The organism is Veillonella sp. T11011-6 (assembly GCF_002959755.1).
Lineage (GTDB): Bacteria > Bacillota > Negativicutes > Veillonellales > Veillonellaceae > Veillonella.
In genome coordinates this window covers 402,832-518,174 of the sequence record NZ_PPCW01000004.1, presented here as the reverse complement: position 1 = coordinate 518,174, position 115,343 = coordinate 402,832, and the positions used below count along the sequence as shown (strand labels likewise).

The following is a 115,343-nucleotide window of genomic DNA, read 5'->3' as shown; positions in this document are numbered from 1 at the left end:
TAGAGGGCTAATAAAGTATTGTAATTTGTATCTAATACATATATGTAGATATAACCTTACATGCTTGTTATATGAATTGTTATATAGATATCGCTTATCTATATTAGATACATTAAATATATTAAATTAAATTGTATGCAGTCATTTAACTTTCACAATAAGAATGGTATAATTAAGTGTTGGAGTTTGAATGATTGTATAGGAAGGAATATACATGTTCGAATCGATTCAACCGTGGATTGGCATGGCAACCATCGTCCTTGTTATAGCGTTGTTAGTGTATTGTGTCATCTTACACATTCGCTTAGGGAGCCTTAAAAAGAAATACGATTTCTTTATGCAAGGGGACAATGGTGCGAGCCTAGAACGTAAATTATCTGTTGAGGTTAGCGAAATTCGCGATGCTGCTAAGGGTCTTGAGACTATGATGACCGAACAAGCGGCGATCCGCAATATTCAAAGCAATACGATACAAAAAATTGGCTTTATTAAATATAATGCCTTTGAAAATATCGGTAATGATTTGTCCTTTGCGCTTACATTGCTTGACGGCAACAATAACGGCATCTGTATCTCCAGTATTTACGGTCGTAATGAATCCCGTATTTTTAGTAAACCCATTGTGAAAGGTAAAAGTCTCGTAAGTCTTTCACAAGAAGAATTAGAGAGTTTGAACGAAGCGTTGGGCGAACGCACCAATGAGGAAGCGTTAACGAGCGCCATCGTTTCTAAATAAGGAAGGTTTGTATTGAAAGTACCGGCATTTATTTCAAACAAAGTTGAAAGAAATGGTGACAACTGCATATTGACATTAACAACGAAGCAGGCGAAAATAGCGACCATTGTTGGCTCTATCTTAATCATCGCGGCGTTGGTTCTCGGCATTTGGGGCATCGTGCGCCAAGCTGAGGTGATGCAATTACGTCAACAGACACAATTGCAATCGGAACAGCTGAAATTATTACAACAAAAGACAGATGTTCTAGATAAGAAAATTCAAAACTTAAATCAAATTAGCGAAGAAAACAAGCAAATGCTGAAGGGCGCTGAATCTGGCACACCATCTCAAGGTGGCGGGGACGGTAGCGACCCAAAGCAGCCAGCCGCTGATGAAAGCGAAGTAAAGACGCTGACGGCGGCACAATTATCAGCGCGTCTATCCAAAATGGACAAGGACGCACAAAAATTGCTAGTTAGCTTCTATACAATGCGTAATATCCTTCGAGATGGTGGTGCGCAAGACCTTATGGCTATGCAATCCATCAACTTCTCCGCTGGCTCTGGTGGTGTTACGAATAACACAACACCTAGTATCTGGCCGAGCAAGGGCGTTATTACCTCTCCATTTGGTAGCCGTGTGGATCCTGTAACGGGCGCTATCGGTGCATTCCATGAAGGGGTAGATATCGCAGATGACTATGGTACACCAATCGTGGCTACTGCTGCTGGTGTTGTAACCTTTGCAGGTTATACAGAGGGCGGTTACGGTAACCTCGTTGAAATCGACCATGGAAATGGCTTTGTAACACGTTATGGCCATAATAGTGCTGTATTGGTAACCGTAGGGATGAGCGTAAAACAAGGTCAAACAATTGCCTTGATGGGTAGTACTGGTAAAAGTACAGGCGCCCACGTTCACTATGAGGTACGCCTCAATGGATCTCCTACAGACCCTATGATTTTCTTGCCAATTAGCAACTAATAGGTAAAACCAATACTATATACGTAATATCCTTTACGATATATGTAACATAAAACATAATTCATAGGAAAAAGAACTTGTTATGCGTGCAAATGCACTAATAGCAAGTTCTTTTTCTTTTCTTTTGTATATATATATTGTAAAATAAAGGTATATGAACGGAGGTATATCTATGAAGGCCTATGTACAAGTTTATACCGGCGAAGGCAAGGGCAAAACGACCGCTGCTATCGGTCTAGCTATCCGCGCCATCGGTGCTGGCAAGAAAGTCCTCTTTTTGCAATTTATGAAATCTAAAGTATATAGTGAACATACTATTTTACCTACCTTAAAGAATTTAACCTTGGAAACCGTGGGCAAGCCATTCTTTATCATCAAAGAAGGGATGAAGAGCAAGGATGAACTCGCTAAATGGGGCGATGAAGTCGTTGTCTTTGAATCTGGCAATCCGCCAAAGGATTATGTAGCGCTCATCGAAAAAGGCTACGAACGTGCACTAGCTGCTATCAGCAGTGGTGAGTACGATCTCGTGGTTCTAGATGAATATAACATGGCACTCTTCTTTGAACTCATTACATGGAATAAAACAAAGGCTTTGCTCGATGCTCGTCATCCAGAAACGGAACTCGTATTTACGGGCCGTGGGGCTCCTCAAGAATTAATCGATGAGGCGGACCTTGTAACGGAAATGAAAGAGGTCAAACATTACTACCTTCAAGGCGTAATGGCTCGAAAAGGTATTGAAAACTAATCATAGGTACACCTAAGGAGGTGATGTGGTTGAGTACAGTGGCTATTGTGGCCCTCGTTATTGTGGCCATCATTGCAGCACTCATCTTGATTATCCTACTGACACCAATCACATATAGCATCGAAATCAACGGACGCTCGCCATATCGTGGCGAGGTGCGCGTCAAATGGCTGTGGCGTGTATTTTCACTGCATCTAGCGTATTTGCAGGACAAACCATTTTTTAAGGAATTATACATTTTGGGCATGCTCAAGATTGGTCCTGTGAAAGACTATGAAGAATGGCTTGAAAATCGCGTAGAAGAAGAATACCAAAAGGTGATGGACGATGATGGCGACATGTCGCAAGCGGAAGCCTTCGCCAAGGCGATGCAAGGGGGCGGACAAGGTCCTTCTGCAAGTTCTAGCGGTACTAGCTTTGATGATTTGAAGAGCGCTCAGCGCTCTGACGCTACCTTTAGTGATGAAGAAGCGCCAGGGGCTGGGACTTCTCAAAAGCCAAATGAGCGCATAGAACGTCCTGAACAAGCTTCTAAGGATATGGATGCACAAGCTCGTGCTGATCGGTATGACTCCATTCAGCAAGACCCAACATCCCATATTCAAAGCGATGATGAAACGGTAAGTCGCGTTACTTTCAACAGTGACGGTTCCATTAAGGAAAAGGTATTTACGAAGGTGAATGACCTCAAAACGACGGTGAAACAACGTTTTGAAAAGCCAGATCCAAACGATCCAGTGGCATCATTCAAGTCTAAAATTCCTACATTCTGGTTCATGAAACATGTAACAAATACAGAATTGTGGCACCAGCTATTCCTTGTTTCAAAACGATGCTATGACCACTCTAAACCACGCGATGTGGCCATAGAAGGTCGATTTGGTATCGGTGACCCATATCGCATGGGGATTATCGCATCTATGCTATATAGCATTTGGCCAGAACAAGCTGAGAACATCGAACTCGATTATGTAAACTGGGCCGGTGAAGGTAGCGGCCACATTAAAGGTCGCATCATTTTAGCTGTTATGGCTTGGCATGGCACAAGATTTTTGCTATCTAAACCAATGCGTTCCCTATTGGGCGAAGGTGCTCGCGTCTTCTGGGTTAAACGGAAGGAAGCTAAGCAGTTAGAAAAGCTGAAAGCCGAACAAGGTCAAACAGCGTAAGGATATATTAAGTCAACTAAGTACATGAGCTAACATAGCAATGATACTTTCACAAAAAGCGGAGGTACTGTGATGGAGAACAGTAATGTAAAAGAGAATTTGGAAGTCCTATTCGAGAAATTCAAAAATATGATTAAGGTGGAAACTGTAGTAGGCGAAGCTGTGCAAATCGGCGATACTACACTTGTTCCATTCGTAGACGTAACATTTGGTTTCGGTACTGGTACAAACCACAACACTGCTAACAAAAATCACGAATGTGGTGGCGGTGGCGGCGGTGCCAAAATGGAACCAAGCGCTATCCTCGTTATTAAAGGTGAACGCATCGAGTTGTTCAACATTAAAGGCAATCCTTACAGCAGCAGCTTCGATCGTCTTATCGGTTTGGTGCCTGACCTCGTGTCCAAATTGAAATCCGATAAATACATTTATTTGAACGATGAACAATAATTCGGGGACGAATTATAAATACTAGGTGAAAGCCGTAATACCCACATGTGTGCTCTGAATATGTCCGTAACGACTGCGATTATAGCTTCAGGGCATGTCTGTGGGTATTATTTTAACTTCTATAGACTTTCATAAGCAGTTCATAGGGCTTTATTATGCTATGTAACATAGTCTTGTGAAAGTTAGCGAGATTTGTTATAGTAAAAATAGTACACTATTGGATTGTATAGTGACACTTTTATTTCGAGGAGGATTTCAGATGAAATTATCTAAAAAATTAACTACCCTAGCTATCGTTGGTGCTATGTCTGCTACTGCTGCAGTAGCAAGTGCTGCTAACATTGGCTTAGTAAATATGAGCCAAGTAGTAAATAGCTACCCTGGCTATGGTGCATTAGATATGAAAATGCAACAAGTAGACGCTCAATACCGTCCACAAATTGAGAAAAAAGTACAAGAAATTGAAAAAATTCAAGATCAAACTCAAGCAGAAGCTGAATTCAATAAATCCGTAGCTCCATTGCTTCAAAAAGAAAATGATGAAATCAACAAAATTGCTCAACCTATGATGCAAGCAATTCACAATGCAGTTGAAACTATTCGTGTTGAGAAAAAAATGGATGTAGTATTGGATGATCCATACACAATCCGTGCGGCTGACGCTAACAGCAAAATCGAGAACATTACTAACGAAGTAATTAGCCGTCTTAAAAAATAATACTGGCTAAAAAAATAATATGAAATGGCCCCTTGTCTGATTTCAGACAAGGGGCTTTTGGATTTAAAGGACTTTTATAGTAAGATAGAGAAATATATTAACAGAAATAGTCTGTATAGAGATAAGATATTGTAGGTTATATATAGGTGTTTTCTTTAAAATAGATTAGCTTATTTCAAATAAGGAGTGAGATCTAATGAAAGATTTTAAAGCATTAGCCACAGAGAGGTATTCAGTTCGAAAATTTGATACGAAGCCCGTTGAGCAAGAGAAGTTAGATATCTTGTTAGAGGCAGCGAGATTAGCACCTACAGCTCATAATTATCAGCCGCAACGCTTACTTGTGCTGAATACGACAGATAGTCTTAATAAACTAAAAGACTGTACTAATGGTCACTTCAATGCGCCGTTGGCTATTATTGTGTGTTATGATAATGCAGTGAGTTGGAAGCGGGAATATGATGATGCGGATATGGGTGTTGTAGACGCTAGTATTGTAGGTTCTCACCTCATGTTTACCGTGGCGGATATAGGCTTAGGAACAACTTGGATTGCTCATTTTGATCCCCGTAAAGTACGAGCAGCCTATGCTTTGCCTGATAACATCATACCTGTAGCGATATTTCCAATCGGTTATCCTCATCCAGATTGCGTACCGGCACCGGGCCATACAAAACGCTTTGATGTAAGTGACTTTACAATCTATAATTCCTTTTAATTTCTTTAAAATGTAAGCTTTATAAAATGTAAGCACTACAGAATTTAAGTAATACAAAAAGGGCGGTTAATCAATTACGATTAACCGCCTTTTCTAATAGTGTTTGTAGGTTCTGTTAGTATTTTATTCAGGTTTGTGGATAAGGTTTACTACGAATTCGCTGTCTTCTACAAGTATTGCTTGGATGTAGTTGTCGCCGTTGAATTCTAATACTTGGCCTGGTACAAGTACGTGTTCTTCAGTTTCGTTAAGGAATACTTGTACTTTACCTTTTACTACTGTAAAGATGACATTTGCTTCTGGGTGATTGTGTTTTTCAACTTGTTCACCAGCTTTGCCGCCTTTTTTTACGATTACATAGTTAGGACCTTGGAATAATAAACCTAATTCTTGATTAACTGTGCCTGCCATAATAGACCTCCTAATTCTAGCTTTTTATGTTTTGAAAGCTGACGCTATCACTTAATTAAATTAATTTGTGTAATTACCTTATGTTTACATTATAAATGATATTGCTTATCAATGCTGTGCCTATAGCTACAGTTTTGAAAGAAATATATATTAAATATAGATTTAAAATGGGCGCAAAAACGAACGAAAGTATTTTCATTCGTTTTTGCGCCCGTTTTCGTTCGTTTATAGTCTCTAAACAAACGAAATATTATTTATTTTTTCTTAATTGTATATAAACGTGTGCCGTTTTCTTCAGTCGTTACAAGTTCAAAGTTAGGATCTACCGCTTTTACAAAGGCTTCGAACCATGTTTGGTACGCAAGTGCCATGAACTTAGGATCAACGCCTGCTGTACGCCAGTAGCCTGCTTGTAATCTGTGATCGCCAACCCATGTGAATTCGTCAGGGCTTTCAGAAACAACTTGGTCACCACCATCGCAAGGCATGCCATTTACGTAGAAGTTTTGCAACGCATTGTAAATTGCTGGAGCTGTGTGTTCTTCAAGGTTATCTTGTGCCACAACGCCACATGCTTGGCCTTGTACAGCAAACGCATCAAGAATAGCTGTTACTACGTTCACCGCTTCGTCGCCGGAGTTAGTGTCGAGCAAATCTTTGATGAAAGCTGCTTCGCGAACAGATGCGATGTTGATTTGGTTGGACAACCAGCCATGGATATTGCCATGGTCGATGATGTTCTCTAGTGGAATGCTAGGGTTGATTGGCTCGCCGTATGTATCTACGGAAATAGAGTGTAATTCCTCTGCCAAATCATCAACAACTTTAGTTGTTTTTTCTAAAATTAAGTTTTCACGCTCAACGAGCAATTGAATTTTACGATATAACCAATAATGGATGTGACCTAAGAATGCGGACATATTAAGCTCCTTTTCGTGCAGTTTCTAATTTTTGAACTAAATCGTATACATTAACACCGTGAATTTCTGCAGCTTGCCACAATGGTTCAGCTGTAGAAGATGGGCAACCAAGGCAACCCATGCCGATGCTTTGTAATACAGGCACAACGTTTGGATATGTATCAACGATGTCGCGAATGATTGTGTCTGGTGTGATAGGAGCACCTGCTTCAAGGCGTGGTGCTTCTGGTTCTGGATCATTACCATGACCAGGCAAGAACACAGCTGGTTCGTCGGATTTGCTTTCAGCTGGAGCACCTTCAAGGTCGCCCAATACAGCCGCTTTGAAAGCCTCTAAACCAATGCGGTCAATGAATTCGCCCATACGTTCAATTTGTGCGTTTTCTTTATAGTATGCGATAATTCGATCTACTAATGCAAGAGCTTCTTTTTCAGTTGTTACTTCTGCGATGAGGTCGCCGATGCGTGGATGTGCACCGCCGCTACCGCCAGCGTATACATTCCAGCCCTCTACAGTACCAATAATACCCACATCTTTCATGCGGCTTTCAGTACAAGAATTAAGACAACCGGATACGCCGATTTTCATTTTGCTTGGCATTTCTTGAGACAAATATTTGCGTTCAATTTGCATGCCAAGATGTACGCTATCTTGTTTAGCACGTTTACAGAATGTAGTACCTGGGCAGATTTTTACGCTGCGCACGCGGTTAGAAACAGTGTACGCTGGCTCCATGCCGAGCATTTCCCAAGCTTTATCTACGTCTTCTGCTTTCAAATTCGTAATCATAATGCGTTGGCTGCCAGTCAATTTAAGAACGGCGCCGAACTCATTAGCTACGTCGATATATTTTTGTAATTGTTCAGGTTGAATGAAACCTGCAGGAACGCGAGGTGTAATTGCATAACGGCGTTGACCGTTTTTAATGCGTTGTAAATTTGCTGCAATTTGTGCCATATTAAATCCTTTCTCGAGCCCTCTCTGCGGAGAATAGTGGCTAAAACTACTTAGTTAATCTATGTGATTCTTTGTTTGTAAAATATATACGCCGTTGGGTTTTGTGAAAGCTTCGCACGTATACGAACAGCGTGATGAGATCAACTAGGCGATGCCTCATCAAAACCCGGCGTAACGATCAGTACGGGTATTAAATACTGACCTGATGTTCCTAGTATAAACTATTTTAACACGTAATAATGTAACCTAAGCTACAAAAATGAAAAATTTCAATATTAATTATTAATAGCATACATGATTTTTGATACTACATAGTGTTATTAAATTTACCCAATTGGTAAATTATATATTTACATTTGTATTTGAAGAGGTATAATAGAATTAACCTACTAGGTAAATTATTATAAATGGCCATTTATATTGTATTAACCATTCACTATGATTTGAGAGAGTCGGTGACATATTGGATATACGATATAAGAATAATAAGATACGTAAGGTATGTACAGAAGCAAGATTAGCGCGAAGAAAATATGGGCTTTCCATGGCGGATTTATTAGAGGTAAGACTTAAGCAACTTATAGTAGCATCATCTATAGATTGGTTAGTTAAGAAACGAATTGGTCGTTGTCATCCTCTATATGGTGATCGATTAGGACAATATGCTATGGACTTAATCCAGCCCTATCGTTTAATTTTTACTCAATATGGTAATACTGTAGATATTGTAGAAATTCAAGAAATTGTAGATTATCATTGATTAGGAGTGCAAGTAGTATGAAAATTTATAGGAGTAAAACCTTTACAGCAGTCCCTCCAGGGATGACTATTAAAGAAGTACTGGAAGATCATCATATGACTCAAAAAGAATTAGCTGTACGCTTAGGGTTAAGTGAAAAACATATTAGTAAATTAATTAATGGAGAAGTGCCTCTAACACAAGATGTGGCTATACGTTTAGAACGTGTTTTAGATATTGAGGCTAGTTTTTGGAACGGTCTAGAAGCTGCATATAGAGAAGCTATCTTAAAAGTAGAGTATGAAAACTCCATTGATGAAGAAATCAATTTTGCTAAGCCTTTTGGTTATGCTAAATTAGCACGTTTAGGTATCGTGCCAGAAACGAAAAAGGCAGCGGAGCAGGTTAATAATTTACAAAAGTTTTTTGAGGTAGCTTCTTTAAAGAATGTAGATAATGAAATGGTTATGCCCTTAGTATATGAAAATATTAAGGATATGGAGCCAGCTAAAAAGAGTGCGATTTATACATTGGTACAAATCACGAAAGGACAGGCACGTTTTGTGGAGGTCAATCCTTATGATGCGGAGTTGCTAAGAACATTTATACCTAAAATTGAGGACCTTAAGAGCGAACCATTAGCTGGTGTGAAAGAGCCTCTTAAGGATATGCTAGGAGCCTGTGGTGTTATTATCGTATATTTGCCAATTCTTGATAATATAACCTCCACATGTATTACATATTCCAAAGGAAATTCCATTGTTCTGGGGATACCAACGGAAGACACTGATGGTTTTTGGAAGTTATTAGGAGAAGCCCTACATAATTTGGCAGAACGTGATTATCAACGTAGCAATCGAAAATATCGCAACAATGATCCTGTAACTGTAGTGAATTATTGAGCCATATTTTGATAAGTTTTTAAATGCCTCTTTTGGTAAGTTTTTAAGGGCTTATAGCACTTGTTAGAGGTTCCCATTAACGTAAGGACTTTCATAGTACGATGTATAGGATTCTTATCCTGTAACAAAATAGCGTATAATAGACATATAGAATATTACTGATATAGGAGATACAATGAAGGTCCTTTACGATACAATTTTGAAAGCAACATATACTGGTCGCCCGAACCGTTTTGTGGTGACTTTAGATTTAAATGGTGAAAGCGTACTCGCTCATTTGCCAAATCCTGGGCGCATGTGGGAGCTCTTATTCACCGGTGTAACGATGTACATTGTGCCTCACGATAAGCCTGATGCAAAGACAAAGTACCGCGTAGTGGGCATCGAGCGCGATGGTGTCGTGATTATGCTCGATACGAACTATAGTAACGATGTAGCGCAGCATTTGATCGAAAATAAATTAATCCCTGGTTGGGAGGAATGGCGCGTTGTAAGACGAGAGTATACAGTTAAACTACACGGTACATCATCACGCTTTGACTTGCTCCTCACCAATGATAAGGGCGACGAGTTCTTGCTAGAGGTCAAGTCTTGTACGCTATTTTCCAAGACAGGCGCCATGTTCCCTGATGCCATAACAGAGCGAGGCCGTAAACATTTATTACATTTGAAAGAATTGCAAAACGAAGGTTACCATACAGGTGTCTTATTCCTCGTACAATGGGACCAAGCGCAGTGGTTCTTGCCAGACTACCATACAGATTTGGAATTTGCTAAAACCTTTAAAGAGATAGCCCCTTCTTTAGATTGGAAAGCCGTTGCTGTGGCGTGGGATGAGACTTTCACCATGCCTACTGTAACCCATGAATGTTCCTATCCAAGTAGCATCCTCGACACAGAGGCTCACGATAGCGGCGTGTACGTGATGGTCATGCACCTCGGCCATGATCTTGACCTTGAAATCGGCTCTAAAGGGATGATGCATTTCAAGGCGGGTTACTATATGTACGTAGGCTCTGCGAAGGCGAACTTAACGAAACGCATTGAGCGCCACAAGCGAAAACGGAAGAAAATGCACTGGCATCTAGACTATTTCCGCGGTCACTGCGAAATGATTGCAGGCCTGCCGATTCGAACTAGCTGGGATGATGCGGAATGCGCTCTCGCTGATGCGGTCCGTGGCATTGCCGAATGGGACGTGCCTAAATTTGGATCCTCTGACTGCGACTGTAACAGTCACCTATTTGGGATGACGGAAAATCCTATTCATAACAAAGCGTTCATGGATGTAATAGAGAACTATCGAATGAATAAATTGGATGCGCTAGTTAAGTGATTGTTGTTAATGGCGAATAACCGAAAATAGTATGGATGGGGCCCGAATACAAATATGCTAGATTGTTAAAAAAGGGATTCCATTATCTCTTCGCTCCATAGTGACCTAAGTCGCTCATCAATAAGGGAAGCCCTTTTTTATTACGTTATATGTGAGTCTGTCCCATCCATACCTATGTTTTCTATTAACTAGTTGCTTCAACTATTAACAACAAAAGCCCTTTTCCTTTCGCATGGGGCGAGGCCCCTGATGGGGAAAGGGTGTGAAGTAGAGTATCAACAATCAGCTGATGTTATCAATGATTGTGTCTGCATATTTGATATGAATACTTGATACAAATGGGGAAAAGGAGAGAGGTGTGGTTGTGTATGCCTGTGTTTGTTAGGTTTGTGTTGTTGGTTTTGGTGTGTGTTTGTAGTGTTGTATTGGGTGGTTGTACTTCTTCTCGGTTAACGACGCTCGATGCTGAGCCGTATACGCCGGATGATGTAAAGGCAATGGTTGAGAAGCGTTTTGCGTCGTATCATCCGCGTCTAGTGTTGCAGGCTTCTGAGGTTGTTACTACAAAGCCTTATAAGCACTATGAATATACGTTTTTTGATGAGAATAATGGCATTGTCTTTACTGCGCGTGCTTCTGTTGAGGTTCCTCAGTTGCCTATTCCTGGTGGTCAACGGGTTACGAACGCAGAGTATAGGTATGCAGAGGCTTATTTAGATCGCTTGAATAGTGAGGTAGCACTGCTTGCTGCAAAGTATAGATTTCAGGTAGCTAATAATGAGGAGCGCAAAGCGCTAATGGATGCTAAGATTATGCGAAAAGAGGATAATAGTACGGTGCCTTTGTTTGAGGAAGGGGATTTTATATTTCTTAATCAAACATCGAATGGCGCAGGTGTCGTAGGTATGTTACGAGACATATATTCTCTATATAAACCTAATGGTGACGAGACCTTAGTAAGTAGCGTGTATGGCCGTAAGGTTAGCTTTTACTATTTACCAAATGGTGAAACAGACAAGAGCAAGGCTCTGTACCTAATAAGTTTTAAAATTAGAGGGCGGGAAGATTGGCGAGATACCTTAATGAGTGGTGTTGGTTATCAAGATAAGAGTTCTGAGCAGATTGAACGAGACATAATTACCGTTGTTAATCGGGAAATACAACAGGCTGTGCGAGGAAAATAGGTCAGGGAGAGGTGTATCTATGAAGCAGTTGATTAGGTATATATCATTAGTTGTTGTGTGTATTTGTACATTTTTATTGAGCGGTTGTTCTTTTGTGTGGACGACGGAGAATGGTGATCCTGCGACGCCAGAGGATATCAAGGCTAGCGTGGAAAAGGAGTTCGCTGTTGTTCATCCTAATCTTGTTCTCCAGTCCTCTGTAGTGGAACAGGAAAAACCATTCCAGCGAAATGTGTATGTCTTTTATGATGAAAGCAACGGTTTTTCTTTCACTACGAATTCTGTGGTGCAACGCCCAACCTTACCGGTTCCAGGTGGTGAAAGATACACGAATGCTAATTTTGCCTATTCACAAGAGTATTTAATTCATTTGAACGCTGCTTTGGTGGAACGTGCTAAGCAACATGGCCTGCGAATGGCCACACATGAGGAAGTTTTAAAGCTAAAGAAATCTGAAGCAACACGTGTAGCAGGTACTAATCAGATACCTCTATTTAGATCCAATGAAATTATCTTTGTAGATAAGTATGTAACGGGTGAAGATATTCTAACCTTTATGAAATCCATATATAGCGAATATAAACCGCAAGATAATCCAGCACTGTTACATCCTCGTGCTGATAGAAGCGTTGGTATTTACTATTTACCTAAAGAGGAAGCGGACAAAACAAAAGCCGAGTATTTGATAGGTTTTCGATTTATGGCAAGGAATGATTGGAAAGAAACTATGTTAACCGGAATTGGCAGTACTGGTAATGATACTTCAGGTGTGGAACGAGACTTTGTTAAGGTCTTGGACCATATGATATATCATGCAGCTCATTAAATAAGAAGCAGGAATAGCTTAGAAGTATGAAATAAAATGAGATATAAATATAGAGGGGAATTATATGACATCTTTAGAAAATGCGATTACAGGAAATGTTATTGTATATCAAGCAGAGAATGAATCTGTTTCCACGAATGTACTATTCAAAGATGAAACATTTTGGATGACACAAAAAGATATGGCAAAACTATTTGATGTTAATATACCTGCTATTAGTAAGCATCTGAAGAATATATTTGAAAGTGGAGAACTAGTTATATCAGCAGTTATTTCCAAAATGGAAACAACTGCTGAAGATGGTAAAATTTATCAAACTAATTTTTATAATCTTGATGCTATCATTGCGGTAGGTTATCGAGTAAATAGCAAAAAGGCAACTCAATTTCGAATTTGGGCGACAGGAGTTTTACGGGAATATATTATCAAAGGTTTTGCTCTTGATGATGTTATGCTAAAGAATGGACGTTCATTTGGACACGATTATTTTAAAGAATTGCTACGAAGAGTCCGCTCAATTCGCGCTAGTGAACGACGCATATATCAACAAGTAACAGATATATTTGCTGCGTGTGCAATCGATTATGATGCACAATCACCTATTACTAGAGAATTTTTTGGAACGATACGGAATAAGTTTCATTATGCTATTACTGGTCAAACTGCTGCAGAGATCATTCATAGTCATGCAGATGCTACAAAGGATCATATGGGATTGACTACGTGGGAATCTGGACCGGAAGGGCGGATTTATAAAAAAGATGTAATTATAGCCAAAAATTATTTATCCGTTGAAGAAATTGAACAACTTGAGCGAACGATATCCTCATTTTTTGATTATATAGAACGTATTATTGAACGACGTGAAACATTTACTATGAAAGCTTTTATTGAAAGTGTTGATAAGTTTTTAGATTTTAATGAGTATCAAATCTCAAGAAATAAAGGACTTATTTCTATGACACAAGCACAGAAGAAAGCTGTTAGTGAATATGAAGTATTTAATACACAGCAGAAGGTAATTTCTGATTTTGATAGATTTGTGAAAGAACACAGTTAATAATAAAGGGTTTATAGCCTTTAGCCCTTAAAAATGCTATAATATTATGATGTATTATAATCAGTGTTAGTAAAATGAGGTGAGATTGTGGCAGACCAACAATGGTCCCACGGGAATATTCATCCCGTTCAGATTGATAAAGAAATGAAGAACGCTTATATCGATTATGCGATGTCCGTAATCGTAATGCGTGCTCTTCCAGATGTGCGTGACGGCTTGAAACCAGTTCATCGTCGTATTTTGTACGCGATGCACGAAACAGGCATGACGCCAAATAAACCGTACAAGAAATCCGCTCGTATCGTCGGTGACGTACTCGGTAAGTATCATCCACATGGTGATAGTTCCGTTTACGACGCGACTGTACGTTTGGCGCAAGATTTCAATACGCGCTACCTCTTGGTAGACGGCCATGGTAACTTTGGCTCCATCGATGGCGATAGTGCTGCTGCGATGCGTTATACCGAAGTACGTATGGCAAAAATTACGCAAGAAATGCTTGCTGATATCGACAAGGAAACTGTTGATTTCATGCCGAACTATGATGAAAGCTTGCAAGAACCAACAGTATTGCCAGCGAAGATCCCAAATCTTCTCATCAATGGTTCCAGCGGTATCGCCGTAGGGATGGCGACAAATATTCCACCGCACAACCTTAACGAAGTATGTAATGGCCTTACAATGCTCATCGATAACCCAGAGGTAACTGTGGACGAATTGATGACACAAATCAAAGGTCCAGACTTCCCGACAGGGGCGCTCATTTTGGGCCGGGAAGGTATTAAAAAAGCGTACTCCACAGGTCGTGGTAGCGTAAAAATGCGCGCTCGTGCAACCATTGAAGAAATGGCGAAGGGCAAGCATAAAATCGTAGTGACTGAGATCCCATACCAAGTTAACAAGGCTCGCGTTATCGAAACAATTGCGAATTTGAGCCGCGACAAGGTAATTGATGGTATCACAGCACTTCGCGACGAATCTGACCGTCAAGGTATGCGCATCGTTATCGAATTGCGCGCTGATGTGCAACCAGATATCGTACTTAACAAATTATATAAACACACTCAACTTCAAGAATCTTTCGGCGTGATTATGTTAGCCCTCGTAGATGGTCATCCTCGCGTATTGAATTTGAAAGAAGTATTGGGTTATTACTTAGATCATCGCCTTGATGTTATCGTACGCCGTACACAATTCGAGCTTAACAAAGCCGAAGCGCGTGCTCACATCTTGGAAGGCTTGTTGATCGCCCTCGACCACATCGATGAAGTGATCGCTACAATCCGCAGTTCCCAAACTGACGAAATTGCACGTAACGCATTGATGCAAAAATTCGGGCTTTCAGAAAAACAAGCAGTAGCCATCCTCGACATGCGTCTACGCCGTTTAACAGGCTTGGAACGCGAAAAAATCGAAGAAGAATACAAGGAATTGTTGGCATTGATCGAAGATTTGAAAGCTATCTTGGCTAGCGAAGCGCGTCAACGTCAAATCATCAAAGAAGAACTAGAAGATATGAAGAAGAAATACGGCGATCCTCGTCGTTCTGAAATCACAATCGATACGTCCGACCTTGATGTAGAAGACCTCATCGCTGACGAAGAGATGGTTATTACCTTGACTAAACAAGGTTATATCAAACGGATGAACGCGAACGTATATCGCAACCAACATAAAGGTGGCGCTGGCGTTATCGGCATGAAGACGAAGGAAGACGATTATGTAACGCAAATTATGCATGTTCGTACGCATAATACATTGTTGTTCTTCACGTCCACTGGCCGTACATACCGCCTGAAAGCATACGAAGTGCCAGAAGCAGGTTCCCGTAATTCTCGCGGTACCGCTATGGTTAACGTGTTGCCACTTGCTGTAGGCGAATCTGTTACAACTATGATCGACCTTGAACGTATCCATGAGGATGTAAACTTATTCATGGTTACTGAGTTCGGCGTTGTAAAACGTACAGCTATCGAAGAATATCGCAACATCCGTCGTTCTGGTCTCAACGCTATCAACCTCGACGAAGGGGATCACTTGATTTCCGTTAACGTAACGAATGGTAGCCAAGACATCTTGCTAGGTACTAAATTGGGTATCGCTATTCGTTTCAGTGAAAGTGACGTACGTCTCATGAAACGTGCGGCTCACGGTGTACGCGGCATTAAACTTAATACTGGCGACGTAGTTGTAGGCGCAGGTGTTCTTAATGCTGATGAAAGCGAAGCTCAAGTGTTTACAATCTCCGAAGAAGGTTTCGGTAAACGCAATGATGCGGAAGCTTACACATTGCAAAAACGCGGTGGTAAAGGTTCTAAGAACTTCAAGATTACGAACAAGACAGGTGACGTAGTTGCCGTAGAAGTAGTTCATAACGATGATGAAGTTATGCTTATCTCTGAACAAGGCAAAATCATCCGCTTCAACATGAACGATATTGCTGTGAAGAAAGGCAAAGCTATTTCTGGTGTAAAAACACAAAACCTTGATGAAGGTGATAAAGTAGCTAGTATTGCTGTTATTCCAGGTGCTGAAATCGAAGACGAAGAAGCAGAATAATTTGTATTAATAGTATATGTAAGAAACTATGGGCGGCCATCTTAGATGGTCGTCTCTAGCGTTAAGGAGTTTAGATATGAAAAAATGGTTAGCTGCTATGTTTGCAGCAGGGGTTTTATTCTTAGGCGGCTTTGGTCAAGCTAGTGCTGCTGATTGGTACTACATCGATGCTGATGCTGACGATGCAGCATGGTTCATCGATAATGCATCTGTATACAAAACAGATGATGCGGCTACAGTACTTGTTAAAATTAACAATGTAGAAGGCTTCACATACATCTATACAGTGCGCATTGACCGTAAAGAAAAAACATGGACAGAACTTGATACAACAGTATACAGCGCTGCAGGCGTAGCACTATTGTCCAGCAAAGAAGCACAAAAACCTACAAAAATTGAAGAAGATACCATGGGTGCGGAAGTTATGAAGGCCCTATGGGGTAAATAATCCAACAATTTAATAGAAGCTTATATTCGCTCTGTTTATTTAGATACTCAGAACGTATTTGGCCCCGAACTATCCTGAAAGCCTCCATAGTGACCGAAGTCGTTTTCAGAACAGTTCGGGGCTTTCTATGTTTTGTTGACCTTACAGGGCGAATATCAGTCATCAAATACGTTATATTATCAAAGCCCATAGGACTCAGCACATCGTCCTTAATAGATTTATATTAATTATGCAGTTTATAGAGTTTTTATTAGTAATATGCAATTATGGTGTTATAATGAAGGCGTAGGGAATTTATGGTATGCAGATTGCATAGTTATTTGAATTTTATAGTCAGGAGAGAATAGTTATGAAAAAATGGTTTGCCTGTTTAGCGGTAGCCGGGTTATTATTCAGTGCTGGTGTGGGCGTGTCTCATGCTGAAAGTTGGTATGCTCTTGATACGGATCAATATGGTCGTACTGGCTATATCGACAATGACTCTGTTGATAAAAACGATGCTCGTGCTACATTGCGCCTGAAGATTGTAGATCCAAATGGAGATCACTCCATTTATACAATGACATTCAACCGTGCTGATAAAACAGTACAGCTCATTGATGTTGCTACATATAACCCACAAGGCTATATGATTGGTTCTGAAACATTGGCAAATACAAAAGTACAAATACAAGACGGAAGTAATCTAGATCGCGTGTATCACTTGATTTGGTAAATTTCCTCTTCAGTTATGAACGGGTGGATATATCTCTTCGGTCTCCATAGTTACCTAAGTCGCCCTTAGAGATATATCCACCCGTTTTCTCATAGCCTAATGAGGAAATCTTTCCAAAACTACATTTGGGAGTAGTTACCTAAGTCGGTCTCAAAGAGATAGAATCCTTTCTGCACGTATGATTAAATATATCCAAATTATTTATTCCCTTATTTTATGGTATAATTTAAGGGAATAATTTTATTTATAAGGGATTAGAAGGAAATGGAGGTGTGTGTATGCGTCGTTTTGAGTATGGTCGGATTCAGTCTTTGTCGTGGGATATGGATATTTTAAGTCTAATTGCAGGGATTTATAGGGCGAATGGCAAGGAGGAGGTTTTGCTTTCACAGAGTCCTGCTATACTAGATTCTCTTGTAGAGTTGGCAAAGGTACAGAGTACAGAGGCGTCGAATGCGATTGAAGGGATTGTGACGACGAGTACGCGCCTTCGGCAGTTGGTAGCTGATAAGACTACGCCTCGAAATAGGGATGAGCAGGAGATTATGGGGTATCGTGATGCCTTAAATGTTATCCATGAAAGTTATGATTCTATATCCTTGTCTCGGAATCATATTTTGCAGTTACACAAGATTTTGTATAATTACCAGTTCAATGCCCGCGGTGGACAGTTAAAGAGTGTACAAAATTATATTAGTGCTACCTATCCCGATGGACGTACAGAGGTGTTGTTCACTCCCCTAGCGCCTTATGAAACGGCGGAGGCTCTCGACCAGATTTGTGCTGAATATAATCGTGTTGTAGGTAATGGAGAGGTGGAGCCACTTCTAGCTATTCCTATTTTTATACATGATTTCTTATGTATTCACCCATTTAATGACGGGAATGGACGTATGAGCCGTTTGTTAACAACATTATTGCTGTATCGTAGCGGCTTTATGGTAGGTAAATATGTATCGTTAGAGGCCAAGATTGCAAGACATAAGGATATGTATTACGCTGCTTTACGCGAGTCTAGTGATCCTTGGTATGATGAAAGTTCCTGCCCGATATCGTTTATTCGCTATTGGTTACAAATGCTGTTAGCCGCATATCATGACTTTGAGGATCGCAGTTCTATACTGGCAAATAGTGGTTCAGCAATGGATCAGGTGAAAGCAGCTATCGATAGACATTTAGGGGCTTTTACAAAGCAAGATATTAGAGAATGGTGTCCAAATCTCAGTGATAGTTCCATTGAAGGCACTATACGTACCCTTGTGAAGGATGGCCATATTCAACGTAAAGGAGGAGGACGGTCTACCTATTATGTGAAGTCTTAATGTTTATAATAGATATTCTAATAATTGAGTACGTTTGTCTTTCATAAAATATTTAGTTTTATCGAATATACTAGATTTTATATTCTTGTATTTAATTCGAGAGGTAAAAATATGAAAAAAACATTGGCAGCTGTTTTGGCAGCAGGCGCTTTATTCATTGGTGGTATCGGTAGTGTTGATGCGGCAAATTGGTATACTGTTGGTACAGATAGCAATGGTATCACTTGGTCAATCGATAACGATTCTGTTAAAAAAGATGACAAAAAAGCTACTTTGGACATCAAAGCTATGGACTATGAAGGTTACCACTACATCGTAACTGAAGAGTTCAACCACAAAAAACGCGAAGTAAAAGACGTTAAGGTTACTCTTTACAACCCTCAAGGTTATGTTGTGAAAGAAGAACAACCTAACAAATCTACTCGTAAGGTTGAACAAGGCACTCCTGCATACGCTGTGTACACACTTATCTGGGGTGACAAATAATCTGATCCGCAGAGGGTTATGATTCTTTGTGAAAGCTTCACACACGCACGTTCTCATTAGAGGGCGTGCGTTTTTTCTTTTATTTAAATTGATGTACGTTTTTATTTAAATTGACGTGCGGTTTTCTTTTGTTTTAATTCCCGAAAAGTTGGTGAATTATTTACTCATTCGTGGTACAATGGGAATATTATTACGCATTTATGTAATTTCTATCTTGTTGAAATATACTGACGTACAATGTCATATAGAATGTCACTCATAATGTCACTTATAATTTCATGCGCAATATTATGGTATCTAGAGAGGGTTGATTGACCATAATTTTGCACAAAAGTGTAACATTTCTACATAGTATAAACTTTCACCATAGCGTATACTAAAGGTAAGATGTGGAAGTACGCCTTGAGCACAGTGCTCTGTAGTTTGGACTAATTTCCCAAAAGGTTTGATAGTTTTAGTTTGTTAGAGGAGGTCCTCATGTCTCAATACGAATTTATCGATAAACGTGTGCCGATTGCGCTCGACAATCCATCCATTTATCACGACATTTCCAAGTGTAAAAACTGTACGTTATGCCGTCGTGCTTGTGCGGACGTAATGAGCGTACTCGACTACTACGATCTCGATGCAAACGGTGACGTGCCTGTATGTATCCACTGTGGTCAATGTGCGGCTGCATGTCCATTCGACTCCATGCATGCTAAATCCGAGCTTGAAAAGGTGAAAGCAGCTCTTGCAGACCCTGAAAAAATCGTGGTTATTCAAACAGCACCAGCTGTGCGCGTAGCTATCGGTGAAGGCTTCGGCTACGAACCAGGTACATTCCTTGAAGGAAAAATGGTTGGTGCTTTGCGTGCATTAGGTGCGGACTATGTAGTAGACACTAACTTTGGTGCAGACTTAACGATTATGGAAGAAGCATCTGAGCTTGTAGAACGTCTTAAAACTGGCGGTCAAATTCCTCAGTTCACAAGCTGCTGCCCAGCGTGGGTACGCTTTGCGGAAATCTACTTCCCTGAATTGATTCCTAACTTGTCTTCCACACGTTCTTGTATCGCTATGGAAGCGGCTATGATTAAAACATACTTTGCTGAGAAAAAAGGCATTAATCCTAGCAACATCGTATCTGTATCTGTAAACCCTTGTACTGCTAAAAAAGCAGAAACAAAACGAGAAGAAGAAAATGCAGCGGCTCGTTTCTATGATGACGAATCCCTTGGCATGGATACAGACATTTCCATTACAACTCGTGAGTTCATCCGTTGGATCCAAGAGGAAAACCTCGACTTCAATGCCATTGAAGAGTCCCAATTCGATGACTTAATCGGTATGGAAACTGGTGCATCCATCATCTTCGGTAACACTGGTGGTGTTATGGAAGCGGCTATGCGTACAGCGTACAAGCTCATCACTGACAAAGAGCCACCTCCATATGCTTTGACTCACCTCGAAGACGTTCGTGGTATGGAAGGCGTTAAAGAGGCAACTGTTCAATTAGGTGATGACGTTACATTGTCCGTTGCTGTAGTACATGGCGGTAAAAATACACGTGACTTCCTTAATGCGTTGAAAGACAGCGACAAACACTATGACTTCATCGAAGTTATGGCGTGCCCAGGTGGTTGTATTGGTGGCGGTGGTCAACCGCGCACTAAATTGCCTCAAGCTGTGAAAACTAAGGAAGCTCGTATCGGCGGCCTTTACGAAGCTGATGCGAACTACAAATGGGTTGCTTCTTATGAAAACCCAGAAATCCAAGCATTGTACAAAGACTTCTTAGGCGAACCATTGGGCCACAAGGCACACGAATTATTGCATACACATTACACAGACCGTAGCGCGGTGCTTGGTGATCGCAAAGACGTAACACCTGAAACATGCCCAACATCCCCTAAATACAAGGGCTAATAGTTTTATACATTAGCTAATTTGCTCAGTACGAGTCGTATCGAATGTATTCTGGCGATGAATACATCCATACATACATACATACATTAGTATAGTTAGACTGGTATATGGGTAACTAACTAAACAGAAATAAATCCTACGGGTCATGAGTGACTTGATACTTGTGTAGATATTGACTACTGAGTGTCATCTTACATGCGATTCGTAGGATTTTTATGTATAACCTTCTTATAGTTTTATATATGTTATATGTATGAATTACCTTTTATATTAATTGTTACTACTACTTTATAACTTTATTATGATAAATTGATATAGAAAATTAGCTTTCACATGAGGAAAAGATGAATTATATAGTGTATAATATATAGAAAGGTATCATGTAAGAGAGTATGACAAGGAGTTTATAGGAGAGATGAACTTGTTTTTACGGCGTGCCCTATGTGGCATGGCCTTGATTGTCGCCGCCATCGGTACTGCGGGATGCCAGCATGAGAGTCAGGCAGAGCAGGAAGAGGTACGCACTGTGTCGTATCGGGCCGTCATGCAATCAGACAAGCCTGTCCCTGAGAAGGTAAATACCTGGCTCGGGGCTATGTCTCAAGAGGACAAGATAGGACAGCTGATGATGATTAGCCTTCATGGCAGCACGGTAGGACAGTCCCAAAAGGACGTCATCAGGAAATACCGTGTGAGCGGCGTTATGCTAACCAATGAAAATCTAAATAATAAAAACCAAGTGAAAGCTTTCACAAACGACATCATGCAAACGGCCTCAACGGCGAGCATGGTGACGCCTTATATAGCGATCAATCGGGATAAGGTGTTGCGTACTAATGAAAGTTTCTTGCGCTTGCCAGAGCCAAATCGTTGGGGCCAATTGCCGATGGAACGGATTATTAATTTAGCGACCCGATCGGCTATCGAGATGCGCGATATGGGCTTTAACCTCGTCATCGGGCCGAATGCGAATCTTGGGGTACCGAATGTGTCCTATACATCGGACCCTACGTGGGCAGGGCATATGGACCTTGCCATGGCGGAGCGGTACCAAATCAACAAAATGTGGTTTGGTTACAACTACTTCCCAACAGTGAGCCTTGGGGATGCATCCTTTGAGACTGCTAATGACGCAAAAGCATATCTCAACACTACGGATGTAGCTGTATTCAAACGCCTCATTACACAGACGACGGCGAATACGTATATGCTCGTTATGAGTCATGTGCAAATCCCGGCTATCGACAATGCTCACTTGGCCAGCACTTCTAAGGCGATTATCACGGATTGGCTACGGCATGAGCTTGGCTATAATGGGGTGGTTATGACAGACCGTGTCGACGTAGGCGCCTTGCAAGCAAACCAAAAAATAGGGGACTTTGCGGTAGCCTCCATCGTGGCAGGCAGTGATCTCGTCCTTCTTGATGCGGACACCGTTCACATCGATGAAGTCCATCGAGCATTAACCCAAGCGGTGGCGAACGGAACGATTACCAATGATCGACTCAATGATGCGGTTAAGCATATTCTGCTCATGAAGATGCAAACACAAATGCAACAATAATGTTAAGAACGCCTTCGCAGGTATCGTCCATAAACAAAACTATTACATATACATATACATACAGATATACATATAAACAAATACACAAATTTACAAGACGTGCTTATCCTAGATAGGTACGTCTTTTTTTATACTTTCCTCTGTATAGTTGTATTAGGGATGCAACTGTATAGAATGTAGTAAATATGAGGACTTTCACCAACATATGGGGAAAAAGTAAACCATTAAATAAGTGCATTTTATGCGTAAAAAATTTAACATAATCAAAAGTCATGTTAATAATATGAAAATAAGTTTAAAATTGTTTTAAATTTATGATATAATAGTCTCCATAGAATGTTGGAGGTGAGAGTATATGAATTTTGTGGGACGTGCTGAGATTATTGAGAGTATCCAGTCCCGTATTGCGATGAATCAAATGAGTTTGTGTGTTGTGTATGGTCCGCATCGCAGTGGCAAATCCTATGTGGCTTCCCAGCTTGTGCGCCGTCATAAGGCGTTATACTTGGCGGGTCGCATGGCTAATGAAGCAATCCATGTAGCCGATATGAATCGAGCTCTTGAGGCACGTTTTGTTCCTGCTGATGGGCAGGATAAATTCGAACCGATCACTAGCTTGCAAGAGGCCTTTGAGGGTCTATTTGAAAGCAGTGTAAAAACGCCTCAGACTGTGGTGATTGATGACTACCCTTCCTTGGTGGAGGCTGTACCTCAGTTCCCTATACACTTGCGCGATTTGTTAGATGCTTATAAAGAAACGAGCCATTTGAACATCATCTTGATGGCGAATGGGTTAGAACAGCTCGATGGCCGCATCATTGGCGATCGCAGCTTGATTGGTCCCTATGTGTCGGAATATTTCGAGGTGAAACCGTTCTCCTTGGTGGACATGAAATCCTTGGGCCTTCACTATGCCAAGGATGACTTGCGTACCGTGTTTGCCGTAACAGGTGGTTTGCCTGCTTATGTGCAGTACTTTGATAATGGTGAAAGCATTGATACGAATATCATTAATTTGTTCTTCTCCGTATCGGGTGCACTCTTTGAAGAAACACAGCATATCTTACATCGAGATATGAAAAATATAACAGGTGCTAATGCGATCCTATCTGGCCTTGCTACACTAGAGAGACCATACTATGTGGAGTTGTTGCAAGCTAGCCAAATTAAAAGCGGCACCTTTACATCTCGCTTAAACGACTTGATGACTATGGGCCTCGTAGGTCGTATTCAAGCGAATAGCCGTGGACCAGCGAAATACGCTGACTACCACTTTACAAATAGTATGTTCCATTTCTGGTACCGCTATGTGTATAAATACTGGGGCGACATCGTCCGTGGCAATGGTGCAGACGTGTACCAAACCTACGTAAAACCACAACTCAAAGACTTTGTGGAAGCCTCCTGTATTGCAATGTAATCAGACAATTTAAAATACGATTATCTGTACAATTACTTGTAACATCAGATTACGTTATTCCTAACGTGTATATCAGTAATTGTAGCTTACGTACTATTACCCAATGGTAGTACTAATTCCTCTAAAAGAGACACCATATTCCTCTGTGGTGTCTTTTTTGTATTATTTTCAGCAATTACGTATATAGGTGTATAGTTATGTCTTTTAATGGATAGAAATTAATGCTAGTTTGTTACAGAATATGTAGGAATTCTAAAGAATTGCCAATTTGTCAAAATCCCCGTTCCGCGCTATTGTGTAGATAAGCGCTATGCCATGGCAGGAAAGGGGATTTATGTTATACACAAACGAAGAACCGTTAGTACAACGAACCTGTATTAAAACTGCAAGCTTACAATCTGAGGAAATATCTTCAAAGGGAACAGCTTCCAAAGAAGTACTTTCTAAGAGACCTTCTTCTAAGGAGCTAGAATCTGAAACGATACCGCCTAAGGAACCAGAGTACAAGGTACCAGAGGAGTTGAAATTACAGACTCTTATCTGTGGTCATCAGGTCTTAACGTCCTTATCGGATAAGAGTCTCGTGTCGATTTGTCAAAATCCGAATATGCGGATTCAGACGGTTGGATATCAGCCGTGGTCCGTTGATGAGTTGCGCCATGATGCGGCTCAAATCGAGCTCTGTCGCAGGTATCGGCCACTCATCTTGCACTATACGAATAAGACGGGGAACCGCGAGTTCCGTGAAGACCTAGAGAGCTATCTGTGGGCCATCCTACTAGAATCGATTTATAGCTTTGATTTGAAAGGATCTGTACCGTTCCCTGGCTTTGTGAAAGCCGGTGTTAGATATGGTTATATGCGGTATTGGAAGCGGGAGCGGTTGCGTAATCATCGTGAGATTCATATACCAGACCGGATCACTGATGATAGCGAGGTAGCTGTTGGTATGGATATATTCTCATCGGGAGAAAATATAGCAGACATGATCATGACGGCCGATGAGGAACAACGATTACGGGCTCGCCTCGTATGGGCTCTCGGTAGATTATCTCCAGATCAACAAGACCTATTGCGCCGCGTGTACGGTGATTGTAAAAGCCTCGTATCCGTCAGCGAAGAACTGAATTGCAGCCGCCAAGCTATCCAACGGCGCCATGAACGAGCCCTGCGGAAGCTGCGCAGATACTTGACGACAGACTTTAAGAAACTACGAGTACACTAGATACGAATGCACTAGGACTATACATTCATTAGAGATATATATGTTTTAGAGCTGTGCACGTATTAGAGTTATGTGCTAATTAGAGCTAAGTTCTTATTATAATGATATGTGTTAATATAATTTAATTTCTTATTTATATTCTGATTTTTGTATAATTACGTTAATCGCGATTAACAGATATACATAAAATATGCAATTCTCAATTTAAATGAGAAAATAATGACGCATATAGGTATATATTACTTTTACAAGATCATAAAGTCTTTAATTTTACATAAATTTCTATAGTTTTGTGTATATATTTACAAATTATACAGTGTGATATACAATTAAACCAACAGCAGATTAAAGCATGCGAATCTGCTTTCACAGAACACGTGTTCATTGTATTGTTGAAAGGAATGTTCCTAAGTTGAGGGGAGAGAATTCCTATGATGACATGTAATGAAGTACCAGTAGCGGTGGCCACTTGGCTATCTAAGGGAGAGAATTTGGATTTGATCTATACAAATCCAAAGAATCATATTGTTTGTTTTATTCCTACCTATGAACCTGGCGGTGGGGACAGCACGATGTGCTATTTCGTAGATGGTCGTCAAGAATTGGTACATCTGCCAATTCGTACCATCCTACGTGAGCTGGCCTTACAAGAAGGGTTGAGGCCGAATTATATCATGACCAGCGACGGTCGGCGCAGCAGCTATACGGCGCCTAAGACTTATGGGCCACATCTGACCTTTGGTCATATTAAATGTAGACGCCCTATTGGCAAGGATGTGGTGTACGGACTCTTTAATGTGGCGATACCCTATCAATACATCGTTACCGATGGCCCTGATCCAGATACGAGCTACATTCACGTGGGCGACTTTAAACCTATCTTGGTGTACCAAGCCCCACACCACGTGAAACACAAGCTGAACGAAGCCATGCTAGAACATTGTAACTACGTGCGCAAAATGCTAGCCCGCATCAAACTCAGCCAAAACCCACAAGTCGTGGCTGAACTATTTATCGCCTGGAGAGACCTAACAAGATAAAACGTTAGGGGGAGAGAAGAATAAGTAGAGGGAGAAGAAGTAATAGGGGAGAGAAAGAGAGGAGGAACTATAGGGAGAACAATAACATACGGGAGACATAAATAAAAGGTTATCATTAAGACAAAACAAATATCTTTTCACTCTTGATAAAAACCACCTCATATAGGGGTGGTTTTATTTTTGTTATTTATATATAGCCTAGCCACGTGGCCAAATTTTTAGTGCTATTTCAGCAAAGTCTTCTTGTCGCTTTACAATTGTGAATGTAGTCCAGTCATCAATGGAGACTAGGTCATGAGTCATTTTAATTTCAGACTTCTTATAGATTTATTAAATTATCGATACTCTTTGGTGAATCTATGAAATATTCACTTCATTTTATATTCATTTTATGAAAGGGTTTTTTATTTATAATTATTTGTTTAACTGTATATAGTATATTGGAATTAACTAGTATGTTTGTATTGTAAAAGGAGATTGAATATGCTGAAGAAAATGATTAGTACAGTACTGTTAGGTACATCACTATTAGTCTTGGTGGGATGCGGTAATTCAGCTGAATTGGAACAATTAAAAAGTGAGAATAGTGCACTTCAACAAGAAGTTACACAATTAAAGGCAGATAAAAAGAACTTAGAAGATAAAATTGCTATGTATGTGCCTAGTGAATTAAAAGGTAAGCCTATTACTGACTTACCAGATCAACCGATGAAAGTTGGAAACTTTAGCATTGGACCTGATGATATGGGGATTACAAGAACTCGCGTAGAGTTGATTAATGTAACTTCAAAGACTATTGATGCGGCAGAGTTTGTTATTTTGAAGTTTGATAATTTTGGTCGCCCAGCTAGCCAAGGTGATGGAAATGTAACATCTCCACTTACCTTACAAGGGGAGGCAGCACCAAATGGTGTATTGACAGGAGCTTGGACTTTATATTTATCTGATAGAGCGACAAAAGGAAAAATTATCCTCAAACAAGTGCATTTTACTGATGGCTCTGTTTGGAGAAATAGTCAATTCCAAGATCAACTAGACAAAGAAAAAGGGAGTTATAACTAGTTTTACAAAGGGAGAGTTATCATATGAGAAGAGCAATTACCATTGTGTGTGCGTTGATTATTATCATAATATCTATATTTTTGTATTGGCAAGCTAATATTGCTAAAGCTTTAGGTGGAATGTTTGGTGCTAGTCTTGTGGATGGATATATAGGAATACTTTCTTCGGCTATTGGTTTTGTAGGTGGGCTTTTCTTACTGTTTAAATCTAAAAGTATGAAAGTTCTTACATGTGTTGGCACTCTATTAGTAGTTACAGGCGTATTAGATATTGTTACAGCAACATTCTTTAAAGACTTAATGGTCTGGGGTGCGGCATTTATCCTGTTCGGTTTATTGGTATTTTTTATCGGCCGAACTTTTAATAATCAAATTACTCAACCTGAAGAATAATATTAATAATTGATTGAGATATAAGTATGGAAAATTCAGTGGTTGAGATAAAACAAAGGAGATATATATGTCTAAAAAGAAGATTATTATTGCCGTTCTTATAGCTGTTATTGCTATCGTATTAGGTTGGTATTTTGGGTATTTTACAAAAACACCAGTATATTCATTAAATCTTGCTCGTGAATCCGTAGAGAAGCATGATGTTGTTACCTTTAAAAAGCATGTTGATGTAGAAAGTATTATAGGATCTGGTTATGATGATTTTGTAGATGTACAAATGAATGATCCAGTGATTAAAGATAATCCATTCAAAGGCTTTGCAGAAGTAATGCTTAAAGGTTTAAAATCTCAAATTGTACCAGTATTAACTCAAGAAATTTATAATGGTGTTGAAAAGAAATCTGAGGATTCTAATCAAAATACTAAGTCTAAAGAAGCTGCTAGTGAAGTAAAAGAAAAGACTGGTGTTAAGGACCTTGAGTTTAAAAGTATTGGCTCTGCTACTATTGATGGAAATAGTGCAATTGTACCAATTATTTTTAGCTCAAAAGATCTTAATCAAGATGTTACCTTTGATCTTCTTATGAAAAAACTTGAAGATGGTACATGGCAAGCTATTAAGATTAATAACTTTAAAGAGTACCTTGATTTAATTGAGAAGAATAAAAATAATAAAACGAATAAGAATTAAATATACGAAGCCAGTGCCTGAATAGGTACTGGCTATTCGTATTGTATCAGTTTTTTGGTAAATATTATGTTTACTATGTGTAAATAACGGGAGAATTGTAATGAAATCCTTTATAAGTAAGTTATTATTGCTATTTGTTTTTAGTGTTAGCTTAGCTCAATGTGCAATAGCACATACTGATGATTCTGGTGTATTAGGTGGTTTAGAAAATAATCCTGATTTATATAGCTATTTAAATAACTACAACTATTCATTATTTTTAGCAGATCATAGATATGGACATCATGATATGTATATCTCAGCAGATAAATCTGTAATAGTTTCTATTTGGGATGCACCAATACGGCCAGATATTTTTATCATAAAACCAGGCTATGCCACAAATAAAGGAATAACTGTAGGTATGAGTAGAAGTGATGTAGAAGCTACATATGGTCCTTTAGTGGAATACTCGATTTATCAAACTCCGTCAGAGCCTTATGGTGAGATTTCAGAGGGCTATGATAAATATAGCGGCTATTATATTGGTGAATATGTAGGAGCACATAATAGTGGGTTATCATTTGTATTTAACAAGTATACTGATAAAGTCGTTTTGATTAGATATAAATATGACCGTCATGGTAGCACTACTGTACTAAATGATGTAAAAGAATATACATTACTACCTTATTTACTCTAATATAATTAGAATCATAAGATTCGATTAATTCTTGTTTGATATCTACAGATATGGGGATTAGGGAGATTAGATATGAAATCAAAATTGAGATTGTTTGTGTGTATGTGTTTTAGTTTTATGTGTTTATTTTCTGCCTTAACAGTTGAAGCAGCTCAAATGCCATTAGATTTAGTTATTCGTGCGTCTCAAAAGGTAGCTGGTGATTGGTATGATGCTAGTGGCAATAAGGTATTGAGTATTTCTAACGGATATATTAATGGTTGCCGTATTGTTGATGGTGCTGATTTTGTTGGTGGTTATCCTGGGGCAGGTGTTTTTATTATTCAAGAGGCTCAAGGTAGAAAAGCTATTCATCTAGAGTGGTTGGGTAATGGCGAGCACAGAACCTTGATTATGAATAAAAAAAGCCAATTAACTAATCGATTGCAAAAGGAGCATTATGAATCTGTTCGTGGTGTGCATTTAGGAATGAGTCGACAACAGGTAATTGATCTGCTTGGTGCTCCAAGTTCAAGTGATGTTCGTGGACGTGAGACCTTAAAATATATGGATTTAGGCCTTAGTGTTAGTCTTGACCATAATATGGTTACAGTTATTACAATTACTGGTAAAGGTAGTCATTTTGATAAGTCTGGATTGGGAACTGATGCATCCATGATTGACTATTATAACTTCTATCAATTTAATCGAATGCCATCCGAGTTTTCAAAGAATACATTCCAAGGTGCATTCTCTATTGGTCATGGTGAATATATATTTTTTGGGAATAATGAGGTTTCTTTGTCTGTTTATAGTAATTAAAGAAGTAAGCATTATGTATTATTAAATCCATACAATATAAAGCGTGTATGAATGAAAATTCAACTGTAAACATAAGGGGAGTTATAATGAATAAAAAGTTTTTATTGTTAGCTGGTGTTGTGTCTGTATTGAGTATGAATGGATTAACGGTTTATGCGGATTCTACTGTTTCTACAAATAGTGAGAATTTATTGGTGAATGCGAGTACGAATGCGGATGGTTCTACGAATTATGAGATTTCTACGACGAATTATCCTACGTATCAGGGAACGTTTATAGGCACTGCTGGGGATATTAACCACGGTATTCGTATTGAATCTGATGGCATGTCTATTAGTAATACTGTAGGAGAGAATGCTGGTCATCCTGATGATCGTCATACGCGTATTGGTGCCGGTTACTTTGATATGTATAACGGCACTCATGAGCTCGTTTGGATAGAGGATTATAGCTTGGCCATTCTGGATCGAAAAGAAAATAAATACATGGCACAAATGGAGCCTAAAACTTTCACCATGAGCAATATACAAAGTGGTGATAAGTCTGAGCTTAGCACTGATGGTACGAAGATTGTGCACTATGACAATGAGAACAGCACTGAATACAATACGAATTATGGGTATAACGGAGTGACCATCACGACTACCGATGGGGACCATGATAATGAGAAGACGGTGTCTCTCACTAATAAAGGCCTCGATAATGGGAACAATAAAATCGTAAATGTGTCTAAGGGTGAGGTTTCTAAAACGTCTACGGATGTTATCAATGGCAGCCAGTTGCACGAGGTGAAAACGCAGGTCGATAACAATACGAATCGTATTTTTACGCTCGAAAATAATACCGTGAATATTGGGGACAAGGTGCTCAACAATGCCAAGTCCTATACGGATCGTCAAGTCTCCAAGGTGGGCGCTGCCTCTGCGGCATTGGCGGGGCTTCATTATTTGGACTATAATCCAAACGATAAATGGTCCTTTGCGACCAGTGTAGGCCATTATAAGAACTCAAATGCGGGCGCTATTGGGGCCTCTTATCAGCCAAACGAAAACTCCATGGTTCACGCTGGTGTTACCCTTGGTGGTGAAAGCATGTTTAACATCGGTGCTTCTTTCAAGGTAGGCGAACAAGACCCAACACTCAAAACAAGCCGCTTTGAAATGGCAAAACAAATCAAAGATCTACAAGCCGACAATGCATCATTGCGTGCAGACAACGAAGAACTACGGGCTGAAGTTAACGAAATTAAAGCAGAGTTGAAAAAATTGCAATAAGCATAAATAGGCACGTTCTCTAGGTTATAGTATACTTATACTAATGAGAGAACGTGTCTATTATTGTTTGAGAGGTGTTGTATGAAACTAAAAAGTACCTTGTTGGGCTTAGCTGTGGCATTAGCTTTTACCATGCCTATTGATGCGGCGCAGTATACTGTTCCTGAAGGACAACCACCTGTACCAGGGGCTGATGCTAGTATTCCAGATACTGCATATCAGAACTATCGTTACGATAAGACTCGCAATATTACTACTGCTGACCACATTAAGAAAATGGAAGATTATAATAAGCGGATTGATGGAGAGGTTCTTAAGAAAAAAGGTACTGCAGAGCAGGCAGAGCAATTAAAAAAAGCCTATGCGAAGTATTTGGATTTAATTACGCATGAATCTACTGTAATTTTATTGCATGAAGGTGACTATAAGGCTAAAGTGACATTGCCTATTTCAGTGGTAGAAAGTTATTTTGAGGATTTGGATAAAAAGGGTAAAGGCTCGTATGTTTTTGATCGTTATGCTATTGCGGGGCTAGTAGGTGCTAATGAACGAGTTGAAGATTCAGGATTTAATAAAAAGGCTCAACGGCAAGGGGAATTTATGTATACGGGCCTTAGTAAAGGTTATTGGGGAATAAGAGAGCAATATGCGAATGGAAATCTACCTGTAATGTATGCAGCTGTTACTTTCGATAAATACCCAAATCAGACGTATATGGCATTTTTAGGTAACAAGAATCAGCCCGTTACAAAAAAGTTAGAATCTACAATGGCTAATTTTGTAATTCCTTCTATGCAGACATTAGATAATCTAGATAAAACTAGTGATACTGTTACGTGGGATAATCTAACCTATCGACTACCCAAGGGTATGATGTTAGATAGGGAAGAAAAAAGTGATAACTTTCAAGGTCGCGTGTATGTTGGAGATAGTATGAAACTCGTTGTTGCACGTAGTGCCTTAGCAGATAAAGCGGTGCCTATACAGTTGTATACTCAGACTGTTTTAAAACACTTTTTCTATAAAAAGAATCCAATATTAGTAAAAGATATACCTCTTCAAGCAGCCTTAATATGGAATAATGGTGTTCCTTCTTATCTTTTGGAGCAATATAATCCAGGTAAGAAATCTCGTATTTTCCAACTGATAACAGATGGTAAATATGAATATTATATTTCGCTTACCTATGAAGATGGTAAAAATAAGTATAATCATATTGAACTACGTAATATAATGGAATACTTAGACTTCGGAAATGCCAAGCAACTAAGACATACCAGCAATAAAAGACTGAAGAAATAAGAAAAAGACCGTACCTTAGGGTGCGGTCTTTTTCTTATTTATCTATATATTTCTATTATTCGTTCCTTATTGTATCGTATATTAGTTCGTTCTATAATAGACTTAGGATAGTTGGACGAGGTTGGGCCTCTCTTCGTTTTTGAAGGGAGGGTTGCTTATGAGTGGTTATAAAATCATTATGATTATCCTTGGGATTTTATCAGTCATGATATCCTTTGGAGCACTTGTGGCGCTTATTTGTCTAGAAATAGCAAAATAGCCCTTCGTTTCTTCGGAAATTAGATAAAACGAAAAGGCCATTTCTACATATTATTAAGTTTGTGAGATGAGCCTGACGTCACTACTCGTCTGACTATCTATCTATATTATAGTAAGGTTATGATATATCGTCAAATTGTGATGAATGTGTGTATGGCACATAATTTAAGGATATCGTTATAAAATAAGAAAACTCCTATTGGTTTAACCGATAGGAGTTTTTTCTTAGAGAACTCTTTTAGAACGTTCTCTTACATTATTCTTTTAAGTTATTCTTTTAAATCATTTGGTATAGCCGGTGGAGCCGGTGGTTTACCCATGGCTCTTTCAATGCATACGACAGCTACAAAGACTATGAGGCTGACGATGGAACCAAAGATGATGGACATAATGCCATATGGATTGCCCACGAATTCCCAGTATACGCCTGCGATAGAGCCGAGCACGATGGACCAAATGCCAGCGCCAGCTGTTGCATTTTTCCATGTGAGGCCTAGTAGGAAGGCAGCGAATGGGCCCGCAGATCTCATGGTGAAAGCAAATACGAGCATTGGAATGATGGCTTTGCTTACGAGAGAGATAACGATAGCGATAATGCCGAGGAATAGCACGCATAGACGGCTATATCTCGTGAGCTGAGCATCGGTGAGGCTTTTACCAAAATGATGTTCCACAATATCCTTGGTAAATACAGTTGCGGCGCCTAAGAGGTCGCCTGCGCCTGATGAAAGTGTCGCCGATACGACAGCGGCCATAACGAAGCCCGCCATTACTGGAGGCATGAGGTTAAGTGCAACCGTTGCCACTGCATTATTGGCTTCAATGTTCGGGAACTCAGCCAATGCTACGAGGCCTAATACGGCAGGAACAAAGGCGAATAGAGCCATGATAATACCACAAATGATGGAACCGAGAACGGCCGTTTTTTCGTCTTTCGCGGCAAAGTACCGTTGAACCGATTCTTGGCCGGTGGAGAAGGTCATGAAGTACATGATAATAAGGCCGATGATGGTTTTCCAACCAACCTTAGTAAAGCCCAGCTGTTCAGATGGTAATTTCGTTACAACTGATTCCCAGCCGCCCACATTGTGCAGTACGAACGGTACGGCAAGGGTAAAGCCCCCAACGAGAACGAAGAAGTGGATAACGTCTGTCATCGTTACGCTCCACATACCGCCGGACATGGTGTAAATAACGAGTACCGCGCCACAGATGAGGATGGCTAGCTCTGTTGAAAGCCCGGTAAGAACGCTAATAATGGTTGCTGTTGCAGTAATCTGTACGCCTGCTAAGGTAATGGTTGCGAGCATAGAGAGAATCGACGTTATAAGATGGCTAGAGCCACCAAAGCGACGACCGATGATTTCCGGTACGGTCGTTGCCATGGCACGTCGTAACAGTGGTGCGATGAAAGCAACGAGAATAACCCCAATCCCTGCAGAGACTACGTACCAACCTGCAGATAAACCCCAAGAACCATATGCTTTCGCGGCTACACCAACGGTACTCCCGCCACCGATCTCTGTAGCAGCTAACGTGCCTGCCGTCATAAGAACCCCAATACGACGACCTGCGAGTAGATAATCAGTACTATCTTTTACACGAATATGACAATACACGCCGACCAATAAATTCAGTAATAAATAGGCACAAACAATGACCCATATAATAGTTAAAGCGTCCATATGCCACCTCCTAAACTACAAACTAGTTAGAGACATATACTAAATCACCCTTACCTACTTGTGGTGCGTATGCAAGTATAACTCTATTATCCTTAAAAACTGGGGAAATTACAAAGAGGAGTTTCTTGGGGAGTTGGAGAATGTATATATATTAGGAACTAAAAAAAGCCCGTTATGACGGGCTTTTTTCTATGCATTTATCTGTATATCTCTATTATTCGTTCCTTATTGTATCGTATATTAGTTCGTTCTATAATAGACTTAGGATAGTTAGACGAGGTTGGGCCTCTCTTCGTTTTTGAAGGGAGGGATAAGTCTATGAGTGATTATGAAATAATCATGCTCCTCTTACAAGTACTGGCTATTGTCATTGCTTTTGGAGCCTTAGTAGCCCTTATTTGCCTTACAAAAAGCAAATAGCCCTCCGTTACCGCATGGTAGCTAAGTAAACAGAAAGGCCATTTCCTAAGTATTTTGATTTTCGAGATGCGCCTGACGTTTCGACTCGTCTGACTATCTACTTATATTATAGGGATAAAGATATATATCGTCAAATGGTGATAAATCTTATAAATATCAATTAAAAGTACATTCTATATACTAAATTATAAATTTATTAATCATAGGCACAGTCTTATTTGCATAGTATACTTATGCTAATAAGGTTGTGCTTATTTTGTTGTAATGTGAGAGAAGAAAAAGAGAGGGTTTTATGTTACGTAAAAGTGTAATTATGATGGCAGTAGCAACTGCTTTCACCATAAATGTAAGTGCTGTACAGATCGAAGTGCCAGCCGGACAGCCGCCTATGCCTGGAGCAGATGCGAGAATTCCTGCCAATGCGTATGAGAATTATCGGCATATTAATAAAGTAGCGGAGCAAGAGGCAGAGTCATATAGTCAATTTGCAAAATCGAATCCTAAAAATCCGCCATCTACGCTTGATAAGCTAAATCTGGAACATCCTGGTTTTTCTAAGGCTTTGGAGCTTGCAGATTATTCGCAGTCTACAGTGGTATTGATTCATGAAGGGGATAAAAATATCAGATTATCCGTACCAAATGTTAGCTTCCGTGGTGATGTGATAGAAACTGAGCCTGGAAAAGGGCCATTATTTGCTGTTCGTAGTCTCAGTTCGTTTTTAGTAGTAGGACCACCTCATGGTAAAGAGCTTAGTAAATATGCTGAAGGTGAAGGAAAATATAATTATCCAGGGTTGAGGAATGCATCTTGGAAGTTCATGTCAAACAATTCTCGTATAATGTATACGGAATTCACTCCGGATGATACAAAGACAACGTATGGAGTTACTTATGGGGGATGGGTTAATACAGAAGATCCATATCAAGATCAAGCACCTGAAGTGGTGATGAGTAATTATATTATTCCATCCATAGAATCCTTATCTGGATTAGATAATTACAGTCAGATTGAGCATTGGGGGAACTTTCACTATCGCATTCCTAAGACGGCTAAGTTAGTCAGTGAAGCCGTAGAAAATGAGAGACATGAGGTGAGAACTTATGAGGATACAGGGGTTAAAATACGGGTAATACGTAGCGCAATTATGAGCAAAGAGACAGATAACACGCTGATTAAGGTTCCAATAATATATTATTTACATAAATATAATGATTTGGATACACCTACACAGTACGCCGTAGTGTGGAATAACGGAATTCCTGGTTCTTTAGTTGATGCCTATAAGCCCAATCGTGAATCCTATCTTCGTCATGTTGTGAAAGATTCTGTATACTATTACAGTTATCGTATTAATTATGATAAAAGTAAAATATCGTATACGCATAAGCAGCTAAGAGATATGATTGAATACGTAGGCTTTGATGATGCGGCAAAGTTACGAAAAGAGCCACAATGGCGGGAAGAAGGGGCATATAAGGAGAGACTTGAAAATAGTTCCATCTTTATTCCATGGTATATGGAATGGGTTAAGCTGTTAAGTAAATAAGCTGTATTTGACTATTTAGTTTGAGAGAGGTTTTTATGGTTCAACGTATTTTAATGCTAGTCCTTGTATTGCTGGCTTTCACCATGCCTACAGAGGCAATTACCTATCAAGAGTTGAAAACATCACCACAGTTTAAGCTGGTTCATACACGATCGATGAATGGTTCCATGGAGAGTGGTGGCTTGTATATCTATTTGAATACGTATTCTATTGAGGCCCTTCGCTATGCACCGCCACAGTATTCTTTGCGCGGGACCTACTATGTTGTGATGGATACGTCTTATCAATCTACCATTGACGAGCGACAGCTCACTGTGGATTATGATACTAACTATTCGTTAGCGACCCTTATTCATTCGTCTCGTATAATGAATCCGAGTCCATCTATGATGGCTTTGATTGAGGCTAGTGAAAGTAAGTCTGGTTTGGCTATGACAGAGGTAGATGTGGCGAAGTATACCTTTGATGGGGCGACAAAGCCAATGCATTATGTGAACGATACGCGTAAATTCCCTCTTAATCGTAATAACACTATTATGTATGATATAGCGGATGCTATGTTTATGTCCGTGTATCAGCAGCATTTTGACGATATTGTGGTGCAGTGAGGTGGACGATGAAACGCATATATTTACTTTCACTATGGTTATTAGCCTGCCTCGTATTGCCTATGAAAGGTCAAGCCGTATCACAAGCTGAGTTATTAAACTCAGAGCGATTTGAGCACATCGATTCGAGTGCTGACTCTGGACGAGGGGATGGAAAATATTTGGACCTTTCATCTGTTAAGTCTGTAACGGCACCGAATGGTCATCGTCGTATTGAAGCCAGCATTTATGTTTCCATGCCTGCTGCTAATATGATCCAAGGACTTTCAGTACAATACGATTACCAAATGGATCGTTCTTTGCGCCATTTGATTAATGTTCATGATAAAAGTTTAAAACAAGGTGATAAGACGCCATATATCTCTATTTGGCGTGCAAAACAAGAAAACTCAGGTATCACTGGAACCGTTAATGATGGCGGTACCTATTACAATAATGGACAGACTCGCCAACAACGAATCTATGCAGAAAACCTAAAAGCTATGATTCTACCTGCTGATTTTGGTGATGAAAAATATAAATTGCCTAATTTGCTCTATCAAAAAGCATATGGTATAGCTTATGACGATGAGACATAATAAATTATTGATAGTATTAGAATGGTCAGAATCGAGGATAGACTTAGATTGATGATTAAACTTATTTTTTTGTTTTTGTTAAAGTTTGTGCTTTTACTTATCTGGGGAGCCTCTATTTGGGGGATTTATACATTACTGTACAATCGATATGTATTAGAAGCATATCCATTAAGAGATTATGTGCCGGTATTGATTTTTTGCTTTGGGAATATTTGGGTTTTACCATGGGTGATTTTATGGTATGAGAAACTATATCCTGTGTTTGATAAACCGAAAATGTATTATAGAGTGAAAGCATGGTTCATTTCTTTAAAAGAAGAATCTACCGTGGGTATGTGTATATATAGTTGTATAGATTTTTTAATAAAGTTATGTCTAATAACGTATGGCACTATGGCTGTTTTAGCTGGTTTTATTTTGGGTGGTGTTATATTAGTTATGTCTCTGCTTATGATTCTTGGATTGATATTTCGTTAGCTCTTGAAAGCTTTTGAACACGCATATTTTGTTTCTGATACGCTATAAACCTATTTACACAATGAAAAAGCCAAGCTATTCATATTTAAAAATAGCTTGGCTTTTATTAGTGGAACACTTGTAGCGCTTATTTGTCTCACAAAAGACAAATAGCCCTCCGTTGCCTAGTGTGACTAGATAACTGAAAGGCCATTTCCTAATGTTTTACTTTTTTCGAGATGCGCCTGACGTTTCGACTCGTCTGGCTATCTACTTATATTATAGGGATAAAGATTTATATCGTCAAATTGAGATAAACCTTATAAATATCAATTAGACGTAAATCGTATATACTAAATTATAAAATTATTAATAATAGGCACGGCCTTATTTGCATAGTATACTTATGCTAATAAGGTTGTGCTTATTTTGTTGTAATGTGAGAGAAGAAAAAGAGAGGGTTTTATGTTACGTAAAAGTATAATTATGATGGCATTAGCAGCTGCTTTCACCATAAATGTAAGTGCTGTACAGATTGAAGTGCCAGCCGGACAGCTGCCTATGCCAGGGGCAGATGCGAGTATTCCTGCTAATGCGTATGAGAATTATCGGGCCGGTAACTTGAGTAATGTAGCGGCTAGTGATGTTATAAAGTTACATTCTGAATCTGAGAAGCGTATGGAAATGTATGTAACTGATTGGGGACTAACACGAGATGAAGTCAATCAGATAGCAAGCGATTCTAAAAAGCTGATGGACTTACTTGCTAATGAGACTGCAGTTGTGTTGTTGCATGATGATCGTAATAACATCCGAGCATCTGTCCCTGGACTACTATTAGCAAGTAAATATTACCCAAAACGCAGTGATGGTGAACGTTTATCTATTGTAAGAGAGAATTCCATATTTTTTGCGATCGGTACGAAACCAAATTATGATGATGCATTAGGTAAACTAAAATCGGAGCGAAAAGGGGAGTTCATATATCCTGGTATTTCACATGGTAAATGGGCTATTGATACAGAATCTTTTGGTGAGAATACGCCTGCTATGGTTGCTGTAGTTGGTTTAGATAATCAACCAAACCAAGAATATATGATAGGCCTTAGCTACAAAAATCAGCCCGTTACCGATAAGCTCGAGCGCGTTATGAGTAATTATGTAATTCCGTCGATTCGCTCTTTAGATGATATGGATCATTATAGTGAAAGTATTAACTGGGATAATCTCATATATCGCATTCCTAAAGGGCTTAAACTAACAGCACAGAAATCATTAAAGGATTCTGCCGAAATAAGGGACTATAGTGGCTTAGGGATGCGACTTGTTGTGGCCAAGAAACCTGTAAAAGTAGATGATAAATATATTTACTCTTTTATTAATGAAATTTCGGAGGTAAAGCCAGAAAGTCAAATTATAGGTGATGCACCTATTCAGTCAGCATCTGTTTGGAATAATGGTGTGCCTAGTTTTTTGGTAGATAACTATCAACCAGGTAAAAAATCTTTAATGTATCGATTCTTACGGGATGATAAAAATGTATATATTATGAGTTTAGTTTATGCTGATGGGGCTGCGCCATATTCTCATATTCAGCTGCGTAACACAGTAGAATATTCTGACTTTGCAAATATTGAAACATTGAGAAATAAAGTAATCCGCATGCAAAGTCGAGAAAAAATGTAATACAGTTGTGTGCATTTAGTTTGTATATTTTGATAGGGGTGAACCAATGAGTAAACTCAAATATATCAAAACTATCTTAGTGCTTTTGCTTAAGGTTTATCTTATCTATCTATGGATTAACTTTGTAGAGACATTTGCTCAGCTACTCTATAATATCTTTGTATTGAAAGTATATTCATTGGAGCATTTTGGTCTATTTCTATTCTTTCTCTTTGGTAATATATGCTGTATTCTGCGGCTCGTTTTATGGTGTAAGCGATTACCGCCAGATTTTAACAAGCCCCAAATATACTATAAAATTAAAGATTGGATACGATCTAAGAAACAAGAAGCACCTATCTATAAAGTCCTGTTTGTCAGTTTAGCGCTTATGTTAAAACTATGTTTTGTGGTGTATATCTTAATTGTCGTCTCTACTGTGTTAAGCATTCCACTGGTAAACTATTAATCTATTTCAAACGTCAAATAAACTAAAAGCCGAGCTTTTATTCCTTAGAATTAGCTCGGCTTTTATTAGTTTATTCGTATATTTATATAATATAATGATTGTTGTATCGTATATTAATGCATCATATAATAGGATTAGGATAGTTATACGAGGTTGGGAAAATAAGATAAACCGGAGGTCATTATGAAAGCATTTGAATCAAAAGATTATAAAGCGTTTTCTATGTTTGAGGATCGTTGGGCTCTTGTTACAGCTGGTACGCCTGAGGCTTTTAATACTTGTACGGTTAGTTGGGGCAGTATGGGCAATGTATGGGGACCTAATGGTGGTGACATGTCCACGGTGACGGTGTATATCCATCCGGCTCGTTACACTCAAGAGTTTATGGCTAAATACGATACTTTTACCGTTAGTTTCTTTCCTGAAAGCTATCGCAAGGCGCTTGGTTATTTGGGTTCTCATTCGGGCCGCGATGAAGATAAGGTGGCTAATTCTGGTTTAACACCAGTTGCAGCAGCTGATGGCGTAACTTTCAAAGAAGCAGATTTAACATTTGTATGTAAAAAACTGTATGAACATCAATTTGACGAAGCTCACTTAGCGGATAATGTAAAGGAATATTATGCAGCAAATCCGTCTATGTATACCCAAGTTGGCAAAGATCGTTGGGAACCACACTATATGTACATCGGCGAAGTAGTTGAGGCTATAGAGGGATAGTCTTATATACAACTTATTTATATTGAGGGAATTGTATGATTAAAAGAACTATTTTAATAGGACTTTATTCGTTTGGTCTTATAGTAACAGTACATGCTACCAATATAAATCTTCCTGGTGGAGATGCCATGGTGCCTGATACTGCTTATGAAAGCTATTCGTATAATAGTGTTGATATGAATCTGGTAGAGGCTCAGTTTAGACGTCGCTCAGGCCCTGTGGTAGCGCAGACTGTGAAAAATGGGCGTAGAACGGTAGAGCAAGCTAAGGCATATATGGATGGTAATGCCAAGTTTTTAAAACGCCAAGCTAATCAAAGTACGGTGTTCATCTTTGACGATGATACACAGCATATTCGCTTTTCTATGCCTTATCCAAGTCTTGAAAGTAAGGCGATTAATGATAACACTAATTCCGTTGTTAATGTCGTAAATGGTATTCCTCAATATTATATTAAAAGTATGAATGCAGATATCGTAGTCGATGTGGATGATAAGACTACCTATACGGATCGTGCTTTCACATATAAAACGGTAAAAAATGGTCAATGGCAGCAGAAGTATGGGATTATGACACGCATCCCCGGAAAAGAAGAGAAAGCTGAGCCGCTTACGAGTACGGGTGTTGAGTTTTCCCTGCCTAGTGATACGAACCATGTATATCGTGTTAACATCATAAATCGTGGTAATGGCAATCCAGATCATATTAGGTATGCAGAAGGGGCTTTAGCGAATTATGTGATTCCATCGGTAGAGGATACAAAGGCGATAGAACGCTATTCTAATGTTGAGAAATGGGGAAACCTTGAATATCGTGTGCTCAAGAATAGTACGAGAAAAGCCGATTATGAGCCTACCTCCTATGGTGAGGAAACGCGCGTTTATAAGGTGGGAGATATAGTGCAGCTGATTAAGCGCCGCCCGATTTTTCCAAATGATGAAAAACATTTTTATTCAGGTGCTTTTTCTACGATGGATACGATGAGCCGAAAATACCCATATTCAGTTAATGATAATGCGACTATTTGGCGTAATGGTATGCCTGCATTTAGTGGCAGTGTAAAATTTGATAATGGTATTAATTATACATATTTTACAATCCGTGATGATAAATATGTGTACAGCATTGAAGTTGCTTATAAAGCCAATGCGGTAAAGACGTCTTATCATGATATTCGTAATATGGTAGAAATGGCAAAATTGATCAATCGTCCGCATAAGCAAGAGTTTCCTGCGTTGAAGTACATTTGGGAGGCTGATGTCTTTAGATTGCCTTAAAGATTAACTAATATTTTGTCTATGTGTAGATACACTTATGCATAAAAAGAAATAGAGAAAGAAAAACAGCCAGTATTGCGATTTGCAGTACTGGCTGTTTTGGTTACACATCTTATTAGATTTTGAACAATGTTTTAATGGGCATGGCTCTTCTCTGTATCTGGGAATAAAACATGCTCTTTTAGTTTAAAGCTAGGATTATTGGTAGACTCAAAAAACTCAATCATATTCCGTAATTTTTGAACTTTCTCAGCATGTAAAAAACTTGGGTAAAAGATGATATAGGTAAAGCTATAGGTCCCATCATAGGATTGAAAGGTTAGGATGTGATCATCCTTATGAGGTGTATAGATGTGTGTGGATAATCCAGGAATATTATTATTCCATATAACGGAATAATTAATATAATCTGATGTTGGCTGGGAATAGTATATATTCCAGAACGTATCTAAATTAATGTTAAAATTGTAATGCCCGTTTACAACAAGATCGCGCGCATATGGGTTTTTAGGAATATTATTAGTAGAAACAAAGAATGTTATGTTCCCCTTTTTGTAGTATCTAATATCTTGGTACTCGGTGCCTTTTTCCTCACCTATGTATATAGCGTCTTTTGGTACGCGGTATTGTACACCGTTTAAGTTTTCTATGCGTGAATATTGATTTAATTCATTTAGATTTTGCACAGAAGGAAGCACATAATTAGCCAATAATTTATCTGTAGGAACTTTGTTCAGAACGGGGTTGTTATCATAATAGACAAACCCTGCATGATATAAGGGTTGACGCATGTTATAGTTCTTAAACTTAAAATTGATCGTGTCGATGGTAAGAGTTGTTTTTTTACCGTTTTCAAAGTGTGGCATCTTCATGCTATCCCAAGTGCTGTAGGTCAGAGTTGGGTATGAAAATACAGTGCCCTTTATATCAGAAATCTGTTTTGCCGGATTTTGTTTGGCCTTGTCTAGAAAGAAGTCACGAACATTTTTATCTGTCAATTTTTCATAAGCTATTTTGGTATTGCGCCAGTCGTAGTCTTTGAAATCTGCGTAGTCAATTTCTAAATTGAGACTTCCATTATCGGTTAAAACCCGATAGTCTTCAATGGTTCGACTTGGGTTTTTGTAACGTCCTATATCATAATCACTTTTTTTCCCCGCTATAGGGAATGAAAGCCGAATTTGGTTGTATTGGTCATGAATGGAGATGACTGTATTATGGTAATGTTGACCGCGATATATAGAGGCAGCTTTAGCATACTCAATTTCGTTTTTACTAATACCGTTAGCCTTGTCTGTTAACTTTAGTGCTTTCACATAGTTTGCCACATCCTTTTCAATATCAGGGCTCGTGGCTTGATAATTTATGTAGGCATCCTTTGGAATCTTCGAATCTGCACCAGGAATATTAACATCGATGGCTCCTATTGGTGATAATATAGTGCTTATCATAAAAGCACCCGCTAATAGTGGTAGTTTTGTCATGGTAGTATCTCCCGTTTATACTCTCATATCTATTGATACTGTCATAATCCATTGGTTATGTTACTAAGTATAATTATATAACATAATACTTATTGTATTGTATATTAGTGCATTATATAATGGGGTTAGGATAGTTAGACGAGATTGGGAAAAAGATAAACCGGAGGTCATTATGAAACCATTTGAATCAAAAGATTATAAAGCGTTTTCTATGTTTGAAAAACGTTGGGCTCTTGTTACAGCTGGTACACCTGAGGATTTTAATACTTGTACTGTTAGCTGGGGCAGCATGGGCAACATGTGGGGCCTAGTTGGTAATGATCTTTCCACGGTGACTGTGTACATCCATCCAGCTCGTTATACCCAAGAATTCATGGCGAAATACGATACGTTTACCGTTAGTTTCTTGCCTGAAAGCCAACGTAAGGCTCTTGGTTATTTAGGATCTCATTCTGGTCGTGACGAAGATAAGGTGGCTAATTCGGGCTTAACACCAGTTGCAGTAGATAATGGTGTCATGTTTGAAGAAGCAGAGTTAACTTTTGTATGCAAAAAGCTTTACGAACATCAATTCGATGAAGCACATTTAGCGGATAAAATAAAAGAGTATTATGCATCCAATCCTCCTGAATATACAAAAGCTGGCAGTGATCGCTGGGAACCACACTATATGTACATCGGCGAAATAGTTGAGGCTATAGAGAAATAGACAATCTATGTAATATACAAATAAGGCAGTCCATCAGGACTGCCTTATTTGTAGTTATATTTTTCAAAAGGAGAAAGTGAGACGGTATTTACTACCTTTATTAATAATAACATAGGGTATGGGCACAAAATGCCACATAATTTTGATACTAATTCTTAGGTGATGGAGCTAGGTTTTATGATGTAGTTTACACTAGATTTTATGGTGTAAATTTCACTAAATTTTTTGGGTGATTTATTAAAATAAGTCATAAAATTGATGAAAAATCAGTATATATGAGCCGACAGTGAGGAATAGCTTATATAGTGGGGGCTTTCATTGAGAACTACTATAAATTGTATATTTTGATAAAACTTTATGAATTTCAACCCCACAAAAAGTGCAAAATCTGATATAATAATAGTATCAAAAATAACTACGCGAATGCGTAGTTTTCTTATTTTGTGTTTGGCGTAGGTAGTCCCATGAGTGTAGTGAAGCCCTTATTATGGCTATTAGAACCGTATATCGTATATAAAGCCTATTTATGGGCGCTCCGCTTTATAGCTCATCCATTGACGTGGGAAGGCGAGATAGACTTATTCTCCTTGACCTTAACGGTGCTGCTCATCCTTGATGCGGTGGCATTGCCCTTAGTGATTTTGTATTGCCCAGGTCTCAATCCTAGAAAGCGTATGCCCGACTGGATTGTTCGATTAGGTACACCTATTTATATCGTCCATAATTGGCTTGATGGCAAGGTGGGCGGCGGTACGTCTACACCGATTGTATGGCTCCGCAGAGCTTTACATTCACTGTTGCTATTCATCTATTATCTTGTGCCGTTTTATGTGGGCGGTCATCTCGTGATGGGCCTCGTGGTAGCGCTCATGTATGATGTCCTCGTTTGGGCCCATGGAGGTGTGTAGTGGCTACTTGTGAATGGCCGACGACGCCTTTGTATCAGGCATATCACGATCATGAGTGGGGCCGTCCTATTCATGATGATCGATTGCAGTTTGAACATCTCTGTCTTGAAAGCCTCCAATGTGGTCTTAGTTGGCTCACGATTTTGAATAAACGAGACATCATTCGAGGCTGCTTTGATCACTTTGATATTGACACAGTTGCTGCTTATGGTGAAAGCGACGTCAATCGGATTATGGAGACTGAGGGCATGCTTAAGTCTCGCCCTAAAATTGAGGCTATCATCAATAATGCTTCTGCTTTTAAACGTATTCAAGATGAATTTGGTTCGTTTTGCAACTATATCTGGGCTTTTACACATAATAAAACTATTATTTATGAAAGCCATCCTGATGGGCATATGCCCGCAAAGAATGGCTTGTCTACGCGGATTAGTAAGGATCTAAAGAAGCGAGGGTTTAAGTTTGTAGGCCCTGTTACTATTTATTCCCATCTGCAAGCCAGTGGCCTTATCAACGATCACGGTAAAGACTGTCCTTGTTTTGACGAGATTAATAAGACCGCAGATATTGCTCGATTGCCTGCAGACGCTGAGGATTAATACAGGTTGTAACGTATTTGTATAATCGTTAGTTAACAATAGTTTTTATACATGATTAGTTTTACAAAATTGAACTTGTGTTAAACCGCACTTTAAGGTGTACACTATAGTCGATGGAAAGATAGCGTTCCATCATATGTCGGCCCGCTTTATATACAAACACATATATTCTCTCTCTCCAAAGCGGGTCTCTCATATACTTCTCTCTCAAAGCTATAAACACAACATGAAGCCCCTATCCTTCACGGGATAGGGGCTTTTTGCTATATGTTTTATCTAGGGCCATATAACGGTACAGATTGGTTGTATGCTATGATAAATTGATTTATTTCGATATAGTTGATATACTGATGATGAAATAAGCTAATACTTTCACAATTCAGAAAGGAAAATATATGATTGGTTTGGGCACGGCCATTAATATTGGCCTCATCATAGCCGGCAGCTTGTGTGGACTTGCATTTGGTCGGTTTATGAAAGAAAATTTAAAACAGACGCTCATGATGGTGAGCGGCATTATTGTTCTCCTCCTCGGGATGAGCGGTGCCATGCAGTATATGCTAGTCATCGTGAACGGAACGATACAAACGACGGGGCCTATGCTGATGATCATTAGCATGGTGGCAGGCGCCGTAATTGGTGAGCTTATCGACCTTAACCGTTGGATTACTGTATTTGGCGACTGGGTGAAAGCCAAAACTGGTAACACTGGTGATCCGCAGTTTACGCACGCCTTTATTACGGCATCCCTTACGTTTACAGTGGGAGCCATGGGCGTACTCGGTTCTATTCAAGACGGCTTAACGGGTAATTACCAAACGCTCTTATTAAAAGGTATCCTCGACGGCATCATCGTTATGGTTATGGTTTCCTCTATGGGGAAGGGTGCGTTGTTCTCCTTTATTCCGGTAGGGATTACGCAATGGATCATTACCGCTATGGCACACATCGCAGCACCGTTGATGACACCGAGCGCCATCGATAACCTATCCTACGTGGGATCTATTCTGATCTTCTGCGTCGGTATAGACCTCATCTGGCCAGGTAAAATCCGCATTGCGAACCTATTACCAGCCATCTTCGTGGCTATGGGGCTTACATTCTTGCTGTAATGCAAATCGTGTTATGAATACTAAGAAAAATAATATATAGATTTTATAAGAGACCTATATTCTCTAACCTTTCACTGCTGTACTTTGCACATGAGAGTCTAGAGAATATAGGTCTTTTTATATTTGTAGCCATTATAAAAGTTAGTACTAATATTTGCTGATCTTCAAGTGATGACTAGAAGTAGATACATTCCGAAATAGGTGACCAATAGAGTCAGAAGAACAGTAGGATTTGAGTGCTGTTTTAGAGAAATCTTTTACCGAAATCATTTATAGAATAAAGTTATTCCACAATATACCTGAAATACAGGTATATATTATTGAGTTATACCTGTAAAACAGGTATAATCAAAGGAGAGGTTCTATGATTATCGGATTTAAAGATAAGGAAACAGAAAAGGTTTACCATCAGAGTTTTTCTAAACGCTTTTCACCGTTTATACAAAGATTAGCTCTTCGTAAGCTAATATTATTAGATAATGCTGAATCGATACAGGATTTAAGGTGGCCACCTGGTAACCGATTAGAGTTATTGCAAGGCAATCGCTTTGGCCAGTATAGTTTACGGATTAATAGCCAGTATAGATTATGTTTTAAAGTGAAAGATATTAATAGTTTTTATGATGTAGAAATTATAGATTATCATTAATAGAGAGGGAATATATATGGACAAGTTTATTCCAACACCTACCATCAGTGAAATATTGAAAGAAGAGTTTATGGAGCCATTAGGACTATCTGCATATCGATTAGCTAAAGATATACATGTGCCTGTTTCGCGTATTCAGGAAATCTTGAATGGGACACGAGCTATTTCAGCAGACACCTCTCTACGTTTAGCTAAATACTTTGGTGTTTCTGAAGGATATTTCTTGCGGTTGCAGATGGATGTTGATTTACGTACCGCAAAGCATAGTGCAGGGATGGAGGAAGTATTAAGCTCTATTGATCATTGTAATGCATTAGAACCTGTAGACTGTCAATGAGATATTGATAATTTTCGATATATTTGGTACACTTAACTTATAAATATATCGTTATAACATTATGTATTACTATAAGGAGACGCTATGTTATTTGTTGAATATCCTAAATGCACAACATGCAAAAAAGCAAAGAAATTCTTAGATGATCATAATATTAAATACACAGATCGTGACATTAAGTCTGAAAACCCTACAGCTGAAGAAATTGCTGCGTGGTATCCACAATCTGGTAAAGATTTAAAAGCATTCTTCAATACATCTGGTATGATTTATCGTGAACAACAATTGAAGGATAAATTACCAAACCTTAGCGAAGAAGAAAAACTCGCTTTATTAGCATCCAATGGTATGCTTGTGAAACGTCCTATCTTGGTTCTTGAAGACAAAGTACTCGTTGGCTTTAAAGAAGCAGAATGGATCGAGGCGTTGAAGCTCTAATTTCATATTAGTTAACCGAAAGAACAGGTCCCTAAAAGCCTCCATAGCGAGCTAAGTCGTTTTTAGGGACCTGTTCTTTCTACGTCTAATAAAGAAATAAGAGCTTTCAACTAAAGCTCTTAAGGGAATGTCATTTTTAGAGATAGGTGCTTTTCTTTTTATATGAAATTAGGATCTTCAACTTAGGCCTATTGGAAGGCCTCCATAGTGAGCTAAGTCGTTTTTAGGGATCTGTTCTTTCTATGTCTAATAAAGAAATAAGAGCTTTCAACTAAAGCTCTTAAGGGAGAAGTCATTTTTATAAATTTATTCTTTTGGTACTACATAAAGGAATTGCAGTTCTTTATTATTTATCGAAAAAAATGATTTGTATATAATTCGTATGTTTTGTATAATGTTTACATTGTAGATATACCCCTATGGGTACAAAGGTTTATAGAATCCTTTAGGTACAGAGAGTTTTAAATTGCTTTAGGTATAGAGTATTCTGAATTAATATTGTGTTGTTTTTTGTTTTATTTCCGGAGTAAGTAAGGCCGGTTCTAATGTATAGAGAGGTCTATATGAAATTTTTACAGTCTTTATCGGCGCAGGTGTCGTTATTCACACAAGGTGCTATTTTAGCGCTAGGTGTTTTATTTATTCTATTAGATGCCATCACAGAGTCATTCAATCCTGTTATTGACTTGGCTTGGGTGACGGTTCTCGTTTGTGGTTTGCCGCTGCTCATTAATAGCGTTCAAAGTATTTTGAAGCATTTAGAGATCCATGCTAATTTCCTTATTGTTGTGGCCATGGTAGCGCTCATTTCCATTGGCGATTATCATACGGCGGCCTATGTGGGCCTCATCGTACAGGCTGGCTTTTTCTTGGAACAGCTTATCACAGGCGAGTCACATTATACCTTAGATGATGATATGCTTCCTGCCATGCCATCTCAACTCGTTGCTATGCGTCAGGGCATTAACAATTATTCATCTGTTATTGTTGTGGCTGTATTGCTATTATCTATGGGTTCCTTTGCATTGACACAGGATTTCATACATACCGTAACCTTGTTATTGGTACTATGCCCGTGTTCCTTGGAGCTTATCTTAGTGGCGCTCATGATGGGCTCTCTTGTGGATGATGCATCTCCCGTATCAGAGCTTTCAAAAGGAACAAAGCAGTCTCATTTAGGTTTACTCATCGTGTCCATTGTATTCCATATCGCCATTATCGGTGCTGGTGTATTTGGCTTCATGGATCCTGTTACGGCTGTTGCGTTGCACGGATTGGCGCGACTTGGTCTCGTGTATAATTTGAAAGTTCTCAATAGTTCTTTATGCGTAGCATAGAATGTAGTGCAGTGTATAGTTTTAGACATAATAAAATCCCCTAGTAACGATGTGTTACTAGGGGATTTTTGTGTTCAAACAACTGTTAGTTGTAGATTACTGTTCTTTTGCTTGGGATTTATCACCAAGTGTGAGAAGTAGGAATACGATAGCGAGGATACATGCACCAACGAGGGCTACGAAGCCGCCATCCCAACCATAAAGGTCAACCATGAGCCCCATGAAGGCACCAGCACCAGCGGAACCGATGAGGTAACCAAGAAGGCCTGTAAGACCAGTAGCACCACCTGTTGCTACCCGTGGTACCATGTCTGCTGCTTGAAGACCGATCATCATAACAGGACCGTAGATGAGGAAGCCGATAGCGATAAGTGCTAAGTTATCGATAAGGATATTGCCTGCTGGGTTGAACCAGTAAACGAGGATTGCTAAGATAACGAATAGCATGAAGCAGATAGTAGCTGGCGCACGGCGGCCACGGAATACACGGTCACTCAAATAGCCGCTTACGAGCATGCCTGGAATACCAGCCCATTCGTATAAGAAGTAAGCCCAACGGGAACCTTCTTTTGTAAAGCCTTTTACAGCTGTCAAATAAGTAGGAGCCCAGCTTACTACGCCATAACGGATGAAGTATACAAAGATATTTGCAATTGCAAGATACCATAAGTATTTGTTATGCAAAATATATTTGTAGAAGATTTCTTTGAAAGTAGTTTTATTTTCATCGCTTACTTCAGCTGCTACTGGTTCGTGTTTGTATTCTTCGATAGGTGGCAAGCCACAGGATTGAGGTGTATCTTTCAACAAGAAGAATGTAACCACAGCTAACACGATAGAAATAAGAGCAGGGAAGAAGAAAATACTATGCCATGTACCAAATAGATAGATACCTAACGTAGCAAGGGGTGCGATGATACCGCCACCAAGGTTGTGGGATACGTTCCACCAGGACCACCAAGCGCCGCGTTCAGAACGGGAGAACCAAGTTACCATATTTTTCGCATATGGAGGATAGCCCATGCCTTGGAACCAACCATTTAAGAAGGCGAGCACGCACATGATAGGAATACTGCTTAAAACACCAGGTAAGGTGCCGAATAATAACATAACTAAAGCACTGAGCAATAGACCTACTGTGGAGAAGTATTTTGGGTTAGAGCGGTCAGACGCATTACCCATGACAAATTTACTTACGCCGTACGCTACGGATAAGAGGGTCATGACAATACCAAGATCCGCTTTAGTGTAACCGTACTCAGCAATCATGTACGGAACAGCCAAACTAAAGTTTTGGCGGATCAAATAGAATGTAGCATAACCAATAAAAGTACCTGCAAAGACTTCTTTGCGAAGACGTTTGTAGGTGGAATCGATTTGCCCCTCTGGTAATCGTTCAATATGAGGAGCTGGAGAGAAGATCGACATCATCACACATCCTTTCTACAAAATGTCATTGTAATCATACCATGTATGACTAAAAGTCGACTATATTTTATTTTTAATTATGATAAATAGTTATTTTAACGTACCATTATGGGTATTTGGCATAGGTTGAGTATTATTAAAAAATCTACTGTATGGCGGTAGTCTTCTTGTAAAAGCAGCTCGCAAACGCGTATTTGAAGGGTAATTAAAATTTATTTACTGATTTGATTGATAAGGCATCATGAGCTAAACCTAATATAGTCAATAAAATAGCGCTATCTATTCCGAATAAAACTCAATTAGAGTTGTGGGATAGATAGCGCTTTTGTATTGTATATTAATTGTGAATATATTTATATACGTACGTGAATATATTGATTTTATAGTCTCAATTAATCAATATATGTTACAGGATAGCCTTTTGCTTCGATTTCGCGGCGGTTAAGACCGTTTGGTAAGTCTGGATAGCCAATAGCAAGGCTAGCATATACTTTTTCACCTTCTTTAAGGCCTAGTTCACGCATTTTAGCTTGGATGCGTTCATTGTCTTGGAGGTGACGGATTTGGTTTACCCAGCAGCTGCCAAGGTCGAGCTCGTTGCAAGCAAGCATCATGTTTTGCATAGCACAAGACACATCGGCAAAGTTGTTTGCATAGCTTGCTTGGCTTGCTAGTACGATGAGAGCCGGTGCACCATAGTTAAATACAAACTTGCCTTCAGCGGACATTTTAATGATATTCACCATGTAAGGTAATGTATTTTCTGTAATTGGCATTTTGCCGTATTCCTCTTGAATGAGTGTTACTAGCTCTTTGAGCACATCTTGGTTTGTGATGACCATAAAATGTGTCAATTGTGTATTACCGCCAGATGGAGCACGGCGGCCAGCGTCGAGGACTTGATCGATAAGCTCTCGAGATAATTGATCAGCTTTAAATTTACGCGTACTATGACGTGTTTTGATACATTCTAAGGTGTTCATATAGTCCTCCTATTATCAATCAGTTTTATATAGAGTTTCTTTTATTATACTACAGGACATAGATCTAGAAAGAAATTTAGAATGAGATTTAGAAAGAGCTGCAGAAGATGCAGCACATGGCGGGATGTGGTATTGAATTCTAATATCAAAAAAATTTATTAATAGTTTCACAGCTTTATGGTGTGATTTCTGCCCATAAATTCTATAGATGCGCTCATTTTCTTAATAAAAAAGAAAAAATATATTAATTAATTGACAAATTTAAAAAATTGTGGACAAAGTAGGTTTTTTACGTTGACTGCTTACTGTAGAATTGTGTACAATTAATTTGTAGATTATTGTGTGCATATGGAGGTAGAATATGGCAGAAATTGGCGTACTGGAAGGTTACAAACATAAAGAAGACGTACCTGATGCAGAGTACATGAAATTAGAAAACCAATTGAGCTTCCCACTTTATGTAGTGGCGAAGGAAATTGTTAATGCATATCGCAGTCACTTAGATCCGTTGAATTTGACATATACACAATACATCGTAATGATGGCATTGTGGCAATATGGTGATTTGTCCGTAAAAGAATTAGGCCAAGTATTGCGCCTTGATTCCGGTACATTAACACCACTTTTAAAGAAACTAGAAGCAAAAGCATTCTTAAAGCGTAAACGTAGTCGTCAAGATGAACGCGTCGTTATGGTAACCCTTACTGATACAGGTAAAGCATTACGTGATGAAGCGGTTCACGTACCACGTCGCTTATCTGAATCTGCAGGTCCAATCTTTGATGTGGAAGAAACACGTCAAATGCGTATGTTGCTCAATAAATTGTTAGAAGCAATTGATAACGCAAATGCTAGAACAGCAGCGGACCATAAGCGCTAATATTGCGGACTCTAGTAAGATCTCATATGCATACATTCTGTAATTTAATATATCTAATATTTTCATAAAATGTGATATACTATACATATAACGTATTGTACGGAGGTCATGTGAGATATGACCTGTTCGTGAGATGCCGTTAAGGCAAAAGGAGAGCATTATGAATAAAAATTTATTAGGCGCATTTGTATTAGCCGGTACATTATTAGTTGGTGGTGTTGCTAATGCAGCAAACTGGAATGGTTTAGCTAACTATCCAGAGGTTCCAAATAGTGCAAATGGTTCTGAAACATACTTCTTTGATAAAGCATCCCAATTCAGTGGTATTGATAGTAGCCGTAACTACGTATTCGGTATCAATGTAGTGAACATGCATAACAACCAATATGGTGAAGCTACATTGTTCAAATACATTGTTCACCCAAGCTTGCATACTGTATATCGTTTCTCTCCAGATGGTCAAGCGTACCAAATCACTCCTGGTTCTAATGAATACAACATGTTCTTGGCTGCTTGGAAAGAAGTATACGGCACTGATTTCTCTTTCCCAGCTTTATAATTTGATGGCGCAAGCCGTAATAATTACATAACTATTGCTGGTGAAAGCTCCTTTGAGCTTTCACCAGTGTTGTTTATGGAGGTTTCCTATGTCTAAATCTGAATTTGCTCAAGCCTACACGGAGCGAATGTTCCCTGATATTGCAGCCCCTGCAGGTTATATCGACCCTGAGTTTGAAGTATTGTTTGATAATTTTGCCTTTGACGAAGTTATTACCGAAGAGGGTCGCAATGTGCCTGCCAAGGATCGTTTCTTGGCTATCCTTGCCACATTAGTGGGTGTATCTGCCGTCGATGAATATGCGTTGATGCTACCAGCAGCACTTAACTTTGGCTTGATTCCCGATGAAGTAATAGAGCTCCTTTATCAAGCTGTGCCATATCTTGGCATCGGTCGTGTGCGTCCATTCTTTAAGGTCACAAATAAGATTTTTGACTATCGTGGGGAAACTGTTGTAGATCCATCTCGCAGCACAATCACTAGTGAATCTCGCCTCGAAAAGGGTGTTGAAAAACAGGTGGAAATCTTTGGTGAGTCTATCCGTAATTCTTACCAAGAAGGCCCTGAAGAGACACGTCACATCAAGAAGTGGCTTGCTAATATGTTCGGTGACTACTACACTCGTAAAGGATTGAGTGTGGCTCATCGTGAAATGATTACCTTCTGTTTCTTAGCGGCTCAAGGTGGCTGTGAACCTCAGCTCAAGGCTCACGTAGAAGGCAACTTGAACGTAGGCAACAGTAAACAATATTTGATTAACATCGCCTCCCAATGCGTGCCGTACATCGGCTATCCTCGTACGTTGAATGCCCTTCGCTGCATTCAAGACGGCTACACCGCATGGGAAGCTAAACAATAAAGGAGTTTTATGTTATTTTCTGGTATTAGTTTAACGATGATTTTAGCATCCATACCAGCGCTTATCATCGCAGCTGCAGGACATGAATTTGCTCATGCCAAGGTAGCCGATATGCTCGGTGATTCTACGCCGCGCTCTATGGGGCGATTGACATTGAATCCCGTGGCACATCTTGATTTAATTGGCTCTATAGCCTTCCTTATTGGTGGATTTGGTTGGGCTAAGCCCGTAATGGTTGATCCATCTAATTTCCGCGATCCTCGTACAGATTCTACTTTAGTTTCTATTGCGGGACCGGCATCTAATGTATTGATGGCCTTTTTGGGGTATTTAGCCCTTCGTTTTCTTGAAAGTTATGGCTTGTTGACGAATGAATCATTAGAATTAATATTGACACTGATTGTCGTATATAATATCAATTTTGCTATTCTTAATATGATGCCAATACCACCACTAGATGGCAGTCGTATTATTACAAGTCTATTGCCTGGGAACTGGCAATTTACGTTGGAACGTTTAAGTTTTGTAAGTTTGATTTTGCTGATCTTGGTACTTAACACACCAATTGCTAGTAAGATTTTCATTCCCTTACAACAAACTATTTTGCAGTTGTTTGAGCGTATCGTAAGCGTTATTTTGTAAGAGCTATACAGTAAGGACTTTAATCCATCTTCCTCACTATATTAAAAAGTATCGATATAATTCGATAAGTATGGTATACTAGATATAGAAATCGTAAATTTTCGATATATTGTTATTTTAGTATATCGTATATAAAGCAGTGCTAAATACTGTACATTAAGTAGTAGTTACTATGCATAATGAAGTATTTAATACTATAAGTATATAGACACTGTATATAAGTTAGTATAAAGATATTCAAGTGAATAGAAGAGGAATACATATGGATTTTGAAGAAAACCAAGTGCCAGAGGCGATTCTGGATAAGCTTACAAAGGTGTGTACATGCCGTAGCATTACACGTAAAACGATTAAGGAAGCCATTTTGAATGGTGCTCATACATTTCCTGAGGTAAAAGAGGCAACACGTGCCGGCACAGGTGCTTGCGGTGGCAAAGGCTGTGGCCCTCGCATAGTAAAGCTTTTAGCTGAAATGAAAGAGCAAGGTAAAATTTAAAACTAAGTAAAATTTAAGATTAAGCAACAGTTAAGTGTAAGTTTGACCTTAACTCATATAAAGACTATTACTTCAAACCAATACGGTAAATATTCGTAGGTTTTGAGTAATAGTCTTTTTTACGCTCACGATGCACTACATGTATTGGCCTTGTTGGGGTTGTCTTTATTATTTGATATACTATACATAATACTTTTTAGAGATTTTGGAGGTATATATGTTTCGACGTATCGTAGCGGCTACGATGATTGGCGCGTTGGCGCTCACAACGGGTTGCGGTTTACATAATCCATTTACTTCTAAGGCGGAGCCTGTGACCTATGAAACTGTGGCACAGAGCCAGCTTTCACCAGAGGAAAAGGTGGACAAATTAGTGGCTAATATGTCTGACGCAGATAAGGTGGGGCAATTGTTGATGATTGGCATCCACGGCAAGACCTTGAACGATGATGCGAAGTTTATGCTCAATGAGTACCGCGTGGGCGGTATTATCTTGTTTGACCGGAATATGGAGTCCAAAGATCAAGTGAAATCGCTCATTGCGGACATTAATAAAACTGGTAAAAGCGCGGGGTTAACGCCGTTGTTCATCGGCATCGACCAAGAGGGTGGTGCCGTGGCGCGCATGGAGGATCAGCTCATCAAGGTTCCCCCTGCAGAAGAGTTAGGCACGGAGCCTATTGAGCAGGCGGTATCCTTGGCCAAACAGTCTGGTACGGAACTTAAAGACTTGGGATTCAACATTAACTTTGCTCCTGTGGCGGACTTGGGGTTAACCTATGGCCGTTCCTTTAGTGCAAAACCCGATGAGGTCGTACGGTATGCCAGTGCAGTAGGCAAGGCCTATGATGAAGCGGGCTTGTGGTATTCCTACAAACATTTCCCAGGTATTGGTAAAACGGATGTCGATTTACATGCTGATACCAGTGTTGTGCCAGTGTCTAAAGAGACATTGTTGAATGAAGATACAAAGGTATTTGTAGACCTCATTAAACAGTCTAAACCGAATACATATGCAATTATGGTGTCTCATGCGATGTATCCTCAAATCGATCCAGACCATCCATCTAGTCTATCTAAAGCTATAATTACAGACTGGTTGCGCAAGGATATGGGCTATAACGGCGTTGTCGTAACGGATGATATGGATATGGGCGCTCTTGCAAAACACTACACCTTTGGCGATATGGCGGTTCAATCTATCTTGGCTGGCAGCGATATCTTGCTCGTGTGCCACGAGTACGAACACATGCAAGAAGCGTACAATGGCCTTATGAAAGCCGTAAAAGACGGCCGAATCTCTAAAGAACGACTCGATGAATCTGTGAAACGGATTTTGCTTATGAAGATAACTAAAATTTCTTAGACTATTTGTTTTTGTTGCAGGAATTAATTAACCATATAACGAATATAGAAAGTGGAAGTACTATTCATTGAAATCGCATCTGAGTTGACACTCGAGGGAGAACTTTGTTATAGTTATTACACAGAGAAACTGTGCGAAGCTTACGGGCAACGTACAACGCTCGTCGACTCAAGGGTCGGCGAGCTTTTTTGTTTGTAGGAGGGACTTATGTCTAAGCCGTTTAAGTCTTTAGATTCCCTATTACGCTTGATGAGAAAACGAAATATTACAATAATTATATAGTGTATACATAACACAGTTTCAAGGATTTTAATAAACCGATAGAGAATTACTTAGTATAGTTATTCTCTATCGGTTTATTTTTTATTCGTTAGGAGTGATTGTATATGGCTCGGAGAATTATGTTGAACGGTACGTCCTATTTTGGGCAAGGGGCGATTCAGGAGATTGTGAACGAAATTAAGAATCGCCATTTTAAAAAGGTTCTTGTTACGTCTACACCTGATCTATTTGAGTTTAAGGTGGCTACAAAGGTAACAGACCTACTTGATGCGGCAGGTATTGCTTACGATGTATATGACAATATTAAGCCAAATCCAACCATTGAAAACGTAACATCTGGTGTGGCTGCTTGTAAGGCGGCAGGTGCTGAAGCTATCGTTGCTGTAGGTGGTGGCAGTGCTATCGATACAAGTAAGGCTATTGCTACGATTATTACAAATCCTGAGTTCGGCGATGTGCGTAGTCTTGAAGGATTGGCACCTACGAAACATCCATGCTTGCCGATTATTGCTGTATCTACCACATCTGGTACGGCTGCAGAGGTTACGATTAACTACGTTATTACAGACGTTGAAAAGAACCGTAAATTCGTATGCGTTGATCCTCATGACATCCCAATCGTAGCCATCGTGGACCCTGATATGTCCGCATCGATGCCAACTGGTCTTTGCGCATCTACCGGCATGGATGCCCTCGTTCATGCCGTAGAAGGTTACATTACTAAAGGTGCGTGGGAACTCACTGATATGCTTCATTTGAAAGCTATTGAAATTATCGGTCGCTCCTTGCGTAGCGCTGTAGCTGGTGACTTCGCAGGTCGTGAAGCTATGTCCCTTGGTCAATATATAGCAGGTATGGGCTTCTCCAATGTAGGCCTTGGTATTGTTCACTCCATGGCACATCCATTGAGTGCTGTGTACGATATCCCTCATGGTAAAGCGTGTGCCATGCTTTTAACAGCAGTCTTGAAATTCAACGCTCCTGCAACAGGCGAAAAATATCGTGAAATTGCTCGCGTTATGGGCGTTCCTGATGTAGACGGTATGGATCAAGACACATATCGTCAAGCTGCTATCGATGTGATCCAAAAGCTAGCTGACGATGTAGGCATTCCTAAATCCCTTAGCGAAGCTGGTGTAAAACGAGAAGATATTCCATTCCTCGCTGAATCTGCTTTCAACGATGCGTGTACGCCAGGCAACCCACGGGATGCATCTAAAGAAGAAATTATCGGTATTTACGAATCCATATTCTAAGGAATTTTAAGATTTGATAGCATATAGTGTTTTATGATGTATAGGATTTAATACTATAATATGGTATCAATATTTAGACTAGTTTAAATATTTTACTAGTCTAAATAATCTAATAGTCTAAATGATGCCGAGCTCTGGCCCTAAGAACTTTACATCTTTAGAATCTTTACATATTGCATATGCCTCCGAATATGTAAAGAAAATACATTTACACACTTGCTTAACAAAACTAGCCATCTCGTTTTAGAGGTGGCTAGCTTTGCGTTTGAAGGACTATCTATTGTGTTGTGACTCAGATTTTTATCATCGCGTTAAGTGAGATAGCTGTTTGATACGTAATCCTTTCTTGAAAATGGTGGTTTACATAAGTATACTAAGGATATGAATACATAGTTCGGTTGTATATATGTTATTAGATAATAAATCAGATTCGGTCAGTGCTAAGGAGGATGTTATGAAGCTATGGAAATTTAATAAGCGTAGTTCTACCTTAGCAGATATGTCCATGAATCGTATGTTGTTGACGGAGCTCATTGCAAAGGGCGCTCTTGTGGGCGTGATTGCAGGCTTTTGTGGTGCTACATATCGTTATTTAATCCTTGAGTCAGAGCATATTCGTTGGCATTTGATGGACGGCATTACTCTGGAGTGGGCCATAGGCTGGCTTGTGATGATGGTCATCTTTGCCTTTATCGTAGATCGATTGCTCGCGTGGGCTCCATTATCTGGTGGTTCTGGTATTCCTCAAATCGAAGGGGAAATGCTAGGCCTCTTTGATATGAAACCGTATCGGACACTAGTTTCCAAGATGATTGGCGGCGTATTGACAGGGTTTGCAGGCTTTTCTGTAGGCCGTGAAGGTCCAGCCGTACAAATCGGTGGCTCTGCCGGCAAGATCGTGTCCTATTGGATGAATTCAGGACTCCGTGAGCAGCGCATCTTGACCTCTGCTGGTGCAGGGGCGGGCTTAACAGCTGCCTTTAGTGCACCTGTATCGGGGGCTATGTTCGTCTTTGAAGAGGTCCATAAAAGCTTTTATCCGTACCTCGTTGTACCAACCTTTGTGGCTACCTTGATTTCTAATTACATTACGGTTAGTATCTTCGGCCTAGAACCGGCCCTTGGATTTTCGGTAACCTCCGGTGTCCCTCTTGAGTACTTCCCAGTCCTTCTTATGGTGGGCGTTATCATGGGGCTTTGTGGGGTGCTATTCTGTCGCATGATCTTTGCATTTAAGAAGTTCTTTGACTGGCTCAAATGCTCTCGGTTCTTGAAATTAGCCCTTACCTTTGTGGCCGTAGCGGCCATCGGCTTTGATTCTCAGCTCCTCTTAGGTGGTGGCAATGATTTAGTTGGTCATCTTGCTTTTCAATCTCATGGTGTCCTGCTTCTAGGGGGCATCGTATTAGGCAAGATTTTGCTTACCACCTTTTGCTATGGCAGTGGTGCGCAAGGCGGTATATTCTTGCCCATGCTCGTTATAGGGGCTTCAGCAGGTGCCTTTTGTGAAAGCTTACTTTCATCTGTGGGCATTATTTCTCCTGATTTTGTACCACAATTTGTTATTTGCGCTATGGGCGGTATGTTAGCAGCGGCTATGCGGACACCGATTTTAGCGATTCTACTCGTTCTTGAAATGACCAATAGTTTCTCCAATATTTATGCTATTGGTACTGTGACCATCGTGGCGTACCTCGTAGCTGAGCTGTTAAAAGAACCACCTATTTACGATTCCTTATTACAAGCTATGAGTGGTCAAAACAATTTAGAATCTGTACAAACCTTCTTCCAAACGAAGGTGCCTGTAGTAGCGAATTATACAGATGTACAATTACAAGACTTGGCCTTGCCAGATGGTACATTAATTGTAAGTATTCGTCGTAATGGAACATACATTGTGCCGTTAGGGGATGTAAAACTTGAACCAGGCGACGAACTACAAGTCTCCTGTGAACGAGGGCGCTTGAAGGCGGCAAAGGAATTTTTCCAATCGAATCAGTTATAGCAAAGAGATTTTTCCAATCTAAGTAAAGGGAGGCTCCATTATGTTGGATAACATTATAGTATTTTATATCTTCTTTACCATAGTTGGCTTTTTAGCCGCTATGCTAGGCACCATTATTGGTGCTGGGGGAGGTCTAGTCTTTGTGCCTCTTTTCATGTACTGGTTCCCTGAGTGGTCTCCATCTATGATTGTAGGTACATCGCTATTTTCTGTTATGTGTAATGCGATTTCTGGATCTATTGCGTATATTAAACAGAAGAAGGTGCTTATCAGCGCAGCCATTGTATTTAGTTTAGCAACTTTACCAGGCGCCATTTTAGGAGCCCAAATGTCTGGTTGGTTCTCTGGTAAGGGCTTTATGTTTGCCTTTGGGTGCTTTATGCTTTGTGCTTCAGGTTTGATTGGGTTTAAGAATTTCCGTAAAGGGGAGCGGAAGGAAGAAAGCCTTACCCTTGATCAGCTAACCTATAGCAAGCCTATCGGTATTAGTATTAGCTTCTTTGTAGGATTTATCTCCAGTATCTTTGGTATCGGCGGTGGCCTCATCCATGTGCCTGCCTTGATCTATCTCATGGGTTTCCCAACCCATATGGCGACGGCTACAAGCCAGTCTATCTTGGCTGTATCTACAACAGTAGGTGTTATTACTCATTTAATTGAAAGTCACATCGTATTTAGCATTGCAATCCCTACGAGTATTGGTGCCATTTTTGGTGCCCAAGCAGGGGCGCGCATTGCTAAACGTTTGAAAGCAAAATCTATCCTTGCCCTCATGAGTGTAGCCGTCTTTGCATTGGCAGTACGCCTTATTCTTAAATCTGGTATTATTGGATAATAGAAGCCTTCTAGTGGTTGCTCGAAAGAGTTATATCACTAGAGGGCTTTTTATATGTAAAGGAACTATTATTAAGAGGATAGTACTATTAAAAGAAGAATCTAAAAAGGTATGAGTAAAAGTCATAGTTAAATATAAATGAGAACGAGAAAACTAAAATAAATAAATTATACCGAATTTATGCATAATTTTTGCAAACTATTTCCTATAGAATTATATGCAGTGTAACTCATGTTTTACGGGATGTTTAGCACTCATTTATTATGGCGTTATGAATATGCTTAGTAAATAAAATAGTTTTAATATAACATATGAAAAGATGAGTACATGATAATGCTATTGAGATGCACTTTCAACTAAAGAAATAAAAACACAGTGCATATCGAGAATTGTTAGGAGACATATAATTTATGCATAATTATAGTAGTGAGAATGAGAACGGCGTATACTAAATATAAGACATTATTAAGATATATTCCTTAAGAGAGGATAGGAGGAAATATAAGTGAGTACGCTTACTAGAGATTATGAACGTTTTGCCAAGGAGGCAAAAGAGATTTGTAAAGATCGTGTATATACCGATCATTTACGTCGTTATGCATATGGCGTTGACGCGTCCTGTTATAGCTATTTACCAAAGGTTGTTGTAAAGGCTGAGGATGAACGTGAAGTAAGACGCCTTATTCGTTTGTGCCAACAATGTGGTACACCATTTACATTCCGTGCAGCTGGTTCTTCTTTGTCTGGTCAATGTTCCAGTGAAGACGTGCTTATCGTATGTAATGATGGCTTCAAAAAAATGGAAGTTATCGACGATGGCAAGGCTTTAAAATGCGAATGTGGTGTTATCGGTTCTGATGCGAATGATTTATTGAAACCCTATAACCGCAAAATCGGTCCAGATCCTGCTACACTTGCAACAGCATTAGTAGGCGGTATTTTGAACAATAACTCCTCTGGTATGTGCTGTGGTACGGCTCAAAACTCCTATAAAACAATCCGTTCCATCCGCGTTGTATTACTAGATGGTACTGTTCTCGATACATCCGACAAAAAATCTATTGAACAATTCCTTCGTGAGAAACCTCAAATGGTTGAAGATATCTTGCAATTGCGCAAAGAAATCTTGGCTGATGAAGAATTGACTCATTTGATTCATCACAAATATAAAATCAAAAATACTACAGGCTATGGCTTGAACTCCCTTGTTGATTTTGAAGATATTATCGACATCATCAATCACTTGTTCATCGGTTCTGAAGGTACATTGGGCTTCGTATCTGAAATCGTGTACAACACTGTTGAAGACGTACCTCATAAAGGTTGCGGTCTCATGTTCTTCAGTACGTTGAACGATGCATCTCTTGCGGTTGTAGCCTTGGCTAATATGGGCCGTGAAAAGGTTGTTGCTGCAGAAATGATGGACTATCAATCCTTAAAAGCAGTTCAAACCCTTGAAAATGTACCAGACTTCGTTCGTGAAGTACCAGAAGGTACAAGTGCAATCTTGTTCCAAACTGAAAGCTATTCCAAAGAAACTGTAGATGAAAACTTAGCTTTCATTAAAGAACAATTGAAAGATATCCCAACAGCTATCCCAAGTCTTTATTCTCAAGATCCTAAAGAATACGATTCCTGGTGGGCCATCCGTAAAGGTATCTTGCCTATCGTTGGTGGTCAACGTAGAAAAGGTACTACTGTTATTACCGAAGACGTTTGCTTCCAAATCGAAGACTTCACTAAAGGCATTGAAATGCTTACTGAATTATTCCACAAATACGATTTCGTTGATGGTGGTGTAATCTTCGGTCATGCTTTGTCTGGTAACGTTCACTTTAACATTACACCTGATTTCAGCGACCCTAAAGATACTAAAAACTTCGGCGATTTGGTAAAAGAAATGTCCGAACGCGTATCTGGTTTCGGTGGTTCTTTGAAAGCCGAACATGGTACAGGCCGCATGGTAGCACCATTTGTTGAAATGGAATGGGGCAAAAAAGCGTACGAAATTAACCGTCGCATCAAAGCTATCTTTGACCCTGAACGCATCTTGAACCCAGATGTTATGATCACTGATGATCCAGATGTGTACAAGAAAAACCTTAAAGCTCAATGCGTTATCGACGATGCTTTCACAATCTGTATGGAATGCGGTTTCTGTGAAAAACATTGTCCAAGCCGTAATTTAACATTGACTCCACGTCAACGTATCGCTTTGTTGCGCGAAACTAAACGCCTTGAAAACGAAGGCAATTTCACATTGGCATCTGAACTTAGAAAAGGCTATGAATACTTCGGCGTAGACACTTGTGCTGCATGCTCCATGTGTAAAGGCCTTTGCCCACTCAGCATCGATACTGCTCAAATCGCATTGTCCATGCGCCGCATCGACCCACCTGCACCTGAATTGGCTAAGAAAATCTACGATAACTTCTCCACAACACTTCAAATGTGTCGTGCTGGCGTAAGTCTTGAAGGCATTGCAGGTTCCATCATTACACAAAAAGCAATTTCTAAGATTACTGAAGGTTTGCATGGCGTAACAGGTGTTACACCATATGTTCCTAAAACAACTCCTAAAGCTAATCGCTACAAATTGAAAAACCGCATCAAACCAACTAACTTTGAAAAGGTTGTATACTTCAGTACATGTGCAAACCGCGCATTCAAACCTAACCAAGGTTATGACGATGATCGCAGCTTGCAACAAGTTGTTGAAAGCCTCTGCAACAAGGCTCATATCGATATTATCTATCCAAAACATATCGAAAACCTCTGCTGTGGCTTGAGCTTTGAAAACTACGATGACGTTCATGAACGTGCTGTTAAAGACTTGCACGATGCATTGATGAAAGCATCTCAAAATGGTAAATATCCAATCGTGATTGACCATAGTGCATGCTTCAACCATGCGTTCAAACACATGCCAGACTTAGAAATCAACGATATTTCTGAATTCTTGTGCAAATACGTAGTGCCTCATCTCGACATTGAAAAATGCGATGAACGCGTAATCGTACATAAACAATGTAAGATTAAATCTTTGGGTAAATCTCAATACATCGAAGACTTGGCTCGTCTATGTACAGACCATGTATTCAACATTAAATCCTTCGCATGCGACGGCTTTGCTGGTCAAAAAGGTTTCTTCACACCAGAACTTAACAAATCTGCCACAAAAGACCTTGCTGGTGAAATTGCTGAATACGGTGCAACACTAGGGGTAAGCTCCAGTTCCACATGTGAAATTGGCCTTGGTGAAAGCGGTGGCATCCCATTCGTAGGCGTTGCATTCCTATTAGATCGTTGCTCTAGAGCAAAAAAATAAGATTTATAACATTACCTACCATATAACGAAAAAGGACGAGTTGCGGCTCGTCCTTTTTTGTATATAGTTTTGGTATAATTGTAATGGTATTAAATAAATTATAAGTTACTACTACATATTGTCATCATATTAAATAATGAATATATACGACATAATGTGGTTGTATATATAGATAATATAGAGGTGTTGTATGAAATATATTCTATTATGTCTTTGTTTGCTTAGCCTATTAGGTTGTGGCACAGAGACTAAGACCCAGCAAGACACTAAACCTACAACAGCTAACGAACAAGCTAAAACAGAGCAAGATGCTCGTGTTATGGCAGCTAAGCAGGCTTTATCCTCTGGCGATTATGCTAAAGCTATTGAGGAAGCATCAGCTTCTATTAAGGATAATCCTAATAATGCTGAGGCGTACTCCATCCGTGGCTTCGCTACGGCGTTAAATGGTGATACAGCTAAGGGCTTAACAGATACTAAAAAATCATATGACCTAGATCCTAATAACGTAGCTAATTACTACAACATAGCCATGGTGTATAAACTACAAGGCCAGTTAAATGAGTCTAAACAATGGTTTGAAAAGGTATTAGAAAAGGACCCTAGTAACGCTTGGTCTGTGTACGGTATTGCTACCATTTATGCAGACCAAGGGGATGATACGAAGTCCCTTGATTGGCTTGAAAAAGCAATTAAAATTGATCCATCTGTGAAAGCCGTAGCTGCTGAACAAGACCATTTTGAACGCTTTCACAATAATGCGCGATTTAAAACATTAGTAGGATTATAGGCATGGATGTGAAACATATGATTCGCCTTATTATAAAGGCGATAGGATTTATATATTGGTTTGTTTTTCTATACCTTGGTGGTCTAATGGTCGTAGACTGGTCAGGGTTTATGTCCCAACATAATATAGAAACACCTCTATTCCTTACATACTTAGTATTTGTAGGATGTTTTGTAACACCGTATATTATGCTGTACTGGAAGAAGCTAAATCCTAATGTGAAGGTTCCATTTTTGGTGCGCCATCTCTCCGAATTTATGGCGCGATTAGAAGATCGCCATAGCATATGGTTTGATGTGCTATATGTACTAAAATTATTGCTCTATTTCGTAATAATTCTGTGGATGCTTTGTATCATATTACTCACCTTAGCAGTTATTGCGTGGACAATAGTCCTAATTTTGCTGAGCAATTGATGATGTAAATTTACATTCACATTGTTTTCTCTACTAATGCTTCTTGTAAAAGCTGAGAAAAATTAATTCCTTTAGCTAACGCTCGATCATTTAGCCAGGCAGGAATTGTTAAGGTTTTCTTTACGGATTTACTATTTTTAGCTAAATCAATATCTGTTTGTACTAATGTAGGATACGTTGTATCCGTACAAGGTAAGTTGCGAATAGATGTAGGTGTAGGTAAACTTTCCCCATCTTCTAAAGCTCCTAAAATATATAGTTCCATAGCCTCTTGCGCATTAGTTACGAGCTCTGTTAACGTTGAGCCAGTACTGCTGGTATATTCTAAGTCTGGAAATTCAGCCCAGAAACCATCAGCATCATCATGGATTATAGCAGGGTATATAAATTTCATAGGTCCTCCTCATTTTAGTCCCGTACGCTTTAAAATTGCATTTAATAAGCCGGCAGGTACATCTTTTCCGTGTACGGCAATCACTTCAACTTGATTATCCTTTTTCAAACGATGATGACTGCCGCGTTGCCGTACATCCTTCCAGCCGTTTTTGAGTAGCAGTTTTAGTAGATCTTTATCCTTCATATGCTCTCCTTTTATGATAACACGTGTATACGTATAAAACAATTGTTAGGAGTTATATATTCTTATTTATAGTCTAACTGTATATAAAGGAAAACAGGGGTGACCAATGGTCACCCCTGACTCTATTAGTCACTTGACAAACTAGATGTATGAGTTATGTGCATTAATTCTATTTATATAAATCATATTGGTATATAATTAAGGTATATAAATTGGGTTGTATATTGATGAAAGGAGAGAATTCATCATGAAACCATTGGGTAAACGGATTGCAATGGCTGTGTTGTGTGCGGCGACGTTGACATCCCCCTTATTGTTGAGCGGGTGTAGTATGTCTGAGCTATGGCAGGGCACTGAACAGAGTCGTAAGGAAATTGCGCAACGGTCTGAGCAGGATCAGGTACAGTTATTTAATCAATATGTGAAAGCCATAAGCCGATTTAATCGCATGGCTGTAATGTTTGATTATGCGAATAGACCAACTCTTAATGAGTTAAAAGCGGGGCAGCATTTAACTGTATTTAATGCACCGAACTTTAAACAGCTACAAAAAGAATTAGAAGAGGCTAAGCAAGCGGGGGTTCCTTATGATGAAATGAAGGAGCCTTTAGATAAGCTACTTTCAAAATTGAACGAAATTACACCGGTTGCGGAAGAACTTGATGCATATTATAAATCTAAAGGGTATACTACAGATAACTATGCTAAGGAGCAACAATTAGGTCCTAAATATGTTCAGTTATACGAACAATTTATTCCTATTTATGCTGACTTTGATAATTTGATGCATAAGATTAACACGGACCGATTGCAACAACGGTTACAACAATTGCGCGATGCAGGTAAGAAAAATGCAGCCGCTGCACAAGAGGTTTCTTTGCGACTTACTGCAGTCCTAGAAAAGCTAGATAGTGAAAAAGAACCAGATGTAAATGCTATCAATCAAGAGCTACAAGCCATTGGCGATTTAGCGAATGGTATTTCTAGCCCTAAGTATGACCCTGTTAAGACCTCTGTAAACTCTACGATTGGTGCCATTCGTACCTATATGGGATCCAAACAAGATAACGATTATAAACATATGGTTGAGGCCTATAACCGTTATATTTCCAATATGAATACCACCAATATGAATGAATTGGATCAATAGAGTTAATACGGTTTAAGACGGATACGTTATATATGAGTTAATATAAGTATGAGCATCATATAAGCGTAACTTAGTGTGGATATTATATAAGCATAAGTTAATGTAAGTATTATATAAAAAGCTGTATCGAATGAGGATATCATTTGATACAGCTTTTTTAGTTGATTATTATATTGCTTATTTTTTTAGGCTAATGCGCGTTGTAATTTGATTGGATAATGAGAACAACACTAAGGCTATCCAGATACAACCGAAGGCAATCATTTGCGGTGTGCCAAAGCTTTCACCAAAGTAGAAAATAGCTAGCAATAAAGCAATAGTTGGAGATACATATTGAAGGAAGCCTAGTAGGTTGAGCGGCAATAGTTGGGCCCCATAGGAGAATAGCACTAATGGAACCGATGTTGTTAGACCGCAGGCTATGAGTAGCATGGATGTATACCAATCTGTGCCAAAATAGGACCACACTGTATTATCGACCATAGTCGTATAGAATAAGGCTAGTGGTGTTAATAGCCAAGCCTCAAAGGCGATGCTCGTAAAGGGAGAGATGAGTAGTTTCTTTTTGACGACCCCATAGAGACCAAAGGAAACGGCGAGGATCATCGACACTAACGGCAAGGATCCCACTTGATAGGTGAGCAAGACGATGCCGATGGTAGCGATGAGGACGCTTAGTTTTTTCGGTATAGATAGAACCTCTTTAAATAGGATGACACCTAACACTACATTAAAGAGTGGGTTGATGTAATAGCCAAGGCTCGTGTCCATAACTTGGTTGTTGGCGATGGCCCAAATGTAGGTAAACCAATTTACGCTGATGATGACTGATGCTAGCAACAGTAGTAATAGTTGTGAGCGCTGTTCTTTTAGTAATTGAAAGTCCTTTTTGAACTGTTTAAAATGTAAGCCAAATACAACGATGGCCATGCAAATGCCTGACCAGATAATGCGCTGCGCCAGTATATTATATGGTGAAACATGGTTTAATAATGCCCAATAGAGAGGGAGTAAGCCCCAGATGATATAGCAACTAAGGGCTGTCATTAGACCTTTTTTACTTGTATGCTCCATAATGCCTCCTTGTGATTGTATTCATTATATCACGCATTGTGTTTGCATTTGTGCGTGGGCTTAGATTTTATGATGATTTGTACTCGATTTATAACTCGATTTGCAGACAATGAATACGTATATTTGATAGCGATGAATACGTGTATTTGAAAGTGATGAGTTTTTATCATTTTAAATATGCATTAGTTATAACCTAAAATTTGATACTTATGATTAACTGTTATGTTCATTGACTTTGTGCATAATCTTACACTATATTGGTCTTAGAACAACGAATATAGAGAATAGGTGTCGCAAGACTTAATAGAGAAATCGGTACAAGCCGATGCGGTCCCGCCACTGTAAGGACGAGCCTGCTTTCAAAAATGTCACTGGAGCAATCTGGGAAGGCGAAAGCAAGGCGATGAGCCCGAGCCAGGAGAACTGCCTATTTGATAATCACCGTTATGTACCTACGAGCGATAGGAAGGGGATTGAGGTATGCTGGTTTCAGTGTTTTTTGGCATACTTTTCAACAAGGAACCTTACGTGTCACTTTTGGGTGGCACGTTTTTTATTGCCCTTGAAAGTGACTGTTGAGCATATACATCAGGCTTTATTGTTAGTAAACTGATGGACACAGATTTGAGGTTGATGTGATCCATAGATAGGAAAGCTTTGGTGGTGTATAAGCATAACATTTGTAGGTACGGTGCGCTGTTTCTCGGTATGGTTTCGAGTTGAAAAGGAGGCACATATATGTCTGACAAAAAGACTTCAAAGGATGCTGAACGCGATCTATTAGCTCCTGTATCCTTTGATGAATTTGAGAAACCTACGTATGAACAATGGCAGGCAGAGGTTGAAAAGGCGTTAAAGGGTGGCGACTTCCATAAGAAGATGTTCACGAAAACCTATGAAGGTATTACGTTGCAGCCGATTTACACACCTGCATTGCATGCAGAAGCAATTCCTAAGGGCGTATACCCTGGGGCAGGTGAGTTCCTACGTGGCACTAAGGCAAGTGGTTATATTAAAGACTCTTGGGGTGTATCCCAATATGTAGATGACTCTTTGCCTAAAGATGCTAATCATGCAAGTTTATACGAGATTGTAAAGGGTGGCACTATTCACAACATCCGCCTAGATGAAGCAACACGTCATGATCAAGACGTGCAAGTAGGCGCATCTGTTGGCGTTGGTGGTACATCTGTATCCACCATGGATGACTGCAAACAATTGATTGACCGCTTCAATTTGAAGGAAAATCCTTTGTACATTGAAACTGGTGCTTCTGCAGCCATCTTGCTTGGCATGTTAGCGGCTACAGTGAAAGGCGCTAAAAAACAAACGTCTGACTTGAAAGGTCTCGTTGGTGCCGATCCTATCGGCGTTTTGGCGAAAGATGGTGCTTTGCACATTTCCTTAGATACAGCCTTTGATGAAATGGCACATACTGTTGTATGGGCTAAAGAGCAAGCTCCAGAGCTTAAAACAGTGCTTGTATCCGGCGATGTATACGCTAATGGCGGCGCTAACGATGTGCAAGAGGTTGCCTATGCATTGGCAACGGCTGTATGCTACGTGCGTCAATTAGCACAACGCAATATCGATATTCACACCATCGCGAAGAGCATGATGTTCACATTCTCCTTAGGTGCTAACTTCTTTATGGAAATTGCTAAATTACGTGCCTTGCGCGTACTTTGGGCTCGCATTATGGAAGCATTCGGGGCCGAAGAAGCGGACCGTGCCGTTCATGTACACGGCAGAACATCTGCTTTCACAAAAACAGTATACGACCCATATGTAAACTTGTTGCGCAATACGACACAAGCATTCTCTGGCGTTGTAGGCGGTTTGAACAGCCTTGAAGTATCTCCATTTGACCAACCAATTCGCAAAGCGGACGATTTCTCTCGCCGTATTGCTCGTAACATCCAAGTTATGTTGCAAACTGAATTCGAGTTGCGTCAACCTGTGGACCCTGTAGGCGGTTCCTGGTACGTGGAAACATTGGCGGCTGAACTATGTGAAAAAATTTGGACTGAGTTCCAAACCATCGAGTCTAAAGGTGGCATTATTGCAGCGTTGAAAGAAGGCTACCCTCAAGCTCAAGTGAAAGCCATCCTCGAAGAACGCTTCAAGAACCTTGCATTCCGTAAGGACGTCGCAGTTGGCAACAACATGTATGCAAACATGACGGAAGAATTGCTTGATCCTAAACCAGAAAATCAAGAAACATTGCGTCAAAAACGAGCTGCTCAAATCGATGAGTACTTGGCAGGTGCAGAGGCTGATGCGGTTGTGAAAGCACAGGCTACTCTAGAAGCAAGTACAACAGAACCAGGTGCATTGATAGGCCTTATCGAGCTTGGAGCATTACAAAAATTGACAATCCGTCAAATCCGTAAGGCTTTAGATGCCGGCGATATTGCTTCTGAAACAATCGAACCAATTACAGCACATCGCTGGACTGAACAATTCGAGGCACTTCGCATGCGCACGGAAGCGTATAAACAACGTACGAAAGATAATGTGAAGGTATTCTTGGCTAATATGGGCCCAATCCCTCAACATAAACCTCGTGCGGACTTCTCCACAGGCTTCTTCGAAGTAGGTGCTTTTGAAGTTATTAAAAACGATGGTCATGAAACAACGGCTGATGCGGCGAAGGCTGCTCGTGAAAGTGGTGCCGATGTTGTCGTTATCTGTTCCACAGATGATACATATCCAGAATTAGTACCACCACTCGCTAAAGAGTTGAAAGAAACTATGCCGAATGTAACAGTTATTTTGGCAGGGGCGCCTCCTAAGGACCTTGAGCCTGTATACCGTGAAGCTGGCGTAGACGACTTCATTTCCGTTCGTGCAAATTGCTACGAAATCTTACATACGTTACAAGATAAGAAAGGGATGTGAGCTCATGTTTAAAAATCCAGACTTCTCCTCTCTTGGCTTGGGATCTCAGTCGCCGACATCTCGCGATGCATGGCTTGCTGAACTTCAAAAAGAAACAGGAAAAAGCTTTGAAGATTTATATAATACGACAATGGAGCAAATCCAACTAAAACCTCTCTACACAGAGATGGATTATGAAGGAATGACACACCTTGACTACATGGCTGGTGTACCTCCATTCTTGCGTGGACCTTATTCCACAATGTACGTAACTCGTCCTTGGACAGTACGTCAGTACGCTGGTTTCTCCACAGCCGAAGAATCAAATGCATTCTACCGTCGTAACTTGGCAGCGGGCCAAAAAGGTTTGTCTATCGCCTTTGACCTTGCTACACACCGTGGTTATGACTCCGATCATCCTCGCGTAGTGGGTGACGTTGGTAAAGCCGGCGTTGCGGTAGACTCCATCCTCGATATGGAAATTCTGTTCTCCGGTATTCCTCTCGACCAAATGTCCGTATCCATGACAATGAACGGCGCCGTATTGCCTGTCATGGCGTTCTACATCCTAGCTGGTGAAGAACAAGGTGTTGATAAAAAGGTTATGGCTGGTACGATCCAAAATGATATCTTGAAAGAATTCATGGTACGTAATACCTATATTTACCCTCCAGCTACGTCCATGCGCATCATCGGTGATATCTTTGCGTACACATCTCAGTACATGCCTAAGTTCAACAGTATCTCCATTTCTGGCTACCATATGCAAGAAGCAGGCGCTACGGCAGATATCGAATTAGGTTACACATTGGCCGATGGTCTTGAATACATCCGTACCGGTGTAAATGCAGGCCTTCACGTAGATAAATTCGCTCCACGTTTGTCCTTCTTCTGGGCAATCGGTAAAAACTACTTCATGGAAGTAGCGAAAATGCGTGCAGCTCGTATGTTGTGGGCTAAGATTATTAAGAGCTTCGGTTCTGAAAATCCTAAATCCATGGCTCTTCGTACACATAGCCAAACATCTGGTTGGTCCTTGACAGAACAAGATCCATTCAACAACGTAGCTCGTACATGTATGGAAGCGATGGGTGCTGCATTGGGCCATACCCAATCTCTACATACCAATGCGCTTGATGAAGCCATTGCGTTGCCTACGGACTTCTCTGCTCGTATTGCCCGTAATACTCAGCTTTACATTCAAGATGAAACTAAGGTATGTAAAGTTATCGACCCATGGGGCGGTTCCTACTACGTAGAAGCCTTGACTGATGAATTGATTCGCCGTGCTTGGGGTCATATCCAAGAAATCGAATCCCTTGGCGGTATGGCGAAAGCGATTGATACAGGTCTTCCTAAGATGCGTATCGAAGAAGCGGCAGCTCGTCGCCAAGCTCGTATCGACTCTGGCCGTGAAGCAATCATTGGTATCAATAAATATCGTCTAGATAAAGAAGATCCATTGGATATCCTCGACGTAGATAACACGGCTGTACGAGAAGCGCAAATCCGTCGTCTCGAACAATTGCGTGCTAACCGTGATGAAGATAAGGTTCAATCCTGTCTCGAAGCGATTACCAATGCTACAGAATCTGGGGAAGGCAACTTGCTTGCTCTTGCACTTGAAGCTGCTCGTGCTCGTGCATCCTTGGGTGAAATTTCCTTTGCTGTTGAAAAAGTTTGTGGCCGTCATAAAGCGGTTATTCGCTCTATTTCCGGTGTATACTCCAGCGAATACGAAGATGACGATGTTATCAAAGAAGTACGTCAAATGGCAGATGACTTCGAAGAACTCGAAGGTCGTCGCCCTCGTATCATGATTGCGAAGATGGGCCAAGATGGTCATGACCGCGGTGCCAAAGTTATCGCTACATCCTTCGCGGATATGGGCTTTGACGTGGATATCGGACCTTTGTTCCAAACTCCAGAAGAAACAGCGCAAGATGCGGTGGATAATGACGTTCACATCGTCGGGTTCAGTTCCCTTGCAGCAGGTCACAAAACATTGTTACCTCAACTTGTGGAAGAACTCAAAAAACGCGGTCGTGGAGATATATTGGTTGCCATTGGTGGCGTAATCCCTGCTCAGGACTATGAATTCCTACGCGAACATGGCGCAGTGGCTATCTTTGGCCCTGGTACAGTCTTGCCAGTAGCGGCTAAGAAATTACTAGAAACATTGACCAGCCACGTTCAAGAAGAAGAGTCTGATGACTGATAATAAACGGACTACTCCGGACGCATTGCATACGACTCAGGATGCCACCTTCACCACTGGTGAAGGTAAGGCTCCTGAATTAGGTGTAAAAAATGCAAATGCCGAGGGTAGCACCTACCGTCCCGATTGGGTGCCGGAAGATGCGAAAAAGGATGATACCTTCGCGTGTCATGTAATGAAAGGCGTCAAGGAAATGCACGATGGCCTCTTATCTAGCTCCGCGCATCTGGCTCCGTCGGTACGTCCCGTACAGCGGCGAAAGAAGTTAACTGTCGCTGATTATGTACGCGGTATCGAGCAGGGGGACCGCGTTATACTTTCACGGGCTATTACGTTAGTAGAAAGTAATAATAAGGAACACTTTAAATTAGCTCAACAAGTATTGCAAGCTATATTGCCTCGCACGGGCAAGGCGTTGCGCATCGGTATTACTGGTGTGCCTGGGGCTGGTAAAAGTACATTTATTGAAGCCTTTGGCAATATGCTCATTGAAGCAGGTTACAAGGTAGCCGTACTTGCTGTAGACCCTACGAGCCAAGTCACAAAGGGCAGTATTTTGGGCGATAAGACGCGGATGGAAACATTGACGAAACATCCTGACGCGTATATCCGTCCATCGCCGGCAGGTGGTACACTAGGCGGTGTAGCTCGTAAAAGTAGAGAGACCATGCTACTTTGCGAGGCTGCTGGATACGATATCATTCTCGTTGAAACCGTTGGGGTTGGGCAAAGTGAAGTTACCGTGCGTTCCATGGTAGATTTCTTTATGCTCATCGTATTAACAGGTGCAGGCGATGAATTACAAGGCATCAAAAAAGGCGTTATGGAGCTGGCCGATGCTATTGTGGTCAACAAGGCTGATGGGGATAACCTCAAGCGCGCTCTCATCGCTCGTAGCGATTACGATCGGATGTTGCATTACATTCGTCCTGCTACGGAAAAATGGAAAACCCAAGCCTACACTTGCTCAGCCGTTACAAAGGATGGCCTCGATGAATTGTGGGATGTAATCCAAGAATTTACTGAACAAGGCAAAGAAAATGGGGTCTTCTTAAAACGCCGTCAAGAACAATCCCTCCGTTGGGTACGCGATATGATTGACGAACACTTGCACAACCTATTCTTTAATAATGTCGTCATTCAAGGTCGTATGGGCGAAGTGGAAGCAGCCGTCTTAGATGGTGAAATGAGCGAATCTCAAGCCGTTGAAGAATTAATTGGCGTTTTCGATAAGTCCATTAAATAAGTAGATAGCTACATACCTATTTGATAAGCTGGCATAACTTATCTATTAAGACACTCCGATTAGCTATCATACTGATTTAGACATATAAGATGTATCCAGAAAAGGCATAGTATAAACATTACTATTGGGTTTACCCCAATGGAGATGTATACTATGCCTTTTTATGTGCTTGTGAAAGCATATTCATGAAACAAATTTCATAAAAAATACGGTTGATACTTTCATAAATAACATATATGATATATAATTTAATCATAAACTGTTACTTGTGTGTGTGATTAAAAAGAGAGGTTCATTATGAAACCACTAGTAAAGAAAATGTTAACAGCCGTATTGTGTGCATCTACTCTAACAGCTCCATTATTTTTGAGTGGTTGTAGTTTTTCTAAGATTGCCAATGGGGTGCAGCAAGGCGCTCAAAAGGCATCGCAAAAAGACATTCAAGTCTTTAATCAGTATATTGAAGCAGTTGGTAATTTTAACAGTGGTACCGTACGCTTTGGATATGCTATTAATCCTTCCATTCAAAAACTAAGAGAGGGTCAACATTTATCAAGCTTTATGGCACCAAAGTTTGATAGCTTACAACAAAAATTACAAGCCGCTAAAGATGCTGGCGTGCCATATGATGATATGAAGGAACCTCTTGATAACGTATTAGCCGTATTAAAGGACATTGTACCAGTAGCAAATGAATTGGATACGTACTACCAAACTAATTCATATCAAGCAGATAATTATGCTAAGGAACAACAATTAGGACCTAAATACGTTCAACTATATGATCAATTCTATGCAGCATATAATCAGTTAGACGCAGTAATTCACAAACATAATACGGAAAATCAACAAGAACAGTTGAAAGAACTTAAAGATTCCGGTAAGAAAAATGCAGCTGCTGCTCAAGAAGTTCATTTACGTTTAACTGCATTATTGGATAGCTTTGAAGAAGGCAAGCAAATCGATGTAAATGCGGCGAACCAAGAGTTGCAAGGAATCATGGATGTATCCAGTAGCATTACTAGTCCGGACTATAACTCTGCTAAAAATCATTTGAATACAACTATTGGTAGAATTCGTACATTCTTAGGTGACCAAACAGCTGATCATTACAATGATATGATTGAATCCTACAATAGCTTTATTGGCAGTGTAAATCGCTTGGATATGAATAAACTTGATAAATAATATCTAATCGTATATACCATGTTATGTAATGTTAGGAGAGGAACATTTAAATGAGCAAGAAAATGTTATTACCCGTTGGTGTAGTTGTTCTAATTATAGGTATTGTTATCCTATTATTAAATCCAGATCCAGCTACAACAAATTTGGAAATTGCAAGAAACGCTACTAATGCACGAGACGCAGCGAAAGCGATTTCTTCTAATAATCAAACCTATGCATGGATGTATTCCCTCGGTATGTTCTTTACTGGTTTTGGCGTGTCCTTAACAATCGGTGGCATACTTGTGAAATTCCTAAAAAAAGATTAATAGAATGTAAGAGATTACAAGCCTCCTAGGTTAAATTAAATCGGGATTATAGCTAAATTAAGATTACATTAAAGGCTATACTAATAGGTATATCACTATTAGTATAGCCTTTTTTTGTCTCATAATTATTTTTAGATGCCTTAAAACATGATATAATTAAATTTAATGGGGCCTAGAGGGTAACGGCTTTTGGAGGTTAGTATGAGTAGCATAGCGCATTTATTTGTGGCTGGTGGATTTGTAATGTATCCGCTAGTAATTTTTTTGCTCTTTGCGTTGATGATTGGCATTGAGCGTATCGTTTTATATCGCAAGTTTACGAAGGACTTGCGTCGCTTTAATAAGGTGTTAGAGAAGAATCAATCTTGGGTCATGTTACCAAGTGTTCTGGAACGCGACACAGAGGAGCTTGGCTCTTTATTTGCTCGGGCTATGCGCAGTGCAAAGAACTATAATGGTTTAGAAAACCGTTTACAAGACGTAGTATCTTACGCCGATGAGCGTTTAAAACGCGGCCTTAGCTGGCTCAGCATGATCGTAACGATGGCACCGTTGTTAGGGCTGTTGGGTACCGTGCTTGGCATGATTCGTGCTTTTGCTGTCGTAGGTGGCGATATTGGTGCGCCTACCATCATTACAGGCGGTGTATCCGAAGCCTTGGTAGCAACGGCGACAGGCTTGACGGTAGCCATTATTGCACTAGGCTTTCACAGTTACTGTGCGGCAAAGGTCAACGATTCTATTACTACATTAGAGCATGAGTGTGGTAATATCCTCGATGCGTACAACGAGGAACATGATATATGAGACGACGCACATTAGGGGTTAAAAAAGAACCGACAATCATGATTATCCCTATGATCGATATCGTATTCTTCTTATTGGTATTTTTCATGGTGGGTACGCTGTACATGAATACAGAGCAGCAAATTCCTCTAAATTTGCCATCTGCATCTACATCTACGGCAAAATCTATCGAGCCTATTACGATTACCTTAACTACAACGCATACGTTATATATTGATAATCAGGAAATTTCTTCGGAACGCTTGGCGGAAGAGGTGCGGTCTATCGTTAAACAAGCACCGCGACAAGCCTTTGTTATCCGTGCATCTAAGGATGTATACTACAGCGAGGTTATCGCTCTGTTAGATATGCTCAAGGTTAATGGCGCTAAATATATTAGTGTCGCAACGGAACGGAAGTGATTCTATGTTTGAATCGCATTATTTGAAACCGTTCATCGTGTCCTTAGGCATTACGACGATACTCGTATCTGGAATGGGCCTTTCCTTGCGAGGCATGGCGGGCACTGGGGCAGCTCATGATGCGGCTGAAATTAGCTTTGATTTGCCTGATGATGGTGAAAGCAGTACAGAGGTAACCGAACCAACGCCACAACCGGAGGAGAAGGTAGCACCTGCAGAGGCTGTGCCAGAACGTACAGAACCAAAGCCTAAATCTCAGTCACAACCTATGGTGGAGTCCGTGACGCCTGATGAAAGTGAACGAACTAAAACATTAGATACAAATGCTAGTACACAAGAGCAGCGACGAGAATGGGCTATACCTAAGGCCATCGAATCTGAAGCGGCTGGCGTAGAGCAAGCGGTTGTAATGCATGATAAACAATCAAAACCGAAAGAGGCACCTATGGGGAAGGATGTTACATCTGACCCTAATGCCAATGGTGATGGTCGTACGGAATCAGCTGACTTATCATTCCTATCAGATCTTGCATGGAGCTTGTTAACGCCTGGTCAGCAAGAGCTCTTAAGACAACCGGCTATCAATCCAAGCGCCTATCTTCGTCGTGTCCAAGAACAAGGGGCGAGATCTTCCGTAACGGGTACTGTTACGGTGAAGGTGAACTTTGGCGAAGATGGACATGTCATCGTTGCTCAGAATACACCGCGCATCGTGGTGGATGGTGTACCGCCTGATGTAATGGAAGAGGCGTTGCGCATTGTTAAAACCAGTGGCAGCATCGTCAACAACTCTGGACGTATACAAACCTTAACAATCCCTGTCGTTATGGGACAATAAAGAGGCATATCACATACTATGTATGTAAGATATGCCTCTTTTACTTTTGTAGTATTAATTATTTTACTTTTGCAGTATTAGTTATTTGTAGCGTGTTATTTATACTCTCCACAATATTATGGAAATATAATTCATACGGAAAAACTGTATCCTATTAATCTTGGTTTGTAAGCATTGTTTTGGTAGAGTTGAATACTGCAAGGTATACGATAGCACCACCGATAAATAATGTAACTTGCATAGGTGCGCTAAATTGATCGACACGCCATAACGCAAAGGCGTAGAAGAACATTGTTACTAGCATGATGAGGAATGCGATGATAACGCGTACATTGGTATTAACCGCTAAGGATGTAGTAATGCGAGATTTATTGAGTATCACGTAAATTAAGGATACGATAATATCTGCTGTAAAGATGGAGAATACATAATTGAGATCAAGCTCTCCAAATAGAACTACAGCCAAGCCGATGAAGCTGAGTCCAAAGAATAGGCGCAATAGCATGCCTATAGTATTCGATTCATTGCGCTGTGCACGACGCTCTTTGCGATTTAAATTTGCCATGAAAGCCTCCCCATAATGATATACAAGTCTATGTATATGTCAGATAATTCTAGTATATCATTTTATTAGCACGAATACATAGAGACGGAGTTAACTTCAACAAATACGAACGATTAGTAAATTTAATATAATTATCATTCGGAAAATTTAGGTCCATTCATTGAATGGAGCTTTCACATATGGTACAATTATTGTATAAGAAATCTAGCTTTTATCATGCAAAGGAGACATCATGATACCACGTTATACACGAGAAGAAATGGGCCATATTTGGAGCGAACGCAACGAGTTCGACACAATGTTATTGGTAGAAACATTGGCATCCGAGGCACAAGCTGAGTTGGGCGTTATCCCTAAAGAAGCGGCTAAAGCCATTCGTGAAAAGGGCAATTTCGACGTTGAACGCATTCATGAAATCGAAAAGGAAACAAACCACGATATCATTTCCTTCGTAACAGCAGTGGGCGAATACGTAGGTCCTGAAGCGGCTAAATATATTCACCTTGGCCTTACATCTACTGACGTTAAAGATACAGCGCTTGGTTACATGATGAAACAAGCATGCGACATCTTGATTGAAGATTTGAAACGCTTGTACGACGTATTGCGTCGTCGCGCAGCTGAGTTCAAATACACACCTATGATCGGCCGTACACATGGTATTCACGGCGAACCAACTACATTTGGCTTGAAATTAGCATTGTGGATGGCTGAAGTAGAACGCGATATCGAACGCATGGAACATGCTCGTAAAAGCGTTGCTGTAGGTAAATTGTCCGGTGCTGTTGGTACATACTCCAACATCGATCCATTCGTAGAGCAATACGTATGCGAAAAATTAGGTCTTGAACCTGTTAAAATCGCTACTCAAGTCGTACAACGTGACCGTCATGCTGAATTGTTGTCCACTATTGCTGTTGTAGGCGGCACATTGGATAAAATCGCTTTGGAAATCCGTCACTTGCAACGTACTGAAGTGCGCGAAGCAGAAGAATACTTCAGCCCTAAACAAAAGGGTTCCTCCGCGATGCCTCATAAACGCAATCCTATTACATGTGAAAGAATTTGCGGTATGGCTCGCTTGCTTCGTGGCTACGCTCAATCTGCTTACGAAGACCAAGCTTTGTGGCATGAACGCGATATTTCCCACAGCTCTGTAGAACGCGTAATCTTGCCAGATGCAACAATTGCATTGAATTACATGCTTCACCTTACAATCCGCACTATCGATAAATTGTTGGTATATCCTGAAACAATGCTTAAAAACCTCAACCTTACAGGCGGCCTTGTATTCAGCCAAACAATTTTGACTCACCTTGTAGATAAAGGTGCAGTACGTGATGAAGCATACCGTTGGGTTCAAAAATACGCTATGGAACGCTGGCTTGAAGGCAAAGATTTCGCTACAGGTCTTAAATCTGATGAAAACATCAAGAAATACATGACTGCTGAAGAAATCGATGCATGCTTCGATCCACATAAATTGTTAAAACATGTTGATACAATCATGGCTCGCTTTGGCCTATAATTGTAGGGTACTTCCCATATAACATATGAAAGACTAGGGTAGGTATAGACCAACAAGCCTATGGCACATGCATTAGGTGTTGGCTATATCTACCTGTTTTTATTTATTTTAGGAGGTTATATGAAACGTATCATACGAAAGTACGGACCGCCTATTTTTCATTGTATTAATGACTTTGGACAAGGTTCGCTAGCGGCGCTCATACCGTTCTTTATCGCTAATTTTGGCCTTAATTATTATCAATCGGCATCCATTATTTTCTGTAACACCGTAGTGGCTTCCGTGGCGCAGCCTATCTTGGGCTATGTGGCGGATCGGTGGCGCGTGCCGTGGTTCATTCCTGTAGGTTTTACCGTAACATTAGTCTCTATCAGCGCCATTGCATTGGCGACGAGCTATGAAATGATATTGGCTCTATCGCTCATTGCAGGGATTGGGGCCGCACTGTTCCATCCTGAGGCGGCTCTTCTCGTGAACCGCACGCAATCCAATGAACTTGGTAATGCCATGGGACGCTTTGCGGTAGGTGGCAGCGCTGGTTTTGCACTGGGTCCACTCCTTGCTGGTGGTGTGTACGTCTTTGGTGGTCAATTCCTTTGGTTGTTCACAGTGATTGCATTGATTGGCGTGTTGCTGTATGTGTATGCATTTACTGGCTCTACAGATACCGATGCTATTGGTGAAAGTAAAAGCTCTGCTAAATCTACTAATAGTGGCACTAACGATTGGGTTAGCTTTGGCAAATTATTCTTTGTCATTGCTTCTCGATCTATACTATTCTCTGTATTATCCATCTTTATCCCTATTTTATACATTACTGTTATTAACGGAGAAGCCAGTGCATCGAGTTTAGCTTTAACCATGTACTTTGCAATGGGCGCTGTTCTTACCTATATGGGCGGGGCGTTGTCAGATAAATTAGGCTTCCTTAAAACAGTTCGCTTAGGCAATCTTATCTTCTTGCCATCTGTTTTAGTCTTTATCTTTGTGCCTAATATATGGGGCTTTTTCGGCGCCATGATCCCAATGGCCTTTGGTGTATTCTCACAATACGGTCCAATTACGGTACTAGGTCAAAAATACCTTGCTAAAAATGCAGGCTTTGCCTCAGGTATTACACTAGGTCTTGGCATTACCTTAGGTGGCCTTGTAGCACCATATGTAGGCCATATAGCCGACATCTATGACGTACAAACCGCATTGATGACACTGATACCTGTCGGTTTAATGGGGCTCTTAATGAGCTTCTGGTTAAAAGAGCCTAAATAGCACTTGATTGACAGGCAGACATTGATAATATAGTTGTATTAAATTACTAAAATAGAATACTTTGACTAGTTAAAATGTCAATACATGGGAGGTGACCAATGGTCACCTCCCATTTGTTTACTTTAAAGGCATAGATACTTATATTGGATATAGTAAGACTTTAAATTACTATATCTCTGTATCTTTACTGAATATATGTTTTAACATATAATTTAAGTAAAGATTTCTTCTAGTACTAGGAGGAATATGATGGATACGTTTTCTGTTGTTTTTTATGAAAACACCGAAAAGTGCTATTGAATTAGCTATAAAATATAAGAACGATTATATCGAGAGGTATACATAATATGGAAACGTTAGATCAATATTTAGAGAACCAATTAAAAAATCCGAAGTTTAAAAAAGAGTGGGATGCGTTAGATGATGAGTATCAAATCATTCAGAATATAGTTGAGGCGCGCGTAGCTGCTCATATGACACAAATGCAGTTATCTGAATTAACAGGTATTACACAGTCAGATATTAGTAAGATTGAAAATGGTAATGGTAATCCGTCTTTAAAAACATTACAGAAAATTGCTCACGCCTTTGGGAAGAAACTAAAGATTGAATTTGTATAAATACTTTCACAGAGTCCGAACATTGTTGTATAATGTTAGTGAATTATTTAGACTTTCACATGGAGGATATAGATATGGCAACAAGTATGGTTATCGGCACTCAATGGGGTGACGAGGGTAAAGGTAAAATCGTTGACTGGATCGCGGAACGTGCAGACGTTGTAGTGCGCAGTCAAGGTGGTAATAATGCAGGTCATACTGTTGTGGTAGATGACAAAGCATTTGCTCTTCGCCTTTTACCAAGCGGCATTTTGTACGATAACAAGCAAAATATCGTGGGTACTGGTGTTGTAATCGACCCTAAAGTATTGTTACAAGAAATTGAAGGCCTTGAAAAACAAGGTAAATCTGCAAAATCCCTTCATATTTCTGACCGTGCGCATGTTATCATGCCATATCATATCGCTTTAGATAATGCAGAGGAAGCATCTAAAGGTGATGCTAAAATCGGTACTACTAAAAACGGTATCGGTCCTTGCTATGCTGATAAAATCAATCGTATCGGCATCCGTATCTGCGACTTGTATGATCTTGAAACATTCAAACAAAAATTAGCATACAATGTAGAATTCAAAAACAAAATGCTTACTAAGGTGTATGATGCTGAACCTGTTAACTATGATGAAATCTTAGCGGATTACATCAAATATGCTGAAGCATTGAAACCATATGTAACAGATACTAACATCGCTGTTCTTAAAGCGGTTAAAGAGGACAAAAAGGTATTGTTCGAAGGCGCTCAAGCTACTATGCTTGACCTTGACCATGGTACATATCCATTCGTAACATCCTCTCATCCAATCGCTGGTGGTGCTTCCACAGGCGCTGGTATTGGTCCAAACTACTTGAAAAATATCTTCGGCGTTGTAAAAGCGTATGCAACACGCGTAGGTGCAGGTCCATTCCCTACAGAGCTTCTTGATGAAACTGGCAATAACCTTCGTGAACTTGGTCATGAGTTCGGTACTGTAACTGGTCGTCCTCGTCGTTGCGGTTGGTTAGACCTTATGGTTGTAAAATATGCTGCTGGTCTTAACAGTTTGGATTACCTCGCTATTACACGTTTGGATATCCTTGATTCCTTCAAAGAATTGAAAATCTGCGTAGGTTATAAATTGAATGGTAAAGATGTAGAAGGTTTCCCAGCTAACTTGAAAGATCTTGAAGCATGCGAAGCTGTTTACGAAACATTGCCAGGTTGGGAAACAGATATCTCTGGTATCCGCAAATACGAAGATCTTCCTGAAAATGCTCGCAAATATGTAGAACGCATTGCAGAAGTAACAGGTGTACCTTTGGGAATCGTATCCGTAGGTCCTAACCGTAACCAAACAATCGATTTAGTAAACGTATTCTAAGCTATACCAATTTGATATAATAGGATTGCTCTAGGGTAGACTGGAATTTATCATTATAAATTCTATGGTTTTTCTACTATGCAATCGATTTATAGAATTATACAGATAAGGCCCCTTCATGAGGGGTCTTTTGTATTGAAAGTCATTAGAACACAAAATCGGTATAGTTTATATCTAATCCTTTCGATTGCTAATATAGTGCGGTATATCGAAGTATGCTATATGGTTATTAGAAAATCGCTATATCGAAAATTCTATAGAAAATAATTGTGCAAAATCATTATATATACATTTTTATGTATAACTAAATAAATCTATGAGATGAAAATTTATTTAAAATATTCATAGCAAATAGCCTATAGTGTGCTGAAATTTGTTTATAATGTGGTAAAATTTACTCATATATAATTATTTGGTATTCATAATAAATTATTAAGATACAAATATAAAGAAAAAAATAGATTTACATTAAGAAATAGTATATAATAGTATCAATAAGTAGATTGACATTTTTTGATACGGATTTGAGGAGTTAAAGATATGGTTGAAGTTTCTTATGAACGTTTAGCGACGATTTTTAAGGCATTAAGCGATGAAACAAGATTACACATCATCGACATGTTGTCTTGCAATGAATTATGTGCAGCTGATATTTTAGCTAGCTTCAATTTATCCCAATCTACGTTGAGCTACCATATGAAAATCTTAATTGATGCAGGTGTAGTTAACTCTCAACGTAATGGCTTATGGACACGTTACTCCATTAACGAAGCTACATTTGGCGACATTCTAGAAATCATCCCTCAATTATATAAATCTAAGGATGAGTGCATTTGTGCGCAAATTAAATACTGCCGTATTTCTGAGCACGAAAAAGAAGCGTAACAATGAGACGATGGATTATGCATGTTGATATGGATGCATTCTTCGCGTCCATCGAACAACTGGATCATCCAGAATATAAAGGCCACCCCGTAATCGTGGGTGGTCTTTCTTCACGTGGTGTTGTTGCTACCTGCTCCTATGAGGCTCGTAAATTCGGTGTTCACTCTGCCATGCCGATTTCAAGGGCCAAGAAATTATGTCCTGATGGTATCTATGTCTATCCGCGCATGGATCGCTACAAAGAGGTATCACATCAGATTTTTTCTATTATGAAAGAATTCACTCCTTACATTGAGCCATTATCTATCGATGAAGCCTTTCTTGAGGTGAGTGGCATGTCTACCATGTATAGTGGCCCTAAAGCGTTAGGGCGTGCCATCAAAGACCGTGTGTATGAGAAGACAGGGCTCATCATCTCAGCGGGATTAGCACCTAATAAATTTTTAGCTAAATTAGCCTCTGATTTAGACAAACCAGATGGCCTTGTAGTCATTCCTTATGGTCGTGAAAAGGATATTTTAGCTCCATTGCCTATTAAACGGATTTGGGGTGTTGGTCCTCATACGGAAAAACGGCTGAAAGCAGGCGGCTTTCACTTGATGCGTCATATTCAAGCCTTGCCGGATGAACGGAGTCTCATTCCTATTGTGGGCAATCAGGCGCGACGCATATGGGAACTGGCGAATGGTATTGACGAACGGCCTGTGGAAACAGATCGTAAAATACAATCCATCGGAGCCGAAGAAACCTATGAAGAGGACCTCGTCGATGGCAGTGCCATTGAACTTGAGTTTAGATACTTTGCGAATCGTCTATCAAAGCGGTTACGGAAACGCAACCTTTTGGGACACACCGTATCAATTAAGGTGCGCTATGATGACTTCACTACCGTATCACGGCAAAAACGATTAGATTCACCGTCAGACCATGAGCATGTGTTTTTTGAAACAGCACTGCTCTTGTGGAACAAGCTCATGCAAGATAAGACGAGCAAACAACCTAAAGGTAGTCGTTCTAGCTATGTTGGGACTAACTATAGTAGTTCTAAGGGGATTACCTTTATGGATCCTCCTGGCCCTATACGTTTGTTAGGTCTTACCGTAAGTGGTCTTGATGAAGAGGTACCGATGCAAGATAGCCTCTTTGAGTCTCCCCGGAATGAAAATGAAAATAAGCTGGCTGGTGTACTAGACTCCTTAGAATCTAAGTTCGGTGAGACTGCAGTTATGAGCGGTGCTCTATGGCAGCGCTTTCACGGAGAAAATGGGGCGCGTAGAAAGAGAACAGAACTTAAGGCCGCAGTAGATGCACAATCTACTAAAGAGGATGTGGATTCTAGTAAAACGAATGAGACATCTGATAACATGAAAGTAGGTCTTGAAGACGATGAGGTAGGGGATACTAACGAGGATGTATAATTCTTTACAATAGACTCATAAAGTTTATATTGAATACTTTCGCTAATATAAATGTTCATGTTACAATATGTGTATAGTGTTTAGAAATTACCGCAAGAGAGGTATAGATATGAGTTTATTTCGTGTAGCCATCCATTATGGCATCAACAGCAATGGCTTCTTGTCCTATGATACAGAAGCAAAAACAGTATCCGTAGAGTTACCTGAACAAGAATGGGCAGATAAGGTTATCGCTTACTTGAACGATGAACATGCTATCGAACATGCTACAGGTCTTGATACCTATGAACGTTTACATGTAAAACCATTAGAGTCTTTAGACAATTTAAAATTGGCTTTAACACGCATGTGGGAAGCTATCGACGTACAAGTCGACTGGAGCCGCCCAGCGTAATTAAAATGATACCCCTTCATAGGCCTATTGGCACTAAGAAGGGGTTCTCTTATTGTTGCTATGAGATAATGCTATTGTTATGAGATGATGGCGGCATAGCATACTGTAATGTATCAGAAACTAAGGAACTCGATGTATGAAAAAGATAATGATATCCCTTGGATTGCTCATTGTGTTAATCGCTGGATTAATGATGACCTTTTCGCGAGGTTCAGCTGAAAGTCCTACCTTTATGCGTGAAGCATTACCGAAACAAGATGGATTTGCTTCTGTAGGCAATGGGACTACTGGTGGTGCTAATGCTACAGAGCAGAATGTGTTTAAAGTAACAAATAAAAAAGAATTTGTATCAGCTCTTAAGGATAGAAAAAACACTACACCTAAGATTGTACTAGTCTATGGAACTATAGATTTTGATACCGATGATAATGGTAAACCATTGACTATGAAAGACTACATGGTCGATGGCTACGACTTTCAACAATATTTAGAAACTCATAAGCCGCAAAGCACAGCGCCTAAGAGTTTAAAAGATGAGCAAGAAGCAAAGCGTAAGGCATCACAAAAGAATCAAAGTAAGTCTATTACTGTTCATGTACCGTCTAATACAAGCATCATTGGCATGGACAATGCGAAATTAAAGGGTGTAAATTTGGTTCTTGATTCAGATAATGTAATCATACGAAATATACAGTTTGAATCTCCTTATGATTATTTTCCTGCTTGGGATCCTAAGGATGGACCAGAGGGCAATTGGAATTCTCAATATGACAGTCTTTCTATAAAAGGTGGTACGCATATTTGGATTGATCATTGCTCGTTCCAAGATGGATCTGAAACGGTAGAAACATACTTTGGTCGTAAGTATGAGCATAGGGATGGATTACTTGATATTACCAATGAAGCGGACTATATAACCATATCCTATTCAATATTTGCAAACCATAATAAGACTATGTTGATAGGTAATAGTGATTCAAACGTAGCAGATGAAGGAAAATTACATGTAACCTTGCATCATAACTATTTCCATAATGTAGTGCAACGCATGCCTAGAGTACGGTATGGACAGGTGCATATGTATAACAATTACTTTGCGTCAGATACTACCAATGGTGAATATGTTTATGCTTACTCCCTAGGCGTTGGAAAGAACTCTCAAATCTATGCTGAAAGCAATGTGGCGGACATAACAGGTAAAGACTATACATCATTTGTGAAAGTCTTTGGAGGAAAACAACTTACTACAGTTAATAATATGTTTAACGGACAAATCATTGATACATTTAATGATATGTTAACACCTGTAGACTGGAAACCTGAACTGTTTACTAAAATAGATCCAGTAAATGAAGTAAAAGAAAATGTATTACGTGATGCGGGGGCAAATACAATTCATAGATGATATATTTTAGTTATATGTCTAGATGGCATATGTAAGTGTTTACGCCTAATAACGATGAAGACAGCCTATAGGATTGATTTCCTATAGGCTTTTCTCATGTACTGTTTCTATATGAGAGCATGTATACAAGATTTTGTATTGCATAATCGCCATTTATATGTTACGATTTAATCGTAATAACAAATAATGATTATTAATTGTTAATAGTTATTGTTTTTATGTAATAATATAATTCATACGATTTTTAAGGTCGCATATTATTACTTATTTTTTATTCTAAGTAGGAGTTTGTAACATGAGTGATGAAAAGAAACTAACAACCGCCTTTGGCGCTCCCGTACCAGATAATCGCAACTCTGCTACAGCAGGTAAACGTGGTCCTGTATTGATGCAAGATGTTTGGCTCATGGAGAAATTAGCTCATTTTGAGCGCGAAGTGATTCCTGAACGCCGCATGCATGCTAAAGGATCCGGTGCATTTGGTACTTTCACAGTAACCAATGACATTACAAAATATACAAAAGCAAAACTGTTCTCTGAAGTAGGTAAACAAACGCCGTTATTCGTACGTTTCTCCACAGTGGCAGGCGAACGTGGCGCGGCCGATGCAGAACGCGACATTCGTGGCTTTGCCGTAAAATTCTATACGGAAGAAGGGAACTGGGACCTCGTAGGTAACAATACACCTGTATTCTTTATTCGCGATCCATTGCAATTCCCTGATTTGAACCGTGCTGTAAAACGTAATCCGAAAACAAATCTTCGCGATGCGACAGCAAACTGGGATTTTTGGACTAGCTTGCCAGAGGCTATGCACCAAGTAACAATTGTTATGAGTGACCGTGGTATTCCTAAATCTTACCGTACAATGCATGGTTTTGGCAGTCATACATACAGCCTTATCAACGAAAACGATGAGCGTGTATGGGTTAAATTCCATTGGGTTTGCCAACAGCCGATTGAAAATCTTTCCGACGCTGAGGCGGCTAATGTGATAGCTAGTGACCGTGAAAGCCACCAACGTGACCTCTTTGAGGCTATTGAAAGAGGCGATTTTCCTAAATGGAAATTATGCATCCAAGTGATGACGGAAGAACAAGCTAACAATATGCCATACAATCCATTTGATTTAACAAAAGTATGGTATCATGACGAATTCCCATTGATTGAAGTTGGTGTGATGGAACTTAACCGCAACCCAGAAAATTATTTCCAAGATGTAGAACAAGCTGCATTTGCTCCAACAACTATCATTCCAGGCATATCTTTCTCTCCTGATAGAATGCTTCAAGGTCGTTTGTTCTCTTATGCCGATGCGCAACGCTATCGTCTAGGGGCAAATTATTATCAAATCCCTGTTAATGCCGCTAAATGCCCTGTAAATATCTACCATCGTGATGGACAAGGCCGTGTAGATGGTAACCATGGCTCTACTATTGGCTATGCACCAAATAGCTTTGGCGAATGGGCTGAACAACCACAATTCAAAAACCCTGGCCTAGACGTATCTGGTGCAGCATACCAATACGACTTCTACGAAGACGACTCTGACTTCTACACACAACCAGGCAAATTGTTCCGTCTCATGACCCCAGAAAAACAACAAATCCTGTTTGAAAATACAGCTGCCGCTATGGATGGCGTACCTGATTTCATCAAAGAGCGCCATGCAAAACATTGCTACCAATGTGATCCAGCGTATGGTGAAGGCGTAGCTAAAGCCTTGGGCATGAACATCGATTTCAGCGATGTAAAATAAACTAATAAATCTCTAAAACTTATAAATCCCTTACAAAACTCTCTTAAACTAAGACGAAGCCCCACCTTGCTATGTAGCTCATAGTAAGGTGGGGCTTTTGTCATGAGGGAGTATATTTAACTATTACTAATCAATTTTTTATTTGTTAGGTCCTGATACATAAGCTTAGCGATTTCATACTGTGGATCACCGGCTTGTAATTGGTGGGATGGTAGTTTAAATACAGCTTCAGCTCTTTCCTCTTTCTTGATATCGATACCCTTTACATCTTCAGAACGACTTATGGAAATGGTATGTGTTGTTGGATTTATGAAGTACGCATTTACATCGATGCTGAAAGCTTTGTTTTCGTCTTTTCTCATAATTACACGTAGTATCATAGCTGAAATAGCAGTAGTGCCATCTTTTTCACCTAATAGCTGTTTAGATGTGTAGTCTACATAATCTGCATAGACATAAATATCGCCAGGTTTAGCCTTGTCATAATCTTGCGTATAAGCCTCTACTAAACGCAAATCGAGTTGTCTGCCGAATGGTCTAGAGAACATTTCACTTTGTAATACGCGTGTTTCGCTTACAGGTGGATAGGACGGTATGGGTGTTAAACCTTTTAGCATATCTGTGCGTGTTTCGTCTTTTCTTTTAGCCTGACGTTCTGCAGTGACCTTGTCTAAGCGTTTACGCTCTTTTAACATGGCCTTTTCTTGCTCTTCTTTAGTTTTGTAAGTTTTTACGGATACAACACGGTTACCAGACATAGTCACTGTTGAATAGACGGGCTTATCTTTGGTCGGTTTTCCCTTAGACGCATCAAGCGTAGATTGAACTATGGCTGGAGTTGCGCTTTCAATAGATTTTTTTAACTCTGGAATATTAGAATAATCCATCTCAACCACTGCAGTATCTGTACTTTCACTTGGATGTACTGGTGCAGCCCCATACGCAGATGATATAGCCAATATAGCTAATAGTGAACTGGTAATAATCGATCGTTTACATACTTTCATTACATATACCTCTTTTGAATAAGAACTCTCTAATACTATTAACAGCTGTATTATAGCATAGTTCTTGTGTAAATCGATTAAAATACACAGATAGACTATAAATCTATAGAGGACTTTCGTATAACTATGTAGAATTACATTGTGTATTGGATGTATACAGAGAGCACATGTGGATAGGAGGCAATTATGAAACGTAGTAGTTTGGCATGGTATGTAGCGGTGGCTTGCCTTGGTGGTAGCCTTTGCGTAGGTTCTGTAGTACAGGCGGATTCTCCGACGGCGGTGAAAGCAAATCCTGTAGTTCCTACAGTGATGGTAGCGCAGGTTCAATCAACTCAACCGACTAATAGTACAGCGGCTACGAATACGGTAGCTAATACGGTAGCTGCTAACAGTGAGCCCACAAAAGCTGCAGTAGTGCTAGATGAGCAGGCAGCACTGAAGCAAAAACAGCAGTACCAAGCCGAAACAGAAACAATGGGGCTCTTATGGATGCGCACCTCTGCAGAGTACAGAGCACTAGCGTATCAAGGGTACAATGTGGCGCTAAATCTTGTTAAGATGGCCGTTACTGATCCATCTCATCAAAGAAAACCTCTTGCTATCGTTCTTGATGCTGATGAAACAGTAGTGGATAATACTAAACTGATGGGTGAAAGCGTTGCTAATGGCAATGGTCGCTTCGATGCTCCTTGGTGGCGTCAAGCGGTACATCAAGGCAAATCGCAAGCCATGCCTGGTGCTGTTGAGTTCCTAAATGAAGTACATAAACAAGGTGTTGAAATATTCTACGTTTCAAACCGATATGCACCTGTTAACTATGATGCAACAGTACAAAACTTCAAAGAACTAGGATTCCCATCCGTCGATAAAGAACATGTACTACTATTCGAAAAAGACTCTGATAAACAACCTCGTTTTGATGCCATTACTAAGAAGTACGGCATAATTTTGTTTATGGGTGATAATGCCGGTGACTTCCCAATTGGTACAAAAGGTAAGATCTTAGCTGAAAGAAATGCTATCATCGATGAACATAAAGAAGACTTTGGTACTACCTTTGTTGTATTCCCAAATCCTGCCTATGGATCTTGGGTCAGTGCATTAGCAAAAGGCTACCAAAACCTTAGCCCAGAAGAACAAAAACAAGTGAATAACCAATACCTACAACAATAAGGACGCCTTGCGTATACTTTATTAAAAACGATATAATAAAGTATACATGCGTCTATAGCTCAGTAGGATAGAGCAGCAGTTTCCTAAACTGCGTGTCACTGGTTCGATTCCGGTTAGGCGCACCAGTATAGAAAAGAAGGTATACAGCTTTTATTAGCTGTAGGCCTTCTTTTTTGCATTATCTTGCATTTCTTATGAGCTAGAATTATAATATTAGAGTAATATTCATATTTTATTCATGTTAAATCATGGATAGTGCATAGAGAAGTGGATTCAGGTTTCATCAGATAACTTTGAATCTTTTTTTGTGTTATTGTTTTTGTTGTCTTAAAAGGGGTACAACCTATGAAAAAAGAATTGCTTTTAACGGCTATGATTACCGCCAGTATTACTACAACAGCGTTTGCCGCATCTAATTTAGATATTAGCGCTGCAACTGCTGCGCCATTAAATATGCAAAATTCTATTGCCTATGGTGGGGATAATAAAGTTGAGCAGGATATGTTCTCCCCTGTAAAAAATATATTGCTTGGTGGAGACAAGAATACAGTTCGATCTTCCGCTAATGATACAATCACCTCTGGTACTAATAATACTGTATCTGGTCCAGGCAGTATCGTATCAGGTTGGTATAATAAAAACTCTGCTACTCACAGCTTGGTAGTAGGTACTAGCAATACTGTTGGCGGTACTAATAATATCGCAGGTGGTTTTAACCATATTAATAATGACAATGCAATTAACTCTTTATTAATTGGTAACCGTAATAGTATTGATGGTCAGAACTCTGTGGCTTTGGGCATGAATAACACCATTAAAGGCAATAATGCTTTGGTAGGTGGTACTGGTGCCAAGGTTCAAGGTAATAATGCTATTGCCTTTGGTGATAGTGCGAAAGCAACATACAACGATGCGTATGCCATTGGTCGTAAAGCGGAAGCGACTGCTCAAAATACTGTTGCCATCGGTAACAATGCAAAAGCCAATAACGATATGGGTACAGCGATTGGTTATAATGCAAAAGCAAAAAATGATTATGCTACAGCAGTAGGTTATAGTTCCATAGGTTCTGGTAATCAATCTTCTGCATTTGGTTTTAATGCAGAAGCAACGGCTATGAATACAACTGCAGTTGGCTCCTATGCGAATGCTAGCGGTGCGTACTCCACAGCGTTAGGCTTTAAAACTGTGGCTTCTAATGAAGACTCTGTGGCATTGGGTAATTATTCTACTAGTGCTGGTAAAAGTGCCTTTGCTGCTGGCACTTTAGCGAATGCAGCAGAAAAGGACTCTTTAGCAATCGGTCATAGCGCAACTACAACAAAGGAAAATGGTATTGCTATTGGTACGAATGCGATGGCTGCCACAGACAATAGCATTGCATTAGGTGCTAAGTCTGTTACTGCTACTGCTGTATCTACTAACTCTGGTGTTATCGGCGGCAGAACCTATAACTTTGCTGGTGGAAATGCGGTTGGTACATTGAGCATTGGTGATAGTGGTGCAGAACGTACGATTACAAATGTAGCGGCAGGCCGTGTATCTGCGACATCTACTGATGCAGTTAATGGCTCCCAACTACATGCTATTAAAGACGTGGTAGATAATCATGAAAACCGTATCACTACTATAGAAGGCGATATTAATACATTAAATAATCGTATTATTAATGGCGGTGCTAATAGCTTAAATGAAGCTAAATCTTACACTGATCAACAAGTATCTAGCGTAGCGGCGGCTTCTGCAGCACTCGCTGGCTTGCATCCATTAGATTTCGATAAACATGACAAATGGTCCTACTCTGTTGGCTTTGGCAACTATAAAAATGCTAATGCAGCGGCGTTAGGTGCATTCTATCGTCCTAATAAAAACACCATGTTTAATGCTGCTACTACCGTTGGTAACGGCCGTAATTCTATTAGCTTAGGTGCCAATTTTAAATTTGGTAAAAGCTCTGAAGAGGTAACTACTGAAGACGCTACACAACTCAAAAAAGATATGAAAGACCTATCTGAAAAATATAATGAGTTAGAACGAAAATATAATGAATTAGCAGCTAAATTAGAATCTAAATAAATAATGTAATCAATACTCCTACAAGGTATATCTTGTGGGAGTATTTTTTTATCCTATTAAATATGAAAGTACAGTACCTTTATGATAAGTATTTCATTTAAATATAAAAGTGCCGTGCTTTTATTATAAGTATTCCTTAATAATGATATAATTAAGATACATATTCAGTTACATGTTTAGTTACATAGTCAGTTAAATATTATATGTAAGCAACAGTATATGGGGGAGAGTGTATATGAGTTTTTACAATTGGATCCAAGAAAAACTATTTGATGAATACGAAGAATGGCGCTTGAAGAGCCCTGGTTCTAATGGAAACGGTTTTAATATAGTCGGAATAGATAATACCTTAAAGGCTATGCATGATGGATTTTATATGTACATGGAGCTTTACCCACCTCATGCCATCGATGGATGTACAGCCATGAAAGCACGTGTAGGTAAAACGCAGGATGCAGTAGATTTATTCATAGATATAGATGGCAAGACCTATCGTATGGCTGATGTAAGTTATCCTGACGCAGTGAAGATGATGCGGGCTTTTATGAAAAAACGCAGAGTACCTGATTGTAGTTTGTGTGTAGAAGCAGCGTATCTAGATATCGATCAGATGAAACTGACATTTACAGAGTTAGCAACGTTGTTGCTAGGCGATGCTAAACAAGCTAGATCGTTTATGACCAAGGTTAAGTTGCGCTCCTTGGAAGAATTAGAAGATAGCTGGTGGAACCTCTATGAGAAACTAGACTCTAAAGGATATGCCGTAGAGTTAAGTCATAAATGTGAACTAGAGGATTTTATTTATTATGTACAGAAGTTAATACGTAATAAGTCTTTAAATACTAGCGAAAATCTAACGATTGACCCAGTAGCATTAGATGAAGATCAAGTTATTATGGACTGGTGTGCTGATCTTAACGCTACGTGGGACAACTATACGTTAGCAGGCATGGACATCGGAACCGATAGCTTTGTACTTATGGTGCTTTCAAATGAGGAATTCAAAACAGCCCAAGAACTAGCTAAAGAGCTATTACATAGAATCGATGTAGCAGAACGTCTGTGATAGGTAACAGAACATGTTAATGTTATAGAAGCAATTATACTATGGCATCATCTATAAAAGGATGTAGTTCTTAACTGTAAACAGTTTGCACTGTATAAATGTGATGAATAGGAGAGAGTTATATGAGTGTTGTACGTCTACCAGAATATGAAGCAGAGTTTGAAGCGGAAGAGTTTGAAATTTACGCATTGCCGCGCAGTGATGCAAATGGGGCTAGCCCTTATTTAGAGAAGTACCATAGACCACTGGTGTCTACCGATGCTATCCTAGATACTCGCACTGGCGTGCTTGACCGTAGCGAAGGCATTTTGACGTGGATTATAGAGGGTCTTGACGATAGATGGGGTTATTCTTTTGAGCCCCATGGGGTTTATAAATTATTAGTTAAGAAAGCAAAGCCTTTAGAGGATTTGGGCTATATGCGCCCTTCTTGGAATAATCGCTATTATGTACTTGAGGTGTTAGAGGAGCATGCTAAACATAGCGAATTAGAGGCGTTGTCGGCGTATTTGAAAACCCCTAAATACCTCCATACCGACAGGGGCGATTTCCTGCTAAATCGAGAGTATCAATACTATGGATTGAGAATTGATGATTATGCATTCACCCTTGATGTAGATGAGGGTTCTGATGAAAGCTGTACCGTGGCATTGGCTGCTTTCAATACAATCGAGAATTTCAAAGCATTTGAACAACGAATTAGTGCATATATTAGTGAAAAATTACTAGATCTTGCTAATGATTGGCTCGACAATGATGACCAGGACCCGATTACAGCTGACGTATTTGCTAAGCGTATTGCGATGGGCGAATTGGCATTCCGTAACGATGGCACCATAGAGGTATATTATGACGACGATGATATCTTCTGGGGGCACTGTATCATAGCTCATATTGATGCGGATAGGAATCCTACTGATGCAGATATTGCAGGATAATCAACTAATGGAGCGTCCTAATGAGAAAATCGGAATTAATGACATTATGGAATATTGAAAGCTGGACTGAAGAACCGTATGGCGTTTACTTTGTATCTCGACGATTGGGCACTAATCACTTAGAGAATGAAGCGCAAGCCTTTCAAAAAATCAATATTAGTTGTACTAGTTATACTGAGGCTGAGGTGCTTTCACTACCAATGTGGGAACAATTATTTGTTCAATTAGATAAATTAGACCAATTAGCACAGGAACTCATAGAACAGGAAATACCACAAGAAGAGTCTATTGTACTAACCTTAACGGATATAATGCTAGATAAATCAGGTTGTTACGATACATTTGCACTAGGCTATGATGTGGGAGAATCCCCAGCAGGACATTTGTATATATTAGTTAGTTTTGATGAGGACTTTACGGCTCAACAAGATGTGATTTACGAAACTTTATAGTGTTGTTTTACAATGGTAACACTGGTGGGGCAGTTTAGCTAAAGATATAAGTGATATATAGGAGAGAGAAGATGGAAAATCTGTATAAAGAATTAAAAAGTTTTTTTGCCAATGATATGGATCTAAATGATTTGTTTGATTCTGAAGCTATCATCTGGATTGACTGGCGCGAGGATGACGAGGATGTGGTTCGTTATTTCAATGATATGATGGATGAACCGATCGACATTCAAACTGTTAGTAATGGCAAGCCTTATGGTGTCGATATTGTGTTACAAAAGGGCGATAAAGAACTCTTAATTCCTTACGGTGATGAGAAAGATCGAGATGTAACTATCAAATACTTCAACGACTTCGTTCAGCCTGATTATGAGGTGCGTTGGTTTACTGAAAGCCTTGGAAACGATACGCTCGGGTTTACTGTGCTTTCAGGGGCAGAATGGGCCAAATTAAACGATGAATTTGGGGCAGATACAGTTCGTTACTATTTTGAACCTATCAATCTTGAAAGTAACATGTTTAATCTTGATATGGATGAAGTATTTGCACTACTGGCATTACGAGAAAATAGTGACGGAGTGAATACTGACTTTAGTGTACAGTTAGATTGGATTACAATCAAAAACAAAGAAAAAGCCTTAACTGAACAAAAAGAAAAGGGACAAATAGACTTAAAGCAATATATGGTCGCTAAAAAAGAACTGCAACAGATTAAGGATGAATTTATAGCGACTCACGGCGAGATGGAATAAGAGCTGTTGTCCTAAAGGAGACGTTTATGGCGATTGACGGAGTAAAGATCATAGATAGTGATGACGGTCATGATATTTATAATGCCATTGTTGAGCGATACAAGGATGGCGTCAGTGTTGATACAATCATTTCTGAAATTTTAGGTGAGGAACAAAATTTTTGTACTGATGAGTTTTACACAGAGATTTATTGGACAGCGGTGGCCTATTCGTTGTGGAAGATAGGACATCTATCAGCTGACATTAAACAGAAAGCCTTAGACATAATCGCTCATGGCCCTCATGAGTTTTGGCTAGAAATCGATAGTAAGGCCCTTAAACAGCGTCAAAAGGTATTGGATAAGTTAGCAGTACAGCTACAGAGCGAAAATCCGAAGCCTATTAAGGTTCGTAAATCTAAAACAAAAAGAGTACCTTATTTTAAGGTGGGCGACGTATTAGCTGTTAAATTTGAAAACGAGTATGGTGCTATTTTTGTTTCTGACGTGGATCAATCACCGCGGAAAATCGAATATCATTTAGCCTGTACACGGCTTTTACAAGAAGAAAAACCAACAATGGAAGAGTTTCTAAACAGCCAAATCGCATGCCGGAAAGATAATACAAATTTCGGTATCGATACAGATTGTTGGTTTAATCATAAGGACTTAGGTTTGTTACTGGATAATTTGGAAATTATCGGGACAGTTGAACTATATCCGTGTAAATTATGGAAACTAGCACCAGCGGGAACGCTTGAGGATATCTATGAGGAGATTACAGATAATCCGCGGATTGGAAAATTACGTCTTATAGATACCTATGAACTGGTGAAAGAGGCTGTTCAGGAATAATCATCGATAAATGCACTGATCTATGGCGTACATATAAATGTGCAAATATAAAATTGTTACTATAAAGGTGTAAATTTAATGGATACTGTAACTAAAAAATACATAGAGACCGTACAAGTCAGTGATATACCGTGGCACCGGTTAACCACAACCTACGGCCGTGCTACAGACTTTCCTACAGAGCTTGATGTGTTGTGGAACATGGAAAGCATGGAAGCTGTTGATGCGGCTGGTGAGGCGTTAGCACAGAATATTGAGCATCAATCGACGTTGTGGCATGCTACACCATTCGCTATGGTTTTCTTGCTTCGTATTTTTAAGAAAGCTCAGGAAGAGAGAGCTCGTAATGAAGTAGCTCAGTATTTAGCAGAACAATTGGTTGAGTTGTTTACTGTGATTGCTGAGTGCATTCGAGATGGTCTTATGCTAGAGCATGCAGATCCATTGCCGAACTTTGAAGATATGCTCAACGAAGAATATCTTTGGTCGGAAGAATATGATGAAGACGAAGATGTTCTTAGATATGAGGAAGAGGACGTATTCCCTGATGATTTATTCTTTAGCTTTTATTATTACTCCTTGCAAGTGCTTTTATTCGCGATTCCGCTATTAGATACATCTGATGAAGGAGAGGCTAAATTGCTAGGATTAATTTCTGCTAATAGGAGCGTGTAAGATGGGTTATTTAGATATGTTGCGAAATGATGCCAAGTTAGCTGAAGACTTTGATACACTATTTGATTTTCGCTTACTAGATGCGCTAGAGGAACGCGATACCGCTGAAGGTCGCTGCACATTCTCTGTGCCGGGTATGGCATTCGCTGTAGATGGCGCTGGCGGTGAATATCATCTATTGGAGGACGAATCTATTGGTTATTGGAGTAGCGAGGGTGCTGCTGGTCGTTTAGCTGAAAGTATGGACGATTTATTTCACTTAATCGTATTTAGTATTTGTTGGCATGATTACTGTGACTCAAGTAAGTATTCTGATGCGGCAGTACTTGAAGAATATGGTCAGAATAAGCAGTCTTATATTATCTCTTATTCGCCAATGGAACTTTGGGAACCTATTGTGAAAGCTTTACATATGCCAATAGACATGAAACTTTCACTTGTATTACAGAAATTCTATGACGCGGCGCATCGTGAACCTGTATATACCTGCTATTTCCATGAAGATGATGGAACTATTACAGAATCGGAAAATTTATTTTTCTAATGGTTAGAAGAGTTTATGAAAGGATTTAATTATGGGACTAATTGCCAATTATAGCTGTTTAAGCGATGTAAATTTAAAAGAGCTTAAATCCATGGGCTCAGAAGAAGAGGAAATTCTTGAAAGTGTTGAAGAGTGGAATGACGACGATGAGTTATTGCTTGATATCGACAAGATGTGGGATGTGCTCCATTTCGTGCTTACCGGCGTAAGCACTGACCATAAGGATGATAATAACCCTCTTAGCCAAGCTGTGCTTGGCATAACAGCTGTTGAAGAACTATCGGATTACTTAGCGTATACTGAACACGATAAGTTAGCAGATATCGTGGCGGCTCTAGAGCGGTTTGATATGGAAGAGGCTCTTGAATCCTTTGATATGGCAGCCTGCAAAGAGGCAGAGTTATATCCAAATATTTGGGATTATGATGAGGAAGAGGAAGAAATCAGAGATGAACTTCTTCATGATTTCGAGCAGATGAAGGTATTCTATAAAAAAGTGCTAGAAGCGAAGGGGCATGTGCTTGTATCAATTTGTTAGGCCCGTTATAATCTGTTGGACATGGCTCTGGTTATAGATAAACTAATTATAGGACTGACAAAGATGAGGAATTGTAAATGGCAGTGTTAACAGAAAAGCAAATTAAATATGGCTTTGACTACTATCATAAGGATGAGAAACAACTAAAATCTGTAGTTGAGGTTTCTGAATATGATGGTGAAGACAAGCTGATGATTAATTGTACACAGCTAGATGAAGACTATTCTGCTAAAGATAAGAAACGCATTTTACAGGAGTGGTGTACTTTTTTAGTTGAACATCCAGATATCTTTACAGAGCTCATGTTTTGTACAAGAATGCCACAGGAGTTATTTGATGCGGTGTGTGCCCAAAGGAGACTCAAAAAATTACATATAAAATGGGGCGTTTATCCAGATATTTCAAAATTAGAGAACTTACAAGAACTAGAATACCTACATATTGGGTCCGGAAGAAGTGTATTAAGATTAGAGCCTATTTCAAGATTAGTAAATTTAGTAGCGCTGTCGATTGAAAACTTTCAACAAATTGATGATTATGCGCCATTAGCTAATCTAAAACATCTTGAAAGTCTTGCCTTAGAAGGTGACTTCGCCGCTCCTAAAATTCTTAAGGTTCAATCCTTAGAATTTCTACGCCATATGAAACAGTTGCGCTTTTTCAGCTTTTTAACGGCAAAGGTGATAGATAAAGACTACTCTCCCATTTTAGAACTCAATAATTTAGAACATCTTACGTTAAAATCTTGTAAAGAGGTTAAGCAGTTGTACCCTCAATTAATTAAACTACCAAAGTTGAAGTATGGCACTGTATTAGAACGACCGGAATTATATGAGAAATAAGGCTTGAGATATAAGTCATGAGCTATAACTTATAATACATAAAAGGGAGTAATCATAATGGATAAAGCGCGTAAAAAGGAATTATTGAAAGACTATAAAGCTAAAGAAAAACAGAATTTTAAAGATAGTTTACCTATGGACGAAGAGTTGTTTTGGAATCTCTTTGACTATGTAGACGAGAAATTAGAAACAAATGACGGTTGCGATCATAGTCTGACTTTCACAAGAGAGTTTTTAGAAAAACAAAAGGTAGATGTTGAAAGCGTACTAGACTGGATTATCAACGAAGGTGGCGGTTGTGATTGCGAGGTTCTCTACAATGTAGAGGAACGTTTTGAAGAGTACTGTTAATAGTATTTTTTATAGTTAATTCTATGTATTTGCAGGTGTTACCATAAAGGTATATAGTATAGGCATGTGAGGATATAATCACATGTTTATTTCTTTATAAGGAGGACGCTATGCAACACGTTCAAAACCGCAGTACTACGTCCGCGTTAGTACTCACAGCCGTATTGATTGCCCTCGCAACATTGTTTACCATGTACACGAAAATCCCAGTACCTGGCATTCGCGGCTATTTCAATGTAGGAGATGTCGTTATTATGACGTCAGCTCTATTATTAGGTCGAAAATATGGCGCCTATATTGGTGCTATCGGCCCAGCGTTAGCTGATCTATTCCTCGGCTACGCAGTCTTTGTACCAATCACTCTCGTGGTGAAAGGCATTGAAGGCTATCTTGTCGGTACTGTCTATAACAATAAGACGACTACCTCTGCCTTGGTGGCAACCATTGTAGGTGGCATTATCATCGTAGCAGGCTACTTTATTGCCGAATACTTTGTATTCGATCCAGGCGTAGCTATTGCTAGTATTGTGACCAATACCATTCAAGCCATTATGAGCGTTATTATTAGCATGATTCTCTATGCGATTTTGCGTAAACGATTGGGGTAGGATTAGTGATTCACAATTCATATACAAATTATGATATAATTTGTATATGAGGAGGTGCTTTTATGGGGTTATTACGTGAAAGTATCCGACCATCGTCGGATTTAAGAAATAAATATAATGAAATCTCTACCGTTTTAAAAACAGGGGATGAAGCTTGTATTATGACGGTAAATGGTCGTGGTGATACGGTATGTATGGGATATGAAACCTATAATAAATTGAAAGCACAGATAGAATTATTAGAGGCTATTGCCTTGGCAGAGGAAGATGAACGAAAAGGTAGAATGGGTCCTATTGAGGATACTTTTATCAGCATAGAACAGTTGTTAGCTGAGGCGGAATAGTTATGGAAGACACTGCTTATCGTATCATTATTATGGCACAGGCTGATCAGGCATTGCATCATATTGTTCTGCATGTAAAGCAATCTTTTTCCAATGAAATTGCCAAGTCTGTTTATCAAGAGATTAAGGATAGAATTCTTTTATTAGCGGATAATCCTTATATGGGCATGATTCCAAGACATACTGTTTTACGTAATAAAAACTATCGTATGTTGATTATTAATAAAAATATTATTCTATATCGTGTCTTTGATGATGAAAAAGAAGTGCGCATATATAATATATTTAGTCAACGGCAAGATTATTTACAACTTCTACAAGGACTGTAGATGTTTAGTTGATTTGGTATAGATGAATAAAGGGAGACTCCGTTGTGAGTCTCCCTTTTGTAGTTATTTATATACTGATATGAATTATTAGATTTTTTATTGCAGCTCATTCTTTAATTCAGGATATTCCGTTCTTCAAAGACCGCTTTCACTGTAAACAGTGCGTTCAGCACGCGTGGAAATCCCGCATAGGGGATGCAGTGGGTGCAGACCTCTACGATTTGCTCGGGCGCGATACCGACGTTGAGTGCCGCGTTGGTATGTACTTTCAGCTGAGCCTCGCAACCGCCCAGCGTTAATAGGGACGCGAGCGTAATCAGTTCCCGTTCCTTGAAATTCAGGTTGGGGCGCGTGTAGATGTCGCCGAACAGTTCGACCAATAAATCAGCGATGGCTGGTGAAATCTCTTGAATTGTGTTATACACCTCCTCCCCGTGCAGTCCGTCAATTTGTTTCAATGTGTTCATACCGATGTTAAAACGTGTTTCTTTCATAATTATTACCCCCGTCTAGACGTATGATATATGCTCGAGTATACTTGAGGTCAAGGTGGTGAAAGTATGAAAATCGGTGAATTTTCAAAATTGGTAGGATTGTCCATTTCTACATTGCGATATTACGAGGATCAAGGGTTCCTTCACATCGAGCGAAAGAACGGCATTCGCAATTACCATGCAGAGGACGTGGGCTTTGTGCAGTTTATTAAACGCTTGAAAGACATGGGAATGCCGCTTGCTAATATCAAGCGATATGCGGACTTAAGGTACGCCGGAGCTCATACAGCCCGTGAAAGAATGAAACTGTTGCAAGAACACTATCGGTTTATTGACGCCGAAATCAAACGATTGGAAGGCTATAAGAATAATTTAGAAGATAAATTGAAGTTGTATGAAACTTTAGTAGAGAAAAATGAGACTAAGTAGTTTTGTATTGTAGATATTTATAGCTATTGTATCAATATGAAGCTAGCAGTCATCAAATCAATTGGAGCTCGACTTCTAAGGTATGGTATAATACTTTCATTATGTAGTGAGAAAAGGAGATCTAAATGGCAAATTTACCTAACTGCCCTAAGTGTGGCGACGAGTACACATATGAAGATGGTCATATGTTTATCTGTCCTATGTGCGGACATGAATGGACAGCGGCTGATGCACAAGCTGCAGCTGAAGCAGGTATCATTCGCGATGCTAACGGCAACGAGCTAGCTGATGGCGATACAGTTGTTGTTGTCAAAGACCTCAAAGTAAAAGGCGCTGGCGTATTGAAACAAGGTACACGCGTTAAAAACATTCGCCTCATCACTGATGCGAGCGATGGCCACGATATCGATTGTAAAATCGATGGTTTCGGTGCGATGGCATTGAAATCTGAAATGGTTAAGAAAATCTAATTTAAGAAATCCCTATCGATACGTTCGGTAGGGATTTTTTCGTGGTATAATCAACGTATACTGCGTGTAGTGGAAAGTACTTGGGGGAGAAAAACTATGTTTAAAAGGGTTGTATTATTAGCTGTATTGGCGTCTATGATGGGGAATATTAGCTCTTTAGCGGCAGATTTAAAGCCCACAGATAAGCGTACCTATGAATTACAGCAACAAATTTCTTATAATGTAGTCATTCCTAGTGAGGCTTTCAAGACGAGTGCCGATGGCACCTTGATTGTTCCTCTAGAAATTAAAACAGATGATAAAGGGAATATTGTAGCCGTTGAAGCGGGGCCTAATAATTGGAAATTAGACCGCGATGCGTATCCTATCTTTGAAGAGGCTGCAAAAGAGGCCGCTTGGCATACAAAGCATGTGGATACTGATGAAGCATTAGTTGTGACAATTCCCGTTAGTATTGTAATCGTATCAGGTGAACACCCTCATAAAAAATAAAGGAGCGGTTATGGAATCTACAAAGGATTTAGAGAAATATACTTACGATCTTCTGGCGGAACGTGGCGTTACGTTAGAGGATATTGCAGAGCTCGTTTTATATGTTCAAAAACCATATATGCCTAATCTAACAATTGAAGAATGCCGTGAACATGTGGCTTCTGTCCTTTCAAAACGAGAGGTACATAATGCAATTATTACGGGCATTGAGCTAGACAAGTTGACGGAACAAAATAAATTATCTCAGCCCTTGCAAGGTATTGTAGAAAATGATGAAAGCCTCTATGGTATCGACGAAATCTTAGCCTTTTCCATCGTTAATTTATACGGTTCCATAGGGTTTACGAACTATGGCTATCTAGATAAGGTTAAGCCTGGCATCATTAAAAAGTTAGATAGCAAGGCTGGTGGTCATTGTAATACATTCCTCGATGATTTAGTGGGGGCCGTGGCAGCTGCGGCAGCAGGAAAACTAGCTCATAATGAGCCACACCGCGTACGTCATGCCTTAGCTGAGGAAAAAGCATAAATTTTTGTCGTTGATGTTATTAAAAATTAAGAGTATAACTAGTAGTGAAATGAATAATTAATGTATTCTATGTAGACTATATACAGGAGGAACTATGCAAAAGGTTCTAGTTGTTATCGATATGCAAAAAGATTTCGTAGATGGCGCCCTTGGTTCAGCGCAAGCGCAGTTAATCGTAGATAATGTGCGCAACAAAATTGAGAACTTTGACGGGCCTATCATATTTACACGCGATACGCATGATACTAATTATCTTGAAAGCCAAGAGGGCAAGTTCTTACCTGTCACACATTGCGTGAAGAATACAGAAGGTTGGCATATTGTGCCGGGCTTAATTGAGGCTGCAGAAGGGCGTCCTATCATGAGCCCTGTATCCTTTATAGACAAGCCAAACTTTGGATCCTTTGAGCTATTATCTCGTTTGGAAGGCATGAATTCGGTAAATCCTATTGAGTCTATTACACTCGTTGGTTTATGTACAGACATTTGCGTCGTTTCTAATGCGATTATACTGAAAGCTGGCTTGCCAGAAATTCCTGTTTACGTAGACTCTAGCTGCTGTGCAGGTGTGACAGAAGAATCCCACCAAGCAGCATTAACAACAATGAAAATGTGCCAATGTATTGTTGAGTAGTTATTGTGTTATAGCTATATTAGAGTGCTTTACATTGATTAATAAACATAAAGGCTATAGGAAATCCTATAGCCTTTTTCTATGGGAAAATATATTGACGATTTTCTATATGCAATATACAATAAATAAAGAATGATAATTTATATCAATTAAAATAATACCGATGCAGGTGCATCGAAATGCTTTCACAAGAACGATATAGTATTTACTATCGTTCGTGCCCTAAATTTAAGGAGGACTATTATGAAACTTTTCGAACTCGCACCATTACCATATGCTTATGATTATCTTGAGCCTGTTATCGACGCAGAAACAATGAAATTGCACCATGACAAGCACCATCAAGCGTATGTTAATAATTTGAACGCTGCTATCGCAAAATACCCTGATCTTGCATATGGCTGTGTAGACTGCATTCTCGGCGATATTGCTAATGTACCAGAGGATATCTGTCAAGCTGTTATCAACAATGGCGGTGGTCACAAGAACCACACTATGTTCTGGGACATCATGACAAAACCAGACACTTCCAAATTGCAAGGTCCTTTGAAAGCGGCTATCGACGCTGAACTTGGTGGTTATGATGCTTTTGTTGATAGATTCTCCGCTGCAGCAGCAACACGCTTCGGCTCTGGTTGGGCATGGCTTGTGGTAAACAAAGATGGCAAATTAGAAGTGACATCTACTGCTAACCAAGATAACCCTCTACTAGAAGGTAAAACAGCAATCCTTTGCTTAGACGTTTGGGAACATGCATATTACTTGCATTACCAAAACAGTCGCCCAGATTACATTAAGGAATTCTTCCGCGTTATTAATTGGGACAAAGTTTCTGAAAACTACGAAAAAGCATTGAAACATAACTAATAAATCTCTCAGAACTTTCATCTCTCTAAAAACTAGATATATATTTTTAATAGATAACGGATAGTTGGTTCAAAGCGTTCTAAATGATTAGATGACTTTGAATGCTTAGCTATCCGTTATTTTTATATGAAAATTCGATATTTTTGAAATATCTTTCAAAAGTATAGCCATGGATACAGATTTTCCAATCGATATCGTTTATCATAGAGACATAGGTTATTTTAGATAAACCTTTCAGAATGTAAATTGCCTTGTATACGAAGACGTATAGAGGGTTACTCACATAAGTAATACACAATATTTTTGACACGAGGGGATCAAAATGGAAAAGAAATTAGATTTGTCCAAATCTGTATATGATTTGGTAAAAGAATATCCTGAAGTAACAGAGATTATGAAAAGCTTAGGGTTCAGCGAAATCACTAATAAGGTGATGTTGAATTCTGTAGGTAAAATCATGACCATTCCTAAAGGGGCTAAAATGAAAGGCGTATCCATGATCGATATCGTGAACGCATTCATGAAAGCTGGCTTTACCTTGGAGGGTGAAATGCCAAACCTACATGGTGATGATGCATCTGCTAAGGATTCTCCTGCAGAGGCAGCTGCTACTCACACAGAGGCATCTAATGCTAATGACAATGTAGATGCTAATACTACTAAAAATACAGAAGCTAACGGAGAAGACACTGTTACAGATAGCGAACGTGTAGAACAATTGAAAGGCTTCTTGAAACGTTTGGGCACAGGCGAAGAGCTTGGTTCTGTCCGTGAAGATTTTGCAAGCCAATTCAAACATGTTGAGGCTAGCGAAATTATGAAAGCCGAACAAGGCCTTATGCGCGAAGGTACACCTTTAGAAGAGGTACAACAATTATGCGACCTTCACTCTGCATTGTTCCATGGTTCTACGATTCATGAACAAATGGAGTCTGAACATGCTAAGGTAGAGGCTGTCTTAGAAGCTCAAGAAAAGAGCAAGAGCGTAGTGACCTTGGTAGAAACTGTAGGTCATCCACTAAACCAATTAACAGAAGAAAATAAAGCTCTTGATGAGTTGATTGAGTCCATTCGTCCTAAAGTAGCTGATAAAACTGCAACTATTGATGATGTTAACACAGTGCGCCAAGTATCTGTTCATTATGCTAAAAAAGGCGACTTGTTATATCCTAAATTGAAAGTAGATTATGCAATCGGTGGTCCATCTATGGTTATGTGGACTGTTGATGGCGATATCCGCGACCAATTAGGGGACTTAGCAAAATCTAGTCAAAGTGTAGATGATTGGTATAGACGTTTTGATGAGCTTCTTACACGTGCTCAAGAAATGATCTACAAAGAACAAAATATCTTGTTCCCAATCTGTGCAGAAAACTTCAGTAAAGAAGAATGGTACCAAATCTACAAAGATACAGCACAATATGAAGATATCTTTGGCGTAAAACGCATTGCATGGTCAGAGGCTGATGCAGCATTAGCAACACAAACTACAAAACAAAGTGGTGATGACAATGCTATCGGTTTAATTGGTGGTACCTTAACTGTAGATCAACTCGATGCTATGCTCAATACAATGCCAATGGAAGTAACCTTCGTTGACCATGAAGACATCAACCGCTACTTCAACGATGGTGAAAAGGTATTTAAACGTCCTACTACAGCTATCGGTCGTGATGTGTACTCCTGCCATCCACCAAAGGTAGAACCGATTGTACGTGGTATCATCGACTCCTTCCGTAAAGGTGACCGCGATAATGTGGCAGTATGGCTTGAAAAACAAGGTCGTCCATTCTATGTAAACTACATGGCTGTACGCGATCAAAACAATAACTATATTGGTACATTAGAACTCGTACAAGATATGCAATTTGCAAAGGAACATTTCGCTAGAATTAAATAAAAACTAGTGTAATACTAGTAGTATGATACAGTGAAACTTTAATACAAAGAGGCTGCTCTGACGTTGAATGATGCTAGAGCAGCCTCTTTTATTTGTATGAAATGAATTCCCTAATATGATTAATGTATTTCCTGATAAGAGGACCCATTAAGGGTGTATGTGCTTGATCATATTATGGGTAGCAGTCTTAATATTTTCAAGACTCGTTGCCAAGTTAAGTCGCACAAAGGTGGCGTAATCTTCGCCTCCAAACCATTCGCCAAAGCTTGGTGCGATGCGGCATTTATTTTCAAATACGTCATGCATATCTTCAGCCTTAACATAGGCGCCAAAATCGATCCATGCTAAATAGGTGCCGTCCATAGGGCTGATGCGGATGTGTGGCAATGCCATACCAAGTTCTTGGCACAGATATTCATAGTTTTCCCGAATGACAGCTAGTACATCTGTGAGCCAAGCTTCCGCCTCTGGATGCGTGTAGGCTGCGGTGATAGCGGCCTCGGCAATGACGTCCGAGTCTGTGTGGTACACATGGGCTTTATAGGCGTTGAATTGGCTTCGTAGTTTTTCGTTAGGAATGATAACCTCTGCGTGGTGCAAGCTAGCCATATTGAATGATTTGGACAGGGAGGACATGGCAATCATGTTATCCGCATAGGCCCCTTTACTTACCGTCAAGGCTGATGTGAATTCCGTTGGGCCTGTGATAAGGTCTTGATGGATCTCGTCACTTATGATGAGTACATTGTGCCGTTGGCAAATGCTAAATAATCGGTCCATCTCCCTTTCAGTCCACACATGGCCGATAGGATTGTGTGGGTTGCAGTGAATGAACAGCTTCACATTATGTTCGGTGATAGCATTTTCAAATGCATCGTAATCTACGGTGTAGCGATTGTCTTCGGTGCGGTTCATAGGAACAGCGATAATTTGACGTTGGGCAGAGCTAGCACTCGTATCAAAAGCGCCATACACAGGACTTAGAAGGGTGATGGCGTCGTTTGGTTTTGTAAAAGCCCCAATGCACCACATAATCCCTGTAATGACATTAGGAGCACTCGTGAGCCACTCTGCTTGAAGATTACAATGGTGACGGCATTTATACCAACCTATGACGGCCTCTATATAATTGGGATTTGTCATGGTATAACCTAGAGGATTGGCTTTCACATAGCTACAAATGGCATCCTGAATGCACTGAGGCGCCATAAAGTCCATATCAGCCACCCATAGTGGTAATAAGTCAGTGCGGCTAAACTTTAAGTGCTCGCCGTCCCATTTGCGAGAATGAGAACCGCGACGATCAATATAGTATTTTTCGGTAAAGTCTACTGTGTTCATAGTGAACCTCTTATATTCTGCTAGATTCATAATTGTGTAATTATATAATTATATATCTCAGTTTGGTGGGACCAACATCTATGAGTGTATGTTAATGCGGTACAAATCAATTGTTCTATCTATTATCAGTATACATGCATAGATATATATGTAAATATACACTTAAGAATTGCTGTTACCGTATCATTCGTTTCTATGCAATCCTTGCATGAATAAGGGCTATATTTGTATACAAATGGTGCTATATTTGCTTGACTGTTGGGACTTTCACAATTTAGAATATACTATAGAATAGTGTGTGTCTGACCAGTGACCACACGTCTATCGAATGGTTACAAAAGATAAATCTTAGCAGCATGTGGCGACATCCCTATGTGAGAGGGCTCATCGGATTGTTCAGGTACATGCAACGCTGTATAAGTATAGTACTGGATCCTTGTTAGGAGGCATGTGCCATGAGTAACGAATTAAAACCACTACATTTTGATGCGGATTATACAATGGAGGAAGCGCTCGCTGAGGCGAAACGTTGTCTAAATTGTCCAAAACCATTGTGCCGTATGGGTTGCCCTATTGAAAACGAAATTCCACGTTTTATCCAAGCTATCGCGCATGGTAATTTTGGTTTAGCCAATGATATCTTGGCAGAACGTACAAACTTGCCATCCATTTGTGGCCGCGTATGTCCACGCGAAAACCAATGTGAAGGTAACTGTATCATGAACAAGGCGAAAAAACCGCCTATCAATATCGGTAAACTGGAACGCTTTGCTGCTGATTTTGAAAGCATCAATGAACTTCGCAAACCTAAGAAGATCAAACAAGATCTTGGTAAGGTTGCCGTTGTTGGTTCTGGCCCTGCAGGCTTGTCCGTAGCTGGTGATATCGCTAAACTTGGTTATGAAGTAACTGTATTTGAAGGTCAATCTGAACCAGGTGGCGTACTTTTATTCGGTATTCCAGAATTCCGTTTGTCTAAATCCGTTGTACGTCGTGAAATCGCTCGTCTTGAAGGTTTAGGCGTTAAATTCGTATGTAATACATTTATCGGTCAAGATAAAACATTGGATGAACTCTTCGCTGAAGGTTTTGACTCTATCTTTATCGGTACTGGTACACATATTCCTCAAGAAGTACGCATGGAAAACGATGAAGTGCATGGTGTATTCCAAGCGATGTACTTGTTGACGAATGTACAATTAGTGGAAAATGGCGAGCTTGATGCAGAGCAAATCCCTGTTAAAAAAGGTGACCGTGTTATCATCATCGGCGGTGGTAACGTAGCGATGGATGCGGCTCGTACATGCGTACGTTTAGGCTGTGAATCCGTTACTGTAGCGTACCGTCGTAGCCAAGAACAAATGCCAGCATTATTGTCTGAATACGAAGAGGCTCGTGCTGAAGGCGTCCAATTCCAATGGTTCGCTTCTCCAGTAGGCGTAGAAGGTAAAGACAAGGTAGAAGGCTTCAAATATGAAGTGATGGCTCTTAACGAAGATGGTGCAGGCATCCACGGTACTGGTAAGTTCCAAGTTATGCCTGTAGATAAAATTATCATCGCTGCTGGTCATAAACCAAATGCTCGTCTTATCGGCGAAGGTAATAACCTAAAAGTAGACGAAAAAGGCTACATCATTACATCTGAAGATCCATATGGCATGACTAACCGTGACGGCGTCTTCGCTGGTGGTGACGTTGTACATAAACCGGCTACTGTAGTATTGGCGATGCGCGAAGCTAAAAAAGCTGTTGATGGCATGGTTAAATACATGGAAATCAAAAAAGCTCAAGAAAGTGCTAACCAATAATCCTATAGCGGATAATGATATAAGCTAGTAACATTACTATTCAAGTGTATTCATAATGAATGGATAATGTATAAAAACTATACAAATCTAGATATTATCTATGCTGATTGGTGTAATATAGTACATGTTTAGTACTAATTATCTCTATATATACAAAAATTACACGAATTGTTGAAAACATACAGAACATAATATGTATAGAAAAAAGCCTTACTAGAACTAATTGATATATTAGTTTTTAGTAAGGCTTTTGTGTTATTACTTTTCAACTGCTACTAGTCAGTCAACCTACGATATGGGTATAGTAAAGGCATAACCATGTGTTGAGTGTGAAAGTAGATAGAGGTTGCTATGAATCCTATTCTATGTTGTCGTGATATACAGGTTCGACAAGAGGTTCACAAACTAGGCGTATTAATTTTACTATGGCGTAGACAATTGGGCATGACGCAGTATCAGTTGGCAGATAAGTCAGGTCTAGCCCAATCTTATATTAGTGATCTTGAAAGTGGTGCCATCGACCCACGATGGTCTACTATTTATAGAGTTGTATCTGGATTAGGGCAGATGAGCGTACAAGACTTTCTAAATGGGCCACAAACCATTAGAACCCTAAGGATTCATTGATGATAATAATCTCCATGGTTTGCATATTGCGCATCTTTTTGTAGTAAATTGTTAAAGCATTACAAATGCGATCCGGAGAACCACAGTCATAACATTTTTCTTCTAATTTTGCACAAGGATTGAGGGAGCTTTTCTTGTTCTTTTTACTATTCAATGGAGCTGCTACATTGCGCGCTCGATAAATAGCGGACGCTAAATCAGGGGTGATCTTGTTGATACCTAGCACGAAGAATACTTCTTGAGAACCAAATAAAGAAGCTGCCACACGATTGCCTGTGCCGTCGATATTGACCATCTCCCCTGTTTGAGATAAGGCGTTTACAGATGTGAGAAATACATCGCGCCCCATGGTGCGTAATGCAGTGTCCCGGAAGCTTTCACCAGGGAGAGGTCGTTGGATATCTGTTATATTATCGTTGACCTCGGATAAAGCATCATGTACATTGAGCTCTAATAAGGTGCGGGAATCGCCGATAGCCACTCGTTTGTTCTGAATGCGAGACTGTAAATAATCAACAGCTTCTGCACCTGTTTCAAAATAATGAACTACGAAATTATTGCGCTCTAAAGCCTTAATTGTTCTCTTTATATCGATGGGAGCATCATTGATTTGGGGATTGATAACTGCGTTGATTGTCGTTTCTGTATTGGCCATGAGTCCTCCGATATTATGTAAATAAGTGAGGTAAATCTTATTAATTATATTCTATTATTATTGTATCGTTTTATGTGAAGATGGTTCAACATATTGAATGATTAGCTTTGTTATATTAATTTGGTAAAAGTTGGAATGAAATCCAAATTTACTATAAAAATTTGTGAAAGTTAGAACGAAATCCAAATTAATGATGAAAAAAGCGAAAAGTTGGAATAGATTCCAACTTTCACCATTATCAAAATGATAGTATAAAAATTAGAATAATAGGCTTAGAAAATAAATTGTACTTTTACCTATAGGTTGAATTTGCTATAATAATAGTATTGATATGGCATAAGCCAATGTTAAGGAGGCAAAAATCGTGGATTTAATTCAAAAATTAAAAGACCAAGTAAAACCATTAGGTAAAAAAATCGTGTTGCCAGAATACAAAGATGAACGCGTATTGAAAGCAACTGAAATCATTTTGAAAGAAGGTTTCGTAACACCTGTACTCGTTGGTAACCCTGCAGAAATCGCTGAAGCTGCTAAAGCTGTTGGCGTATCCATCGAAGGTGCTGAAATCATCGATCCAGCTAACTACGATCGTTACCAAGAAATGGTTGATACATTCGTAGAATTGCGCGCTAAAAAAGGTATGACTCCTGAAAAAGCTGACGCAACTATGAAAGGTGACTGCTTATTCTTCGGCGCTATGCTCGTTCGCCTTGGCGCAGTAGATGGTATGGTTGCTGGTTCCGGTTGCCCAACTGCAAACGTATTGCGCGCAGCATTACAAGTTGTTGGTACAAAACCAGGTCTTAAAACTGTATCTTCTTCCATGTTCATGTTCACAAGCAAAAAAGAATATGGCGACGACGGTATGCTCGTATTCTCCGACTGCGGCGTATTGCCTAACCCAACTAGCGAACAATTGGCTGATATCGCAGAATCCACTGTAGAAAAAGCTCGCAAAGTTGTTGGCATGACTGACCCTCGCGTATCCATGTTGTCCTTCTCCACTAAAGGTTCCGCTTCCACTCCAGAAGTAGACAAAGTAGTAGAAGCTGTTAACATCTTGAAAGAACGCAATGTTGACTTCAAATTCGACGGCGAATTGCAATTGGACGCTTCCATCGTTCCTTCCGTAGCAGAAAAGAAAGCTCCTGGCTCCAACGTAGCTGGTAAAGCTAACATCTTGATCTTCCCTGATCTTCAAGCTGCTAACATCGGTTACAAATTGGTACAACGCTTCTCCGGTGCTGATGCTCTTGGTCCATTGATTCAAGGCTTGGCTAAACCAGTTCATGACCTTTCTCGTGGTTGCTCCGCTCAAGACGTTGTAGACGTTGCAGCTATCGCTGCTGTTGAAAGCATCTAATTTCAACTACAACTTCATTTGAAACATTTCAATGAAATAGAAAAAGCTGATTCTTCGGGATCAGCTTTTTTGTTTGTATAAATCTATATAGAAGGTGTATGATTAGGTTAAATAAAGTTGATTAATGTGCTTAATCAATGTATTACGTAAATGCACTTGATACATACAAGTATCATTGTGTTTGGAGTCGTGAAAAGGAGAGGGCTATGATTTCTGTATTCGACGCAAATCCTGTTGTTTTTGAAGATACTGATCGTACATTGACGGTTAGTTATAATGGTGTACTTTGCAAAGATGCAAATGGTCAGGTGATAACTGACATTGATTTTGATGACGTAAATGAGCTATATCTTACAAGATATCTAAATTCAAATTCTAACTATACGATTATGTTTAGAGACCATAATTGGAAAAATATTGAAGGTCAAGATTTAGATACTGACCGTAAAGGGTCTAATGCTGGTCACAACATTCGTGAAACAAAAGCAATCATTGCGGCCTTTGCTCGCCATAAATTGACAGCGGACTTCCCTGCAAACCTAGATACCCTTCAATTACCATTGGATTATTCTATTATGGGTAAACGAGAAATTACCATTAAAAATGGTGTTATCTCAAATGGTAAGGTAGATATTCCTATTAATGAAATCCGTCGCGTAGTATGTGCCTCTAATGGTACAATTAGCAAATTATTAGTCTATAAGGAAGAAAAACCTAGTTCATTCCTTAAAAAAATCTTTGATTCTCCTGATATGAAAATCACGTTGAATGCTATTACGTTGCCATTATTGGAAGCCATTGTAACGCGCAATACAGGTCATGGCATTGACTTCAGTCGTGGTAATGGCTTTGATCAAAAAGATTCCAACTACATCATCATTCGCTATCTTGACTCTGGATTCTTCCTTGAGAAAGACGGTACAGCACCTACAGAGTGGCAAAAAACTGCGGCTGAGACTACAGCTAAATTTAATTACGATGTAAAAACATTATTAATATAATATTAGTTTTATTGTGAAAGTTAGGAGTTACTATGTCTGTATATCAATTTTCTCTGCCTAATAAGTCTGGTGAATTGCAATCGCTACAAAATTTTGAAGGCAAAGTTCTTATTGTTGTTAATACGGCAAGTAAGTGTGGATTTACTCACCAATATGAGGGGTTAGAGGCTCTTTATAAGAAATACAACGAACA

The 115,343-nt window shown here is 39.7% G+C and carries 117 protein-coding genes, 1 tRNA gene and 1 riboswitch (2 of these 119 only partly in view); of the genes, 103 read left to right on the top strand and 15 right to left on the bottom strand.

The window, feature by feature from the left end; translation table 11 throughout:
* From hydF to VRHSUH10_RS07060, 8 genes are all read left to right on the top strand, one after another.
* On the top strand, nucleotides 1-11 hold the final stretch of the coding sequence (gene hydF / locus VRHSUH10_RS07095) for a [FeFe] hydrogenase H-cluster maturation GTPase HydF (RefSeq protein ID WP_105089982.1). It extends 1,243 nt beyond the left edge of the window; only the last 11 of its 1,254 coding nucleotides appear in the window; its start codon lies off the left edge, out of view; its stop codon occupies nucleotides 9-11.
* Nucleotides 12-214: 203 nt separating this feature from the next.
* Nucleotides 215-736 (top strand): DUF4446 family protein, encoded by a 522-nt coding sequence (locus VRHSUH10_RS07090; protein WP_105089981.1) that lies wholly within the window; start codon nucleotides 215-217, stop codon nucleotides 734-736.
* A 12-nt stretch (nucleotides 737-748) separates the two neighbouring features.
* Nucleotides 749-1,702, top strand: coding sequence for a M23 family metallopeptidase (locus tag VRHSUH10_RS07085; protein ID WP_105089980.1), 954 nt, complete (start codon nucleotides 749-751; stop codon nucleotides 1,700-1,702).
* Between the two features lie 172 nt (nucleotides 1,703-1,874).
* Nucleotides 1,875-2,453: a cob(I)yrinic acid a,c-diamide adenosyltransferase gene (locus VRHSUH10_RS07080; protein WP_105089979.1), complete on the top strand. Its 579-nt coding sequence runs from the start codon at nucleotides 1,875-1,877 to the stop codon at nucleotides 2,451-2,453.
* Between the two features lie 29 nt (nucleotides 2,454-2,482).
* Nucleotides 2,483-3,622, top strand: coding sequence for a hypothetical protein (locus VRHSUH10_RS07075; RefSeq protein WP_105090039.1), 1,140 nt, complete (start codon nucleotides 2,483-2,485; stop codon nucleotides 3,620-3,622).
* A 72-nt stretch (nucleotides 3,623-3,694) separates the two neighbouring features.
* Nucleotides 3,695-4,072 (top strand): GerW family sporulation protein, encoded by a 378-nt coding sequence (locus tag VRHSUH10_RS07070; protein WP_005384862.1) that lies wholly within the window; start codon nucleotides 3,695-3,697, stop codon nucleotides 4,070-4,072.
* Nucleotides 4,073-4,331: 259 nt separating this feature from the next.
* Nucleotides 4,332-4,790 carry an OmpH family outer membrane protein gene (locus VRHSUH10_RS07065; RefSeq protein WP_060924853.1) on the top strand — a complete coding sequence of 153 codons (459 nt, stop codon included), beginning with the start codon at nucleotides 4,332-4,334 and terminating at the stop codon, nucleotides 4,788-4,790.
* Between the two features lie 196 nt (nucleotides 4,791-4,986).
* The gene (locus VRHSUH10_RS07060) at nucleotides 4,987-5,508 is read left to right on the top strand and encodes a nitroreductase family protein (RefSeq protein WP_105089978.1); all 522 of its coding nucleotides are present in this window, start codon (nucleotides 4,987-4,989) and stop codon (nucleotides 5,506-5,508) included.
* Between the two features lie 123 nt (nucleotides 5,509-5,631).
* Here VRHSUH10_RS07060 and VRHSUH10_RS07055 read toward each other — a convergent pair whose 3' ends face one another.
* The 3 genes from VRHSUH10_RS07055 to VRHSUH10_RS07045 all read right to left on the bottom strand — a co-directional run bounded on the left by VRHSUH10_RS07055 (nucleotide 5,632) and on the right by VRHSUH10_RS07045 (nucleotide 7,797).
* The gene (locus tag VRHSUH10_RS07055; RefSeq protein WP_105089977.1) at nucleotides 5,632-5,919 is read right to left on the bottom strand and encodes a cupin domain-containing protein; all 288 of its coding nucleotides are present in this window, start codon (nucleotides 5,917-5,919) and stop codon (nucleotides 5,632-5,634) included.
* A gap of 254 nt (nucleotides 5,920-6,173) precedes the next feature.
* Complete coding sequence (locus VRHSUH10_RS07050; RefSeq protein WP_060924851.1) at nucleotides 6,174-6,839, bottom strand: hypothetical protein; 666 nt, start codon at nucleotides 6,837-6,839, stop codon at nucleotides 6,174-6,176.
* A gap of 1 nt (nucleotide 6,840) precedes the next feature.
* Entirely contained in the window at nucleotides 6,841-7,797 is a 957-nt protein-coding gene (locus tag VRHSUH10_RS07045) for a DUF1858 domain-containing protein (protein WP_105089976.1), read from the bottom strand.
* 544 nt (nucleotides 7,798-8,341) lie between these two features.
* Between VRHSUH10_RS07045 and VRHSUH10_RS07040 the strand changes: the two genes are divergently transcribed.
* From VRHSUH10_RS07040 to VRHSUH10_RS06930, 23 genes are all read left to right on the top strand, one after another.
* On the top strand, nucleotides 8,342-8,557 hold the full coding sequence (locus VRHSUH10_RS07040) for a plasmid maintenance system killer protein (protein WP_233187091.1): 216 nt from the start codon (nucleotides 8,342-8,344) through the stop codon (nucleotides 8,555-8,557).
* 17 nt (nucleotides 8,558-8,574) lie between these two features.
* Nucleotides 8,575-9,438: a HigA family addiction module antitoxin gene (locus VRHSUH10_RS07035; RefSeq protein ID WP_105089974.1), complete on the top strand. Its 864-nt coding sequence runs from the start codon at nucleotides 8,575-8,577 to the stop codon at nucleotides 9,436-9,438.
* A gap of 175 nt (nucleotides 9,439-9,613) precedes the next feature.
* Nucleotides 9,614-10,774, top strand: coding sequence for a DNA/RNA nuclease SfsA (gene sfsA, locus VRHSUH10_RS07030; RefSeq protein ID WP_105089973.1), 1,161 nt, complete (start codon nucleotides 9,614-9,616; stop codon nucleotides 10,772-10,774).
* 368 nt (nucleotides 10,775-11,142) lie between these two features.
* On the top strand, nucleotides 11,143-11,958 hold the full coding sequence (locus VRHSUH10_RS07025) for a hypothetical protein (protein WP_105089972.1): 816 nt from the start codon (nucleotides 11,143-11,145) through the stop codon (nucleotides 11,956-11,958).
* Between the two features lie 19 nt (nucleotides 11,959-11,977).
* Entirely contained in the window at nucleotides 11,978-12,784 is an 807-nt protein-coding gene (locus VRHSUH10_RS07020) for a hypothetical protein (RefSeq protein ID WP_105089971.1), read from the top strand.
* A gap of 64 nt (nucleotides 12,785-12,848) precedes the next feature.
* Nucleotides 12,849-13,844, top strand: a complete 996-nt coding sequence (locus VRHSUH10_RS07015) for a virulence RhuM family protein (protein WP_105089970.1) — start codon at nucleotides 12,849-12,851, stop codon at nucleotides 13,842-13,844.
* 87 nt (nucleotides 13,845-13,931) lie between these two features.
* Nucleotides 13,932-16,403, top strand: coding sequence for a DNA gyrase subunit A (gene gyrA, locus VRHSUH10_RS07010; RefSeq protein ID WP_105089969.1), 2,472 nt, complete (start codon nucleotides 13,932-13,934; stop codon nucleotides 16,401-16,403).
* Nucleotides 16,404-16,479: 76 nt separating this feature from the next.
* Nucleotides 16,480-16,851: a hypothetical protein gene (locus tag VRHSUH10_RS07005; RefSeq protein WP_105089968.1), complete on the top strand. Its 372-nt coding sequence runs from the start codon at nucleotides 16,480-16,482 to the stop codon at nucleotides 16,849-16,851.
* A gap of 349 nt (nucleotides 16,852-17,200) precedes the next feature.
* Nucleotides 17,201-17,566, top strand: coding sequence for a hypothetical protein (locus VRHSUH10_RS07000; RefSeq protein ID WP_005384876.1), 366 nt, complete (start codon nucleotides 17,201-17,203; stop codon nucleotides 17,564-17,566).
* 278 nt (nucleotides 17,567-17,844) lie between these two features.
* Complete coding sequence (locus VRHSUH10_RS06995) at nucleotides 17,845-18,888, top strand: Fic family protein (protein WP_105089967.1); 1,044 nt, start codon at nucleotides 17,845-17,847, stop codon at nucleotides 18,886-18,888.
* A gap of 111 nt (nucleotides 18,889-18,999) precedes the next feature.
* Nucleotides 19,000-19,374 (top strand): hypothetical protein, encoded by a 375-nt coding sequence (locus tag VRHSUH10_RS06990; RefSeq protein WP_005384879.1) that lies wholly within the window; start codon nucleotides 19,000-19,002, stop codon nucleotides 19,372-19,374.
* A 477-nt stretch (nucleotides 19,375-19,851) separates the two neighbouring features.
* Complete coding sequence (locus VRHSUH10_RS06985) at nucleotides 19,852-21,282, top strand: [FeFe] hydrogenase, group A (RefSeq protein WP_039968829.1); 1,431 nt, start codon at nucleotides 19,852-19,854, stop codon at nucleotides 21,280-21,282.
* Between the two features lie 415 nt (nucleotides 21,283-21,697).
* A complete protein-coding gene (locus tag VRHSUH10_RS06980) occupies nucleotides 21,698-22,846 on the top strand; it encodes a glycoside hydrolase family 3 N-terminal domain-containing protein (protein WP_105089966.1) in 1,149 nt (382 codons plus the stop codon).
* 355 nt (nucleotides 22,847-23,201) lie between these two features.
* A complete protein-coding gene (locus VRHSUH10_RS06975) occupies nucleotides 23,202-24,266 on the top strand; it encodes an ATP-binding protein (protein WP_105089965.1) in 1,065 nt (354 codons plus the stop codon).
* A 334-nt stretch (nucleotides 24,267-24,600) separates the two neighbouring features.
* Nucleotides 24,601-25,491 carry a sigma-70 family RNA polymerase sigma factor gene (locus tag VRHSUH10_RS06970; RefSeq protein ID WP_105089964.1) on the top strand — a complete coding sequence of 297 codons (891 nt, stop codon included), beginning with the start codon at nucleotides 24,601-24,603 and terminating at the stop codon, nucleotides 25,489-25,491.
* Between the two features lie 431 nt (nucleotides 25,492-25,922).
* Entirely contained in the window at nucleotides 25,923-26,531 is a 609-nt protein-coding gene (locus VRHSUH10_RS06965; protein ID WP_039968834.1) for a hypothetical protein, read from the top strand.
* Nucleotides 26,532-27,014: 483 nt separating this feature from the next.
* On the top strand, nucleotides 27,015-27,593 hold the full coding sequence (locus VRHSUH10_RS06960) for a hypothetical protein (protein ID WP_105089963.1): 579 nt from the start codon (nucleotides 27,015-27,017) through the stop codon (nucleotides 27,591-27,593).
* A gap of 23 nt (nucleotides 27,594-27,616) precedes the next feature.
* The gene (locus VRHSUH10_RS06955; RefSeq protein WP_105089962.1) at nucleotides 27,617-27,985 is read left to right on the top strand and encodes a hypothetical protein; all 369 of its coding nucleotides are present in this window, start codon (nucleotides 27,617-27,619) and stop codon (nucleotides 27,983-27,985) included.
* 67 nt (nucleotides 27,986-28,052) lie between these two features.
* On the top strand, nucleotides 28,053-28,676 hold the full coding sequence (locus tag VRHSUH10_RS06950; RefSeq protein ID WP_105089961.1) for a hypothetical protein: 624 nt from the start codon (nucleotides 28,053-28,055) through the stop codon (nucleotides 28,674-28,676).
* Nucleotides 28,677-28,776: 100 nt separating this feature from the next.
* Nucleotides 28,777-29,358, top strand: coding sequence for a hypothetical protein (locus VRHSUH10_RS06945; protein WP_105089960.1), 582 nt, complete (start codon nucleotides 28,777-28,779; stop codon nucleotides 29,356-29,358).
* Nucleotides 29,359-29,430: 72 nt separating this feature from the next.
* Nucleotides 29,431-30,159: an outer membrane protein assembly factor BamE gene (bamE, locus tag VRHSUH10_RS06940; protein ID WP_105089959.1), complete on the top strand. Its 729-nt coding sequence runs from the start codon at nucleotides 29,431-29,433 to the stop codon at nucleotides 30,157-30,159.
* Nucleotides 30,160-30,245: 86 nt separating this feature from the next.
* Nucleotides 30,246-31,433, top strand: a complete 1,188-nt coding sequence (locus VRHSUH10_RS06935) for a YadA-like family protein (protein WP_233187089.1) — start codon at nucleotides 30,246-30,248, stop codon at nucleotides 31,431-31,433.
* Between the two features lie 81 nt (nucleotides 31,434-31,514).
* On the top strand, nucleotides 31,515-32,735 hold the full coding sequence (locus tag VRHSUH10_RS06930; protein ID WP_105089958.1) for a hypothetical protein: 1,221 nt from the start codon (nucleotides 31,515-31,517) through the stop codon (nucleotides 32,733-32,735).
* Between the two features lie 527 nt (nucleotides 32,736-33,262).
* On the opposite strand, the gene VRHSUH10_RS06925 is transcribed toward VRHSUH10_RS06930, so the two are convergent.
* Nucleotides 33,263-34,678 carry a sodium:solute symporter gene (locus VRHSUH10_RS06925; protein ID WP_105089957.1) on the bottom strand — a complete coding sequence of 472 codons (1,416 nt, stop codon included), beginning with the start codon at nucleotides 34,676-34,678 and terminating at the stop codon, nucleotides 33,263-33,265.
* A gap of 712 nt (nucleotides 34,679-35,390) precedes the next feature.
* Here VRHSUH10_RS06925 and VRHSUH10_RS06920 point away from each other — a divergent pair.
* The 7 genes from VRHSUH10_RS06920 (at nucleotide 35,391) to VRHSUH10_RS06885 (ending at nucleotide 42,420) form a co-directional block, all read left to right on the top strand.
* Nucleotides 35,391-36,647, top strand: coding sequence for a hypothetical protein (locus tag VRHSUH10_RS06920; RefSeq protein WP_024064330.1), 1,257 nt, complete (start codon nucleotides 35,391-35,393; stop codon nucleotides 36,645-36,647).
* A 35-nt stretch (nucleotides 36,648-36,682) separates the two neighbouring features.
* A complete protein-coding gene (locus tag VRHSUH10_RS06915; RefSeq protein WP_105089956.1) occupies nucleotides 36,683-37,255 on the top strand; it encodes a hypothetical protein in 573 nt (190 codons plus the stop codon).
* An 8-nt stretch (nucleotides 37,256-37,263) separates the two neighbouring features.
* Nucleotides 37,264-37,833: a hypothetical protein gene (locus VRHSUH10_RS06910; RefSeq protein ID WP_105089955.1), complete on the top strand. Its 570-nt coding sequence runs from the start codon at nucleotides 37,264-37,266 to the stop codon at nucleotides 37,831-37,833.
* A gap of 51 nt (nucleotides 37,834-37,884) precedes the next feature.
* Nucleotides 37,885-38,310 (top strand): hypothetical protein, encoded by a 426-nt coding sequence (locus VRHSUH10_RS06905; RefSeq protein ID WP_105090037.1) that lies wholly within the window; start codon nucleotides 37,885-37,887, stop codon nucleotides 38,308-38,310.
* Nucleotides 38,311-38,754: 444 nt separating this feature from the next.
* Nucleotides 38,755-39,975, top strand: a complete 1,221-nt coding sequence (locus VRHSUH10_RS06900; protein WP_105089954.1) for a hypothetical protein — start codon at nucleotides 38,755-38,757, stop codon at nucleotides 39,973-39,975.
* Between the two features lie 631 nt (nucleotides 39,976-40,606).
* On the top strand, nucleotides 40,607-41,143 hold the full coding sequence (locus tag VRHSUH10_RS06890) for a flavin reductase (RefSeq protein ID WP_105089952.1): 537 nt from the start codon (nucleotides 40,607-40,609) through the stop codon (nucleotides 41,141-41,143).
* 35 nt (nucleotides 41,144-41,178) lie between these two features.
* Nucleotides 41,179-42,420 carry a hypothetical protein gene (locus tag VRHSUH10_RS06885; RefSeq protein ID WP_105089951.1) on the top strand — a complete coding sequence of 414 codons (1,242 nt, stop codon included), beginning with the start codon at nucleotides 41,179-41,181 and terminating at the stop codon, nucleotides 42,418-42,420.
* 134 nt (nucleotides 42,421-42,554) lie between these two features.
* Here VRHSUH10_RS06885 and VRHSUH10_RS06880 read toward each other — a convergent pair whose 3' ends face one another.
* Nucleotides 42,555-43,904 carry a hypothetical protein gene (locus VRHSUH10_RS06880; protein ID WP_105089950.1) on the bottom strand — a complete coding sequence of 450 codons (1,350 nt, stop codon included), beginning with the start codon at nucleotides 43,902-43,904 and terminating at the stop codon, nucleotides 42,555-42,557.
* Between the two features lie 172 nt (nucleotides 43,905-44,076).
* Between VRHSUH10_RS06880 and VRHSUH10_RS06875 the strand changes: the two genes are divergently transcribed.
* The 8 genes from VRHSUH10_RS06875 (at nucleotide 44,077) to VRHSUH10_RS06840 (ending at nucleotide 49,993) form a co-directional block, all read left to right on the top strand.
* Nucleotides 44,077-44,613: a flavin reductase family protein gene (locus VRHSUH10_RS06875; RefSeq protein ID WP_105089949.1), complete on the top strand. Its 537-nt coding sequence runs from the start codon at nucleotides 44,077-44,079 to the stop codon at nucleotides 44,611-44,613.
* A 464-nt stretch (nucleotides 44,614-45,077) separates the two neighbouring features.
* Complete coding sequence (locus VRHSUH10_RS06870; RefSeq protein ID WP_039968845.1) at nucleotides 45,078-45,521, top strand: hypothetical protein; 444 nt, start codon at nucleotides 45,078-45,080, stop codon at nucleotides 45,519-45,521.
* Nucleotides 45,521-46,120: a DNA-3-methyladenine glycosylase I gene (locus VRHSUH10_RS06865; protein ID WP_105089948.1), complete on the top strand. Its 600-nt coding sequence runs from the start codon at nucleotides 45,521-45,523 to the stop codon at nucleotides 46,118-46,120. Before VRHSUH10_RS06870 ends, VRHSUH10_RS06865 begins: the two co-directional genes overlap by 1 nt.
* 395 nt (nucleotides 46,121-46,515) lie before the next feature.
* Complete coding sequence (locus tag VRHSUH10_RS06860) at nucleotides 46,516-47,232, top strand: DUF554 domain-containing protein (protein ID WP_005384954.1); 717 nt, start codon at nucleotides 46,516-46,518, stop codon at nucleotides 47,230-47,232.
* 364 nt (nucleotides 47,233-47,596) lie between these two features.
* Nucleotides 47,597-47,881 carry a type II toxin-antitoxin system RelE/ParE family toxin gene (locus tag VRHSUH10_RS06855; RefSeq protein ID WP_005384956.1) on the top strand — a complete coding sequence of 95 codons (285 nt, stop codon included), beginning with the start codon at nucleotides 47,597-47,599 and terminating at the stop codon, nucleotides 47,879-47,881.
* Nucleotides 47,882-47,897: 16 nt separating this feature from the next.
* Nucleotides 47,898-48,218 carry a HigA family addiction module antitoxin gene (locus tag VRHSUH10_RS06850; protein WP_105089947.1) on the top strand — a complete coding sequence of 107 codons (321 nt, stop codon included), beginning with the start codon at nucleotides 47,898-47,900 and terminating at the stop codon, nucleotides 48,216-48,218.
* Between the two features lie 84 nt (nucleotides 48,219-48,302).
* The gene (locus VRHSUH10_RS06845; protein WP_005384960.1) at nucleotides 48,303-48,656 is read left to right on the top strand and encodes a Spx/MgsR family RNA polymerase-binding regulatory protein; all 354 of its coding nucleotides are present in this window, start codon (nucleotides 48,303-48,305) and stop codon (nucleotides 48,654-48,656) included.
* Between the two features lie 563 nt (nucleotides 48,657-49,219).
* Nucleotides 49,220-49,993, top strand: a complete 774-nt coding sequence (locus tag VRHSUH10_RS06840) for a hypothetical protein (protein ID WP_105089946.1) — start codon at nucleotides 49,220-49,222, stop codon at nucleotides 49,991-49,993.
* A gap of 96 nt (nucleotides 49,994-50,089) precedes the next feature.
* Here VRHSUH10_RS06840 and pgtP read toward each other — a convergent pair whose 3' ends face one another.
* Together pgtP and VRHSUH10_RS06830 are read right to left on the bottom strand one after the other, a co-directional pair.
* Nucleotides 50,090-51,421, bottom strand: coding sequence for a phosphoglycerate transporter protein PgtP (gene pgtP / locus VRHSUH10_RS06835; protein WP_105089945.1), 1,332 nt, complete (start codon nucleotides 51,419-51,421; stop codon nucleotides 50,090-50,092).
* 392 nt (nucleotides 51,422-51,813) lie between these two features.
* Nucleotides 51,814-52,404: a nitroreductase gene (locus tag VRHSUH10_RS06830; protein ID WP_105089944.1), complete on the bottom strand. Its 591-nt coding sequence runs from the start codon at nucleotides 52,402-52,404 to the stop codon at nucleotides 51,814-51,816.
* Nucleotides 52,405-52,765: 361 nt separating this feature from the next.
* Between VRHSUH10_RS06830 and VRHSUH10_RS06825 the strand changes: the two genes are divergently transcribed.
* From VRHSUH10_RS06825 to VRHSUH10_RS06775, 11 genes are all read left to right on the top strand, one after another.
* Nucleotides 52,766-53,284 carry a MarR family winged helix-turn-helix transcriptional regulator gene (locus VRHSUH10_RS06825; RefSeq protein WP_105089943.1) on the top strand — a complete coding sequence of 173 codons (519 nt, stop codon included), beginning with the start codon at nucleotides 52,766-52,768 and terminating at the stop codon, nucleotides 53,282-53,284.
* A 160-nt stretch (nucleotides 53,285-53,444) separates the two neighbouring features.
* A complete protein-coding gene (locus VRHSUH10_RS06820) occupies nucleotides 53,445-53,843 on the top strand; it encodes a hypothetical protein (protein ID WP_105089942.1) in 399 nt (132 codons plus the stop codon).
* A gap of 88 nt (nucleotides 53,844-53,931) precedes the next feature.
* Nucleotides 53,932-54,702: a carboxymuconolactone decarboxylase family protein gene (locus VRHSUH10_RS06815; protein ID WP_105089941.1), complete on the top strand. Its 771-nt coding sequence runs from the start codon at nucleotides 53,932-53,934 to the stop codon at nucleotides 54,700-54,702.
* Between the two features lie 9 nt (nucleotides 54,703-54,711).
* Complete coding sequence (locus VRHSUH10_RS06810; RefSeq protein WP_105089940.1) at nucleotides 54,712-55,344, top strand: site-2 protease family protein; 633 nt, start codon at nucleotides 54,712-54,714, stop codon at nucleotides 55,342-55,344.
* Nucleotides 55,345-55,606: 262 nt separating this feature from the next.
* Nucleotides 55,607-55,840 (top strand): (2Fe-2S)-binding protein, encoded by a 234-nt coding sequence (locus VRHSUH10_RS06805; protein WP_024047871.1) that lies wholly within the window; start codon nucleotides 55,607-55,609, stop codon nucleotides 55,838-55,840.
* A gap of 217 nt (nucleotides 55,841-56,057) precedes the next feature.
* Nucleotides 56,058-57,206, top strand: coding sequence for a glycoside hydrolase family 3 protein (locus VRHSUH10_RS06800; RefSeq protein WP_105089939.1), 1,149 nt, complete (start codon nucleotides 56,058-56,060; stop codon nucleotides 57,204-57,206).
* A gap of 386 nt (nucleotides 57,207-57,592) precedes the next feature.
* Complete coding sequence (gene fucO / locus VRHSUH10_RS06795) at nucleotides 57,593-58,744, top strand: lactaldehyde reductase (protein WP_105089938.1); 1,152 nt, start codon at nucleotides 57,593-57,595, stop codon at nucleotides 58,742-58,744.
* 454 nt (nucleotides 58,745-59,198) lie between these two features.
* Nucleotides 59,199-60,749: a ClC family H(+)/Cl(-) exchange transporter gene (locus tag VRHSUH10_RS06790; protein ID WP_105089937.1), complete on the top strand. Its 1,551-nt coding sequence runs from the start codon at nucleotides 59,199-59,201 to the stop codon at nucleotides 60,747-60,749.
* Nucleotides 60,750-60,789: 40 nt separating this feature from the next.
* A complete protein-coding gene (locus VRHSUH10_RS06785) occupies nucleotides 60,790-61,584 on the top strand; it encodes a sulfite exporter TauE/SafE family protein (protein WP_105089936.1) in 795 nt (264 codons plus the stop codon).
* Nucleotides 61,585-62,089: 505 nt separating this feature from the next.
* Entirely contained in the window at nucleotides 62,090-64,912 is a 2,823-nt protein-coding gene (locus VRHSUH10_RS06780) for an FAD-binding and (Fe-S)-binding domain-containing protein (protein ID WP_105089935.1), read from the top strand.
* A gap of 190 nt (nucleotides 64,913-65,102) precedes the next feature.
* Nucleotides 65,103-65,702 carry a tetratricopeptide repeat protein gene (locus tag VRHSUH10_RS06775; protein ID WP_105089934.1) on the top strand — a complete coding sequence of 200 codons (600 nt, stop codon included), beginning with the start codon at nucleotides 65,103-65,105 and terminating at the stop codon, nucleotides 65,700-65,702.
* A 432-nt stretch (nucleotides 65,703-66,134) separates the two neighbouring features.
* On the opposite strand, the gene VRHSUH10_RS06765 is transcribed toward VRHSUH10_RS06775, so the two are convergent.
* Together VRHSUH10_RS06765 and VRHSUH10_RS06760 are read right to left on the bottom strand one after the other, a co-directional pair.
* A complete protein-coding gene (locus VRHSUH10_RS06765) occupies nucleotides 66,135-66,512 on the bottom strand; it encodes a type II toxin-antitoxin system HicB family antitoxin (protein ID WP_005384984.1) in 378 nt (125 codons plus the stop codon).
* Between the two features lie 9 nt (nucleotides 66,513-66,521).
* Complete coding sequence (locus VRHSUH10_RS06760) at nucleotides 66,522-66,698, bottom strand: type II toxin-antitoxin system HicA family toxin (protein ID WP_105089932.1); 177 nt, start codon at nucleotides 66,696-66,698, stop codon at nucleotides 66,522-66,524.
* Nucleotides 66,699-66,945: 247 nt separating this feature from the next.
* On the opposite strand from VRHSUH10_RS06760, the gene VRHSUH10_RS06755 reads away from it, so the two are divergent.
* Nucleotides 66,946-67,848, top strand: a complete 903-nt coding sequence (locus VRHSUH10_RS06755; protein ID WP_105089931.1) for a DUF3829 domain-containing protein — start codon at nucleotides 66,946-66,948, stop codon at nucleotides 67,846-67,848.
* Between the two features lie 177 nt (nucleotides 67,849-68,025).
* Here the strand turns inward: VRHSUH10_RS06755 and rarD are convergent, their stop codons facing one another.
* Complete coding sequence (rarD, locus tag VRHSUH10_RS06750; RefSeq protein ID WP_105089930.1) at nucleotides 68,026-68,922, bottom strand: EamA family transporter RarD; 897 nt, start codon at nucleotides 68,920-68,922, stop codon at nucleotides 68,026-68,028.
* A 269-nt stretch (nucleotides 68,923-69,191) separates the two neighbouring features.
* Nucleotides 69,192-69,368: riboswitch (cobalamin riboswitch) on the top strand.
* Nucleotides 69,369-69,660: 292 nt separating this feature from the next.
* Between rarD and VRHSUH10_RS06745 the strand changes: the two genes are divergently transcribed.
* From VRHSUH10_RS06745 to VRHSUH10_RS06710, 8 genes are all read left to right on the top strand, one after another.
* Nucleotides 69,661-71,823 carry a methylmalonyl-CoA mutase family protein gene (locus VRHSUH10_RS06745; RefSeq protein WP_105089929.1) on the top strand — a complete coding sequence of 721 codons (2,163 nt, stop codon included), beginning with the start codon at nucleotides 69,661-69,663 and terminating at the stop codon, nucleotides 71,821-71,823.
* 4 nt (nucleotides 71,824-71,827) lie between these two features.
* Entirely contained in the window at nucleotides 71,828-74,020 is a 2,193-nt protein-coding gene (gene scpA, locus VRHSUH10_RS06740; RefSeq protein WP_105089928.1) for a methylmalonyl-CoA mutase, read from the top strand.
* Nucleotides 74,013-75,266: a methylmalonyl Co-A mutase-associated GTPase MeaB gene (gene meaB, locus VRHSUH10_RS06735; protein ID WP_105089927.1), complete on the top strand. Its 1,254-nt coding sequence runs from the start codon at nucleotides 74,013-74,015 to the stop codon at nucleotides 75,264-75,266. The genes scpA and meaB overlap by 8 nt, the downstream gene beginning before the upstream one ends.
* Nucleotides 75,267-75,563: 297 nt before the next feature.
* Nucleotides 75,564-76,454: a DUF3829 domain-containing protein gene (locus VRHSUH10_RS06730; RefSeq protein WP_105089926.1), complete on the top strand. Its 891-nt coding sequence runs from the start codon at nucleotides 75,564-75,566 to the stop codon at nucleotides 76,452-76,454.
* A 50-nt stretch (nucleotides 76,455-76,504) separates the two neighbouring features.
* Nucleotides 76,505-76,762, top strand: coding sequence for a hypothetical protein (locus tag VRHSUH10_RS06725; RefSeq protein WP_105089925.1), 258 nt, complete (start codon nucleotides 76,505-76,507; stop codon nucleotides 76,760-76,762).
* A 201-nt stretch (nucleotides 76,763-76,963) separates the two neighbouring features.
* A complete protein-coding gene (locus VRHSUH10_RS06720) occupies nucleotides 76,964-77,569 on the top strand; it encodes a MotA/TolQ/ExbB proton channel family protein (RefSeq protein WP_105089924.1) in 606 nt (201 codons plus the stop codon).
* Nucleotides 77,566-77,970, top strand: coding sequence for a biopolymer transporter ExbD (locus VRHSUH10_RS06715; RefSeq protein ID WP_005385002.1), 405 nt, complete (start codon nucleotides 77,566-77,568; stop codon nucleotides 77,968-77,970). Before VRHSUH10_RS06720 ends, VRHSUH10_RS06715 begins: the two co-directional genes overlap by 4 nt.
* A 4-nt stretch (nucleotides 77,971-77,974) precedes the next feature.
* The gene (locus VRHSUH10_RS06710; protein ID WP_105089923.1) at nucleotides 77,975-78,808 is read left to right on the top strand and encodes a hypothetical protein; all 834 of its coding nucleotides are present in this window, start codon (nucleotides 77,975-77,977) and stop codon (nucleotides 78,806-78,808) included.
* A 154-nt stretch (nucleotides 78,809-78,962) separates the two neighbouring features.
* Here VRHSUH10_RS06710 and VRHSUH10_RS06705 read toward each other — a convergent pair whose 3' ends face one another.
* Nucleotides 78,963-79,373 (bottom strand): CAAX protease, encoded by a 411-nt coding sequence (locus VRHSUH10_RS06705; protein ID WP_105089922.1) that lies wholly within the window; start codon nucleotides 79,371-79,373, stop codon nucleotides 78,963-78,965.
* A 232-nt stretch (nucleotides 79,374-79,605) separates the two neighbouring features.
* Between VRHSUH10_RS06705 and purB the strand changes: the two genes are divergently transcribed.
* From purB to VRHSUH10_RS06655, 9 genes are all read left to right on the top strand, one after another.
* Nucleotides 79,606-80,901 carry an adenylosuccinate lyase gene (purB, locus tag VRHSUH10_RS06700; protein ID WP_105089921.1) on the top strand — a complete coding sequence of 432 codons (1,296 nt, stop codon included), beginning with the start codon at nucleotides 79,606-79,608 and terminating at the stop codon, nucleotides 80,899-80,901.
* A gap of 120 nt (nucleotides 80,902-81,021) precedes the next feature.
* Entirely contained in the window at nucleotides 81,022-82,170 is a 1,149-nt protein-coding gene (locus VRHSUH10_RS06695) for an MFS transporter (RefSeq protein ID WP_105089920.1), read from the top strand.
* A gap of 347 nt (nucleotides 82,171-82,517) precedes the next feature.
* A complete protein-coding gene (locus VRHSUH10_RS06685; RefSeq protein ID WP_105089919.1) occupies nucleotides 82,518-82,790 on the top strand; it encodes a helix-turn-helix domain-containing protein in 273 nt (90 codons plus the stop codon).
* A 74-nt stretch (nucleotides 82,791-82,864) separates the two neighbouring features.
* Nucleotides 82,865-84,148 (top strand): adenylosuccinate synthase, encoded by a 1,284-nt coding sequence (locus VRHSUH10_RS06680; protein ID WP_105089918.1) that lies wholly within the window; start codon nucleotides 82,865-82,867, stop codon nucleotides 84,146-84,148.
* 540 nt (nucleotides 84,149-84,688) lie between these two features.
* A complete protein-coding gene (locus tag VRHSUH10_RS06675; RefSeq protein WP_009352539.1) occupies nucleotides 84,689-85,033 on the top strand; it encodes a helix-turn-helix transcriptional regulator in 345 nt (114 codons plus the stop codon).
* A gap of 2 nt (nucleotides 85,034-85,035) precedes the next feature.
* Entirely contained in the window at nucleotides 85,036-86,451 is a 1,416-nt protein-coding gene (dinB, locus tag VRHSUH10_RS06670) for a DNA polymerase IV (RefSeq protein WP_105089917.1), read from the top strand.
* A gap of 109 nt (nucleotides 86,452-86,560) precedes the next feature.
* The gene (locus VRHSUH10_RS06665; RefSeq protein ID WP_105089916.1) at nucleotides 86,561-86,845 is read left to right on the top strand and encodes a hypothetical protein; all 285 of its coding nucleotides are present in this window, start codon (nucleotides 86,561-86,563) and stop codon (nucleotides 86,843-86,845) included.
* Nucleotides 86,846-86,981: 136 nt separating this feature from the next.
* The gene (locus VRHSUH10_RS06660) at nucleotides 86,982-88,250 is read left to right on the top strand and encodes a polysaccharide lyase family 1 protein (protein ID WP_233187087.1); all 1,269 of its coding nucleotides are present in this window, start codon (nucleotides 86,982-86,984) and stop codon (nucleotides 88,248-88,250) included.
* A 295-nt stretch (nucleotides 88,251-88,545) separates the two neighbouring features.
* Entirely contained in the window at nucleotides 88,546-90,009 is a 1,464-nt protein-coding gene (locus tag VRHSUH10_RS06655) for a catalase (protein WP_105089915.1), read from the top strand.
* A 116-nt stretch (nucleotides 90,010-90,125) separates the two neighbouring features.
* Here VRHSUH10_RS06655 and VRHSUH10_RS06650 read toward each other — a convergent pair whose 3' ends face one another.
* Nucleotides 90,126-91,016 (bottom strand): hypothetical protein, encoded by an 891-nt coding sequence (locus tag VRHSUH10_RS06650; RefSeq protein ID WP_105089914.1) that lies wholly within the window; start codon nucleotides 91,014-91,016, stop codon nucleotides 90,126-90,128.
* Between the two features lie 186 nt (nucleotides 91,017-91,202).
* Between VRHSUH10_RS06650 and VRHSUH10_RS06645 the strand changes: the two genes are divergently transcribed.
* The 16 genes from VRHSUH10_RS06645 (at nucleotide 91,203) to VRHSUH10_RS06570 (ending at nucleotide 102,540) form a co-directional block, all read left to right on the top strand.
* The gene (locus tag VRHSUH10_RS06645) at nucleotides 91,203-92,192 is read left to right on the top strand and encodes a 5'-nucleotidase, lipoprotein e(P4) family (RefSeq protein ID WP_105089913.1); all 990 of its coding nucleotides are present in this window, start codon (nucleotides 91,203-91,205) and stop codon (nucleotides 92,190-92,192) included.
* 48 nt (nucleotides 92,193-92,240) lie between these two features.
* Nucleotides 92,241-92,317 (top strand) — tRNA-Arg (locus tag VRHSUH10_RS06640).
* A gap of 220 nt (nucleotides 92,318-92,537) precedes the next feature.
* Entirely contained in the window at nucleotides 92,538-94,268 is a 1,731-nt protein-coding gene (locus tag VRHSUH10_RS06635) for a YadA-like family protein (RefSeq protein ID WP_105089912.1), read from the top strand.
* A 235-nt stretch (nucleotides 94,269-94,503) separates the two neighbouring features.
* Nucleotides 94,504-95,334 (top strand): DUF6630 family protein, encoded by an 831-nt coding sequence (locus VRHSUH10_RS06630; RefSeq protein WP_105089911.1) that lies wholly within the window; start codon nucleotides 94,504-94,506, stop codon nucleotides 95,332-95,334.
* 122 nt (nucleotides 95,335-95,456) lie between these two features.
* Nucleotides 95,457-96,272 (top strand): DUF2262 domain-containing protein, encoded by an 816-nt coding sequence (locus tag VRHSUH10_RS06625; RefSeq protein WP_105089910.1) that lies wholly within the window; start codon nucleotides 95,457-95,459, stop codon nucleotides 96,270-96,272.
* A gap of 20 nt (nucleotides 96,273-96,292) precedes the next feature.
* Nucleotides 96,293-96,724, top strand: coding sequence for a hypothetical protein (locus VRHSUH10_RS06620; RefSeq protein ID WP_105089909.1), 432 nt, complete (start codon nucleotides 96,293-96,295; stop codon nucleotides 96,722-96,724).
* Nucleotides 96,725-96,840: 116 nt separating this feature from the next.
* Nucleotides 96,841-97,476, top strand: a complete 636-nt coding sequence (locus VRHSUH10_RS06615; protein WP_233187086.1) for a hypothetical protein — start codon at nucleotides 96,841-96,843, stop codon at nucleotides 97,474-97,476.
* Nucleotides 97,477-97,502: 26 nt separating this feature from the next.
* Complete coding sequence (locus VRHSUH10_RS06610; RefSeq protein ID WP_105089907.1) at nucleotides 97,503-98,309, top strand: hypothetical protein; 807 nt, start codon at nucleotides 97,503-97,505, stop codon at nucleotides 98,307-98,309.
* 78 nt (nucleotides 98,310-98,387) lie between these two features.
* On the top strand, nucleotides 98,388-98,984 hold the full coding sequence (locus VRHSUH10_RS06605; protein ID WP_105089906.1) for a hypothetical protein: 597 nt from the start codon (nucleotides 98,388-98,390) through the stop codon (nucleotides 98,982-98,984).
* Between the two features lies 1 nt (nucleotide 98,985).
* Nucleotides 98,986-99,528: a hypothetical protein gene (locus VRHSUH10_RS06600; RefSeq protein WP_105089905.1), complete on the top strand. Its 543-nt coding sequence runs from the start codon at nucleotides 98,986-98,988 to the stop codon at nucleotides 99,526-99,528.
* A gap of 31 nt (nucleotides 99,529-99,559) precedes the next feature.
* Nucleotides 99,560-100,066, top strand: coding sequence for a YfbM family protein (locus tag VRHSUH10_RS06595; RefSeq protein ID WP_105089904.1), 507 nt, complete (start codon nucleotides 99,560-99,562; stop codon nucleotides 100,064-100,066).
* Between the two features lie 77 nt (nucleotides 100,067-100,143).
* Entirely contained in the window at nucleotides 100,144-100,908 is a 765-nt protein-coding gene (locus VRHSUH10_RS06590) for a hypothetical protein (RefSeq protein ID WP_105089903.1), read from the top strand.
* Between the two features lie 57 nt (nucleotides 100,909-100,965).
* Nucleotides 100,966-101,259 carry a DUF2695 domain-containing protein gene (locus tag VRHSUH10_RS06585; protein WP_105089902.1) on the top strand — a complete coding sequence of 98 codons (294 nt, stop codon included), beginning with the start codon at nucleotides 100,966-100,968 and terminating at the stop codon, nucleotides 101,257-101,259.
* Between the two features lie 110 nt (nucleotides 101,260-101,369).
* Nucleotides 101,370-101,867, top strand: a complete 498-nt coding sequence (locus tag VRHSUH10_RS06580) for an ECF transporter S component (RefSeq protein ID WP_105089901.1) — start codon at nucleotides 101,370-101,372, stop codon at nucleotides 101,865-101,867.
* 62 nt (nucleotides 101,868-101,929) lie between these two features.
* Complete coding sequence (locus tag VRHSUH10_RS06575; RefSeq protein ID WP_105089900.1) at nucleotides 101,930-102,211, top strand: type II toxin-antitoxin system Phd/YefM family antitoxin; 282 nt, start codon at nucleotides 101,930-101,932, stop codon at nucleotides 102,209-102,211.
* Nucleotides 102,212-102,213: 2 nt separating this feature from the next.
* The gene (locus VRHSUH10_RS06570) at nucleotides 102,214-102,540 is read left to right on the top strand and encodes a type II toxin-antitoxin system RelE/ParE family toxin (RefSeq protein WP_105089899.1); all 327 of its coding nucleotides are present in this window, start codon (nucleotides 102,214-102,216) and stop codon (nucleotides 102,538-102,540) included.
* A gap of 113 nt (nucleotides 102,541-102,653) precedes the next feature.
* On the opposite strand, the gene VRHSUH10_RS06565 is transcribed toward VRHSUH10_RS06570, so the two are convergent.
* Nucleotides 102,654-103,034, bottom strand: coding sequence for a carboxymuconolactone decarboxylase family protein (locus VRHSUH10_RS06565; RefSeq protein ID WP_105089898.1), 381 nt, complete (start codon nucleotides 103,032-103,034; stop codon nucleotides 102,654-102,656).
* A gap of 66 nt (nucleotides 103,035-103,100) precedes the next feature.
* Between VRHSUH10_RS06565 and VRHSUH10_RS06560 the strand changes: the two genes are divergently transcribed.
* The 7 genes from VRHSUH10_RS06560 to VRHSUH10_RS06530 all read left to right on the top strand — a co-directional run bounded on the left by VRHSUH10_RS06560 (nucleotide 103,101) and on the right by VRHSUH10_RS06530 (nucleotide 108,355).
* Entirely contained in the window at nucleotides 103,101-103,463 is a 363-nt protein-coding gene (locus tag VRHSUH10_RS06560) for a MerR family transcriptional regulator (protein ID WP_105089897.1), read from the top strand.
* Between the two features lie 125 nt (nucleotides 103,464-103,588).
* On the top strand, nucleotides 103,589-103,933 hold the full coding sequence (locus VRHSUH10_RS06555; protein WP_005385054.1) for a zinc ribbon domain-containing protein YjdM: 345 nt from the start codon (nucleotides 103,589-103,591) through the stop codon (nucleotides 103,931-103,933).
* Nucleotides 103,934-104,029: 96 nt separating this feature from the next.
* Nucleotides 104,030-104,425, top strand: coding sequence for a hypothetical protein (locus VRHSUH10_RS06550; RefSeq protein ID WP_105089896.1), 396 nt, complete (start codon nucleotides 104,030-104,032; stop codon nucleotides 104,423-104,425).
* A gap of 10 nt (nucleotides 104,426-104,435) precedes the next feature.
* Complete coding sequence (locus VRHSUH10_RS06545; protein WP_105089895.1) at nucleotides 104,436-104,954, top strand: phosphatidylglycerophosphatase A; 519 nt, start codon at nucleotides 104,436-104,438, stop codon at nucleotides 104,952-104,954.
* Between the two features lie 94 nt (nucleotides 104,955-105,048).
* Complete coding sequence (locus VRHSUH10_RS06540; protein ID WP_105089894.1) at nucleotides 105,049-105,588, top strand: cysteine hydrolase family protein; 540 nt, start codon at nucleotides 105,049-105,051, stop codon at nucleotides 105,586-105,588.
* A 243-nt stretch (nucleotides 105,589-105,831) separates the two neighbouring features.
* Nucleotides 105,832-106,455: a superoxide dismutase gene (locus VRHSUH10_RS06535; protein WP_105089893.1), complete on the top strand. Its 624-nt coding sequence runs from the start codon at nucleotides 105,832-105,834 to the stop codon at nucleotides 106,453-106,455.
* A 322-nt stretch (nucleotides 106,456-106,777) separates the two neighbouring features.
* Nucleotides 106,778-108,355: a DUF438 domain-containing protein gene (locus VRHSUH10_RS06530; RefSeq protein ID WP_105089892.1), complete on the top strand. Its 1,578-nt coding sequence runs from the start codon at nucleotides 106,778-106,780 to the stop codon at nucleotides 108,353-108,355.
* A 147-nt stretch (nucleotides 108,356-108,502) separates the two neighbouring features.
* Here VRHSUH10_RS06530 and VRHSUH10_RS06525 read toward each other — a convergent pair whose 3' ends face one another.
* A complete protein-coding gene (locus tag VRHSUH10_RS06525) occupies nucleotides 108,503-109,696 on the bottom strand; it encodes a MalY/PatB family protein (RefSeq protein ID WP_105089891.1) in 1,194 nt (397 codons plus the stop codon).
* 455 nt (nucleotides 109,697-110,151) lie between these two features.
* On the opposite strand from VRHSUH10_RS06525, the gene VRHSUH10_RS06520 reads away from it, so the two are divergent.
* The gene (locus VRHSUH10_RS06520; RefSeq protein WP_105089890.1) at nucleotides 110,152-111,504 is read left to right on the top strand and encodes an NAD(P)-dependent oxidoreductase; all 1,353 of its coding nucleotides are present in this window, start codon (nucleotides 110,152-110,154) and stop codon (nucleotides 111,502-111,504) included.
* 351 nt (nucleotides 111,505-111,855) lie between these two features.
* Complete coding sequence (locus tag VRHSUH10_RS06515; protein WP_105089889.1) at nucleotides 111,856-112,131, top strand: helix-turn-helix domain-containing protein; 276 nt, start codon at nucleotides 111,856-111,858, stop codon at nucleotides 112,129-112,131.
* On the opposite strand, the gene VRHSUH10_RS06510 is transcribed toward VRHSUH10_RS06515, so the two are convergent.
* Nucleotides 112,109-112,786, bottom strand: coding sequence for a lactate utilization protein (locus VRHSUH10_RS06510; RefSeq protein WP_105089888.1), 678 nt, complete (start codon nucleotides 112,784-112,786; stop codon nucleotides 112,109-112,111). The two genes, VRHSUH10_RS06515 and VRHSUH10_RS06510, sit on opposite strands and share 23 nt — an antisense overlap.
* Before the next feature lie 364 nt (nucleotides 112,787-113,150).
* Between VRHSUH10_RS06510 and pta the strand changes: the two genes are divergently transcribed.
* The 3 genes from pta to VRHSUH10_RS06495 all read left to right on the top strand — a co-directional run.
* A complete protein-coding gene (gene pta / locus VRHSUH10_RS06505) occupies nucleotides 113,151-114,149 on the top strand; it encodes a phosphate acetyltransferase (protein ID WP_105089887.1) in 999 nt (332 codons plus the stop codon).
* Nucleotides 114,150-114,355: 206 nt separating this feature from the next.
* The gene (locus tag VRHSUH10_RS06500; protein WP_105089886.1) at nucleotides 114,356-115,150 is read left to right on the top strand and encodes a hypothetical protein; all 795 of its coding nucleotides are present in this window, start codon (nucleotides 114,356-114,358) and stop codon (nucleotides 115,148-115,150) included.
* 32 nt (nucleotides 115,151-115,182) lie between these two features.
* Nucleotides 115,183-115,343, top strand: partial view of a glutathione peroxidase gene (locus tag VRHSUH10_RS06495; protein ID WP_105089885.1) — the 5' end (the start) only. The gene runs 382 nt beyond the window's last position; the window shows 161 of its 543 coding nt (coding positions 1-161); it begins with the start codon at nucleotides 115,183-115,185; the stop codon falls past the right edge of the window.

Coding starts and splice junctions, on each gene's coding strand:
- VRHSUH10_RS07090 (WP_105089981.1), top strand. CDS start 215: ATGTTCGAATCGATTCAACCGTGGATTGGCATGGCAACCATCGTCCTT.
- VRHSUH10_RS06530 (WP_105089892.1), top strand. CDS start 106,778: ATGGAAAAGAAATTAGATTTGTCCAAATCTGTATATGATTTGGTAAAA.
- VRHSUH10_RS06755 (WP_105089931.1), top strand. CDS start 66,946: ATGAAACCATTGGGTAAACGGATTGCAATGGCTGTGTTGTGTGCGGCG.
- VRHSUH10_RS06535 (WP_105089893.1), top strand. CDS start 105,832: ATGAAACTTTTCGAACTCGCACCATTACCATATGCTTATGATTATCTT.
- VRHSUH10_RS07050 (WP_060924851.1), bottom strand. CDS start 6,839: ATGTCCGCATTCTTAGGTCACATCCATTATTGGTTATATCGTAAAATT.
- VRHSUH10_RS06575 (WP_105089900.1), top strand. CDS start 101,930: ATGGGGTTATTACGTGAAAGTATCCGACCATCGTCGGATTTAAGAAAT.
- VRHSUH10_RS07080 (WP_105089979.1), top strand. CDS start 1,875: ATGAAGGCCTATGTACAAGTTTATACCGGCGAAGGCAAGGGCAAAACG.
- VRHSUH10_RS07020 (WP_105089971.1), top strand. CDS start 11,978: ATGAAGCAGTTGATTAGGTATATATCATTAGTTGTTGTGTGTATTTGT.
- VRHSUH10_RS06585 (WP_105089902.1), top strand. CDS start 100,966: ATGGATAAAGCGCGTAAAAAGGAATTATTGAAAGACTATAAAGCTAAA.
- VRHSUH10_RS06985 (WP_039968829.1), top strand. CDS start 19,852: ATGTCTCAATACGAATTTATCGATAAACGTGTGCCGATTGCGCTCGAC.
- VRHSUH10_RS06860 (WP_005384954.1), top strand. CDS start 46,516: ATGATTGGTTTGGGCACGGCCATTAATATTGGCCTCATCATAGCCGGC.
- VRHSUH10_RS06745 (WP_105089929.1), top strand. CDS start 69,661: ATGTCTGACAAAAAGACTTCAAAGGATGCTGAACGCGATCTATTAGCT.
- VRHSUH10_RS06830 (WP_105089944.1), bottom strand. CDS start 52,404: ATGAACACCTTAGAATGTATCAAAACACGTCATAGTACGCGTAAATTT.
- VRHSUH10_RS06710 (WP_105089923.1), top strand. CDS start 77,975: ATGTTTGAATCGCATTATTTGAAACCGTTCATCGTGTCCTTAGGCATT.
- VRHSUH10_RS06570 (WP_105089899.1), top strand. CDS start 102,214: ATGGAAGACACTGCTTATCGTATCATTATTATGGCACAGGCTGATCAG.
- scpA (WP_105089928.1), top strand. CDS start 71,828: ATGTTTAAAAATCCAGACTTCTCCTCTCTTGGCTTGGGATCTCAGTCG.
- VRHSUH10_RS06630 (WP_105089911.1), top strand. CDS start 94,504: ATGAGTTTTTACAATTGGATCCAAGAAAAACTATTTGATGAATACGAA.
- VRHSUH10_RS06990 (WP_005384879.1), top strand. CDS start 19,000: ATGAAAAAAACATTGGCAGCTGTTTTGGCAGCAGGCGCTTTATTCATT.
- VRHSUH10_RS06520 (WP_105089890.1), top strand. CDS start 110,152: ATGAGTAACGAATTAAAACCACTACATTTTGATGCGGATTATACAATG.
- sfsA (WP_105089973.1), top strand. CDS start 9,614: ATGAAGGTCCTTTACGATACAATTTTGAAAGCAACATATACTGGTCGC.
- VRHSUH10_RS07065 (WP_060924853.1), top strand. CDS start 4,332: ATGAAATTATCTAAAAAATTAACTACCCTAGCTATCGTTGGTGCTATG.
- VRHSUH10_RS06805 (WP_024047871.1), top strand. CDS start 55,607: ATGGATTTTGAAGAAAACCAAGTGCCAGAGGCGATTCTGGATAAGCTT.
- VRHSUH10_RS06675 (WP_009352539.1), top strand. CDS start 84,689: ATGGTTGAAGTTTCTTATGAACGTTTAGCGACGATTTTTAAGGCATTA.
- VRHSUH10_RS06815 (WP_105089941.1), top strand. CDS start 53,932: ATGTCTAAATCTGAATTTGCTCAAGCCTACACGGAGCGAATGTTCCCT.
- VRHSUH10_RS06905 (WP_105090037.1), top strand. CDS start 37,885: ATGATTAAACTTATTTTTTTGTTTTTGTTAAAGTTTGTGCTTTTACTT.
- VRHSUH10_RS06635 (WP_105089912.1), top strand. CDS start 92,538: ATGAAAAAAGAATTGCTTTTAACGGCTATGATTACCGCCAGTATTACT.
- VRHSUH10_RS06890 (WP_105089952.1), top strand. CDS start 40,607: ATGAAAGCATTTGAATCAAAAGATTATAAAGCGTTTTCTATGTTTGAG.
- VRHSUH10_RS06730 (WP_105089926.1), top strand. CDS start 75,564: ATGAAACCACTAGTAAAGAAAATGTTAACAGCCGTATTGTGTGCATCT.
- VRHSUH10_RS06525 (WP_105089891.1), bottom strand. CDS start 109,696: ATGAACACAGTAGACTTTACCGAAAAATACTATATTGATCGTCGCGGT.
- VRHSUH10_RS06610 (WP_105089907.1), top strand. CDS start 97,503: ATGGCGATTGACGGAGTAAAGATCATAGATAGTGATGACGGTCATGAT.
- VRHSUH10_RS06915 (WP_105089956.1), top strand. CDS start 36,683: ATGGTTCAACGTATTTTAATGCTAGTCCTTGTATTGCTGGCTTTCACC.
- bamE (WP_105089959.1), top strand. CDS start 29,431: ATGAAATCAAAATTGAGATTGTTTGTGTGTATGTGTTTTAGTTTTATG.
- VRHSUH10_RS06680 (WP_105089918.1), top strand. CDS start 82,865: ATGGCAACAAGTATGGTTATCGGCACTCAATGGGGTGACGAGGGTAAA.
- VRHSUH10_RS06660 (WP_233187087.1), top strand. CDS start 86,982: ATGAAAAAGATAATGATATCCCTTGGATTGCTCATTGTGTTAATCGCT.
- dinB (WP_105089917.1), top strand. CDS start 85,036: ATGAGACGATGGATTATGCATGTTGATATGGATGCATTCTTCGCGTCC.
- VRHSUH10_RS06540 (WP_105089894.1), top strand. CDS start 105,049: ATGCAAAAGGTTCTAGTTGTTATCGATATGCAAAAAGATTTCGTAGAT.
- meaB (WP_105089927.1), top strand. CDS start 74,013: ATGACTGATAATAAACGGACTACTCCGGACGCATTGCATACGACTCAG.
- VRHSUH10_RS06545 (WP_105089895.1), top strand. CDS start 104,436: ATGGAATCTACAAAGGATTTAGAGAAATATACTTACGATCTTCTGGCG.
- VRHSUH10_RS06645 (WP_105089913.1), top strand. CDS start 91,203: ATGAAACGTAGTAGTTTGGCATGGTATGTAGCGGTGGCTTGCCTTGGT.
- VRHSUH10_RS07055 (WP_105089977.1), bottom strand. CDS start 5,919: ATGGCAGGCACAGTTAATCAAGAATTAGGTTTATTATTCCAAGGTCCT.
- VRHSUH10_RS06555 (WP_005385054.1), top strand. CDS start 103,589: ATGGCAAATTTACCTAACTGCCCTAAGTGTGGCGACGAGTACACATAT.
- VRHSUH10_RS06560 (WP_105089897.1), top strand. CDS start 103,101: ATGAAAATCGGTGAATTTTCAAAATTGGTAGGATTGTCCATTTCTACA.
- VRHSUH10_RS06935 (WP_233187089.1), top strand. CDS start 30,246: ATGAATAAAAAGTTTTTATTGTTAGCTGGTGTTGTGTCTGTATTGAGT.
- VRHSUH10_RS06970 (WP_105089964.1), top strand. CDS start 24,601: ATGTTATACACAAACGAAGAACCGTTAGTACAACGAACCTGTATTAAA.
- VRHSUH10_RS06955 (WP_105089962.1), top strand. CDS start 27,617: ATGAGAAGAGCAATTACCATTGTGTGTGCGTTGATTATTATCATAATA.
- VRHSUH10_RS06840 (WP_105089946.1), top strand. CDS start 49,220: ATGAAATTTTTACAGTCTTTATCGGCGCAGGTGTCGTTATTCACACAA.
- VRHSUH10_RS06720 (WP_105089924.1), top strand. CDS start 76,964: ATGAGTAGCATAGCGCATTTATTTGTGGCTGGTGGATTTGTAATGTAT.
- VRHSUH10_RS06725 (WP_105089925.1), top strand. CDS start 76,505: ATGAGCAAGAAAATGTTATTACCCGTTGGTGTAGTTGTTCTAATTATA.
- VRHSUH10_RS06980 (WP_105089966.1), top strand. CDS start 21,698: ATGAACTTGTTTTTACGGCGTGCCCTATGTGGCATGGCCTTGATTGTC.
- pgtP (WP_105089945.1), bottom strand. CDS start 51,421: ATGTCGATCTTCTCTCCAGCTCCTCATATTGAACGATTACCAGAGGGG.
- VRHSUH10_RS06565 (WP_105089898.1), bottom strand. CDS start 103,034: ATGAAAGAAACACGTTTTAACATCGGTATGAACACATTGAAACAAATT.
- VRHSUH10_RS06595 (WP_105089904.1), top strand. CDS start 99,560: ATGGGACTAATTGCCAATTATAGCTGTTTAAGCGATGTAAATTTAAAA.
- VRHSUH10_RS06880 (WP_105089950.1), bottom strand. CDS start 43,904: ATGACAAAACTACCACTATTAGCGGGTGCTTTTATGATAAGCACTATA.
- VRHSUH10_RS06825 (WP_105089943.1), top strand. CDS start 52,766: ATGGCAGAAATTGGCGTACTGGAAGGTTACAAACATAAAGAAGACGTA.
- VRHSUH10_RS07000 (WP_005384876.1), top strand. CDS start 17,201: ATGAAAAAATGGTTTGCCTGTTTAGCGGTAGCCGGGTTATTATTCAGT.
- VRHSUH10_RS07015 (WP_105089970.1), top strand. CDS start 12,849: ATGACATCTTTAGAAAATGCGATTACAGGAAATGTTATTGTATATCAA.
- VRHSUH10_RS06705 (WP_105089922.1), bottom strand. CDS start 79,373: ATGGCAAATTTAAATCGCAAAGAGCGTCGTGCACAGCGCAATGAATCG.
- VRHSUH10_RS07040 (WP_233187091.1), top strand. CDS start 8,342: ATGGCGGATTTATTAGAGGTAAGACTTAAGCAACTTATAGTAGCATCA.
- VRHSUH10_RS06850 (WP_105089947.1), top strand. CDS start 47,898: ATGGACAAGTTTATTCCAACACCTACCATCAGTGAAATATTGAAAGAA.
- VRHSUH10_RS06870 (WP_039968845.1), top strand. CDS start 45,078: ATGAGTGTAGTGAAGCCCTTATTATGGCTATTAGAACCGTATATCGTA.
- VRHSUH10_RS06800 (WP_105089939.1), top strand. CDS start 56,058: ATGTTTCGACGTATCGTAGCGGCTACGATGATTGGCGCGTTGGCGCTC.
- VRHSUH10_RS06775 (WP_105089934.1), top strand. CDS start 65,103: ATGAAATATATTCTATTATGTCTTTGTTTGCTTAGCCTATTAGGTTGT.
- VRHSUH10_RS07045 (WP_105089976.1), bottom strand. CDS start 7,797: ATGGCACAAATTGCAGCAAATTTACAACGCATTAAAAACGGTCAACGC.
- VRHSUH10_RS06500 (WP_105089886.1), top strand. CDS start 114,356: ATGATTTCTGTATTCGACGCAAATCCTGTTGTTTTTGAAGATACTGAT.
- VRHSUH10_RS06765 (WP_005384984.1), bottom strand. CDS start 66,512: ATGAAATTTATATACCCTGCTATAATCCATGATGATGCTGATGGTTTC.
- purB (WP_105089921.1), top strand. CDS start 79,606: ATGATACCACGTTATACACGAGAAGAAATGGGCCATATTTGGAGCGAA.
- rarD (WP_105089930.1), bottom strand. CDS start 68,922: ATGGAGCATACAAGTAAAAAAGGTCTAATGACAGCCCTTAGTTGCTAT.
- VRHSUH10_RS07025 (WP_105089972.1), top strand. CDS start 11,143: ATGCCTGTGTTTGTTAGGTTTGTGTTGTTGGTTTTGGTGTGTGTTTGT.
- VRHSUH10_RS07005 (WP_105089968.1), top strand. CDS start 16,480: ATGAAAAAATGGTTAGCTGCTATGTTTGCAGCAGGGGTTTTATTCTTA.
- VRHSUH10_RS06590 (WP_105089903.1), top strand. CDS start 100,144: ATGGCAGTGTTAACAGAAAAGCAAATTAAATATGGCTTTGACTACTAT.
- VRHSUH10_RS06965 (WP_039968834.1), top strand. CDS start 25,923: ATGATGACATGTAATGAAGTACCAGTAGCGGTGGCCACTTGGCTATCT.
- VRHSUH10_RS06580 (WP_105089901.1), top strand. CDS start 101,370: ATGCAACACGTTCAAAACCGCAGTACTACGTCCGCGTTAGTACTCACA.
- VRHSUH10_RS06810 (WP_105089940.1), top strand. CDS start 54,712: ATGTTATTTTCTGGTATTAGTTTAACGATGATTTTAGCATCCATACCA.
- VRHSUH10_RS06945 (WP_105089960.1), top strand. CDS start 28,777: ATGAAATCCTTTATAAGTAAGTTATTATTGCTATTTGTTTTTAGTGTT.
- VRHSUH10_RS07060 (WP_105089978.1), top strand. CDS start 4,987: ATGAAAGATTTTAAAGCATTAGCCACAGAGAGGTATTCAGTTCGAAAA.
- VRHSUH10_RS06620 (WP_105089909.1), top strand. CDS start 96,293: ATGAGAAAATCGGAATTAATGACATTATGGAATATTGAAAGCTGGACT.
- VRHSUH10_RS06930 (WP_105089958.1), top strand. CDS start 31,515: ATGAAACTAAAAAGTACCTTGTTGGGCTTAGCTGTGGCATTAGCTTTT.
- VRHSUH10_RS06790 (WP_105089937.1), top strand. CDS start 59,199: ATGAAGCTATGGAAATTTAATAAGCGTAGTTCTACCTTAGCAGATATG.
- VRHSUH10_RS06960 (WP_105089963.1), top strand. CDS start 27,015: ATGCTGAAGAAAATGATTAGTACAGTACTGTTAGGTACATCACTATTA.
- VRHSUH10_RS06910 (WP_105089955.1), top strand. CDS start 37,264: ATGAAACGCATATATTTACTTTCACTATGGTTATTAGCCTGCCTCGTA.
- VRHSUH10_RS06600 (WP_105089905.1), top strand. CDS start 98,986: ATGGGTTATTTAGATATGTTGCGAAATGATGCCAAGTTAGCTGAAGAC.
- VRHSUH10_RS06820 (WP_105089942.1), top strand. CDS start 53,445: ATGAATAAAAATTTATTAGGCGCATTTGTATTAGCCGGTACATTATTA.
- VRHSUH10_RS06650 (WP_105089914.1), bottom strand. CDS start 91,016: ATGAAAGTATGTAAACGATCGATTATTACCAGTTCACTATTAGCTATA.
- VRHSUH10_RS06685 (WP_105089919.1), top strand. CDS start 82,518: ATGGAAACGTTAGATCAATATTTAGAGAACCAATTAAAAAATCCGAAG.
- VRHSUH10_RS06695 (WP_105089920.1), top strand. CDS start 81,022: ATGAAACGTATCATACGAAAGTACGGACCGCCTATTTTTCATTGTATT.
- VRHSUH10_RS06900 (WP_105089954.1), top strand. CDS start 38,755: ATGTTACGTAAAAGTATAATTATGATGGCATTAGCAGCTGCTTTCACC.
- VRHSUH10_RS06885 (WP_105089951.1), top strand. CDS start 41,179: ATGATTAAAAGAACTATTTTAATAGGACTTTATTCGTTTGGTCTTATA.
- VRHSUH10_RS06625 (WP_105089910.1), top strand. CDS start 95,457: ATGAGTGTTGTACGTCTACCAGAATATGAAGCAGAGTTTGAAGCGGAA.
- VRHSUH10_RS06875 (WP_105089949.1), top strand. CDS start 44,077: ATGAAACCATTTGAATCAAAAGATTATAAAGCGTTTTCTATGTTTGAA.
- VRHSUH10_RS06715 (WP_005385002.1), top strand. CDS start 77,566: ATGAGACGACGCACATTAGGGGTTAAAAAAGAACCGACAATCATGATT.
- VRHSUH10_RS06995 (WP_105089967.1), top strand. CDS start 17,845: ATGCGTCGTTTTGAGTATGGTCGGATTCAGTCTTTGTCGTGGGATATG.
- VRHSUH10_RS06785 (WP_105089936.1), top strand. CDS start 60,790: ATGTTGGATAACATTATAGTATTTTATATCTTCTTTACCATAGTTGGC.
- VRHSUH10_RS06845 (WP_005384960.1), top strand. CDS start 48,303: ATGTTATTTGTTGAATATCCTAAATGCACAACATGCAAAAAAGCAAAG.
- VRHSUH10_RS06760 (WP_105089932.1), bottom strand. CDS start 66,698: ATGAAGGATAAAGATCTACTAAAACTGCTACTCAAAAACGGCTGGAAG.
- VRHSUH10_RS06855 (WP_005384956.1), top strand. CDS start 47,597: ATGATTATCGGATTTAAAGATAAGGAAACAGAAAAGGTTTACCATCAG.
- VRHSUH10_RS06920 (WP_024064330.1), top strand. CDS start 35,391: ATGTTACGTAAAAGTGTAATTATGATGGCAGTAGCAACTGCTTTCACC.
- VRHSUH10_RS06950 (WP_105089961.1), top strand. CDS start 28,053: ATGTCTAAAAAGAAGATTATTATTGCCGTTCTTATAGCTGTTATTGCT.
- VRHSUH10_RS06615 (WP_233187086.1), top strand. CDS start 96,841: ATGGATCTAAATGATTTGTTTGATTCTGAAGCTATCATCTGGATTGAC.
- VRHSUH10_RS06925 (WP_105089957.1), bottom strand. CDS start 34,678: ATGGACGCTTTAACTATTATATGGGTCATTGTTTGTGCCTATTTATTA.
- VRHSUH10_RS06655 (WP_105089915.1), top strand. CDS start 88,546: ATGAGTGATGAAAAGAAACTAACAACCGCCTTTGGCGCTCCCGTACCA.
- VRHSUH10_RS06510 (WP_105089888.1), bottom strand. CDS start 112,786: ATGGCCAATACAGAAACGACAATCAACGCAGTTATCAATCCCCAAATC.
- VRHSUH10_RS06605 (WP_105089906.1), top strand. CDS start 98,388: ATGGATACTGTAACTAAAAAATACATAGAGACCGTACAAGTCAGTGAT.
- VRHSUH10_RS06515 (WP_105089889.1), top strand. CDS start 111,856: ATGAATCCTATTCTATGTTGTCGTGATATACAGGTTCGACAAGAGGTT.
- VRHSUH10_RS06665 (WP_105089916.1), top strand. CDS start 86,561: ATGAGTTTATTTCGTGTAGCCATCCATTATGGCATCAACAGCAATGGC.
- VRHSUH10_RS06550 (WP_105089896.1), top strand. CDS start 104,030: ATGTTTAAAAGGGTTGTATTATTAGCTGTATTGGCGTCTATGATGGGG.
- VRHSUH10_RS06975 (WP_105089965.1), top strand. CDS start 23,202: ATGAATTTTGTGGGACGTGCTGAGATTATTGAGAGTATCCAGTCCCGT.
- VRHSUH10_RS07035 (WP_105089974.1), top strand. CDS start 8,575: ATGAAAATTTATAGGAGTAAAACCTTTACAGCAGTCCCTCCAGGGATG.
- fucO (WP_105089938.1), top strand. CDS start 57,593: ATGGCTCGGAGAATTATGTTGAACGGTACGTCCTATTTTGGGCAAGGG.
- VRHSUH10_RS07070 (WP_005384862.1), top strand. CDS start 3,695: ATGGAGAACAGTAATGTAAAAGAGAATTTGGAAGTCCTATTCGAGAAA.